Source organism: Tardiphaga sp. vice304, from assembly GCF_007018905.1.
Taxonomy (GTDB): Bacteria; Pseudomonadota; Alphaproteobacteria; order Rhizobiales; family Xanthobacteraceae; genus Tardiphaga.
The window spans coordinates 4339147-4454489 of the sequence record NZ_CP041402.1 but is presented as its reverse complement, the minus strand read 5'-3'; the positions used below and the strand labels follow the sequence as shown (position 1 = coordinate 4454489).

The 115343-nt window shown below is 60.3% G+C and carries 97 protein-coding genes, 1 tRNA gene and 15 pseudogenes (2 of these 113 only partly in view); 76 read left to right on the top strand and 37 right to left on the bottom strand.

Annotated features, from left to right (window positions below; all coding sequences use genetic code 11):
• From FNL56_RS21220 to FNL56_RS21195, 6 genes and pseudogenes are all read left to right on the top strand, one after another.
• Positions 1-1477: the 3' portion of an acetolactate synthase 3 large subunit gene (locus tag FNL56_RS21220; RefSeq protein ID WP_143574897.1), read on the top strand. Its footprint begins 302 nt before the window's first position; 1477 of the gene's 1779 nt are visible here — the last part of the coding sequence; its start codon lies beyond the left edge, outside the window; its stop codon occupies positions 1475-1477.
• 161 nt (positions 1478-1638) lie between these two features.
• The gene (gene ilvN, locus FNL56_RS21215) at positions 1639-2181 is read left to right on the top strand and encodes an acetolactate synthase small subunit (protein ID WP_143574896.1); all 543 of its coding nucleotides are present in this window, start codon (positions 1639-1641) and stop codon (positions 2179-2181) included.
• A gap of 20 nt (positions 2182-2201) precedes the next feature.
• Positions 2202-3074, top strand: a complete 873-nt coding sequence (locus tag FNL56_RS21210; protein WP_143578249.1) for an EamA family transporter — start codon at positions 2202-2204, stop codon at positions 3072-3074.
• A gap of 153 nt (positions 3075-3227) precedes the next feature.
• Complete coding sequence (ilvC, locus tag FNL56_RS21205) at positions 3228-4247, top strand: ketol-acid reductoisomerase (RefSeq protein ID WP_143574894.1); 1020 nt, start codon at positions 3228-3230, stop codon at positions 4245-4247.
• Positions 4248-4328: 81 nt separating this feature from the next.
• A pseudogene (locus FNL56_RS21200) lies at positions 4329-4784 on the top strand (ABC transporter substrate-binding protein); the annotation flags it as partial.
• A gap of 359 nt (positions 4785-5143) precedes the next feature.
• The gene (locus FNL56_RS21195) at positions 5144-6847 is read left to right on the top strand and encodes a sulfatase-like hydrolase/transferase (RefSeq protein ID WP_143574893.1); all 1704 of its coding nucleotides are present in this window, start codon (positions 5144-5146) and stop codon (positions 6845-6847) included.
• A 23-nt stretch (positions 6848-6870) separates the two neighbouring features.
• Here the strand turns inward: FNL56_RS21195 and FNL56_RS21190 are convergent, their stop codons facing one another.
• Both FNL56_RS21190 and FNL56_RS21185 read right to left on the bottom strand, forming a co-directional pair.
• The gene (locus tag FNL56_RS21190; protein ID WP_143574892.1) at positions 6871-8430 is read right to left on the bottom strand and encodes a glycine betaine ABC transporter substrate-binding protein; all 1560 of its coding nucleotides are present in this window, start codon (positions 8428-8430) and stop codon (positions 6871-6873) included.
• The gene (locus FNL56_RS21185) at positions 8427-9209 is read right to left on the bottom strand and encodes an ATP-binding cassette domain-containing protein (protein ID WP_143574891.1); all 783 of its coding nucleotides are present in this window, start codon (positions 9207-9209) and stop codon (positions 8427-8429) included. The genes FNL56_RS21190 and FNL56_RS21185 overlap by 4 nt, the downstream gene beginning before the upstream one ends.
• A 265-nt stretch (positions 9210-9474) precedes the next feature.
• On the opposite strand from FNL56_RS21185, the gene FNL56_RS21180 reads away from it, so the two are divergent.
• The 5 genes from FNL56_RS21180 to FNL56_RS21160 all read left to right on the top strand — a co-directional run bounded on the left by FNL56_RS21180 (position 9475) and on the right by FNL56_RS21160 (position 13984).
• Positions 9475-10305 (top strand): ABC transporter ATP-binding protein, encoded by an 831-nt coding sequence (locus FNL56_RS21180; RefSeq protein WP_246661470.1) that lies wholly within the window; start codon positions 9475-9477, stop codon positions 10303-10305.
• Positions 10302-11087 carry an ABC transporter permease gene (locus FNL56_RS21175; protein ID WP_143574890.1) on the top strand — a complete coding sequence of 262 codons (786 nt, stop codon included), beginning with the start codon at positions 10302-10304 and terminating at the stop codon, positions 11085-11087. Before FNL56_RS21180 ends, FNL56_RS21175 begins: the two co-directional genes overlap by 4 nt.
• Before the next feature lie 69 nt (positions 11088-11156).
• Positions 11157-12185: an ABC transporter substrate-binding protein gene (locus FNL56_RS21170; protein WP_143574889.1), complete on the top strand. Its 1029-nt coding sequence runs from the start codon at positions 11157-11159 to the stop codon at positions 12183-12185.
• Between the two features lie 9 nt (positions 12186-12194).
• Positions 12195-12902: an NUDIX hydrolase gene (locus FNL56_RS21165; RefSeq protein WP_143574888.1), complete on the top strand. Its 708-nt coding sequence runs from the start codon at positions 12195-12197 to the stop codon at positions 12900-12902.
• Between the two features lie 80 nt (positions 12903-12982).
• Complete coding sequence (locus FNL56_RS21160) at positions 12983-13984, top strand: polyphosphate kinase 2 family protein (protein WP_143574887.1); 1002 nt, start codon at positions 12983-12985, stop codon at positions 13982-13984.
• 101 nt (positions 13985-14085) lie between these two features.
• On the opposite strand, the gene FNL56_RS21155 is transcribed toward FNL56_RS21160, so the two are convergent.
• On the bottom strand, positions 14086-14982 hold the full coding sequence (locus FNL56_RS21155) for a dihydrodipicolinate synthase family protein (RefSeq protein ID WP_143574886.1): 897 nt from the start codon (positions 14980-14982) through the stop codon (positions 14086-14088).
• A 608-nt stretch (positions 14983-15590) separates the two neighbouring features.
• On the opposite strand from FNL56_RS21155, the gene FNL56_RS21150 reads away from it, so the two are divergent.
• The 6 genes from FNL56_RS21150 (at position 15591) to FNL56_RS21125 (ending at position 21423) form a co-directional block, all read left to right on the top strand.
• A complete protein-coding gene (locus tag FNL56_RS21150; RefSeq protein ID WP_143574885.1) occupies positions 15591-17168 on the top strand; it encodes a 2-isopropylmalate synthase in 1578 nt (525 codons plus the stop codon).
• Positions 17169-17430: 262 nt separating this feature from the next.
• The gene (locus FNL56_RS21145) at positions 17431-18432 is read left to right on the top strand and encodes a TRAP transporter substrate-binding protein (protein ID WP_143582326.1); all 1002 of its coding nucleotides are present in this window, start codon (positions 17431-17433) and stop codon (positions 18430-18432) included.
• A 149-nt stretch (positions 18433-18581) separates the two neighbouring features.
• Positions 18582-19154, top strand: a complete 573-nt coding sequence (locus FNL56_RS21140; protein ID WP_143574883.1) for a TRAP transporter small permease — start codon at positions 18582-18584, stop codon at positions 19152-19154.
• Positions 19151-20476: a TRAP transporter large permease gene (locus FNL56_RS21135; protein WP_143574882.1), complete on the top strand. Its 1326-nt coding sequence runs from the start codon at positions 19151-19153 to the stop codon at positions 20474-20476. Before FNL56_RS21140 ends, FNL56_RS21135 begins: the two co-directional genes overlap by 4 nt.
• A gap of 106 nt (positions 20477-20582) precedes the next feature.
• Entirely contained in the window at positions 20583-21176 is a 594-nt protein-coding gene (locus FNL56_RS21130) for a Spy/CpxP family protein refolding chaperone (protein ID WP_143574881.1), read from the top strand.
• A gap of 171 nt (positions 21177-21347) precedes the next feature.
• A tRNA-Lys gene (locus FNL56_RS21125) sits at positions 21348-21423 on the top strand.
• 195 nt (positions 21424-21618) lie between these two features.
• On the opposite strand, the gene FNL56_RS21120 is transcribed toward FNL56_RS21125, so the two are convergent.
• From FNL56_RS21120 to FNL56_RS21095, 4 genes are all read right to left on the bottom strand, one after another.
• A complete protein-coding gene (locus FNL56_RS21120) occupies positions 21619-22590 on the bottom strand; it encodes an integrase (RefSeq protein ID WP_246660747.1) in 972 nt (323 codons plus the stop codon).
• Between the two features lie 263 nt (positions 22591-22853).
• Positions 22854-23570: a hypothetical protein gene (locus FNL56_RS21110; RefSeq protein ID WP_143574879.1), complete on the bottom strand. Its 717-nt coding sequence runs from the start codon at positions 23568-23570 to the stop codon at positions 22854-22856.
• A 598-nt stretch (positions 23571-24168) separates the two neighbouring features.
• Positions 24169-24354: a hypothetical protein gene (locus FNL56_RS21100; protein ID WP_143582325.1), complete on the bottom strand. Its 186-nt coding sequence runs from the start codon at positions 24352-24354 to the stop codon at positions 24169-24171.
• A 36-nt stretch (positions 24355-24390) separates the two neighbouring features.
• Positions 24391-25608 (bottom strand): efflux RND transporter periplasmic adaptor subunit, encoded by a 1218-nt coding sequence (locus tag FNL56_RS21095; RefSeq protein WP_246661598.1) that lies wholly within the window; start codon positions 25606-25608, stop codon positions 24391-24393.
• Positions 25609-26503: 895 nt separating this feature from the next.
• Here FNL56_RS21095 and FNL56_RS21090 point away from each other — a divergent pair.
• From FNL56_RS21090 to FNL56_RS21065, 6 genes are all read left to right on the top strand, one after another.
• A complete protein-coding gene (locus tag FNL56_RS21090) occupies positions 26504-27274 on the top strand; it encodes a bacteriorhodopsin-like (protein WP_143578619.1) in 771 nt (256 codons plus the stop codon).
• 73 nt (positions 27275-27347) lie between these two features.
• Positions 27348-28265, top strand: coding sequence for a polyprenyl synthetase family protein (locus FNL56_RS21085; protein ID WP_143574875.1), 918 nt, complete (start codon positions 27348-27350; stop codon positions 28263-28265).
• Positions 28262-29758: a phytoene desaturase family protein gene (crtI, locus tag FNL56_RS21080; protein ID WP_143574874.1), complete on the top strand. Its 1497-nt coding sequence runs from the start codon at positions 28262-28264 to the stop codon at positions 29756-29758. The genes FNL56_RS21085 and crtI overlap by 4 nt, the downstream gene beginning before the upstream one ends.
• Positions 29755-30717: a phytoene/squalene synthase family protein gene (locus tag FNL56_RS21075; RefSeq protein ID WP_143574873.1), complete on the top strand. Its 963-nt coding sequence runs from the start codon at positions 29755-29757 to the stop codon at positions 30715-30717. Before crtI ends, FNL56_RS21075 begins: the two co-directional genes overlap by 4 nt.
• Positions 30707-31876, top strand: coding sequence for a lycopene cyclase family protein (locus FNL56_RS21070; protein WP_143574872.1), 1170 nt, complete (start codon positions 30707-30709; stop codon positions 31874-31876). Before FNL56_RS21075 ends, FNL56_RS21070 begins: the two co-directional genes overlap by 11 nt.
• Positions 31873-32760: a Brp/Blh family beta-carotene 15,15'-dioxygenase gene (locus FNL56_RS21065; RefSeq protein WP_210245424.1), complete on the top strand. Its 888-nt coding sequence runs from the start codon at positions 31873-31875 to the stop codon at positions 32758-32760. The genes FNL56_RS21070 and FNL56_RS21065 overlap by 4 nt, the downstream gene beginning before the upstream one ends.
• Before the next feature lie 579 nt (positions 32761-33339).
• On the opposite strand, the pseudogene FNL56_RS21055 reads toward FNL56_RS21065, so the two are convergent.
• A pseudogene (locus tag FNL56_RS21055) lies at positions 33340-34354 on the bottom strand (IS3 family transposase); the annotation flags it as partial.
• A 409-nt stretch (positions 34355-34763) separates the two neighbouring features.
• Here FNL56_RS21055 and FNL56_RS21045 point away from each other — a divergent pair.
• From FNL56_RS21045 to FNL56_RS21020, 6 genes and pseudogenes are all read left to right on the top strand, one after another.
• On the top strand, positions 34764-35588 hold the full coding sequence (locus FNL56_RS21045; protein WP_143577461.1) for an IS5 family transposase: 825 nt from the start codon (positions 34764-34766) through the stop codon (positions 35586-35588).
• Positions 35589-35697: 109 nt separating this feature from the next.
• A complete protein-coding gene (locus FNL56_RS21040) occupies positions 35698-36315 on the top strand; it encodes a hypothetical protein (RefSeq protein WP_143582324.1) in 618 nt (205 codons plus the stop codon).
• A 72-nt stretch (positions 36316-36387) separates the two neighbouring features.
• Positions 36388-37212, top strand: a complete 825-nt coding sequence (locus FNL56_RS21035) for an IS5 family transposase (RefSeq protein ID WP_143577461.1) — start codon at positions 36388-36390, stop codon at positions 37210-37212.
• Positions 37213-37229: 17 nt separating this feature from the next.
• Positions 37230-38135, top strand: coding sequence for a methyl-accepting chemotaxis protein (locus tag FNL56_RS21030; protein ID WP_168204686.1), 906 nt, complete (start codon positions 37230-37232; stop codon positions 38133-38135).
• A 9-nt stretch (positions 38136-38144) separates the two neighbouring features.
• The gene (locus FNL56_RS21025) at positions 38145-38918 is read left to right on the top strand and encodes a bacteriorhodopsin (protein WP_143574870.1); all 774 of its coding nucleotides are present in this window, start codon (positions 38145-38147) and stop codon (positions 38916-38918) included.
• 141 nt (positions 38919-39059) lie between these two features.
• A pseudogene (locus FNL56_RS21020) lies at positions 39060-39317 on the top strand (transposase); the annotation flags it as partial.
• A 12-nt stretch (positions 39318-39329) separates the two neighbouring features.
• Here the strand turns inward: FNL56_RS21020 and FNL56_RS21015 are convergent.
• The 4 genes and pseudogenes from FNL56_RS21015 to FNL56_RS29025 form a co-directional block, all read right to left on the bottom strand.
• Positions 39330-39842 (bottom strand): annotated as a pseudogene (locus tag FNL56_RS21015) (IS30 family transposase); the annotation flags it as partial.
• A 138-nt stretch (positions 39843-39980) separates the two neighbouring features.
• A complete protein-coding gene (istB, locus tag FNL56_RS21010; protein ID WP_143581712.1) occupies positions 39981-40790 on the bottom strand; it encodes an IS21-like element helper ATPase IstB in 810 nt (269 codons plus the stop codon).
• Positions 40787-42295, bottom strand: a complete 1509-nt coding sequence (gene istA, locus FNL56_RS21005; protein WP_143581927.1) for an IS21 family transposase — start codon at positions 42293-42295, stop codon at positions 40787-40789. The genes istB (FNL56_RS21010) and istA (FNL56_RS21005) overlap by 4 nt, the downstream gene beginning before the upstream one ends.
• 187 nt (positions 42296-42482) lie before the next feature.
• Positions 42483-43139 (bottom strand): annotated as a pseudogene (locus tag FNL56_RS29025) (transposase); the annotation flags it as partial.
• Positions 43140-43197: 58 nt separating this feature from the next.
• Between FNL56_RS29025 and FNL56_RS20995 the strand changes: the two are divergent.
• Positions 43198-44091: pseudogene (locus tag FNL56_RS20995) on the top strand (IS3 family transposase); the annotation flags it as partial.
• Between the two features lie 136 nt (positions 44092-44227).
• On the opposite strand, the gene FNL56_RS20990 reads toward FNL56_RS20995, so the two are convergent.
• Together FNL56_RS20990 and FNL56_RS20985 are read right to left on the bottom strand one after the other, a co-directional pair.
• Positions 44228-44890: a response regulator gene (locus tag FNL56_RS20990; protein WP_143578246.1), complete on the bottom strand. Its 663-nt coding sequence runs from the start codon at positions 44888-44890 to the stop codon at positions 44228-44230.
• Positions 44891-45053: 163 nt separating this feature from the next.
• Positions 45054-46547: a sensor histidine kinase gene (locus tag FNL56_RS20985; RefSeq protein WP_143578245.1), complete on the bottom strand. Its 1494-nt coding sequence runs from the start codon at positions 46545-46547 to the stop codon at positions 45054-45056.
• Positions 46548-46706: 159 nt separating this feature from the next.
• On the opposite strand from FNL56_RS20985, the gene FNL56_RS20980 reads away from it, so the two are divergent.
• From FNL56_RS20980 to FNL56_RS20960, 5 genes are all read left to right on the top strand, one after another.
• Positions 46707-53867: a peroxidase family protein gene (locus FNL56_RS20980; protein ID WP_143582321.1), complete on the top strand. Its 7161-nt coding sequence runs from the start codon at positions 46707-46709 to the stop codon at positions 53865-53867.
• A 97-nt stretch (positions 53868-53964) separates the two neighbouring features.
• Complete coding sequence (locus FNL56_RS20975; protein WP_143574865.1) at positions 53965-55692, top strand: type I secretion system permease/ATPase; 1728 nt, start codon at positions 53965-53967, stop codon at positions 55690-55692.
• Positions 55693-55715: 23 nt separating this feature from the next.
• Positions 55716-58049, top strand: a complete 2334-nt coding sequence (locus FNL56_RS20970; RefSeq protein ID WP_143582320.1) for a cadherin-like domain-containing protein — start codon at positions 55716-55718, stop codon at positions 58047-58049.
• 108 nt (positions 58050-58157) lie between these two features.
• Positions 58158-59408 (top strand): HlyD family type I secretion periplasmic adaptor subunit, encoded by a 1251-nt coding sequence (locus FNL56_RS20965; protein WP_246660746.1) that lies wholly within the window; start codon positions 58158-58160, stop codon positions 59406-59408.
• Between the two features lie 2 nt (positions 59409-59410).
• Entirely contained in the window at positions 59411-60472 is a 1062-nt protein-coding gene (locus tag FNL56_RS20960; protein ID WP_143574862.1) for a M23 family metallopeptidase, read from the top strand.
• A gap of 502 nt (positions 60473-60974) precedes the next feature.
• On the opposite strand, the pseudogene FNL56_RS20955 reads toward FNL56_RS20960, so the two are convergent.
• Positions 60975-61376 (bottom strand): annotated as a pseudogene (locus FNL56_RS20955) (transposase); the annotation flags it as partial.
• Between the two features lie 433 nt (positions 61377-61809).
• Between FNL56_RS20955 and FNL56_RS20950 the strand changes: the two are divergent.
• A complete protein-coding gene (locus FNL56_RS20950) occupies positions 61810-63033 on the top strand; it encodes an alpha/beta hydrolase (RefSeq protein WP_210245422.1) in 1224 nt (407 codons plus the stop codon).
• A gap of 17 nt (positions 63034-63050) precedes the next feature.
• Here the strand turns inward: FNL56_RS20950 and FNL56_RS20945 are convergent, their stop codons facing one another.
• Positions 63051-64517, bottom strand: a complete 1467-nt coding sequence (locus FNL56_RS20945) for a sensor histidine kinase (protein WP_143574861.1) — start codon at positions 64515-64517, stop codon at positions 63051-63053.
• A 783-nt stretch (positions 64518-65300) separates the two neighbouring features.
• On the opposite strand from FNL56_RS20945, the gene FNL56_RS20935 reads away from it, so the two are divergent.
• The 5 genes and pseudogenes from FNL56_RS20935 to FNL56_RS20910 all read left to right on the top strand — a co-directional run bounded on the left by FNL56_RS20935 (position 65301) and on the right by FNL56_RS20910 (position 69918).
• Positions 65301-65675, top strand: coding sequence for a response regulator (locus tag FNL56_RS20935; RefSeq protein WP_143578242.1), 375 nt, complete (start codon positions 65301-65303; stop codon positions 65673-65675).
• A gap of 164 nt (positions 65676-65839) precedes the next feature.
• A pseudogene (locus FNL56_RS20925) lies at positions 65840-66975 on the top strand (IS3 family transposase).
• Positions 66976-67414: 439 nt separating this feature from the next.
• Positions 67415-67846: a hypothetical protein gene (locus FNL56_RS20920; protein WP_143574857.1), complete on the top strand. Its 432-nt coding sequence runs from the start codon at positions 67415-67417 to the stop codon at positions 67844-67846.
• Between the two features lie 842 nt (positions 67847-68688).
• Positions 68689-69465 (top strand): NlpC/P60 family protein, encoded by a 777-nt coding sequence (locus FNL56_RS20915; RefSeq protein ID WP_168202994.1) that lies wholly within the window; start codon positions 68689-68691, stop codon positions 69463-69465.
• Positions 69466-69675: 210 nt separating this feature from the next.
• Positions 69676-69918 (top strand): Pam3-gp28 family putative phage holin, encoded by a 243-nt coding sequence (locus FNL56_RS20910; protein ID WP_143574855.1) that lies wholly within the window; start codon positions 69676-69678, stop codon positions 69916-69918.
• A 520-nt stretch (positions 69919-70438) separates the two neighbouring features.
• Here FNL56_RS20910 and FNL56_RS20905 read toward each other — a convergent pair.
• Positions 70439-70600, bottom strand: coding sequence for a Flp family type IVb pilin (locus FNL56_RS20905; protein ID WP_143574854.1), 162 nt, complete (start codon positions 70598-70600; stop codon positions 70439-70441).
• Positions 70601-70775: 175 nt separating this feature from the next.
• Here FNL56_RS20905 and FNL56_RS20900 point away from each other — a divergent pair, with 175 nt between their 5' ends.
• Complete coding sequence (locus FNL56_RS20900) at positions 70776-70919, top strand: RlpA-like double-psi beta-barrel domain-containing protein (RefSeq protein ID WP_143576300.1); 144 nt, start codon at positions 70776-70778, stop codon at positions 70917-70919.
• A 22-nt stretch (positions 70920-70941) separates the two neighbouring features.
• Here FNL56_RS20900 and FNL56_RS20895 read toward each other — a convergent pair whose 3' ends face one another.
• Genes FNL56_RS20895 through FNL56_RS28650 form a run of 3 tightly spaced genes read right to left on the bottom strand, consistent with a single transcriptional unit; the run spans position 70942 to position 71501 of the window.
• A complete protein-coding gene (locus FNL56_RS20895) occupies positions 70942-71211 on the bottom strand; it encodes a hypothetical protein (protein WP_143574853.1) in 270 nt (89 codons plus the stop codon).
• On the bottom strand, positions 71208-71366 hold the full coding sequence (locus tag FNL56_RS27830) for a hypothetical protein (RefSeq protein WP_168202993.1): 159 nt from the start codon (positions 71364-71366) through the stop codon (positions 71208-71210). The genes FNL56_RS20895 and FNL56_RS27830 overlap by 4 nt, the downstream gene beginning before the upstream one ends.
• A gap of 9 nt (positions 71367-71375) precedes the next feature.
• The gene (locus tag FNL56_RS28650) at positions 71376-71501 is read right to left on the bottom strand and encodes a hypothetical protein (RefSeq protein WP_256365912.1); all 126 of its coding nucleotides are present in this window, start codon (positions 71499-71501) and stop codon (positions 71376-71378) included.
• Positions 71502-71637: 136 nt separating this feature from the next.
• On the opposite strand from FNL56_RS28650, the gene FNL56_RS20890 reads away from it, so the two are divergent.
• From FNL56_RS20890 to FNL56_RS20875, 4 genes are all read left to right on the top strand, one after another.
• The gene (locus FNL56_RS20890; RefSeq protein WP_143574852.1) at positions 71638-72021 is read left to right on the top strand and encodes a helix-turn-helix domain-containing protein; all 384 of its coding nucleotides are present in this window, start codon (positions 71638-71640) and stop codon (positions 72019-72021) included.
• 17 nt (positions 72022-72038) lie between these two features.
• Positions 72039-72317 carry a hypothetical protein gene (locus tag FNL56_RS20885; RefSeq protein ID WP_143574851.1) on the top strand — a complete coding sequence of 93 codons (279 nt, stop codon included), beginning with the start codon at positions 72039-72041 and terminating at the stop codon, positions 72315-72317.
• A gap of 113 nt (positions 72318-72430) precedes the next feature.
• On the top strand, positions 72431-73306 hold the full coding sequence (locus FNL56_RS20880; RefSeq protein ID WP_143579181.1) for a DUF7946 domain-containing protein: 876 nt from the start codon (positions 72431-72433) through the stop codon (positions 73304-73306).
• Positions 73307-73901: 595 nt separating this feature from the next.
• Positions 73902-74282, top strand: a complete 381-nt coding sequence (locus tag FNL56_RS20875; RefSeq protein WP_143578239.1) for a hypothetical protein — start codon at positions 73902-73904, stop codon at positions 74280-74282.
• Positions 74283-74736: 454 nt separating this feature from the next.
• On the opposite strand, the gene FNL56_RS20870 is transcribed toward FNL56_RS20875, so the two are convergent.
• Complete coding sequence (locus tag FNL56_RS20870; RefSeq protein ID WP_143574848.1) at positions 74737-76170, bottom strand: TadE/TadG family type IV pilus assembly protein; 1434 nt, start codon at positions 76168-76170, stop codon at positions 74737-74739.
• A gap of 407 nt (positions 76171-76577) precedes the next feature.
• Here FNL56_RS20870 and FNL56_RS20865 point away from each other — a divergent pair.
• Positions 76578-76748 (top strand): annotated as a pseudogene (locus FNL56_RS20865) (transposase domain-containing protein); the annotation flags it as partial.
• A 112-nt stretch (positions 76749-76860) separates the two neighbouring features.
• On the opposite strand, the gene FNL56_RS29020 reads toward FNL56_RS20865, so the two are convergent.
• A complete protein-coding gene (locus tag FNL56_RS29020) occupies positions 76861-77049 on the bottom strand; it encodes a hypothetical protein (protein WP_143574847.1) in 189 nt (62 codons plus the stop codon).
• Positions 77050-77085: 36 nt separating this feature from the next.
• On the opposite strand from FNL56_RS29020, the gene FNL56_RS20855 reads away from it, so the two are divergent.
• The 3 genes and pseudogenes from FNL56_RS20855 to FNL56_RS20845 form a co-directional block, all read left to right on the top strand.
• A complete protein-coding gene (locus FNL56_RS20855) occupies positions 77086-77373 on the top strand; it encodes an IS3 family transposase (RefSeq protein ID WP_143574846.1) in 288 nt (95 codons plus the stop codon).
• A gap of 32 nt (positions 77374-77405) precedes the next feature.
• Positions 77406-77537: a hypothetical protein gene (locus tag FNL56_RS28875; RefSeq protein ID WP_368039316.1), complete on the top strand. Its 132-nt coding sequence runs from the start codon at positions 77406-77408 to the stop codon at positions 77535-77537.
• A gap of 135 nt (positions 77538-77672) precedes the next feature.
• A pseudogene (locus FNL56_RS20845) lies at positions 77673-77927 on the top strand (IS30 family transposase); the annotation flags it as partial.
• 165 nt (positions 77928-78092) lie between these two features.
• Here FNL56_RS20845 and FNL56_RS20840 read toward each other — a convergent pair.
• Positions 78093-79436, bottom strand: coding sequence for a hypothetical protein (locus tag FNL56_RS20840; RefSeq protein WP_168204625.1), 1344 nt, complete (start codon positions 79434-79436; stop codon positions 78093-78095).
• Here FNL56_RS20840 and FNL56_RS20835 point away from each other — a divergent pair.
• Entirely contained in the window at positions 79407-80231 is an 825-nt protein-coding gene (locus FNL56_RS20835) for an IS5 family transposase (protein ID WP_143577461.1), read from the top strand. The two genes, FNL56_RS20840 and FNL56_RS20835, sit on opposite strands and share 30 nt — an antisense overlap.
• A 718-nt stretch (positions 80232-80949) precedes the next feature.
• Positions 80950-81211: pseudogene (locus tag FNL56_RS28480) on the top strand (HlyD family efflux transporter periplasmic adaptor subunit); the annotation flags it as partial.
• A gap of 202 nt (positions 81212-81413) precedes the next feature.
• On the opposite strand, the gene FNL56_RS20825 reads toward FNL56_RS28480, so the two are convergent.
• The 3 genes from FNL56_RS20825 to FNL56_RS20815 form a co-directional block, all read right to left on the bottom strand.
• On the bottom strand, positions 81414-82397 hold the full coding sequence (locus FNL56_RS20825; protein ID WP_168202992.1) for an ABC transporter substrate-binding protein: 984 nt from the start codon (positions 82395-82397) through the stop codon (positions 81414-81416).
• An 88-nt stretch (positions 82398-82485) separates the two neighbouring features.
• The gene (locus tag FNL56_RS20820; RefSeq protein ID WP_143574843.1) at positions 82486-83232 is read right to left on the bottom strand and encodes an MBL fold metallo-hydrolase; all 747 of its coding nucleotides are present in this window, start codon (positions 83230-83232) and stop codon (positions 82486-82488) included.
• Positions 83229-83984, bottom strand: a complete 756-nt coding sequence (locus FNL56_RS20815; RefSeq protein WP_168202991.1) for an MBL fold metallo-hydrolase — start codon at positions 83982-83984, stop codon at positions 83229-83231. The genes FNL56_RS20820 and FNL56_RS20815 overlap by 4 nt, the downstream gene beginning before the upstream one ends.
• A gap of 102 nt (positions 83985-84086) precedes the next feature.
• Between FNL56_RS20815 and FNL56_RS20810 the strand changes: the two genes are divergently transcribed.
• From FNL56_RS20810 to FNL56_RS20760, 11 genes and pseudogenes are all read left to right on the top strand, one after another.
• Positions 84087-85055: an ABC transporter substrate-binding protein gene (locus FNL56_RS20810; protein WP_168202990.1), complete on the top strand. Its 969-nt coding sequence runs from the start codon at positions 84087-84089 to the stop codon at positions 85053-85055.
• A gap of 56 nt (positions 85056-85111) precedes the next feature.
• Positions 85112-85840, top strand: coding sequence for an ABC transporter ATP-binding protein (locus FNL56_RS20805; RefSeq protein WP_246660744.1), 729 nt, complete (start codon positions 85112-85114; stop codon positions 85838-85840).
• A gap of 163 nt (positions 85841-86003) precedes the next feature.
• Entirely contained in the window at positions 86004-86612 is a 609-nt protein-coding gene (locus FNL56_RS20800; protein ID WP_168202989.1) for an ABC transporter permease, read from the top strand.
• Positions 86609-87409 (top strand): ABC transporter permease, encoded by an 801-nt coding sequence (locus FNL56_RS20795; RefSeq protein WP_143574838.1) that lies wholly within the window; start codon positions 86609-86611, stop codon positions 87407-87409. The genes FNL56_RS20800 and FNL56_RS20795 overlap by 4 nt, the downstream gene beginning before the upstream one ends.
• Positions 87406-88236 (top strand): IclR family transcriptional regulator, encoded by an 831-nt coding sequence (locus tag FNL56_RS20790; protein WP_143574837.1) that lies wholly within the window; start codon positions 87406-87408, stop codon positions 88234-88236. The genes FNL56_RS20795 and FNL56_RS20790 overlap by 4 nt, the downstream gene beginning before the upstream one ends.
• A gap of 23 nt (positions 88237-88259) precedes the next feature.
• Complete coding sequence (locus FNL56_RS20785) at positions 88260-89045, top strand: enoyl-CoA hydratase/isomerase family protein (RefSeq protein ID WP_143578237.1); 786 nt, start codon at positions 88260-88262, stop codon at positions 89043-89045.
• 18 nt (positions 89046-89063) lie between these two features.
• Positions 89064-89915 carry an alpha/beta fold hydrolase gene (locus FNL56_RS20780; protein WP_143574835.1) on the top strand — a complete coding sequence of 284 codons (852 nt, stop codon included), beginning with the start codon at positions 89064-89066 and terminating at the stop codon, positions 89913-89915.
• A 59-nt stretch (positions 89916-89974) separates the two neighbouring features.
• Positions 89975-90735 (top strand): annotated as a pseudogene (locus FNL56_RS20775) (SDR family NAD(P)-dependent oxidoreductase).
• 178 nt (positions 90736-90913) lie between these two features.
• Positions 90914-91228: an SH3-like domain-containing protein gene (locus FNL56_RS28645; RefSeq protein ID WP_143574834.1), complete on the top strand. Its 315-nt coding sequence runs from the start codon at positions 90914-90916 to the stop codon at positions 91226-91228.
• A gap of 20 nt (positions 91229-91248) precedes the next feature.
• Positions 91249-91539, top strand: a complete 291-nt coding sequence (locus FNL56_RS28640; RefSeq protein WP_210245421.1) for an SH3-like domain-containing protein — start codon at positions 91249-91251, stop codon at positions 91537-91539.
• Positions 91536-92213: a nitrile hydratase subunit alpha gene (locus FNL56_RS20760; RefSeq protein ID WP_143582319.1), complete on the top strand. Its 678-nt coding sequence runs from the start codon at positions 91536-91538 to the stop codon at positions 92211-92213. The genes FNL56_RS28640 and FNL56_RS20760 overlap by 4 nt, the downstream gene beginning before the upstream one ends.
• A 110-nt stretch (positions 92214-92323) precedes the next feature.
• Here FNL56_RS20760 and FNL56_RS20755 read toward each other — a convergent pair.
• A pseudogene (locus FNL56_RS20755) lies at positions 92324-92644 on the bottom strand (integrase core domain-containing protein); the annotation flags it as partial.
• Positions 92645-92735: 91 nt separating this feature from the next.
• Between FNL56_RS20755 and FNL56_RS20750 the strand changes: the two are divergent.
• A pseudogene (locus FNL56_RS20750) lies at positions 92736-93305 on the top strand (transposase); the annotation flags it as partial.
• A gap of 205 nt (positions 93306-93510) precedes the next feature.
• Here FNL56_RS20750 and FNL56_RS20745 read toward each other — a convergent pair.
• The 3 genes from FNL56_RS20745 to FNL56_RS20735 form a co-directional block, all read right to left on the bottom strand.
• Complete coding sequence (locus tag FNL56_RS20745) at positions 93511-94458, bottom strand: alpha/beta fold hydrolase (protein ID WP_210245420.1); 948 nt, start codon at positions 94456-94458, stop codon at positions 93511-93513.
• 115 nt (positions 94459-94573) lie between these two features.
• Positions 94574-95545, bottom strand: a complete 972-nt coding sequence (locus tag FNL56_RS20740; protein ID WP_143576298.1) for an NAD(P)H-binding protein — start codon at positions 95543-95545, stop codon at positions 94574-94576.
• Positions 95546-95655: 110 nt separating this feature from the next.
• Positions 95656-95850, bottom strand: a complete 195-nt coding sequence (locus FNL56_RS20735) for a hypothetical protein (RefSeq protein WP_143578236.1) — start codon at positions 95848-95850, stop codon at positions 95656-95658.
• Between the two features lie 69 nt (positions 95851-95919).
• On the opposite strand from FNL56_RS20735, the gene FNL56_RS20730 reads away from it, so the two are divergent.
• On the top strand, positions 95920-96237 hold the full coding sequence (locus FNL56_RS20730; RefSeq protein WP_143574831.1) for a cyclophilin-like fold protein: 318 nt from the start codon (positions 95920-95922) through the stop codon (positions 96235-96237).
• A 239-nt stretch (positions 96238-96476) separates the two neighbouring features.
• Here the strand turns inward: FNL56_RS20730 and FNL56_RS20725 are convergent, their stop codons facing one another.
• The 5 genes from FNL56_RS20725 to FNL56_RS20705 all read right to left on the bottom strand — a co-directional run bounded on the left by FNL56_RS20725 (position 96477) and on the right by FNL56_RS20705 (position 101287).
• Complete coding sequence (locus FNL56_RS20725) at positions 96477-97331, bottom strand: FAD-dependent monooxygenase (RefSeq protein WP_368039358.1); 855 nt, start codon at positions 97329-97331, stop codon at positions 96477-96479.
• A gap of 154 nt (positions 97332-97485) precedes the next feature.
• The gene (gene istB, locus FNL56_RS20720) at positions 97486-98295 is read right to left on the bottom strand and encodes an IS21-like element helper ATPase IstB (protein ID WP_143581819.1); all 810 of its coding nucleotides are present in this window, start codon (positions 98293-98295) and stop codon (positions 97486-97488) included.
• On the bottom strand, positions 98292-99800 hold the full coding sequence (gene istA / locus FNL56_RS20715) for an IS21 family transposase (RefSeq protein WP_143581760.1): 1509 nt from the start codon (positions 99798-99800) through the stop codon (positions 98292-98294). The genes istB (FNL56_RS20720) and istA (FNL56_RS20715) overlap by 4 nt, the downstream gene beginning before the upstream one ends.
• Positions 99801-99943: 143 nt before the next feature.
• The gene (locus FNL56_RS20710; protein WP_143582317.1) at positions 99944-100315 is read right to left on the bottom strand and encodes an FAD-dependent oxidoreductase; all 372 of its coding nucleotides are present in this window, start codon (positions 100313-100315) and stop codon (positions 99944-99946) included.
• 33 nt (positions 100316-100348) lie between these two features.
• Entirely contained in the window at positions 100349-101287 is a 939-nt protein-coding gene (locus FNL56_RS20705; RefSeq protein WP_210245419.1) for a tripartite tricarboxylate transporter substrate binding protein, read from the bottom strand.
• Between the two features lie 65 nt (positions 101288-101352).
• Here FNL56_RS20705 and FNL56_RS20700 point away from each other — a divergent pair, with 65 nt between their 5' ends.
• From FNL56_RS20700 to FNL56_RS20680, 5 genes are all read left to right on the top strand, one after another.
• Positions 101353-102285: an IclR family transcriptional regulator gene (locus FNL56_RS20700; protein WP_246661597.1), complete on the top strand. Its 933-nt coding sequence runs from the start codon at positions 101353-101355 to the stop codon at positions 102283-102285.
• A gap of 88 nt (positions 102286-102373) precedes the next feature.
• Entirely contained in the window at positions 102374-103975 is a 1602-nt protein-coding gene (locus FNL56_RS20695) for an FAD-dependent monooxygenase (protein ID WP_143574829.1), read from the top strand.
• A 69-nt stretch (positions 103976-104044) separates the two neighbouring features.
• Positions 104045-105778, top strand: coding sequence for a thiamine pyrophosphate-requiring protein (locus FNL56_RS20690; RefSeq protein ID WP_143582315.1), 1734 nt, complete (start codon positions 104045-104047; stop codon positions 105776-105778).
• A 54-nt stretch (positions 105779-105832) separates the two neighbouring features.
• Complete coding sequence (locus tag FNL56_RS20685) at positions 105833-106810, top strand: Bug family tripartite tricarboxylate transporter substrate binding protein (protein WP_168204684.1); 978 nt, start codon at positions 105833-105835, stop codon at positions 106808-106810.
• 21 nt (positions 106811-106831) lie between these two features.
• Positions 106832-108511, top strand: a complete 1680-nt coding sequence (locus FNL56_RS20680; RefSeq protein WP_143574826.1) for an FAD-dependent monooxygenase — start codon at positions 106832-106834, stop codon at positions 108509-108511.
• Positions 108512-108600: 89 nt separating this feature from the next.
• On the opposite strand, the gene FNL56_RS20675 is transcribed toward FNL56_RS20680, so the two are convergent.
• Entirely contained in the window at positions 108601-109503 is a 903-nt protein-coding gene (locus FNL56_RS20675; protein ID WP_143578234.1) for a LysR family transcriptional regulator, read from the bottom strand.
• 157 nt (positions 109504-109660) lie between these two features.
• On the opposite strand from FNL56_RS20675, the gene FNL56_RS20670 reads away from it, so the two are divergent.
• The 6 genes from FNL56_RS20670 to cnbZ are packed head-to-tail and all read left to right on the top strand — an operon-like array spanning position 109661 to position 114955.
• A complete protein-coding gene (locus FNL56_RS20670) occupies positions 109661-110869 on the top strand; it encodes an amino acid ABC transporter substrate-binding protein (RefSeq protein WP_143574824.1) in 1209 nt (402 codons plus the stop codon).
• 27 nt (positions 110870-110896) lie between these two features.
• Positions 110897-111763 carry a branched-chain amino acid ABC transporter permease gene (locus tag FNL56_RS20665; protein ID WP_143574823.1) on the top strand — a complete coding sequence of 289 codons (867 nt, stop codon included), beginning with the start codon at positions 110897-110899 and terminating at the stop codon, positions 111761-111763.
• Complete coding sequence (locus FNL56_RS20660) at positions 111760-112695, top strand: branched-chain amino acid ABC transporter permease (RefSeq protein ID WP_143579179.1); 936 nt, start codon at positions 111760-111762, stop codon at positions 112693-112695. Before FNL56_RS20665 ends, FNL56_RS20660 begins: the two co-directional genes overlap by 4 nt.
• A gap of 1 nt (position 112696) precedes the next feature.
• On the top strand, positions 112697-113449 hold the full coding sequence (locus FNL56_RS20655) for an ABC transporter ATP-binding protein (RefSeq protein ID WP_143576295.1): 753 nt from the start codon (positions 112697-112699) through the stop codon (positions 113447-113449).
• A 4-nt stretch (positions 113450-113453) separates the two neighbouring features.
• Complete coding sequence (locus tag FNL56_RS20650) at positions 113454-114173, top strand: ABC transporter ATP-binding protein (RefSeq protein ID WP_143574821.1); 720 nt, start codon at positions 113454-113456, stop codon at positions 114171-114173.
• 26 nt (positions 114174-114199) lie between these two features.
• Positions 114200-114955 carry a 2-amino-5-chloromuconate deaminase CnbZ gene (cnbZ, locus tag FNL56_RS20645; RefSeq protein ID WP_143582313.1) on the top strand — a complete coding sequence of 252 codons (756 nt, stop codon included), beginning with the start codon at positions 114200-114202 and terminating at the stop codon, positions 114953-114955.
• A 319-nt stretch (positions 114956-115274) separates the two neighbouring features.
• On the opposite strand, the pseudogene FNL56_RS20640 reads toward cnbZ, so the two are convergent.
• Positions 115275-115343 (bottom strand): annotated as a pseudogene (locus tag FNL56_RS20640) (transposase) (its annotated part continues 1175 nt past the right edge of the window); the annotation flags it as partial.

Below are 115343 nucleotides of genomic sequence, written 5' to 3'. Positions count from 1 at the left end.
GATCCCGCTGGTCTGCATCACCGGGCAGGTGCCGACGCATCTGATCGGCAATGACGCATTCCAGGAATGCGACACCGTCGGCATCACACGGCCCTGCACCAAGCACAACTGGCTGGTCCGCGACGTCAATGACCTCGCCAAGGTGCTGCACGAGGCGTTCTATGTCGCCACCACCGGCCGTCCCGGCCCGGTCGTGGTCGACGTGCCGAAGGACGTGCAGTTCGCCACCGGCACCTATCATCCGCCGCGCAAGGCCGACGTGCATGTGTCCTATACGCCGCGGGTGAAGGGCGATGCCGCGCAGATCCGCAAGGCGGTGGCGCTGCTGGCCGGCGCCCGCAAGCCGGTGATCTATTCCGGCGGCGGCGTCATCAATGCCGGCTTGTCGGCGTCGAAACTGCTGCGCGAACTGGTCGAAGTCACCGGCTTTCCGATCACCTCGACCCTGATGGGCCTCGGCGCCTATCCGGCGTCCGGTCCGAACTGGCTCGGCATGCTCGGGATGCACGGCACCTACGAGGCCAACATGGCGATGCATGACTGCGACGTCATGCTGTGCGTCGGCGCGCGCTTCGACGATCGCATCACGGGACGTACCGATGCGTTCTCGCCGCATTCCAAGAAGATCCACATCGACATCGATCCGTCGTCGATCAACAAGAACATCCGGGTCGACGTGCCGATCATCGGCGACTGCGCCAATGTGCTGGGCGACATCCTGCAGGTGTTCAAGGCCGAAGTGAAAAAGCCGGACACACATCTGTGGTGGAAGGAGATCGGGACCTGGCGCGCCCGCAATTCGCTGGCCTACAAGAAGAATGCCGATGTGATCATGCCGCAGTTTGCGGTCCAGCGATTGTTTGAGGCGACCAAGAATCTCGACACCTACATCACCACCGAGGTCGGCCAGCACCAGATGTGGGCGGCGCAGTTCTATGGCTTCGAGGAGCCACATCGCTGGATGACGTCCGGCGGCCTAGGCACCATGGGCTATGGCCTGCCGGCGGCACTCGGCGTGCAGGTCGCGCATCCCGATGCGCTGGTGATCGACATTGCCGGTGACGCCTCGGTGCAGATGACGATGCAGGAAATGTCGGCGGCCGTGCAGCACAATTTGCCGATCAAGATCTTCATCCTCAACAACCAGTACATGGGCATGGTGCGGCAGTGGCAGCAATTGCTGCACGGCAACCGGCTGTCGCATTCCTACTCCGAAGCGCTGCCGGACTTCGTCAAGCTGGCCGAGGCCTATGGCGGCGCCGGCTTCCGGGTCGAGAAGCCCGGTGATCTCGACGGCGCGATCCACGAGATGATCAAGGTGAAGAAGCCGGTGCTGTTCGACTGCCGCGTTGCCAATCTGGAAAACTGCTTCCCGATGATCCCGTCCGGCAAGGCGCACAACGAGATGCTTCTGCCGCTGGAAGCCAATGACGACGCCACGGCTGCCGCCTTCGCCGGCGGCAAGGCGCTGGTGTGATCCTGCCAGTGTAAAGCTTGAAGCGTCATCCTGAGGAGCCGCGTAGCGGCGTCTCTTAGGACGACGCGCCACGATGGACATGCCGTCGTCCTTCGAGACGCGCGCCACGGCGCGCTCCTCAGGATGACGGGACCTGAGAACTTCGCCGACAGGAAACGACAATGGAACAGCCCGCCTCCGCCTATTTCATGGAAGACCGCCACGATCCCAACGAGACGCACACGCTCTCGGTGCTGGTCGCCAACGAGCCGGGCGTGCTGGCGCGCGTGATCGGGCTGTTCTCCGGCCGCGGCTACAATATCGAAAGCCTCACCGTGTCGGAGACGGAGAGCCAGAAGCACGTCTCGCGCATCACCATCGTTACAACGGGCACGCCGATGGTGATCCAGCAGATCAAGCACCAGCTCGACCGCATGATCCCGGTGCACCGCGTCGTCGACATGACGATTTCCGGCCGCTCGATCGAACGCGAACTGGCGATGGTGAAGCTGCGTGGCACCGGCGACCACCGCGTCGAGGCGCTGCGGCTGGCGGAAGCCTTCCGTGCCCGCGTGATCGATGCCACCACCGAGAGCTTCGTGTTCGAGATCACCGGCAACACGGCCAAGATCAACCAGTTCATCGACCTGATGCGTCCGCTCGGCCTGGTCGAAATCTCCCGCACCGGCGTCGCCGCCATCAGCCGCGGCGCGGAGGGGATGTAGCCTCGCGCGCATTCTAGTTCATGAAACCCTTCGATATCGCGCTGGCCGTCGCCGTGGCCGTGATCTGGGGCGTTGGCTTCGTGCTGACGCGGATCGCGCTCGACGAGATCTCATCGACGCTGCTGACCGCGTTGCGCTTCGGCATCACGGCCCTGCCGTGCCTGTTCCTGCCGCGGCCGCGACTGTCTTTCGCGCTGGTGCTGGGCATCAGCTGGCTGCTGGTGTGTCAATTCCTGGCGCAGACCTATGGCCTCGCCCATGGTGTCCCTGCAGGGCTGACTGCGGTGATCGTGCAGAGCCAGGCGCTGTTCACCGTGGCTTTCGCCGCGCTGTTCCTGCGCGAGCATCCGACCCGGCTGCAGGTGCTGGGGATCGGCATCGCGACCTGCGGGCTGGTGCTGATCTGTTTAACCGTGGGGTATGACTTCAGCGTTGGCGCCTTTGCGGTACTGATGACGGCGCCGGTGAGTTTTGCGTTTTCCAATCTGCTGCTGCGCCGCGCCGGTGGCGTGCCGATGCTCGATCTGTTCGCCTGGATCGGACTGCTGGCGATGGTCCCGCTGCTCGGCGTGCTGCTCTTTGTCGAGGGGCCGGGCGCGACCTGGCAGGCATTGGTGCATATTTCTCTGCCGGTTGCGGCCTGCGTGGTCGCGCTGGCGGTGCTGGGGACCACGCTCGGCTACTGGATCTGGGGCCGGCTGCTGCGCGAATATACCGCCGCACAGGTGGTGCCGTTCGCACTCCTGGTGCCGTTCATCGGCGCCGGCGCCTCGGCCATCGTGTTCGGCGAGACATTCGGCACGCTGCGGCTGGCCGGGATGATGGTGGTGATCGCGGGCATCGGGGTGATGCTGCTGTCGCCGCGACCGCCGGCACTGCCCGAGATCGCCTGATGTGTGCACTGCGGCAGGCGCAAAATCACCGTCGCGGGCTTGTCTCGCGGCTTACGTCGCCCTAGAAACCGGCGGCAATTCATGGTGGGCGGCCTTGGGCCACCGACCGCTTCGAACGGGCGACGGATCTTGTTGCCAATAAAGGAAACGACCATGCGAGTTTACTACGATCGCGACGCTGACCTGAACCTGATCAAGGGCAAGAAGGTCTGCATCGTCGGCTACGGCAGCCAGGGCCATGCCCACGCGCTGAACCTGAAGGATTCCGGCGTCAAGGACGTGGTGATCGCGCTGCGCAAGGGCTCGGCCTCGGCCAAGAAGGCGGAAGCCGCCGGCTTCAAGGTGATGGAAGTCGCCGAGGCCGCCAAGTGGGCCGACCTGATGATGATGCTGACCCCCGACGAATTGCAGGGCGACATCTACCGCGAGCACATGCACGACAATATGAAGCAGGGCGCAGCCCTGGTCTTCGCCCACGGCCTCAACGTGCACTTCAACCTGCTCGACCCGCGCGAAGACCTCGACGTGCTGATGATCGCGCCGAAGGGTCCCGGCCACACCGTGCGTTCGGAATACCAGCGCGGCGGCGGCGTGCCCTGCCTGATCGCGATTCACAAGGACACCTCGGGCAACGCCCACGACCTCGGCCTGTCCTACGCTTCCGCCGTCGGCGGCGGCCGCGCCGGCATCATCGAGACCTCGTTCAAGGAAGAGTGCGAGACCGATCTGTTCGGCGAGCAGGTCGTGCTGTGCGGCGGTACCGTCGAACTGATCCGCGCCGGCTTCGAGACGCTGGTGGAAGCCGGCTACGCGCCGGAGATGGCCTATTTCGAGTGCCTGCACGAGCTCAAGCTGATCGTCGACCTGATCTATGAAGGCGGCATCGCCAACATGAACTACTCGATCTCCAATACCGCGGAATACGGCGAATACGTCACCGGCCCGCGCATCGTCACTTCGGAGACCAAGGCCGAGATGAAGCGCGTACTGACCGACATCCAGAGCGGCAAGTTTGCCCGCGACTGGATGTTGGAGAACAAGGTCAACCAGGCCTCGTTCAAGGCGACCCGCGCTCGCGCTGCTGCGCATCCGATTGAGGAAGTGGGCGCCAAGCTGCGCGACATGATGCCGTGGATCAAGGAAAAGGCGCTGGTCGACAAGACCAAGAACTAAGCCTTCTCAGCATTGATGACGACGAACGGGATCGCAGCAATGCGGTCCCGTTTTTTCGTTGACGGATGAGATGGACCGGCGATGCGCCCCGCCAGCTCGGCGCTGGCGCAGAAGAAATACGGTCCCGGCGCCTCCGACACCGAGATCAGGATCAGCAACACCGTGCCCTATAGCTGCCCGGCCTCGGCCTACGGCACTCTCGGCAAGGCCTCTGCGGCGTTCTTCAAGAAGGTCAACTACGACGGCGGCACCAACGGCCGCAAGATCACCTTCATCTCCTATGACGACGCCTATTCGCCGCCGAAGACCGTCGAGCAGACCCGCAAGCTGGTCGAGAGCGACGAGGTGATGGCGATCATCGACAATGTCGGCACCGCCGCCAATGCCGCGATCCAGAAATACGTCAACGCCAAGAAGACGCCGCAACTGTTTCTGGCGACCGGCGCCACGCGCTGGAACGATCCCAAAGGCTTTCCATGGACGATGGGCTGGCTGCCGAGCTACCACGCCGAAGCTGCGGCCTACCTGAAGGACCTCACGCTCGACGGCCTGCTGCCGGGCGTGATGGTCAATACCAGCGCGACCGACTCGCGCCGATCGACCAGTTCCAGATGATGCGCTTCCCGGGCGAGCGCTGGCAACACTTCGGCGAGTTGATCACGGGGCAGCGAAGTAGGCCGCGTGTCCGGACGCAGCGCACCATTGCGTGCTGCGCTGCATCCGGACGGAGAGCTTGCGCCAATCGCCGCATGTTGCTCCGGGCGCCGTAAATTCATTGCGCGTTCATGACGGTTCCACTACATTTTTATGACACGCCGCAGGGTCCGGCTGCGTCGTCCGCCTTCTGGCCGCCGCCAGCGCAGGTTTGGGCAGTGCCGGCGTCGTTGCGTCCCGCCATGGCGGCTCCGCTTAATCCAGTGCCCACCGCTGCCTCCGCCGTCGCGCCGTCAACGGGTACGTGGCGGCTGCTCGCTGTGGCCGCCCCGCATTTCGGCGCATTGGCGGTGATGTGGCAGACCGAGACCGATCTCGGCTCGCGCCTCGGCTTCGTGCTGGCCTGGGGTATCCTGAACGGTTTCTGGATCGGGTTGCTGCGCCGCCCCGCGCTGTCCGGCGCGCTGTCGCTGACGCTGGTAGTGATCCTCGTGTTGCTGTCGCGGTTGAAGCACGACGTGGTGCAGATGACCGCCAACTTCGTCGACCTGATGGTGATCGACCGCGATACCGCAGCCTTCCTGTTCACGATCTTTCCGAATTTGCGCTGGTCGGTCATTGCCGCCGCCGTTGTCGTGTTGCCGCTGATGTATGCGCTGTGGTGGCTGGATCCGTTTCGCATACGCCGGCTGCCCGCTGCCGCCGCGATGCTGGCCTGCCTGTCCGGGCTGGTCGGCTACGCCATGGCCTGGCCCGACGAGGCCTGGCGCGGCTATTATGACGACGGCTATCTGTCGAAGTTTGCCCGCTCGGGCGTCACCGCGGTGTCGGATTTCGCCAATTACGGCTTCATGGAATCGGACGCCGTGGTGGCCGAGCGGCTGAAGATGCCGCTGGAGGATTCCTGCCATCCTGTCGGCCGCCGGCCGCACATCATCATGGTGCACGACGAATCTTCGTTCGACATAAGGCAGGCTGCTTCGGTCAAGACGTCAGCGGGCTATGGCGGGCACTTCAAATCCTATGACGGTCGCGCCCGAAAATTCCTCGCCGAGAGCAATGGCGGGCCGAGCTGGTTCACCGAATACAACGTGCTGGCCGGGCTGTCGTCGCGCTCGTTCGGACCGTTCTCGTATTTCGTGACGAGGATTGCCTCCGGCCGGGTGGCGCGTGGCCTGCCGCTGGCCCTGCGGCGCTGCGGCTATCGCACGATCTCGCTGTATCCCGCGTTCGGCGCCTTCATGAGCGCGAAGAGCTTCCAGACCTCGACCGGCGTGGAGAATTTCTACGACGCCAGGGACCTCGGCGCCAAGGGCGTCGAGCCGGACAGCTTCTTCTACGATTCCGCGATCCGGCTGATGGCCGAGCAGCCGAGCGCCAATCCGCTGTTCACCTTCGTCTATCTCGCGGCCAACCATTTCCCCTGGAAGACCAAGTTTCGCCCCGACCTGACGCCAGCCTGGCGCAGCCCCGGCAACGCACCGGTCGTCGACGAGTACCTGCGCCGGCAGGCGATGAGCGTCGATCACTACGGCGCGTTCGTCGCGAAACTGAAAAAGCAGTTTCCGGCGCAGCCGTTCCTGATCGTGCGTTACGGCGACCATCAGCCGGAATTCTCGCCGGGCGTGATCGATCCGGCGCTGGACGAGGTCGGGCTGGGCAAGCGGCTGATGGCCTACGACCCCCGCTACTACGCAACGTACTACGCGATCGACGCCATCAACTTCGAGCCGGTGAAGAGCGAGGCGGTGATGGATACGATCGATGGTCCCTACCTGCCGCTGGTGATCCAGGAGGCCGCCGGCATCCCGCTCGATCCGTCGTTCGAGGAGCAGAAGAAGATCATGCTGCGCTGCAAGGGCGTGTTCTACGCCTGCAAGGACGGTGCGGAGGCCCGGCGCTTCAATCGGCTCTTGATCGATGCCGGGATGATCAAGAATCTCTGAGCGCACGCCGTCGTCCTTCGATGTCACTTCTTCCCGATCTTCTCCCACAGCCAACGCGCGACCACATCCGGCGAACTGTTCCCGTCTCCTCCCGCTGCGCGCAAATTGGCTTCCCGCATGGTGGCGATGTCGATGCGGCCAAGCAGCGGCTGCAGCGCGGCGCGTAGCGCCTGATCCTCGGCACGCTTGTCGGACAGCAGCAGGATCGCGTCATAGGGCGGGATCGCGCGTTTGGCATCGTCCAGAACCACCAGATCGTATTTCGCGATCAAGCCGTCGCTGGTGTAGCCGGCGATGACGTCGATTTCGCCGGAGGCGACGGCCGCATACATGAAGTCCGGCTGCATCTGGCGCTGCGCACGAAAACCGATGCGATAGGCCTTCTGCAGTCCGGCCCATTCCGGTCGCGAGAAGAATTCGTAGTCCGCCGCCATCGTCATGCCGGACGAATGTTTCGCGAGGTCGGCGATGCTCTTGATCCCGAGCGCTTCGGCTTTCTTGCGAGGCATCACCAGTGCATAGGCGTTCTCGAAACCGAGTTCGCCGAGCAATGTGATGTTTTCTTTCGAGAGCGTGGCCTTCAGCTCGGCAAGCAGCTGTTCGCGCGGCAGGATTTCGGTGCGGTGAAACTGGTTGGCCCACAGCGTGCCGGAATAATCGACGTAAGCGTCGATGTCGCCGGTCTTCAGCGCGTCAAAGATCACGTTGGAACCGAGGCCCTCGCGCGTGGTGACCGGCAGGCCGGCGGCCTGCAGCCGCTGCGCCATCAGCGCCGCCAGCACGTAGGATTCGGTGAAGGTCTTGGCGCCGACGACAATGCGCGCTTGCGAATGCGACAGCGAAGGCCCCAGCGTGGCGATCACCAGCGCGGCAAGGCCGAGCCCGCCGATCGCCGTGCGAACTCGCTGGCGCAGCCGTATGCCGGTCTCGATCAGCGCCAGCAACTGGTCCACGCCGAGCGCCAGCACTGCCGCGGCAAAGCAGCCGAACAGCACGAATACCCAGTTCTGCGTCTGCAACCCGGCAAAGATGTAGTTGCCGAGGCTGGTCTGGCCGATCGGCGTCGACAGCGTCGCGGTGCCGATCACCCAGACCGCGGAGGTGCGAATGCCGGCCATTATCACCGGCAGCGCCAGCGGCAGCTCGATCATGGTGAGCGACTGCCGCTGGGTCATGCCGACGCCTTGCGCGGCCTCGATCAGGGCGGCATCGACGCCGTCGAGGCCGGTGATGGTGTTGCGCAGCACCGGCAGCATCGAATACAGCGCCAGTGCCAGCACCGAGGGCAGAAAGCCGAAGGCGGAGAAGCCGACGCCGAACCATTGCAGCGATAGCGCCGCCAGCGCTAGCAGCAGCGGATAGAACAGCGCCAGCAGCGCGAGGCCCGGCACCGTCTGCACCACGCTGGCGAGGCCGAGCAGGGCGCCGCGTAGCACCGGGCGATGCCGCGCCAGGATCGCCAGAGGCAGACTGATGACCAGGCCGAGCGCCAGCGCGGTGACGCTGACGCGGACGTGGTTGCCGAGATAATCGGGCAGGTGGCCGAGCGCCTCGCTCCAGCGCGGATCGCTGAAGAGATTCATGCCGCACCTGATTTCGGCAGCAGCATCTGCAGTCGCTCGGCCTGCCGCCGCGGCGTGCCGAGCAATTCGCCGACATAGGTGTCGGTGTTGTTCGACAACTCGGTCAGGGTGCCCTGCGCCAGCAGTTGGCCGGAGCGCATCACCGCGACGCGATCGGCCAGCAGGATCGCTTCCGTCATGTCATGGGTGATCATGATGGTGGTGAGGCCGAGCTTTGTATGCAGCGCGCGATAATCGTCGCCGAGCGCGTCGCGCGTCAACGGATCTAGCGCGCCAAAGGGTTCGTCCATCAACACGATGCGCGGGCGCGCGGCGAGCGCGCGGGCGACGCCGACGCGCTGGCGCTGGCCGCCGGACAGTTCGTGCGGGAAGCGGTCGCGATGCTGCGTGCGATCGAGCCGGACAAGGTCGAGCAGTTCGTCGACGCGCGCGGCGATCTCGGCCGCCGGCGTGCCGAGCAGTTTTGGCGTGATGCCGATATTGTCGGCAACGCTCATATGCGGGAACAGCCCGCCGCTCTGGAACACGTAGCCGATACGCCGTCGCAGCCCGATCGGGTCGATGGCGGCGACATCCTCGCCGCCCACGGTGACCGTGCCGCTGGAAGGGTCGATCAGCCGGTTGGCAAGCCGCAGCAACGTCGTCTTGCCGGAACCGGAACCGCCGACAATCGCCAGGAACTCGCCTTCGGCGACGTCGAGCGAAACATCGTCCACGGCGAGCACGCCGCCGTCGAAGCGCTTGCTGACATGCTGGAACGAGATGAGCGGGGCGGTCATGTAAGCCGGCAATTGGATCGCAGGACTCTCCTGTCATCCCCGCGGAAGCGGGGACCCATACCCTCTGAGCCCGAAGAAAGAGCTCGATTGTTTCCACAGCGCAAAACAGAACTCCTGAGGCTATGGGTCCCCGCTTTCGCGGGGACGACAACCGATGGGCCGTTGCAACGCTAACATGCAGTATCCGGCGGACCAAGATTGACCCCGTTGAATTCCGGTCTGTGCGCCGCTAAGCCATCTGCAACGAAACATCGAGGGAACGCGCGTGCAGGCAACCGCCGCGAGAGGATCAGCAGTGGCGCTGGACGGCGCCACGGTGGCGTTTGGCGTGGACCAGCACGTCTATACGGCGGTCGAGCAAGCCACGCTCAACGTGGCGGAGGCTGAGTTCGTCGCGATCGTCGGGCCCACCGGCTGCGGTAAATCCACCTTGTTGAATGTCGCCGCCGGATTGTTGAGGCCGGCTGCGGGATCCATTCGCATTTTCGACCAGCCGCTGCAGGGCTTGAACAGGCAGGCCGGCTATCTGTTTCAGGCCGACGCGCTGTTTCCCTGGAAGACCGCGCGCGACAATGTGGCGATCGGGCTGGAGATCGCGGGCACCGCGCGGACCGAGGCGCTGGAGCGCGCACAGCAATGGCTGGTGTCGGTCGGCCTCGGCGGCTTCGGCGACCGCTATCCGCACATGCTGTCCGGCGGCCAGCGCAAGCGCGTTGGCCTGGCCCAGGTGCTGATCCGCGATCCCCAGATTCTCTTGATGGACGAGCCGTTCGGTCCGCTCGATGCGCAGACAAGGCAGATCATGGGTGACCTCTTGCTGCGGCTGTGGAGCGCGCATCGCAAGGCGGTGCTGTTCGTCACCCACGACCTCGAGGAAGCCATCGCGCTGGCCGATCGCGTCGTCATCATGTCGGCGGGGCCGGCGTCGCGCATCATCGGCGACTGGCGCGTGCCGCTGCCGCGCCCGCGCGATATTTTCGAAGTGCGGCTGCTGCCGGATTTCCATGCGCTGCACCGGCAGATCTGGGACGTGCTGAAGGACGAAGTGATGAAGGGCTACGCGCAGTCGCAAGGTCCTGCGGAGATCTCGCGATGAGCCGGCCCATGCTGCTGCTGTTTCAGGCGCTGGTCGCCGTCGTGTTCCTCGGCCTGTGGCAAGTACTGACGACGGTACCGCTGTTCGGCAAGCCGCTGCTGCCGCCGTTCTTTTTTTCCAATCCGGTCGACGTGTTCAGCCAGATCGTCGCGTGGTTTGCGTCTGGCGTGATCTGGAAGCATCTGGGGATCACGCTGCTGGAGTCGGTGCTGGCCTTCGTGATAGGCTCGGTAGCCGGCGTGATGGTCGGGTTCTGGTTCGCGCGGCAGCCGCGCGTCGCTGCCGTGTTCGATCCCTATGTGAAGATGATCAACGCGCTGCCGCGCGTGGTGCTGGCGCCGATCTTCACATTGTGGCTCGGGCTCGGCATCTGGTCAAAGGTCGCGCTCGGCGTCACGCTGGTGTTCTTCATCGTGTTCTTCAACGTTTACCAGGGCGTCAAGGAGACCAGCCGCGCGCTGGTCGATAATGCCAGCATGCTCGGCATGGACGAGCGCCAGCAATTGCGCCACGTTTACTGGCCCTCGGCGCTGTCATGGATGTTCTCGTCTCTGCACACCGCGGTGGGTTTCGCCGTGGTCGGCGCGGTGGTCGGCGAATATCTCGGCTCGGCCGCCGGGCTCGGCTACCTGATTCAGCAGGCGGAAGGCACGTTCGACGTCGCCGGCGTGTTCGCCGGCATGATCGTGCTGTCGGCCTTCGTGATCCTGATCGATCTGGCGGTCACGCTGGTCGAGCGCCGTCTGCTGGTGTGGAAGCCGGCAGCGGCAGGGCGGGACTGAAACACGGCTGGCTTCTCAAAGCGCGGGCGCTGCTCTATCCTGGCCGAAAGAACGATCAGGGAGATCATCATGACACGTTGGTTCGGCCGGCTGATGGCGCCGCTGTTTGCCCTCTTGATGCTAAGCGATATGGCCGCCGCGCAGAGCAAGGTGACCATCGCGGTCGGCGGCGGGGCCTGCCTGTGCTACCTGCCGACGGTGCTGGCGCGCGAGCTCGGCGAATTCGACAGAGCCGGCGTCAGCGTCGAACTGGTTGATCTCAAGGGCGGCTCGGACGCGCTGAAGGCGGTGCTCGGCGGCAGCGCGGATGTGGTGTCCGGCTATTTCGACCACTGCGTCAACCTCGCCGCCAAGAAACAGGAGCTGCAGTCCTTCGTGGTCTATGACCGCTATCCCGGGCTGGTGCTGGTGGTCTCGCCAAAACACACCGACGAGATCAAGTCGATCAAGGACCTCGCCGGCAAGAAGGTCGGTGTCAGCGCGCCCGGCTCCTCCACCGACTTCTTCCTGAAATTCATGCTGAAGAAGAACGGCCTCGATCCGGCCGGCACCTCGGTAATCGGCGTCGGCCTCGGCGCTACCGCGGTGGCGGCGATGCAGCAGGGCCAGATCGACGCCGCCGTGATGCTCGATCCCGCCGTCACCGTGCTGCAGGGCACTTACAAGGACCTGCGCATTCTCAGCGACACCCGCACGGCGCATGACACGCAGGCGGTGTTCGGCGGCGACTATCCCGGCGGCGCGCTGTACAGCACGACGGCGTGGGTCAAGAGCCACGAGAAGGAAGTGCAGGCACTGACGGTGGCCATCCTCAACACCTTGACCTGGATTCATTCGCACACGCCGGAGGAGATCATGGCCAAGATGCCGGAGGGCCTCGTCGGCAAGGACAAGGCGCTGTATCTGGCGGCGCTGAAGAACACCATCCCGATGTATTCGCTGGACGGCAAGATGGACCCGAAGGGGGCCGACGCGGTGCTGGCGGTGTTCAGCGAGAGTTCGCCGGAAATTGCAAAAGCGAACATCGACGTGACCAAGACCTGGACCAACAAATATGTCGAGCAGGCCGGCCGGACGATGGGGACGAATGCGAAATAGTTCTGCGGCATGACGTCGCCCGTCATCCATCGCATCACGACGCTCGATCTGGCGTACCGGCCGTCGCCCTGGACGTTCGCCGAGCAGCGCCGCGCCGAGATCGACGCCCACTTCGCGCAGAAGCAAAGCGAGAAGCCCGGGCTGTTCAACGGTCGTATCCTGCTCGGCCGCAAGCCGGTGTTCAGCGGAACGCACTTCCGCGCGGAATATTTCGACACCGATTTCGCGAGCTTCCTCGCGTGGCGCGATTTCGGCGGGCCTGACGACGAGGTCTTCAACGGCTTCGGCATGGGCGCGCTGCGCAGCAGCGACGGCGCCTACCTCCTCGGTGAAATGAGCTCAGGCACGGCCAATGGCGGGCGGATCTATTTTCCATCCGGTACGCCCGACCTCGACGATCTCCGCGGCGACGCCGTCGATCTGGCCGGCAGCGTGGCGCGCGAGGTCGGCGAGGAAACCGGCCTCGAGCCTTCGGACTACGTCGCCGCTGCTGATTGGCACTGCGTGGTGACGCCGCGTTCGATCGCGATGATGCGGGTTCTCGACGTCGATATGCCTGCGGAAGCCTTGCGGCAGAGGATAGAAGCGAACCTGGCCGTGCAGGTTTCGCCGGAACTAAGTGCGATGCATGTAGTGCGCCGCATCGATGATTTCACGGCGACCATGCCGGTTTTCGTGACGGCGTTCATCGCCGCGCAGTTGCAGGTGGTGGCGTAGCCCGTGCATTCGACCGGGCTGGGTGGCGCTCGCGCGCCATGCGCGGTAGCATCAATACTCATTTCCGGAGTTTCGACCCCATGACGGCCAAGTCCACCGCGTCCGCCCTGAAATCCTATGTCGAGCCGTTCAGTGTCGATGGCTCCAGGCCGTTTCATCTCAAGGGCCATGACACCGGCGCCCGAGGCGGGTTGCACAAGGAGACCGGCAAGAAGATTGTCGAGGCCAACCGGACGCGGTTGCAGGAACTGCAGGAAAAGCTCTACGCGCAGGACCGTTGGTCGCTCTTGCTGATTTTCCAGGGCATGGATGCCGCCGGCAAGGACAGCGCCATCGAGGCGGTGTTCGACGGCATCAATCCGCAGGGCTGCGAGGTGCATTCGTTCAAGACGCCGTCGTCCAGCGAACTCGACCACGATTTCATGTGGCGCCATACCATCGCGGTGCCGCAGCGCGGTCGCATCGGCATCTTTAACCGCTCTTATTACGAGGAATGCCTCGTGGTGCGGGTCCATCCGGAAATTCTGGCCAAGCAGAAAATTCCGCCGGAACTGATCAACAAGAACATCTGGCGTGATCGCTTCGAGGATATCTCGGCGTTCGAACGATACCTGGCTCGCAACGGGACCGTGGTGCTCAAGTTCTTCCTCAACGTCTCCAAGGAAGAGCAGCGGCTGCGCTTTCTCGACCGGCTCGACGAACCCGCCAAGAACTGGAAGTTCTCGATGGCAGATGTCGGCGAGCGGGCGCTGTGGGACAAGTACCAGAGCGCCTATCAGGACGTGATAGGGGGCACGGCGAGCAAGGACGCGCCGTGGCACGTGGTGCCGGCGGACCACAAGTGGTTCGCGCGCGTGGTAATTGGCTCGACCATCGTCAGCGCGCTGGAGAAGCTCGACCTGAAATTCCCCCAGACCGACAAGGCCGACCTGCCGGGGCTGAATGCCGTGCGCGAGGCGTTGCTGAAAGAGGGCCCGCCGATCGAGCCGAAGGCTACGGCGGTGGTTAACAAGGATGTGAAGAAGTCTGGCGCCAAGAAGACGGAGAAGGCGCCCGCGATGCAGGGGCGTGCGAAGGCGTGAGACCGTAGGGTGGGCAAAGGCGCCCTTGCGCCGTGCCCACCATTGCCGCCGAGCCATGGAGGGTGGGCACGCTTCGCTTTTCCCACCCTACGAATGCCGCGTTAGCTCAGCTTCAATTCTCGCAGCACCTGCGCGACCTTTTGCTTCGCGGCGTCCGAGAGCGGCAGCACGGGGCGGGGCGGCTCGGCGTTGCAGACGCTGAGGATCTCCGCCGCGGCATACATCACGCGCAGGCTGGAAAATTCCTGGAACAGCGCCCACAGCGGCTGCAGCTCCGCATTGAGGCGGCGAGCCTCGGCGACATCGCCCGTCTGCACGGCGTGCACGATGGCGAGGCAGGCTTTCGGAAACAGCCCGGCCGCGACGCAGTACCAGGCGTCGCCGCCCGCGAGCAGCGCTTCCGTGGCGTTCCAGTCGCCGGAATAGCCGATGGAAAAGCCCGACGGCACGGCATCACGCAATTGCTGGTGGTGATCCGCGGCAAGCTCAGGCGCCTGCGATGCGCCCTTCACCGCGATGACCCCGGGAATGCGCGCGATACGGCCGATCAACTCCGGCGTGAATTTGAAATGCGTGGTGCCGAAATTATCGTAGATTACGATCGGCAGGTCGCAGGCCGCGGCAACCGCCGAAAAATGCGCGAACACCTCGTCTTCGGTGAGCGGCGTGTAGGACACCGGCGCCAGCAGCCCGGCGGAAGCGCCCGCGGCCTTGGCGTCCTGTGCCAGCGCGATCGCCTCAACGGTGCGAAGCGCGCCGATCCCGACCAGCACGGGGACGCTACCGTTGGTTTCTTCCAGCGCCGCATCGATGGCACGCCGCCGCTCGGCGCGCGCCAGGAACGGATAAATGCCGGTCGAGCCGAGTAGCCCGATCGAATCGACCTTCGCCGTCACCAGCGGCGTCACCAGCCGTCGCAGCGCCGCGGTGTCGACCTTGCCGATGGGGTCCGCTGGGGTGATCGGGAAGGCCGACAGGCCGTTCAGGAAGCTGGTCATGGATATCCTCGCTGGGTGCGTTGGCGTTGTAGGCGGACGCGGGGCAGGGGGAAATGGGTGTGGCCGACCTCTTTCACCCTCTCCTTTTGAGGGGGAGGGTCGGTTCGCAGCATGCGACGCATGATGCGAACCGGGGTGGGGTGACAGCGCTGGTGAGCGGTCTCGGTGCCAACCACAGGCGCTGTCACCCCACCCCGACAACACCACGCTTCGCGCCGTGCTCTCGACCTACCCCCTCAAAAGGGGAGGGGTGAAAGGTCAACCATCCTGACCCTCTTAATCGTTGCGGCCCGCCACGATTCGTCTACAACAGGCCAACGTCCGCTGCGGCAACGAACTCTCAGGGGTTCAGGCCGAGGATGCGGACTTGAAGGTGTGACAATGCTGATTCGCAGCGACGATGTTGGAGTTCGAGGGACGGTGGCTGGTGCCGCGTGTGCCCGTGCGATTCCGGCTGCGCTGCGCTCCACCCTTCGCGGCGGACTGCTTCTTCTTATCTGCCCCTGAGCGCCGGCTGGGCCTTTTTGGCCTGGGTACTCAGGGGATTGTGAGATGACCAGCCCCCTCCGGCGCCCGGACAGCGGCGCCCCGATTCAAGGATACCTCCCATGATCGCCACCACCCCGTCCGTTCAGGACAAGTCCGACAAAGACCGCGTCATCATTTTTGACACCACCTTGCGCGACGGTGAGCAGTGTCCCGGCGCCACCATGACGTTCGAGGAAAAGCTCGAGATCGCCGCCATGCTGGACGATATGGGCGTCGACGTGATCGAGGCCGGCTTCCCGATCGCCTCCGACGGCGACTTCGAGGCCGTGCACGAGATCGCCAAGCGCAGCCGTAACTCGGTGATCTGCGGATTGTCGCGCGCCGGCGCCAAGGACATCGACCGCTGCGCCGAGGCGATCAAGCCGGCGAAGCGCGGCCGCATCCACTCCTTCCTGTCGACCTCGCCGGTCCATATGAAGTTCAAGCTGCAGATGGAGCCCGACGCGGTCCATGATCTGGTGATCTCGTCGGTGACGCGCGCGCGCAACCACACCGACGACGTCGAATGGTCGTCCGAGGACGGCACCCGCACCGAATTCGACTTCCTGTGCCGCTGCGTCGAATCCGCCATCAAGGCCGGCGCCACCACCATCAACATTCCCGACACCGTCGGCTATTCGGTGCCCGAGGAATATTACGACCTGTTCAAGCGGGTGCGTGAAAACGTGCCGAACTCCGACAAGGCGGTGTTCTCGGTACACTGCCACAACGACCTCGGCATGGCTGTGGCCAATTCGATGGCCGGCGTGCGCGGCGGCGCGCGGCAGATCGAGTGCACCATCAACGGCATCGGCGAACGCGCCGGCAATGCCGCGCTGGAAGAGATCGTGATGGCGATCAAGACCCGCAACGACAAGCTGCCGTACTGGAACAACATCGACACCACGATGCTGACGCGTGCCTCCAAGGTGGTGTCGGCGGCGACCTCGTTCCCGGTGCAGTTCAACAAGGCGATCGTCGGCCGCAACGCCTTCGCCCATGAGAGCGGCATTCATCAGGACGGCATGCTGAAGAACGCGCAGACCTACGAGATCATGCTGCCGGAAACGGTCGGCGTGAAGCAGACCTCGCTGGTGATGGGTAAGCATTCCGGCCGCCATGCCTTCATTCACAAGCTGGAGGAGATGGGCCATAAGCTCGGCGCCAACCAGCTGGAAGACGCCTTCGTGCGCTTCAAGGCGCTGGCCGACCGCAAGAAGGACATCTACGACGAGGATCTGGAAGCGCTGGTCGATCAGGAAATGACCGCCGCGCATGACCGCATCAAGCTGGCCTCGCTGACGGTGATCGCCGGCACCCACGGCCCGCAACGCGCCACCATGAAGCTCGATATCGATGGCGTCATCAAGATCGAGGAGGCCGAGGGCAACGGGCCGGTGGATGCGGTGTTCAACTGCATCAAGCTGCTGGTGCCGCATGAGGCCAAGCTGGAACTGTATCAGGTCCATGCGGTCACGCAGGGTACCGACGCGCAGGCCGAAGTGTCGGTGCGGCTGGCGCATGAGGGTCGCTCCATGACCTCGCGTGCCGCCGATCCCGATACGCTGGTCGCCTCGGCCAAGGCCTATCTGGGCGCGCTCAACAAGATCGTCATGAAGCGCCAGCGCGACATGCCGCAGGTTTCGGCGGCGGAGTAGGGCAGCGTCCATCACGGAGCCGCATGGCTCTGCGCCCCCTCTCCCGCTTGCGGGGGAGGGGGCGCGAGGCCGGTGACCACCACATCAAAGAAGTGAAACGCGGCGCCTCACGCGCCGCGTTTTCGTTTGCACCGCAGCATCGTTTTTCCCGCATCCCTGCGAACAGCCAATAGCGCTTGAGCCGGCTTCTCTGTATTGCTCGACGAGACATCCAAGGCAGGGGCCGTTCAACGAGTCCCTCCACGTCACCAGGGAGAAGACCATGCGCAGATCGTTGATGGCCGCCGCCGCTTGCGCGGCCTTTGCCTGGATCGCCCCGGCGGCAGCGCAGGCGCCGATCTCGATCAAGTTCAGCCATGTCGTGGCGCCGAACACGCCGAAGGGGCTGGCCGCCGACAAGTTCAAGGAGCTTGCCGAGAAATACACCGACGGCAAGGTCAAGGTCGAAGTCTACCCGAACTCGCAGCTCTACAAGGACAAGGAAGAGCTCGAGGCGCTGCAGCTCGGCGCGGTGCAGATGCTGGCGCCGTCGAACTCCAAGTTCGGCCCGATCGGCATTCGTGAATTCGAGGTGTTCGATCTGCCCTACATTCTGCCGGACCTGCCGACCTTGCGAAAGGTCACCGATGGGCCGCTCGGCGCGCGGCTCCTGAAGCTGATCGACGCCAAGGGCATGACCGGGCTGGCCTATTGGGACAACGGCTTCAAGGTGATGAGCGCCAACAAGCGACTGGTCGCGCCCGCCGACTACAAGGGCCTGAAATTCCGCATCCAGTCGTCGAAAGTGCTGGAGGCCCAGTTCCGCGCGCTCGGGGCCATTCCGCAGGTGATGGCGTTCTCGGAAGTGTATCAGTCGCTGCAGACGGGGGTGGTCGACGGCCAGGAGAATACGCCTTCCAACATGTACACCCAGAAGATGCACGAGGTGCAGAAGTATACCACGCTGACCAACCACGGCTACATCGGCTATGTCGTGGTCGCCAACAAGAAGTTCTGGGACGGCCTTCCGGCGGACGTGCGGCCGCAGCTCGAAAAAGCGATGAAGGAAGCTACCGCCTATGGCAACGGCCAGTCTGCCAAGGAAAATGACGAGGCGCTGGCCGAGATCAAGAAGACCGGCAAGAGCGAATTCATCACGCTTTCACCCGAACAGGACGCCGCGATGCGCAAGGCGATGGAGCCGGTCTACAACGACGTCGCCGGCCGCGTCGGAAAGCCGCTGATCGAGGAATTTCTGAAAGAGACCAAGGCGACGACGAACTAGTAGTTGTCGTTCCGGGGCGCGGGCGGCGCCAGCCGACTGCGAACCCGGAACCTTGATGTGTATTGCGCCGAACATCTCGGGGTTCCGGGTTCGGTCGCAGCTCTCGCTGCTCCCGCCCCGGAACGACAAAGATTTATTTGGGAGACTTCATGTTTCTACGCATCCTCGACCGGCTTGAGGAAACCCTGATTACGTTTCTGATCGGCGCTGCCACTTTCATCATCTTTATCGCGGTGCTGCACCGCTATCTGGTGGGCGTGCCGTTCTTCTATCCCTTGCTGTTCCCCATCAACCTGTCCTGGGCGCAGGAATTGTGCATCTACATGTTCGTGTGGATGGCCAAGTTCGGCGCCGCCTATGGCGTACGGACTGGAATCCATGTCGGCGTCGATGTGCTGGTCAATCAGCTCAACCCGCGCTGGCGCAAGGGGACCGTGCTGTTCGGATTGCTGTGCGGCGCGTTCTTCACGGCGGTGATCGGCACGATGGGCGCGAAGTTCGTCTATGGCCTCATGCATACCGACCAGGTGACGCCCGACATGGAGTTGCCGAGCTGGCTGGTCTATCTCTGCATCCCGCTCGGCTCCTACCTGATGTGCTTCCGTTTCCTGCAGGTCGCCTGGAATTTTACGCGGACCAATGAACTGCCGCATCACGATCATTCCTATGTCGAGGGCATCGAAGTCGATCCGCCCGTGACTGCGGCGGGGATCGCGCGATGAGCACCACGCTGATCTTTCTGCTGCTGATTTTCCTGATGCTGACGGGCATGCCGATCTCGATCGCGCTGGGTCTCACGGTTTTGTCCTTCATCTTCCTGATGACCTCGGTGCCGATCGAATCCGTCGCCCTGAAACTGTTCACCGGCATCGAGAATTTCGAGATCATGGCGATCCCGTTCTTTATCCTCGCCGGCAGTTTCCTGACCCATGGCGGCGTCGCGCGCCGCATGATCGATTTCGCAACCTCGATGGTCGGGCACTGGTACGGCGGGCTCGGCCTTGCTGCCGTGATGGCCTGCGCGCTGTTCGCCGCGGTGTCGGGCTCGTCGCCGGCCACCGTGATCGCGATCGGCTCGATCATGATGCCGGCGATGGTGCGGCAGGGCTTTCCCAAGCAGTTCGGCGCCGGCGTCATCACCACCTCCGGCGCCTTGGGCATCCTGATCCCGCCGTCGATCGTGATGGTGGTCTATTCGGTGGCGACCGGCGGCAGCGTCGCGCTGGATCCGTCGGGCGTGCGGGTGTCGTCGGCCTCGGTCGGGCAATTATTCATGGCCGGCGTCATTCCCGGCATCATGCTGGCCACGCTGCTCGGCGCCACCACCTTCTACCGCGCCTGGAAGAACGACTATCCGCGGCTGCCACGCGCCAGTTGGGCAGAACGCGGGGCGGCGTTCCGGCGCTGCATCTGGGGCCTGCTGCTGATTGCGGTGGTGCTGGGCGGCATCTATGCGGGCTGGTTCACGCCGACCGAGGCCGCCGCCGTCAGCGCCGTCTATGCCTTCGTCATCGCCGTGTTCGTGTACCGCGACATGACGCTGAAGGACGTGCCGAAGGTGCTACTGTCCTCGGCCAATATGAGCGCGATGATCCTCTACATCATCACCAATGCGGTGCTGTTCTCGTTTCTGATGGCCAACGAGAACATTCCGCAGCAGATCGCGAACTGGATCACCGGGATCGGCGTCAACTGGGTGATCTTCCTTCTGATCGTCAACGTGCTGCTGCTGGTGGCCGGCAATGTCATGGAGGCCACCTCGATCGTGCTGATCATGGCGCCGATCCTGTTTCCGGTCGCCGTCAAGCTCGGCATCCATCCTGTGCATCTGGGCATTCTGATGGTGGTCAATATGGAAGTGGGCATGTGCCATCCGCCGGTCGGGCTGAATCTCTATGTGGCCTCCGGCATCGCCAAGATGGGCATCTCCGAGCTGACCATCGCGGTGCTGCCATGGCTGCTGACCATGATCGCGTTTCTCGGGGTCGTGACCTATGTTCCCGAACTGTCGCTGTGGCTGCCGCGGATGCTTGGCATGCTGTGACGAAATCGTGGCGCGTCCACATTCGGTAACACCATGTCCAAAGCGTAAGTTGAAAGGCTGGGGCAGGGCGCGCATCGTTCGGCAACGATCCACAGGAGGACTTGCCATGAGAAAGATCTTGCTCGCCAGCGTCGCGGTGCTGGCGCTCGCCGGCACGACGGCGGTCTATGCCCGACACGGCGGCCCCGGCCACCACCATCATTCCCGGATGAACCCGGAAGACCGCGCTGCCTTTGCCGACGCCAGGATCGCCGCGGTGAAGGCCGGTCTGAAACTGACGCCGGATCAGGAAAAATTGTGGCCGCCGGTCGAGGCCGCGGTGCGCGATTTCGCCAAGCTGCGGATCGACCGCGCCAACGCCCGCATGGACGAACGCAGGAACGACCGCGGCGACGACGCCCGCAAGTCGGAGACGCCGGACAACCCGGTCGCCCGCCTGCAGAAGCGCGCCGACGACATGGCCGCCACCGCTGCCGCGATGAAGAAGATCGCCGAGACCGCGGACCCGCTCTACAGGACCCTCGACGACGGCCAGAAGCGCCGGCTTTCGGTCCTGACGCGGATGGATGGTGGCCCGCGCGGCGAATTCCGTCACCCCCGCGGCGGTCGCGACTTCGACCGCGACGACGATCGCGGCGGGGATCGCGATGGCCCGCGCCGATTCGAGCGCGATCGGGGTATGGGCCCCGAGCGGCTGTAGCCGAAGGATCGGCGAAAGACGCCGCGCGTAGAAAAAAGCCGCTGAATTTCAGCGGCTTTTTTGCGAATTCATTAAAATGCCGGCGACGCAGATATTGTGCTGTCACACGCTTGCCATCCCCGGATCGCTTTGCTAAACGACGCCATCCCGCGAGGGTATCCGGTTGGATCCGGGCGCATAGCTCAGTTGGTAGAGCAGATGACTCTTAATCATCGGGTCCCAGGTTCGAGCCCTGGTGCGCCCACCACCCCTAAGTGCTTCGGCAAAAGGGGTTTTAAGAAAAATTCCTCATAGAACAAAACGGAACGGTCGCTTCGGTTTGCGCCTTGGTTTGCAGTTTTGGTTCACGAACCGTGCTGCGCGACCAGCTTGACGATGGCCTGATCCGCAAGCTCCGCCTGGCCGCCGAGGTAGTTGGCTTCGAGAATCGTTTCGACGTCCTTTAGGCTGTGCCCCGTGATCGCAGCAATCTGCGGGACTGTGCAGCTTGCCAGAGCCAACCGTGTGACAGCAGTGCCCCGTAGGTCGTGGAAATGCAGATCGAAGTCGCCGAGCTTCGCCCTGTCGAAGGCTTTCCCCCAGGGCGTTCGAAATCCGTCACTGGTCCATGGCTCTCCAAAGTGTTTCGCAAGATCGGACCATCAGCATTCGCGGGCCGGCGAGCATCGAGCGCGGTTTTTAGTGCCGAGCCGACCGGGATCAATACACGCTTTTTTGCCTTTCCCTTTCGGCGCTTGCCCACTTGCAGACGAATATGGGTGCCGTCGTATTGCGACCAGGTGATTTTGATTAAATCGCCTTGGCGCTGGCCTGTCCATAAAGCGATTAGCAAAGCGAACTGAAGCTCCGTTGAGGCTGCAGCGCAGAACGCTGTGATGTGTTCGTCAAGCCAGATGATGTCGGCGCGGTCCGACTCATATAGCCGGCCGCCGCGCTCGCAGACGTTGATCGCGATAGTGCCGTGATCCTTGGCCACCGCAAGCACTCGAGCAATGGTCGTCCAGGCGTAATCCGTGGTGCGCGGGTTGTCCGCCATGGTGGCGCGCCACGCCTTGAACTTTCCGCGGGCGCGCCGGTCTTGGACGACGGACAGGGGCATCGTGCCGAACTCCTCCTCGATCATCTTCAGGTATCGACGATACGCCTTCTTACTGAAATCTGAGAGGGTCGTGAATTCAGTCGAAGCTTTGTATGCCACAATCAAAGAGAACAGCGTCCCGGCCACCGGCTTGGTACGCTCTGTGTGCGCGGCCGCGTAGGCCACTATGAACAGCGGATCATTGGGCGCCAGCGGCTTCCCATCCTCGCTCGTGAGGAGCGGCCCACCGCGCCAAGCGTAGTAATATTTTCGAACCGAGCCGTCAGCGAGCCGTTTGGTGGCGGTCGCGACGCCGGGCAGCTTTCGCCGATTCATTGGTGCGGTCCCACTTCTGGAATTCGTCCTCGTTGCTCGATAGGACGGGCGGCGCCTTCAGTAAAATGGTGATGGTGCCATTCGAGGCCACTTGAATTGCGTCGGCGCCCTCACGCTTCGCAGCCCGAATTGCTCGGCTAACGTCAATCTGTAGGAAGGTGCCGACGCGACGTGTCACTTTGCTACCTTTTCAATCTCATCGGGCATAGATAGCGACATAACCAATGGTCAATCGCTAGGTAAATCTAAAAAAAAACGCCTCATCATTCCGTCGCCTTGACTTCAAAAATCCGCGCGATTTGCTGAAGAGTAAAAATGCCGAAGCTGCGGACTTGTTTGAAATCTGAAATCACGTGAATTCCCGAGAAAATCTCGCTCTGGTCATCCAGGTAAGATGCCATCATTGATGCAGTAGGCCGGTAGAGAATTTCTGATGTCATTTGCTCAGCTCTCTCCGGCTGATCGGAATGAGGATCGTATATGTTTGCGTAAATCCGAATGCTTGCCATCGGAAGCGGAGCTTCGAAACTGATAGTGAAGTCTAAGTAGTATTGTCCTTGAGCGACGAGGGCTGGAACATTTTCGAAAATATCTCCACCATGAGCGGGAAGACCTCTTGCTAGTAAAACAATGATCGCAGAGATCGCTTCATGCAGGGTATGCACCTTTGGAAGGTCCTGTAATATCTTGAGGGCGGCCCATGACGTAGCTTCTTGGTTATCGCTGTCAGAAGCGAAGAGGCAGTTGTAACTTTCGAAGCTGGCCAGGCTCGCTTTAACCGTTGGGCCAGAAATCGGACTCGCTGCGACCACGATGAGCAGAGCCGAAGCGTCCTGCGGCGTCACCTTCGCGGCACGCCCCCTCCCTGCGACCTTGCGATACCCCGCCGTGACTAAGAACCGGTCATGTTGAAATATAGTGACCTTCGGCACGTTGAGCGCCTTGGCGACTGCTTCAATCAATTGGGTAGGACTGGCCATGAATCACCTCCATTTGAGTAAATCTCAAATGTAAGCACCGGTCGCAGCACCTCGGAAATTGAAGACGCTCCCACGGAGCGCCGCTTTAGACGGGTTGAGCTGTCCCGAGCATCGCTATGACTGAGACTGGGAGGCGGAAGCACAGCGCGGAGACGCGCGCCAAGATCGGTGCAGCCAATCTCGCTCGCTGGGATGATCCTGAAAAGCGAGCGAAAGTGAGCCAGGCGACCGAAGCTCGGATGGCCGACCCGGCTGTTCGTCAGCGAATCCGAGATGGCATGCGTCGCGCCTCTAGTGAGAGGGACGAGTTGCGCGATCTGCGCGCTATTTGGGCCGCCACCAGTCCGGCAGCACAAGCGCGATTCATCCTGGGTTTAATGTCAATCGCGTCGCTTGAAGCCGCCGATCCAACGTTGTCATCGCATTCGTCATGCCCGATACCGGACGAATGACACTTCGTCCGACGAAGAATGCAATGATGCCTCCGAGAACTCAGGCAAGTGCCGCGCACATTTTAGCGAGTGAGCCAGCAAATCGAATGGTGTCACCGGTTTCGTGCTGGGTGGCAACAAGATCTCGCCCGATCGAACTACGGACGTCAGCCGACGACTTGCTGATCTGGTCCATCATCGGTCGCATCTCCCCAACGAATAGCGAATCTATAGCCACAATAGGCCTCGATGTTGAGCTGATTGAACGCGAACACCCCGCCGATCATCACGGCGAGCAACAGCCCCACCATCAGAAAGCGGCGGTTGACGGCAAGGGCAACGAGACGATCCATCCAGATCGGACCTTTCAGAAAAGCCGAAGCTGGGAGTTAGGACGCCGATGCGGCGCGGTCGATGAACAGCGAGCCCCTGGTGACGATGCGCTCGCCCGGCCGCAAATTGCCGGAGACCTCGACCAGGTTGCCGTTGACCAGCCCGGTCTTGATGACGCGCAGCTCGATCGTCTTGTCGTCATCATGCGCGACCCAGACGCGGACCTGGTCGCCCTCGTAGATCAGCGCCTGGCGCGGCACGCCGACGGTCGGCTGGTCGCCCGGCGCGTAGATCGTCACGGTGGCGAACATCTCCGGCTTCAACAATCCGGCGGCATTGTCCAGGGTGGCGCGCACCATCAGCCGGCGCGTCGCAGGATCGAGCGCGGTGGCGACGTAGTTGATCTTGCCGGTCAACACACGGCCGGGCAGCGCCAGCACGTTGAAGGTCAGCTCCTGGCCGAGTTCGACCTCGGAGGCTTCGGTCTCGCGCACGAAAGCGGTGAGCCACACGGTGGAGAGGTCGCCGATCACGTAGGCCGGATCGGTGGCGCCGGCGCTGACGAACTGGCCAGGGCCGATCTTGCGTGCCACCACGATGCCCGCGATCGGCGCATAGATCGTGGTCTCCGGGTTGATCTTGCCCTGGTCCTGAAACGCGGTGATCGCCTCATTGGTGAAGCCGAGGAAGCGCAGCCGGTTGCGCGCGGCTTCCAGCGCGGTTTCGGCGGAGCGCTGGTCGTTCTGCGCCTGCAGCAGCGTCGCCTGGGTCTGCTGGTAGTCCTTCAGCGGGATGGCACGGCCTTCGGAGAGGTCCTTGGCGCGCTTGTCCTGGATCGTCGCCAGGTCGAGCCGCGATTTCGCCTTGTTGAGGCTGGTGATCGCGGTGATGAAATCGTTCTGCGCGCCGACATTGTCTGCGGCCTCGATGCTGAACAGCGGCTGGCCGGCGCGGACGCTGTCGCCCGGCTTGGCGAGCAGCTTTGTCACCCGCCCGGCATAGGGCGAAAACACCGGCGTCGACTTGTCCTCGTCGACGGCGATCTTGCCTTCGGTGACGTGCTCGGCGCGGAATGCCCGCGCGCTGACCGGCTCGACGGTCAGGCTGGCCCATTCGGCCGGGGCGGTCACATAGCGCGTCGGGATCTTGCGCGACTGGCTAGATACTTCGGAATTAGGCCGCGGAGTTTCGGCGGTCCGCGACAACGCCACGGCGCCGACGATCGCGACCGCTACGACGGCCGCGCCAAACATCACGCGATTGCGGCTAAGCATCGGAAATCGTTCAGTAAATTTTATCACTCGACCATCCATATCGGAGGCGCGCTCAATCCGCGGTGTTTTGTCTTGTCCCAGCGCTAATAGTGCTCATCTGGCGGCTCAAACAATCAAAAAAACTCATGCGCACGTACGAATCTCGTTCAAAAATCTGCAAGCCTGCGAACAGTTTTCAACTGCGCTCCAGCCAGCGCGGCGCATGGGTCCCCAGCGGCACCGTCTTGCCTTTGAAAAGGTCCTGGCGCGCTTGTTCTGGATCTGCGCCAACGTGATGTCCCGCGCGCTTCAAGACGGCGGAGACGGTACGGCGGACGCCCGCCATGCCGGCAGCGCTTGCCAAACCGTGAGGACACCATGTCGCTGAGGCCAATCGGAACCATCGCCATACCAAAAGCCGAAGGCAACGAGTTCGATCACGCCGCCTTCAGTGTGAAGAGCGGTAGGTTTTCATCGCGCGCACCGCGGGACTATCATAGAACTCTCCTCGTACCGTCAGGGATCATAAATGGAAAATTCCAGGTCAGACTGGCCTAATTTGGCGGGGGCACGTCACCCCTTGGCGATCGGCGGCGTGAGGAGCGCGGCTGCGGCTGCGGTGGCGGAGGGATAGGAGCTGGGGTCGAACCTTCTCCGCGTAACCAGCGCGGCTGGCACTAGAACAGGGTGCACCAAGGGGGCATTGCTATCTGAGCTGGAGCCGACGTCTGCTTTTTGTCCTCTTGTTCGGTAGTGCGGATCAAAGAGCGGCGCTCGTAAAAAAAGTTTTTCTTTATCGTGATCCAAACCTCTCGCGGATTCGTAATACTTGTTGTTGGCTAAAACACCGGCACTAACCGTGCCGGTCCCGTCTAATGTTGACTACAACTAAGCAGGAGATCGTCAAGTGGCTTCAATGCAAGTTTGGCAGTACGACCTCGTATACAATGCGTTTTCCTTTACGATCGCCGTAATGGCTTCGGCGACCATATTCTCCTTTTTCGGGCGCTCGCAGGTGGCGCCAGCCTATAGAACGGCGCTGACACTCACTGGACTGGTGACGTTCATTGCACTTTATCACTACGTCCGTATCTTTAACTCTTGGGATGCGTCTTTCACAGTTGTTTCCGGGCAGATCAAGGACTCCGGTATCAAATTCAACGATGCTTACCGTTATGTCGACTGGTTACTTACCGTGCCATTGCTGCTTATCGAACTAATTCTCGTCATGCGCCTGTCCCCCAGCGAAACAATCGCGAAATCGACCAAGCTCGGATTGCTCGCTGCACTCATGGTCGTTCTTGGTTACCCGGGAGAAATTTCTGAGGTCAACAGCACGCGATGGCTCTGGTGGGTATTGGCTATGCTGCCGTTCCTGGTTATCGTCTATGACCTGTTCGTTGGTCTGAGCGATGCGATCGCCAAGCAGCCCACATCAGCGCGCGGTCTCGTGAGCCTCGCGCGGTATGTAACAGTAATCTCGTGGTGCTTCTATCCGATCGTTTTTATCTTTCCGATGATCGGTTTCACAGGTAGCGGAGCAATCACCGCCGTACAGGTCGGTTACACCGTTGCTGACATCGTTGCCAAAGCCGGGTTCGGTGTGCTGATTTACATGATCGCTAGGCGAAAGTCTGAGGCAGAGGGCTTTGTCGATGGTCCCGGACAGTTGGCCACCGCAAGATAGTCAGACGCTTACCTGATCTAATTCCGGCGCAGCAGATTGCCGCGCCGGAACTCCAGGGTTTTGGGATATAGCCATGTACGCATCCACTGCCGATGTTCCGGCTTTAGTTCATGACACAGTCCGCGATCAAACGAGCGCGATGGATGCATGGCTGGTCGATTTATTGCAGCCAGAGAATGGCAGCACGAACACTTTCCCTACCTCGGCCCGCGCCGCTCATTATCACGTGGCCGCCGGCGGTCAGCGGATCCGGTTTCTCCTAGCACTCGACGCTGGACGAGCGCTCGGATTAACATCTGGAGACGCTGTCTGCATCGCGACCGCAGTGGAACTTCTGCACAACGCGTCGCTTATTCACGATGACTTACAGGATCGGGATAAATTCCGCCGTGGACTGCCAAGTGTATGGGCAGCATTCGGAGATGATATGGCGATCTGTTCAGGCGACTTGCTACTCTCCTCCGCTTACGCCGCCCTCGCGACCTTCAGTAGCCCCGAACTTCTGCCAGCGTTGATATCGCTTGTCCATGCGCGCGCCGCACACGCAATCGCTGGTCAATGCGCTGATCTTGAGGCTCGAAGCCAAACCATTGATGACGTCGGAGCTTACGAAACAATCGCCATTGCCAAATCTGGCGCTCTGTTGGGATTGCCATTCGAATTAGCCCTTGTGGCTTCCGGATACAATAACTTTCGCGCAGTCGCACGGCGTGCGGCAGATGCTTTCGCTGTCGGCTATCAGATCTTCGATGACATCACCGATTTTGGAAAGGACACCGGAACGAGAAAAGCCGGTCATGATTCAAAGCCTGCTTCATTGAATATTCTATCAGTATTGCGGGCAGCCGGGCACGGTGCAGATGCCGGACAGCTGGCGCGCACCCTTGGTCTTAAACGTCTTCGCACAGCAGCTGATGAGGCGGAGAACTTGCCAAAGCGGTCGGGCGCCCTCTTGCGCGAACTCGCCCTGCGCCTGGCTGCACGGCTATGACCATCCGGGAAGCACCTAATCGGGCCATAGTCATCGGTGCAGGATTTGGCGGGATTGCATCGGCGCTGCGTCTGCGATCAAAAGGCTATGAAGTTACGCTTATCGATCGATGCGCTACTCTTGGCGGCCGCGCCCAGGTTTTTGAACGCGGCGGTTTTCGCCACGATTCTGGTCCAACTGTCATTACGGCTCCTTTCCTGTTCGAGGAATTGTTTCTCCTGTTTGGCGAGCGGATGGCGGAGCACATTAATCTGGTGCCACTGAAACCATGGTACCGCTTTTGTTTTGCCGATGGCGAAACGTTCGATTATGGAGGCACACTGGAAGAAACGCTGGCCGAAATTAGGCGGATCGAACCACGCGATTGCGATGGATACCTAGCACTCCTAGCGCACTCCAAACGGATTTTCGAGATCGGCTTTACCGAACTCTCCGCCCAACCGTTTGATCGTTTCATGACCATGGTTCGCCAGATCCCTCGCCTCGTCGGGCTGGGCAGCTATCGGTCTGTGTGGGGGCTAGTGTCGCGTTATATGTCCAACCCCAAGCTGCGGCAGGCATTTTCGATTCAACCGCTGCTTCTCGGCGGCAATCCATTCGACACGACCAGCATTTATGGCCTGATCCACTTTCTCGAACGTGCACATGGTGTTCATTTCGCTATGGGTGGTACTGGAGCGATAACTAAAGCCCTTGGCGAGCTAATGGAGCGACAATTCATCAAGATCAAGCTGGGGACCACGGTAGCGGCCATCAATGTCAGGGATGGCATCGCTCAAAGCGTGACCCTTGATGACGGACGAACAATGACAGCCGATGTCATTGTATCCAATTGCGATCCTGCCCACCTATACGGCTCGATGGTCGAAAAGACCGCGCAGGCCAGATCGACTAAGCTGAAACTGGCGGCTGCGCATTTTTCTATGGGTTTGTTTGTTCTGTATTTCGGCACGACGCAGACTTATCCGGCGGTAGCACATCATACAATCTGGTTTGGCGGGCGATATCGCGAATTGTTGAGTGATATTTTCGACCGTAAAGTATTGTCGGAAGATTTTTCGCTCTATCTTCATCGACCGACCGCCACGGATGCGAGCTTTGCGCCACCCAACTGCGATAGCTTTTATGTCCTCTGTCCGGTTCCCAACCTTCAAGGTCAGATCGATTGGACCAGGGAAGGTCCGCGCCTGAAGGATCGTATCGTCAAGGCGCTCAGCAAAACTATCCTGCCGAACCTGGAAGCAACGATTACGAGCGATTTCTTCATAACTCCAGAGAACTTCCGACAGGACTATCTGAGCACGCATGGCGCGGGCTTCTCTATCGCCCCGTTGTTTCGACAATCGGCATGGTTCCGCTTTCATAACCGTGCCGAGGGAATCCAAAACCTCTTTCTCGTTGGCGCTGGCACGCACCCAGGAGCCGGCGTTCCCGGCGTTTTGTGCTCGGCGAAGGTTGTGGATGCGCTCATTCCATCGATGGTGATGCCATGACTATGTCGTGGCCCGCCTCCAAGAATGAGACCCGGGCGTCGGCCGATGCCATACTTGCCGCCAAAGGGCGCAGTTTTCATTGGGCGCGGCATCTGCTGGGTTCTGTTCACGCTGCAAGAGCCACCCGCCTCTATGGATTTTGCCGTCTGATCGACGACCTTGCCGACAGTGCATCGTCACAGGATGCCGCCAGACTCGACCTCTCCAGTGCCGCACTTGCCGTCACGACCGGCGTATCCGCCGATCCGATAATCAGCGACATGCTGGACCTCATGCGCGAATGCCGGATCGATCCAGCTATTATGCTGGAATTGATCGAGGGCGTGACATCCGATCTTGAAACAGTCAGGATGGAAAATATTGATTGCCTTTTGCGCTACTGCTATCGCGTTGCCGGCACCGTCGGGCTGATGATGTGCAGTGTGCTGGATGTGGATGATCCCGCTGCTCTGCCGCATGCTGTTGATCTCGGCATCGCCATGCAACTCACCAATATTTGCCGTGATATCGCGGAAGACGCGGCTCTAGGGCGGCGCTATTTGCCGGCCAGCATGATTGGCGATGTTTCGCCCGATTTGCTCATTTCACCGGCGGATGGGTTACGACCTCATTTGCGAAAATGTGTGGCTGATCTCTTACATCTTGCCGATCGCTACTACCGTAGCGGCGAATTGGGCTTGCGCTATCTGCCCGTTCGCGCACGAAGTAGCATTTTTGTTGCCGCGCGTGTTTATGAAGCGATCGGCAAAGAGCTTCGAAGACGCGATTGTGCCTATTGGTCAGGACGGGTCGTTCTGCATGGCGGCATCAAGGCTGCATTGACTGCTCGTGCCCTGTTGAGCCAGGTGCTTCGGCCTTCCTTTTGGGTCTCACCCCAAGAGTACAACGCGGCGTTGCATACGGCGATCGTTGGCTTGCCGTGCATGGCGCAGGTGGCGGGGGACGACCGTGCAGTCTGACGCCGATCTCATCATTCTCGGCGGCGGTTGTGCAGGTTTGAGCCTCGGCATGCGGCTTGCCGAACTGGGGCCCAATTGCCCGCGCGCACTCATTATCGAAGAGCGAACCCGCTACACCAATGACCGAACATGGTGTTTTTGGGATGACGGCTCTACCCGCATACGGCCGCTGGTTCAGCATCGGTGGCAAAACATGAAAATTCAAGCTGAGGGCCGCAGCGTTACTGTGGACTGCGGCGCAACACCCTATCAAATGCTTCCTGCCGACGTTTTTTACGCTGCAGCTATCAAGCAAATTTCCAAAAACGAACGCATCCAGCTGATCATGAACGCATCCGTACTCGATCTACCTTACAAACGCTCAGGCAAGTGGCAGATTGAAACCAGCCAAGCGCGACACCAAGCCAGCATGGTGATTGATACGCGGCCGGTAAAGAAGGCTACACGCGGTACAGCCATCCTGTGGCAGTCTTTCTACGGCCGCGAGATTAAATGCGAAGATGCAGTATTCAATCCTACCTGCACCGATTTGATGAACTTTGACGATGGCAATGCAACGAACATTCGCTTTTCTTATGTTCTTCCCGTGTCGCCCTACCGCGCTCTGATCGAGACAACTGTTTTCGGGCCAGATCCGCTGGGTCAACCAGCTCTTTCAAGTGATTTAAGTACCGCTGTCGCACGATATGTAAATGGTGTCGGCTTCAGGATTTTGCGTGAGGAAAACGGTGTCCTGCCAATGGGCACTGCCACCGCGAAACCAAATCCAGATGTTACTTACGTGCGAGCAGGCCTGGACTGGGGCGGCGCGCGCGCCAGCACTGGTTATGCTTTCCAGCGTATTCAGCGGTGGGCCGATGTTTGCGCCCAACAGCTCGGTGAGGGAAAGTTCCCGATCGGCCATGAGCCCGATCCCCTGCTGCTTCGCGGCATGGACCACCTGTTCCTTTCAGTGCTGCACACCCGTTCCGCAGCGGCGCCCGCCATGTTCTTATCCATGTTCGAAAAGGTGGATCCCGCACGTATAATCCGCTTCCTGAGTGACGGCGGTACCCTGCTGGATCGGGCAATTGTTGCATCAGTCTTGCCGGTCATCCCGTTCTTGAAGGAAATCCCCAGTGCGTTCCTGCGGTCGGCACGATTGCGTGAAGCCTTATGATGCCGATTCGAGCGCAACGCATTCAGGGATTGGTTTTTTGCGCAACGGCGCTTGCCGTCGCAGCTTCTGCCGAATTGGTCCAGCGGCTGGATCCGCAAACCGAATTAGTGGCGATGGCTATTCTAATCGTCATCCTGGGCGTGCCGCATGGCGTGCTGGATACGGTTTTTGCAAGAAATCTGTATAATGTCCGGACAGCAAAGGAATGGGTCGGCTTTACGGTGGTCTATTTCATTCCGGCAGCGCTCGTCGTCGCCTTATGGCAATTCGCACCTCAGTTGTTCCTTGCGGGATTTCTGGTGATATCCATCGTCCATTTTTCCGGCGACCCGTCTCCGGGTACCCCGGTGTTTTCGCGCGTATTTTATGGTGGCGCGATCATTGTGCTCCCGACGATCTTCTACGCACCGGAGGTGACGCAGCTTTTTTCATTTCTCGTTGGTCCCGATGCGGCGATGCAGACGGTGGCGGCGCTGCTGTATCTCAAATGGCCCTGGTTAGTTGGCCTTGTACTCGCAGCGATCGCTCGCATGCAGTCCGATTGGCTTTCTGGCCTTGAAATCGCCGCTCTGGGATTAATTGCGACACTCGCGCCGCCTCTCGTCGCCTTCACAGTGTTTTTCTGCATCATGCACAGTGCTCGCCATATTTTGCGCACTATGAATTATTTTGATCAAATCTCGCTTTCCCGTATAGTTTTTACGGCCGCAACTCCGATGTTGGTCACGGTCATTTTGTCAGTCGCAGCTTGGAATTCCTTTGGCGACACTGCAATTGATGTGCGGGTTAGTCAGCTTGTGTTCGTTGGACTTGCGGCGCTGACCGTTCCCCATATGGCGATCGTGGAACGCGTCAGGCTTTCTGGCTGGATAAGAAAGTCCTGAGTTCGACGGGAATCACTTGCGCGATACCCGGCACTTAACGCCAACTCCGGACACGTTCCGGTCTCCTTCCCTTCCAACTTGCTCCGGAAAAATACCGACGTAGGATTTAAAAGTTGATCTCTAAAGGTCTTTCCTATTCTTCCTGCGTGCATATCTGACCCTGGTGCGATCAAAGTCAGGATCTGCCGCCGGTGGTCAATCTCATGTGTCAAAGCCGGAGCAATACTGCCTCACTGAAGCGGCCGCTTTGATTGGCTGCGCCGGAGTAAAACTGCGGCAGTTAGAGTCCTTTGTCTGGAGCGGCAGGGGACGGGGGATGAAGACAGTGGAGCTTTATGCGCGGGTCCGGCACGCCGTTCTGATCGAGGGGATCAGCGAGCGCGCTGCGGCAGACCGGTTCGGCATCAATGCCAGGACGGTCTCGAAGATGCTGAAGTTCTCGGTGCCGCCCGGGTACGTGCGCAGGAAGCCGCCTTTACGGCCGAAGCTCGACGAGTTCAGCGGTGTTATTGATGCGATTCTGGCGACCGACAAGGACCGGCCGAAGAAGCAGCGGCATACCTCGAAGCGGATCTTCGAGTTGTAGTCGTCGGCCCAATCCGCAATTCTGGCCCGGGCGTGGTCGAGCCCGAAGAACAGGGTTTCATTGAGAAGCTCGTCGCGTATCCGACCGTTGAAGCTTTCACAAAAGCCGTTTTGCATTGGCTTTCCCGGTGCGATGAAGTGCCAGGCTATCTGGTTGTTCTCCGACCAGGTCAGCATGGCGTTGCAGGTGAACTCGGTCCGGTGTCCGAGACGATCATGCCAGGCCTGCCGCGGCGATCGATCAACGCCGTCAGTTCGCGCGCCACCCGCCGTCCCGGGATCGAGGTGTCGGGGATCGCCGCCAGGCATTCCCGGGTCACGTCATCGACGATATTCAGGATCCGGAAGCGGCGATCATTAGCGAACTGGTCGTGGACAAAATCCAGCGACCAGCGGGAATTCGGCCGAGCCTCGACCAGAATGGGCGCCCGGGTGCCGACCGCGCGGCGGCGGGCCCGGCGCTTGCGGACGCTGAGGCCTTCCTCCCGATAGAGCCGGTAAATCCGTTTCAACCCGGACGGCTCGCCCTGTTGACGCAGCAGCACAAACAGTCGGCGATAACCGAAGCGCCGGCGGGCGTTGGCGAGCTCGCGCAATTGGACGCGCAGTTCGCCATCCGGCGGCCGGCACGACCGGTAGCGGATCATCTTGCGGTCGGCGCTGACGATGGTGCAGGCCCGCCGTTCTGACAGGCCCAGTTCGGCCTGCAGATGCGCGACAGCCTCGCGCTGGACGGCGGGCCCTACCATTTTTTTGACCGAAGCTCGCGTAACGCCGCGGCATCCAACATCTGTTCGGCCAGCAGCTTCTTCAGCTTGGCGTTCTCGTCCTCGAGCTGCCGCAGCCGCTTGGCCTCAGAGACGTCCATCCCGCCGAATTTGGCCCTCTAATTATACAGTGTCGCTTCCGAGACGCCGTGCTTGCGCGCCAGATCGGCGGCTTTCGCCCCCGCCTCGTGCTCGCGCAGAACACCGATAATCTGCTCTTCCGCAAACCTGGCTCGCTTCATCTGTCCGTCCTTTGGAAGGCCGAACTCTAGCTTCAACTGGCGGAAATCGGCAGGGGCAGGTTAAGAGCTTCCAAAAAAAACCGCTTCAAAGAGAATCAGATATATTTTGTCGATAGTAGAGCTTGGCTTTTGCGGGTCGGGATATTATCGATGGATTGCTATTGCACGAAGGCTCTGCGGATATCTCGACTTCTACACTGCGTCCGAAGCTCGAAAGCCGGGGGAACATACGCAGTCTAGTGAATCTGAATGGTCGCAAGACCACTAAGATCGCAAGCCATTGCACTGCGTGAGAGCATTACTACTCCAGATTGTTTTTTTACCTCTAAGAGGCTGACTGAAAAAGAAGCTGAGTGATTTCAGCCAGTTGTGATTCCTTCGGATTTGCGAAGATTCGAGGGAGAGCACGATGGTCTGGACTGAAATCACCCGCCGACACTATAGGCGGGCGAGCTTGCGATATGAAAGCGATACGACGGATGCCGAGTGGTTTGTGATGGAGCCGCTTCTGCCGCCTGCTTCGGCGCTCGGTCGCCCGCGTGCGACAGATATGCGAACGGTGATGGATGCGATCCTGTATATTGCGTCGACCGGCTGCCAATGGCGGCAGTTGCCCAAGGATTTCCCGCCCTACTCGACGGTGCAGGGCTATTTCTACGCGTGGTCGCGCGGCGGACTGTTTGCGTCGCTGAACTACACGCTCGTGATGGCCTCGCGCGAGGCGGCTGGCCGAGAGGCGAGCCCAACGGCCGGAGTGATTGACAGCCAGTCGGTGAAAACCACGGAAAGCGGCGGCCCCCGGGGCTATGATGCAGGTAAGAAAATCAAGGGCCGCAAGCGCCACATCGTCACCGACACGCAAGGAAACTTGGTCGGGCTGGTCGTGCACGAAGCCAGCATTCAGGACCGTGATGGTGCCCCGTGCGTTCTTGCTTCGATACGTTATCGCTATCCGTGGCTGCGCCATATTTTTGCCGATGGTGGCTATGCCGGAGATAAGCTGCGTCAAGCTTTGAAGCGCATCGGCAATTGGACGATAGAAATCATAAAACGATCCGACAGGGAGCAGGGCTTCGAAATCCTACCGCGCCGATGGGTCGTCGAACGAACGTTCGGATGGCTCGGTCGCTGCCGCAGATTGGCAAAGGACTTCGAGACCACAATCGCCAGCGCCGTTGCCTGGGCGTTCGTCGCTCACATTCGCGTCCTTATAAGACGGCTTGCAAAAGCCTGAAATCAAACGAATTCATTATGAGTCAGACTCTAAGGCTATCGCTATTCGCGGGAGTGTTCCGTTCTACGCCAACGCGCAGCGCTTTAAATTCAACGGGGGCAACTAAAAAATGGCGCAAATCGATTATGAGCTTGGTGGCATTAAGACATTCAATCTTGGTCGGTTAAATTCGGCCTCGTCTTCACAACTCAAATTCCGGAATGGGAGAAGCGAAGTATCTCCTCTATCAGACCCGGCCTCGGGTCGTTCGCATGTTCGCTCCAACGGGGTTGGCATTCGACCTCTGCTTTATTGGGGTTTTTTTAGCGTTATGGCTCTATCGGTCATTTCGACGCTAATTAACAATACGCAGTTTTCGATGATCGGAAACCAGGTCGCCAAACTTGAATCGATTTCTACTAAGTCAGCAAGTGATGAAACTGGTCGCCAACTTAATAAGGATCTCGCGATCATAACTGACGTCGTTGGCAGAAGTTCAAGAAATGCCCTGCTTCTTGCCTTGCTTACAATTTTTACTGGATTAGCGCTCTCGACCTATATCGGGCGCAAACTTTCCGGCCAGGTGAATGACCTCAGCCAGGTTATGTATGAGTTGGCGAAAGGCCGCCTCGATATAGACGCGCAGCCCCGCGGCAAAGTTGGTCCCGAGCTGGCAAATATGTACGATGCTGTTAATGTGTTCAAATCACACGCTAAAGAGGTTGAGCAATTACGTTTGAGAGGCTGACTGAAAAAGAAGCTGAGTGATTTCAGCCAGTTGTGATTCCTTCGGATTTGCGAAGATTCGAGGGAGAGCACGATGGTCTGGACTGAAATCACCCGCCGACACTATAGGCGGGCGAGCTTGCGATATGAAAGCGATACGACGGATGCCGAGTGGTTTGTGATGGAGCCGCTTCTGCCGCCTGCTTCGGCGCTCGGTCGCCCGCGTGCGACAGATATGCGAACGGTGATGGATGCGATCCTGTATATTGCGTCGACCGGCTGCCAATGGCGGCAGTTGCCCAAGGATTTCCCGCCCTACTCGACGGTGCAGGGCTATTTCTACGCGTGGTCGCGCGGCGGACTGTTTGCGTCGCTGAACTACACGCTCGTGATGGCCTCGCGCGAGGCGGCTGGCCGAGAGGCGAGCCCAACGGCCGGAGTGATTGACAGCCAGTCGGTGAAAACCACGGAAAGCGGCGGCCCCCGGGGCTATGATGCAGGTAAGAAAATCAAGGGCCGCAAGCGCCACATCGTCACCGACACGCAAGGAAACTTGGTCGGGCTGGTCGTGCACGAAGCCAGCATTCAGGACCGTGATGGTGCCCCGTGCGTTCTTGCTTCGATACGTTATCGCTATCCGTGGCTGCGCCATATTTTTGCCGATGGTGGCTATGCCGGAGATAAGCTGCGTCAAGCTTTGAAGCGCATCGGCAATTGGACGATAGAAATCATAAAACGATCCGACAGGGAGCAGGGCTTCGAAATCCTACCGCGCCGATGGGTCGTCGAACGAACGTTCGGATGGCTCGGTCGCTGCCGCAGATTGGCAAAGGACTTCGAGACCACAATCGCCAGCGCCGTTGCCTGGGCGTTCGTCGCTCACATTCGCGTCCTTATAAGACGGCTTGCAAAAGCCTGAAATCAAACGAATTCATTATGAGTCAGACTCTGAGAGAAATAGAATTGAGGGGTCAGCAGACGGTTGACCTTAGAAACAATCTTTTAAAAATTGCGTCGGTATTGGATGAGCAAATTGTCAAAATATTCGAGGGAATTAGTCGCGACCAGAAAGAGATGTTAGCCGCCGCAGACGGCATCGAAAAACTGTCTTTGGATTTGAGAAACACAGCCGAAAAAACATCGACCGGTATGGATCTAGCGGCAAGTAATGTCGAACAGGTGACGGCGTCGACTCAGCAGTTGTCAAAGCAGTTTGAAGTCATTTTAGCAGGAGCGCGAAACTCTAAAGACCTTTCGGCGTCTGCGGTTTTAAAGGCTAAGGACGGCAACCTGCGCATCAAGTCGCTTGAAGAGCAAGCTGTTAAAATCGAAGAGATGCTGAAGGTAATACAAAGTATCGCCGCCAAGACCAATATGTTGGCCCTCAACGCTACAATTGAAGCTGCGAGAGGTGGCAGTGCGGGCAGAGGGTTCGCCGTCGTGGCCGGTGAAGTCAAGTCACTGGCCGCACAAACGGCCGACGCTGCGAAACTGATATCTGGTCAAATCGAAGGTGTCCGCGCAGAAATAAGCTTGACGGTTGACACCATTCAGCAAATTTCAACTGTGATCAACGAACTCTCGGTCTTTTCATCACAAGTCGCCGAGAATGTGGTTTCGCAAGCCGCGGCCACACAACAAATATCTTCTCTTGTCGAACGGGTGGCGCTCGAGATTAATGCGATTGGTTCGTCCATGAAGGGATTGGCCGAAAACGCCGAACAGAAGACGATCGCGGTATCGGAAAGCATAAGCACTGCATCTAGGCAAACATCTGCATCAATTGAACTGATGGGCAAGAACATCGGCGATACTCTTCAACAACTGACAGGAGCAGCCTGAGTAGGCCCCATGCAAGACGCACACGCAACCTTCAGCATTCTCATCCTTGCCACGCAATATATGTTCAACGTTACCTTTGCGGGCATGTTTGCAGCAACAATCTATTTCATTATGGAGCGCAATAATCTTACGCCCAGATATAGCGTGATTGCCAGTTTGTGTATGATGGTTGTCTGCATCGCGGCAATCAATTATTATCATATGGCAGCAGGAGTGGGCCTCGATGGGCAGTATGCTACCCTATCGCGCTTTCCTACGGCCTTCCGTTATGCTGATTGGGTACTGACAACTCCGATCATTCTATCTTCGCTCGTAATGCTGACGAATAGCCCTAACAAAGGCGGACTTGCGGCAAAGCTTATGATTGCGGATGCGGTAATGATAATTTTAGGCTACATTGGCGAGGTCGTTACAAATGAGGCTGGGGGAGGAACGACAACGTCCTGGGTTTGCTTCTTAGCGGCCTGCGGCGGGTTTGTTTATATTTTAGTTGTTATGTATGGCGAACTTTCGGAGGCGGCCGCGGATTTTCCAACTGATTTACGATCTACTTTTGGCTTGCTGCAAAACTTCATTTTGATTTCTTGGATGACTTACCCCATTGGATATCTTGCTCCACTGTTAGGGTACAAGGGCGAGCTTTTGGCTGTCAGGGAGCTGGTCTATTGCATAGCCGACCTTTCCTCGAAAGTCGGCTTTGGTATTCTCGTTGTCAGCCTCGCCAAGAAGCTTTCTTTGCTTGAGATTGAACAACGGGAAAAATATATCGCGCAATCTCGATAAACTTTTATCTTTTCTCGATGTCTTTCGGACATTTAAAGTAGCTCATGGTGATTGTTCGCCGTCACCACCATTAAAACAAATTGAGCTGCACCCGGTTCCGAAGACACCAAGTTAGGTGTTTTATGGAGCTGGAGGTATGTCATGGAGAGACGGAAGTTTACGCGAGAGTACAAGGTTGAGGCGGTCAAGCTGATCAAGGATCGGGGCGTGTCCTACGCCCAGGCTGCCGACGACCTCGGCGTTCATCCGACGCAGCTGCGTGAATGGGTGAAGAAGTTCGCCGACGACTCGCAACACGCTTTTCCCGGTCAAGGTCAGATGAAGCCGGAGCAGCAGGAGATCACGCGCCTCAGGCGCGAGGTTGCCAAACTGAAGGCAGAGCGCGACATCCTAAAAAAAGCCGCGGTGGGTTCAACCGGTGAACGCAACACGTTGCGCAAGCTTAGCGCCCGGTGTGATGAAGCCAAGCGTTTTCCTCGGCCGGGTGTTGAGTTTCAGCGCCACGGCGTTTAGATCGGCCTGACTGTAAACCGATAGATCCGCGCCTTTTGGAAAGTACTGGCGCAATAACCCATTGGTGTTTTCGTTACTGCCGCGCTGCCACGGGCTGCGCGGGTCGCAGAAGTAGACTTTTACATCAGTGGCAACGGTAAAACGCCTGTGGGCAGCAAGTTCGGTTCCTCGATCCCAGGTCAGAGACGACATAAATCCTTCTGGTAATTGTTTGACCTGCTTAACCAAGGCGGTCACGACGTTGTCTGTGTCTTTTCCCTTTACACGGACCAAGAGCACATATCGGGAATGGCGCTCGACCAGGGTTGCAATGTGTGTGTTGTTTCCTCCCGACAGCAGGTCGCCTTCCCAGTGCCCTGGTATCGCGCGGTCCTCGATTTCGGCGGGGCGCTCGCTAATCGACACAGCATTGTAGCGCGTCAATCTGGATGGGAAGCGCGACAATCAGGATGGCAATTTAGCGGTCGCGGCGTGGGGATGATTGTCGCGGCCTGACGATAACGCAAGTGATAATTGCGTGTCGTGGAGTTGATTGTCGTGGAGCGACAATCAGGATGACGCTTTGATTGTCGCGCGCGTTGGCGGCCTTCCGGCTCCGCGGGCTTTGTCGACAGCCTCTTTTCGGCGATAGCTGTCGACATTCATTTCGAGGATCGTGGCGTGGTGGACGAGGCGGTCGATCGCCGCCAGCGTCATGGCTTGGTCCGGGAAGATTTTTCCCCATTCACCGAATGGCTGATTGGCGGTGATGAGCATTGAGCGGCGTTCGTAGCGGGCGCTGATCAGTTCGAACAGAACGCTGGTCTCGGCTTGATCTTTGGTCACATAGGCGAGATCGTCGAGGATCAGCAGATGATATTTGTCGAGCTTGGCTATCGCGGCTTCGAGCGTGAGGTCGCGGCGCGCGATCTGGAGCTTTTGCACGAGATCGGTGGTTCTGGTGAACAACACGCGCCAACCCTTTTCGATCAGGGACATGCCGAGCGCCGCTGCCAGATGCGATTTGCCGCCGCCAGGCGGGCCAAAACACAACAGATTGGCGCCCCTGTCGAGCCACGCGTCACCGGCGGCGAGAGCCTGCACCTGCGCCTTTGAGATCATCGGCACTGCATCGAAGTCGAATGCAGCGAGGGTCTTGCCCGGCGGCAGGCGGGCTTCATCCAGATGACGTTCGAAGCGACGACGGTTTCGCTCCACCATCTCCTGTTCAGCCAGGGCCGCCAGGAAGCGGGCGGCGGGCCAGCCTTCCTTATCGGCGGTTTCCGCCAGGGCGGCCCAGATCAGCTTGATGCCGGGCAGACGCAGTTCGCTGAGCAGCAATTCGACACGGGCGGCGTCGATCTTGACGGTCGCGTTCATGCGGCTTCTCCCACAGCCGCGGCAATCTGGTCGTAGATAGCGAGCGAGGGCAGCGTGACGACGACGACCGGTAGTGCCATGCCCTTCGGTCGGAAGCGTTCGATCAGCGCCTTGAGATCCGGCAGGATGCCGTCGTCGAGCGTGGCTTGCAGCACGGCACCGAGTTCCGCTTCGCAGGCCCGTTCATGTGCGAGCGCCAGAAGCCCGACCATCGCACGGCAGGCTGGTCTTTCGCCAATGCCGGCGAGCAAGGCGTCGAACGCACGAGCGTAAACGCGGCGGGGGAACAACTGGTCTCGATAGACCAGATTGAGCAGCGCCATCGGTTTGCGGCGCAGCGAATGGATGACGTGACGATAGTCGATGACATGGCCGTGTTTGCCGTTGGGCTGGCTTCGCCCGCGCCGCAGGGTGACGATGTGGGTGGCGCCCTGGAAGCATTCGAGCCGGTCGTCATAGAGACGCACCCGCAGCCGGTGACCGATCAAGCGGGAGGGGACCGAGTAAAACACCTTGCGCAACGTGAAGGCGCTTGATGTCGTTACATCGACGTTGACCTCCTCATAATCGGCGGTCTTGCGGACCGGCAGTTTCTGTAGCGCCGTCCGCTCCTGATCGATGCGCTTGGCATTGCGCGCGTTGCCGCGGCCAACGATCTCGTCGACAAAACCACGCCATGCCGGAAGATCGTCGAAGTCGCGAGAGGCACGCAGCAGCAGGGCATCGGCCAGCGCTCTCTTGAGATGGCCATGCGCACTTTCGATCGAGCCGTTCTCATGCGACACGCCGGGATTGTTGCGGGTCGGCGTCATGCCGTAATGACTGCAGAACGCCTCGTAGCGCGTCGTCAAATCCTCCTTGGCTTCAGCGCCGAGATTGCGGAACGCGGCTGACAGGCTGTCGCTGCGGTGCTGCTCCGGCACCCCGCCCAGCGACCACAGCGCGTTCTGCAAGCCTTCCGCCAGCGCGACAAAACTTTCGCCACCGAGTACGACATGGGCGTGTTCGAAGCCGGAGAAAGGCAGCCGGAAGTGATAGAGCCGGCAGTCCAGCAACTGGCCCGCAATGGTGACGCCGAGATCGGCGACCTCGGTGAAGTCCGACAACCCCATGCGACCCGGCGGATGTTCCTGACGGAAGATCACCTCCCGATCCGGCCCGTTCACCGCCCGCCATGCCCGAATGCGCCGCTCGAGCGTCCGCCGCGTTCCAGAACCCAGCTCCGGATGTCGGCGGCATAGTTCCTCGAACACGGCGATCGGCCGTAAGCCTGGGGCGGCGTTCAGCATCGGGAGGATGTCGTTCTCCCAAAGATCGGCAAATGGATCAGCGCGGCGGCGTTCGCGGGGCGACTTCTTCTGGGTGGGAAGTCGGGGATCCTTTTCGAACCGGTAGGCGGCGGAGGTGCTGAAACCAGCCTTTGCAGCGGCGACGGCTGGCGAATGGTTGCGACGCAAGCTCATGAAAAGCCTCATTTGTTGATCGGTGACATGCCGGCCGGCCAAAGAATTGGTCCTCTCAAAGGAGAAACCCGATCTTTGACCAGCCGCCGTTACCGCCAAATGAGGCCCGTTCGGGCGACACGCCGCTGCTGGGCTGCCTCCGGTCGGGCTACGCCCTCCCTTCGTCAACCCAGCAGCGGCGCATTCTCATCCTGATTGTCGCGGGATTCTCATCCTGATTGTCGCGCTACACAGCATCAACTATTTGACCGCGCGTCTGTCCTTGCGTGGTCGATGTCTTCCCACGGCGCATGATCCGCCTGCTGCGTAGACGCGATATCAGCTCTTTTTTCAGTACACCACGCGCTTGGACGAACAGGCTTTTATAGATCGTTTCATGGGATACTCTCATTGTCTTATCGTCCATATATTCGGCCATGAGCCATCCCGATATCTGCTGAGGTGACCAATGGTGCTGCAGCTTCGCTGCCACTACCCTCTGAAGAGATCTATTCGCTGCAAGGAGACAAGGCTTTGGACGTGACGCTTCCTGCCATGCCCGCTCATCAGCCATGGTAGCACGATATTTGTAACGGCCTCGATTACGATCCACCTCCCGGCTAATGGTTGAGGGAGATCGGCCAAGCTGCTCGGCAATCCTGCGCAGAGACAGGCCGGCAATTAATCCGCGAGATATCTCCTCCCGATCCTGAAGGGTCAAACACCGCGACGATCGTTTCCGGGCGATTGGAGCTATTCCACCCTTTGCCAGCAGCACCCCAAACACCGAAGCCGCATGCTTTCCAAGGGCTCGCCCAATATCGCTCAGTGACTGGCCCGCCTTCCATCTCGCCCATAGCTCTGCTTTTTGCTGTTGGGATAACCCCGGGCGACCCATCTGCGGCATCTTGATCCCTCCAGAAACGACATGAATTAATCATGTTGCGTTCACCAGTTGAATCCACCGCGGCCTACTTCGCGAAGGAATCGATGTGAAGTTCGGTTTCATTTCGAAGCACCGGGGGCTCTGGCCGGCGGAGTGGTTGTGCGAGGCGCTCGGTGTCTCGCGAGGTGGGTTCTATGCCTGGCTGAAGCGTTCACGCAGTCGGCGTAGCCGCAGCGATGAGGAATTAGGTGCGAAGGTTCGAGCCAGCTTCCTCGCGAGCGACCGCACCTACGGCGCCAGGCGCGTATGGCACGACCTGCTTGCAGAGGGTGTGTCGTGTGGGCTGCACCGGGTCGAACGATTGATGCGCCTACAAGCTTTCAGGGCGCGGCCGCGACGGCGTCGCCTTCCTCCTGATGTGGGTGAACGTCACGCGAGCGCCGTCGCGGCCAACGTTCTCGACCGCGCCTTCGAGGCGGCGGCTCCCAACCGCAAATGGATCGCCGACTTCACCTATGTCTGGACGGCGGAAGGCTGGATTTATGTGGCGGCCTTCATCGACCTGTTCTCTCTGCGCGTAGTCGGCTGGTCGATGCAAACCGCAATGACGGCGCAACTTGTGACCGACGCCCTCGTGATGGCAATCTGGCGACGAGGCAAACCTGATGCGCTGCTCCACCATTCCGACCGGGGCAGCCAATACACCAGCGAGCAGTTCCAGCGATTGATGGCCGACCACGGCGTCGTCTGTTCAATGAGCCGGTCTGGAAATGTCTGGGACAACGCGGCGATGGAGAGCTTCTTCTCGTCGTTGAAGACGGAGCGAACCGCGCGCAAGATCTACCGAACAAGGAACGAAGCCAAGGCCGATGTATTCGACTACATCGAATGCTTCTACAATCCGAAGCGTCGTCACTCGACCATCGGATATCTAAGCCCTATGGAGTTCGAGCAAAGGGCCAGATTAGTTTAAGCCGGTGTCAACAGAACCGGGTGCAGCTGAGTCCCGCCATTTGCTTGCAGATTTGGCACGGGATAAATTTGGAGATTCCGATGGGAATGACATCAAGTCTATCGGACGGTTTGTTCGCAAAACCATACGTCCGTTTTTAAGCATTCGGTCGTGACATGCGCAGCCTCTGATCCGCAACCACCGCTGATGTTCGATTACTGACACCATACTTTTGCATAATGTTAGTCATATAGTATTTGACTGTCTTTTCACTGATTTTCAGCTTCTCCGCAACCATTCTGTTGGTAAGTCCAGCTTCAACTTCACGTAGTATCTGAACTTCACGGAAATTCAGTTGGCTGCCAGCCTGTGTTAAAGCTACTTTCTCCCTCTGGGCAGCGATGACGAGTTTGGCCGCGAAATCAGGAGAAACGAACGACTCGTTGTTTAAAACGGTCCTGATTGCCGCTTTGAGGTCCTTGCCGGCGATACCTTTAAGGATGTATCCTTGGGCGCCGGAATTGAGCGCGTTGATCGCGGTATCTGCGTTATCACACACGGTCAATATGATGCAGCGGGTCGAAGGGACTTGAACGCATATTTCCTTGAGAGCCTCGATACCATTGCCCGGAATGCCCAAGTCCAGCAGCATAATATTCGGACGATGCATGTTGGCAATTTGCAACGCTTCAGTCGAGCATCCTCCCTCGGCGACCACTTTAAATCCGGGCTCGCTGCGGAGAACAGCGGCCAGTCCGTGACGCAAGATTGGATGATCATCTATGATGGCAATTGAAATCTGCAAAATATCTGATTTCATTGAAATTCCCCCGGACTGACGATGCAAACGGGTCAAAACGGTTGACTTTAATGGCAAGATCCTGCCGTAATTCTTGCAAGTTATCAACAAGTTTGATTCGGCTTGGTGAATTGATCATAAAATCAGAAAACAGCGGTCCGGCGGCGGCCTTTATATGATGCGCTCATCGGCGATTTAGTTCGATTAGTGCGTCGGCGCCCTGGTATTTAGGTTCAATATTATTCAGAGGAATTTTGCACTTTACCTCTGTGCCTTCTGATGGCGCGGACTTTAATTCCAACGTGCCACCGACGGACTCGACGCGATACTTCATCCCAAGCAACCCCAGGCGATCGTTTCTCGCTGCAGCAACATCTGCAATCTTTGAAAAATCGATTCCCGGCCCGGAATCACGAATCGAAAGATGCAATTCGGCATCATCAACGTTGAGAGAAACGTCTTGAGCGTCTCCGCCACCGTGCTTATGAGCGTTGGTTAGCGCCTCCTGAGTGATGCCCCCAACGCAGTGGATGATGTCTCTCGATAGCCGCTTTGGTACATTAACTGCTTTAAAATCGACCCGAGAGCCTGTGTGGCGCTCATGTCGACTAATGATTGACTGTAGGACGCCCACGATGTCTTCGTTGTCTTCGATGTAAGGAAGCAGCAGGCCGCTCGAAATCGAACGAAGATCAGCCAAGGCGTCAGATGCCGCGCCGCGAACTTCATCGATGAGATTGCTCGAGTTCTCGTTCGCGTCCCTGGGTGCTTTCAGCGCGGTCCCGATCTCGCTGAGCCGCAACAATACGAAGCTCAAAAGTTGGGCTGGGCCGTCATGCAGTTGTGAGCCAATTCGCTTCTGGATTGTGCGATCGATTCGGTTGCTCTCTCGCATGGCCTTCTGCATCTTTTCCTTAAGAAGATCATTGATGTGGTGAAGTCTGGATTGCTCTCGCAGCCTTAATTTCAACGCCCGTTTTTGCTGATCGATTATGGCGCTGCCACGATGGACGATCGCGAAAAGAGTAAGCAGCATGCCGATTGCCGCCGCGCCGATCACGAGCCAGTCTTGGACGGCGGCGAAGATCTCCTTGTGCAGGCGTTCGGCGTTCTCATAGAATTCGCCTACGGCAATGATCTGATCTGTCCCGGACTTATGTAGGGGCACATAGATTTCATAGAGCGAAAGCCCAAGCTTGCGCTCAAATTCATTTTCCTCGTCGTCATTGTCTGCGAAGTTTCCCCTGATCTCGCCTCTAAAGCCGGGACGTATCTTTGTGGGGTCAAATTTCTTTCCGATGAGGTCCTTCTGAGAACTGAAGGCGATTGTGCCGTCAGGTAGCCATACCTTGATTGACAGAACGTGACGTCGCAAAGCAAGGCTGGCACTGATTTCTTCAAGTTTGGCAAGGCTTTCGGGCGGGAGCGATGTGCCAAACTGCAGCGATTGAATATGAGGCTCGAGGAAGCCCTCGAGGTACAGCGCCGCAGAATCTGAACTGCTGCGCAATACCCCATCGACTATTCGCGCACTAATCCACGTACCGACGGCGATCATCATGAAGCCAAGGACCACCGTCGCCGCAATGGTAAATTGCTGAAACAGCGTGAGCCGGGCTGCCCGACGCCGAATCGGCGCGGCCCAACGCGATCCAAATATGGACTTAAGTCCAATCAAGATCTTGGCCTTTTGGCAGGGTGAATACGACCTTCATCCATTCTTTTTCGCTCGACTTCAGGCCCTTCCCAAATCATCGGCGCATGCCATGCTTAAAAAATCGTTACGGGCCCGGTGCAAAACGTACCGACTTTAGCAGCATTGGTGGGAGTAGAATCAATGGCCAATTATCTCAAGCCGTTCGTAATCGACCAGAGCGATATCGACTTCATCCTCAGCCAGGTGAATTTCCGACCGCTTTTCGATGTGAACGGAAACGCCATCATCCTGTGGGACGGCACCGGTAGCGTCTACGACGCCAAAGGAACGCTGATCGGGCAAGGCGGCGCCACGGCGAGCGACCCGCTCGCTCTGTCTGCAGTCGCGACCTACGGTCAGTCCTACATCTCGGAATTCGACCTCGCCGGCCTGCGCGATCCGAGCGGCCTCAACAACAACCTGTCGCTGATCAACGCCACGTATGGTGCGACGGATCAGATCTTCACCCGCTCGGCCGCCGCCGATTATGCCAATTATTCTCCGGTCATGCAGGCCGTGGCGGACCGGGCCTATGCTGCCGCCAAACAATACTACTCCTCGTACAGCATCGCGGACGGCACCTTCAAAGCCAATCTCAGCGACTATACCATCAAGGTCGATACCACCCCCGGTCAGCCGGGAGACCATACCGCCGCCAATGGCGCGCCGATCGATATCCAGAACGTCGTCGACTACACGCCGCGCATGATCAGCCTGACGACCACCACGGCCGGCGTCACCTTCGACACCTGGGCCAACCATTCGGGCGATCCGCTCGCCGGCTCCCATCAGCCCAACGAAATCTACTACGACGCCAGCGGCGTCGCCAAGGTCCTCGACTGGGGTCAGCTCAAGACAGTGGCCAACGGCGGCCTCGGCCAGGTCGACACCCAGGCGCGGCTCGCCGCCTCGGCCGGCCAGGACGATCATTTCATCGGCGGCCTCAATCCCGGCGTTTCGCCGTCGAACGGCTTCTTCGTGCTGTTCGGGCAGTTTTTCGATCACGGCCTCGACTTCATCGGCAAGGCGTCCGGTCAGACCGTCAAGATCGCGCTGGCGAGCGACGACCCGCTCTACGGCATGCTGGGCCAGGATGGCCAGCCGGTGCACGAAATCACCATCAACCGCGCCACCGTCGCCAAGTTGGATGCCAACGGCGCTGAATACGTTAACCACACCTCGCCGTTCATCGACCAGAGCCAGACCTACGGCTCGCACGAGCAGCTGACCAATCTGCTGCGCGAGTGGGTCCCGGATACGACAACGGCCTCTACCACGGACTTCCACGCCGGCATGAACCTGTTCGACGGGCACACGCTGGACACTCCGTGGATGAAAGCGGACGGCGTCACCCTGACGACGCAGACGCTGCCGACGCTGGACGAATTGCGCGCGCATATCGAGGCCACCGGCCGCGACGCGCTGACCTGGGAGGACGTCAACGACCTGCGGAACCGCGACGCCAGCGGCCATGTCGTCGCCGGCACCAGCGGCTCGGCGCTGCTGCTCGACATGAACCCGCGCTTCGACGCGGGGCACATGGCGGGCTTCTACGACAAGAACGGCAGCGGCACCCAGGACGCCGGCGAGGCGAGCTACGGCACCGCGGCCCAGACAGCGAAGGTCACCGCGGCAATCGCCACCATCGACGCTAGCGTCAAGTCGACGTTCGGAGCGGCGTCGAGCTTCGGCATCGACCCGGTCACCCACAAGCTGACCCTGTTCATGGAGAACTTGCCCGCCGGTTCGCCGGCCGGGACGCCGCACATGCTGAGCGGCGCCAGCGCACTCTACCCGTTTGTCAATTTTGCGGACTTCAGCATCACCACCCCGGCCGGTGCGCTGCACGACGCGGTGGGCGAGATCCTGATGGCGTCGGTCGGCGACCACTACGTCGCTGGCGACGGGCGCGTGAACGAGAATTTTGGTCTCACCTCGATCCACCATGTGTTCCACGAGGAGCACAACTACCAGGTCGACAACATCATCGACGCCCTGCATCGGCAGGACATCGTGTCCGGAGACGCTACCCACGCCTCGCTGCATGGCTTCCAGGTCGACACCGGGCACGGCATGAACGCGGCCGGCGACTATCTCAACGGCGACGGCAGCATTGCCTGGGACCAGGACAAGATGTTCAACGCGGCCAAGCTGGTCGTGGAAATGGAATACCAGCATGCCGCGGTCGACCAGTACGCCCGCAACGTTACGCCGAACATCCAGGAGTTCGGCGCCTATTCGACCAACGTCAATTCGGCGATCTCGCTCGAATACTCGCAGGTTGCCTTCCGCTTCGGCCATTCCACGCTGCGCGAGACCATCGACACCATCGATCCGACCGGCGGTCTGACCGGCAAGATCATGGGCTACGCGCTCAAGGAGGCCTTCCTGGCGCCGCAGAAATTCGCCGACGTCGGTGCTTCGGGGATCATCCTGGGCATGACGCACCAGCAGATGAACGAGGTCGACGAATTCGTAACTCCGGCGCTCAACCAGGGCCTGCTCGGCCAGCCGCTCGATCTGGCGGCCATCAACATCGCGCGCGGCCGCGACCTCGGCATTCCGACCCTCAACGAGTTCCGCCACGCCGTCGGGTTGAACCAGTACACCAGCTGGAACGACTTCGGCCAGAACATGCAGCACCCGAGTTCGCTGGCGAACTTCATCGCAGCCTACGCCTTCGACGGAAATCTGACGAAGGCTCAGCATCTCGTCGGCATCGTTGACGGCACGGTCGCAGCGGGTACCGACGGCATTTCCCTGGATCAGGCCTACGGCTTCCTCAACGGCGACGAGGCTGTCGGGGGCGCAGGCACCCTCGCCTTCAACAGCATCGACACCTGGCTCGGCGGTCTCGCCGAAGTCCATCAGCCGGGTGGCCTGCTGGGAGAGACCTTCGACAAGGTCTTCGTCGACCAGATCGAGAAACTGATGGACGGCGACCGGTTCTACTACCTGTACCGGCTGTTCGGCACCCAGTTCGGCAACGAGGTCGGCAACGGCCAGCTCAAGGATATCGTCGAACGCAACACCGGTCTGACGCATCTCAACGGCAACATCTTCGGTTATGCCGACCAGAACATCGACCTTAGCGCCCACAAGGAGGTTTTGGTTGGTAGCCAGACCGAGTTCCTGACGACCGCCAACGAGCATAAATACGGTGGGGTGACCGCCGACATCGGCACCGGACCGACGGCGACCCACGTCTCGGTGGACGACGGCACGATCGGGATCTATTCCAACGGCGGCCACGGCAATCTCAACGATGGCCACGTCGTCACCATCGGCGGCGTGCACTACATCCAGGACACCCGACTGGCCGACTCCGATCCGACCAGCGCCTACAATCAAAACGGAGGCGTCAATCTCGACGGCACCCCGAACTCGGGCGCCGAATCCAACGAAATCATCGTCGGCTCGAAGGGCGCCGATCTGATCTACGGCCAGGGCGGCGACGACACCGTCTACGGCGACGCCGGCAACGACACCATCTACGGCGGCTACGGCATCGACCGTCTCTACGGCGGCGACGGCTCCGACACCATCTACGGCGGCGACAACCCCGACCTGATCGACGGCGGCGCCGGCGACGACTTCCTGTATGGCGAATCCAGCGGATCGGACATCAACGGCAACGACCAGGTCATCGGCGGCGCCGGCAACGATTACATCTCGGGTGGCATCGGCATCGACAAGCTGTTCGGCGGCACCGGCGACGACAGGATCTTCGGGGATCAGGATACCGACCCGTTCACCCATGGCGACGACGGCAACGACTTCATCGACGGCGGTTCGGGCACCGACGTGCTCTACGGCGACAACGGCGACGACATGATCCTCGACGGCGCCGACGTCGACATCTCGTTCGGCGGCGCCGGCGACGACATCATGAAGGTCGGTGACATCGCCCAGGCGCTCGGCACCGGACCCGACGAAGTCCTGGGCGGCGACGGGGTCACAGACGACGGCAACACGCCCGGCACCACCGGCTTCGACATCATGGACTTCAGCCTGCAGCATCTCCGCCCGGTCGGGGTCTCCTACGACCTCGACCAGCAGGCCAACCCCCTGACCGCGGTTAACAGCCAGCAGTCGGTTCCGGCGGCGTTCCAGATCGAAGGCTTGGTCGGCAGCGTCTCCAACGACACCTTGGGCGGCGACGCCGGCAACAACTGGATCGTCGGCGGCTCCGGCAGCGATATCCTGACCGGCGACATCGGCGACGACGTCATCGTCGGTGGCTCGATCCGGCTCGACACCCTGATCGGCCGCTACGAATCCGCGCCTGGGGTGGCCTCGACCTACGACCACAACAACAATAATTCCGGATCGACCGAAGCGGATCGCCTTCAGGACGCCCGTTACAACGGCGCTTCCCACCGCGTCGGATACCAGGACACGCTCGGCGCGGGCCTGCTCGGCAACAGCGCGCTGGGGACGCAGGGCTTCGAAAAGCATTTCACCGAAATGCTGCGTTCCGACCAGTTCAAGAACGTCGTCCTGGGCGACGACGGCACCGCTGCCGCGCCCGGGGCCTCTTCCGACACCGCAGCCTATACCGGCAACGTAGCGGACTACGAGGTCACCCTGATCCAGTTCGACAGCGCCAACCAAGGCCATGTCCTAGCCTACAAGATCGTGGACCACGGCCACACGCCGACCGGACCGACCGACCCGCTTCCGGCGCGTGCACCGACCGACGGCACTGACATTCTGGTCGGCATCCAGAAGCTTCAGTTTGCTGACGGTACCGTCGACATCACCCAGCTGGTCGAGATCCCGGCCACCGGCGCTCCCGTCATCTCCGATCTGACGCCGACCGAAGGCCAGCCGCTGACGCTGAACATCAGCTCGATCCAGGACGCCAACGGCTTCAACCCGGCGGCCTTGCACTACCAGTGGCAGTCCTCGGCCAACGGCACCGCGTGGACCAATATTGCAGGCGCGACCGCGGCAACCTTCACACCGCAGGACAACTTCAATGCCTTGGGTTTCAGCGGCTTAGATGCCCAGGCCGGCCTGCAGCTTCGGGTCGTTGCGACGTTCACGGATGCGGGAGGACACGCGGAGATCGTGACCTCGGCGCCGACCGGTCCGGTAGGTGCCCATGCGGTGAACTGGGCGAGCCAAAACTTCTTCGGGGGCAACTTGCTCGGCGCCTTCCCCGGGACGGCGGGCGACGACATCGCTTCGGGGGCCAACCCGTTTTTTCTGGTCACGAACGGCAACGATACGCTCAACGGCTTGGCCGGCAACGATAGCCTGAGCGGCCTTGGCGGCAACGACATCCTCAACGGTGGCGCCGGAAACGACGCGCTAGACGGAGGCACCGGCAACGACACCGCCGTCTACGCAGGGGCTGTCGCCAACTTCACCCTTGCAGCCACCACGGCGGCCATCACCGTCACCGACAACACCGGGGCGGAGGGCACTGATACCGTCACCGGCACCGAACAACTCCGCTTCAACGGCGTGAACTACGGTGTCGTTACGGGTACCAATGCCAACAACGCCAACCTCAACGGCGCGGCGGGCGCAAATGGATCGCAGGCCATCTTCGGTCTCGACGGCAACGACACCATCAACGGCGGCGCCGGCGACGACTATATCAATGGTGGCTCCGGCGCAGACACCGTGACCCAGACCGGATCGACCGGCGGCCACGATTTCGTGGATGGCGGCACGACGGCGCTCGACATCAACGGCCGCGACACCACGCCGGATACCTACGTGTTGAACGGAGTAGCCGGTGCCGAGACCTTCAGGATCTATTCCAATACCGACGACTGGGACGGCGCTGGGCCGGGGACCGGCAGCAGCGCGGCACATGCAGGCTTCACCGGCCTGAACGCGAATACGGAGATCGTTGTCGCTCGCAACGGCGTGCTGATCGCCGAACTCGACAACATCGAGGAGATCGTCGTCAATGCGGCCACGATTACGTCGCCGGGCGGCGTCCTCCCGGGCGGCACCGGCACCATCGGCGGCGACACCGTTCAGGTGATCGGCAACTTCACCGGAACCAGCTTGAACTACAGCACGATCACGGTGAACGGCGGATCGGGCGCCGACACGGTCGACATCTCCGGACTGACCTCCGACCATCGCATCGTGTTCCACGGCGGCGGAGGCAACGACCAGGTGATCGGAACGCTGCGGCCGCAGGACGTGGTCGATACCCAGAACATGCTGCCATCCGATCCGGGCGGGCCGACGGGCGGCAGCGGCCAGGATGGCTCCGGCGACGGCAGCGGCCAGGATGGCTCCGGCGACGGCAGCCAGGGTGGCTCCGGCGACGGCAGCCAGGGTGGCGGTCAGGGCGGATCCGGCGATGATCAGCATTGTTCGGGAGACGATCACGACGACGGCCATGACGGCGCCGGCACGCCGGCGATCAATCCCGGCATGGCGGAAGTCAACATCGGAACCTCCGGGGCCGACGTGATGGTCGGCGCGGCGGGCGACGACGTCCTCAGCGGGCTCGACGGCGACGACGTGATCCTCGGAAATGACGGCGCCGACACGATCAAGGCCGGCGCCGGGGACGACCTGGTGAAGGCAGGTGCAGGCGACGACGTGGTGTTCGGCAACGAGGGCGACGACGTCCTGTTCGGAGGCGCCGGGCGCGACCTGATCGCCGGCGACAAGGGCGACGATCGCATCTTTGGCGATGCGGGCGACGACGCCCTCGAAGGCGGCCTCGGCAACGACGTGGTCTACGGCGGTGCCGGTAACGACCGGATCATCGCGACGGTGAGCGATGGCAATGATACCTACTTTGGCGACATGGGGGAGGACACCCTCGACTACTCGGCGATATCTGCCGCCATCACGGCGGATCTCGGCAACGGGATCGGTCAGCACGGCAGCGTTGCCAGCGCTCAGAGCGGCACCGACCAGGTCTTCGGTTTCGAGAACTTCATCGGCGGCTCCGGCAACGACACCATCGTGGCAAGCTCGGTGGCGAACGTGATGGACGGCGGCGGGGGCAACGACACCTTCGTGTTCAACTCCGCAGTCGATGCCGACGGCGACACGATCAAGGGCTTCCAGCCCGGCGACAGGATCGACCTGTCGGCAATCGACGCCAACACGGGGGCGAGCGGCAACCAGTCCTTCGTGCTGTTCGCCGGCAACGTCTTCACGTCCGCCGGGCAGGTCATCGTCACCCACGAAACAAGGGATGGCCTTGAGCACACGATCGTTGCGGGCAACACCAACAATGACACGGTCGCCGACTTCAAGATCGACATCGCCGGCAACCACTCCCTGACTTCCGCCGACTTTAACGGCGTGCACTGAGCGCAATAGACGACGATCCGGAGCGACGGGGGTCCCGCCGCTCCGGATAGGTAGAACAACCGCTTCGCGCAACACGCCAGGGCAGGGGAAGTACACAATGAGCAAGAATGCCAAGCGTAAGAATTCGGCCTATCCGAACGGAGAAAACACGATCGGCAATTATCGCAGGATCGGCTTCTTCCTGCTGGGGCTGTCCGGGATCATTAACGTGCTCGCCCTGACCGGCTCCTTCTACATGCTGCAAATCTACGATAGGGCGCTGACCAGCCACAGCATTCCGACCCTCGTCGCGCTTTCCGCTTTGGCTATCGGCCTCTATTTATTCCAAGGGATGTTTGACATCCTGCGTTCCCAGATCCTGGTCCGCCTAGGCGCCCGGCTTGACGCCAAGTTAGCGCCATTGACCCACCACGTCGTGATCGAAATGGCTCGCTACGGCTACTCCACCTCCGAGGCGCTCGAAAGGGGCCGGGACGTTGATGTCGTCCGCGGCTTCCTCGGCAGCCAAGCGCCCGTCGCCTTCTTCGATTTGCCGTGGATGCCGCTGTTCCTCGGTTTCGTCTATCTGCTTCATCCCGTCTTGGGGCTCGTCACGCTGGCCGGGGCGGTGGTGCTGATCTCGCTCACGGTGGCGACCGAACTGATGACCCGCCGCGCGGGCAGCGAAACGCACCAGGCAGCCGTGCTGCGCAGCACGCTGGCGGATTCGCACGCGCGCAACGCCGACATCCTCCGCGCTATGGGATTCGGCGGCCGCGCTGTGGCCCGCTTTGAGAAGGCTAATTTGCGGCACCTCGAGCTGCAGACCTGGACCAGTGATGTCAGCGGCAGCTTCGGCGGGATTGCCAAAGTATTGCGCATGATGCTGCAATCCGCACTTCTTGGGCTAGGCGCCTTCCTCACAATCAAGGGCGAGCTCTCGGCAGGGGCGATCATCGCCTGTTCAGTGGCCTCTTCACGGGCGCTCGCGCCAATCGATTCTGCTATCGGCAACTGGAAGCTCATCGCCGCCGCGCGAAGGAGCTTCCGTCGTCTGAAGCAGACGCTGGCCGCGGCCGAGGATGGTTCCCACATCATGCCGCTTCCTAGGCCTGCGGCAGCGCTAAAGGTCGAAAACATCACGGTCGTGGCCCCTGGTAGCGGCACTGTGCTGGTAGGCGAGGTTAGTTTCGAACTGAAGGCCGGCGAGGCGCTGGGCCTGATAGGCCCAAGCGGCGGCGGAAAGACCTCGCTGGCCAAGGGTCTCGTCGGCGTCTGGCCGCTGCTGAGAGGAAAGGTGCGCCTGGACGACGCGGATCTCGATCAGTGGCGCGCAGACGTGCTCGGCGAGTACATCGGATACCTGCCTCAGGACGTTTCCTTGCTCGACGGCAGCATCGCCGAGAACATTTCGAGGTTCGAAGCCGAGCCGGACGCCCGCAAGATCGTGGCCGCTGCGAAGGCCGCTGGCGTCTACGAGATGATCGCGCGGCTGCCCGAAGGTTATCAAACCGAACTGGGCCCCTCGGGCACGTCCCTTTCAGCCGGACAGCGGCAGCGCATCGGGTTGGCACGGGCACTGTATGGCGATCCCTTCCTCGTCGTTCTCGACGAGCCAAATTCCAATCTCGACTCGCAGGGTGAGGCCGCGCTCAGCGATGCCATCGAAGCCGTCAAGGCTCGTGGAGGCGTGGTGATCGTGATCGCGCACCGCCCGAAGGCTCTCGCGGCTGTGGACTACGTCGGCGTGGTTCAAGGCGGCAAGCTGATCGCGTTCGGTCCGAAGGACAAGGTCGTCGGCGCCCCGTCGGCACCGATACCATTTCCGGCCGCCGCGACGGCCTGATTCGAGCTGAATGGGAGGTCGCTATGGAAGATCGGATATCGTTGGGAATTCCGGACCGCACCGCGCTCGACGCGCCGTCGAGGCGGTTCAAGCTACTCGACGAGAGGACCAGGGTCAGTTCCATCGTGTCGGCGCTCCTTGTGGCGAGCTGGGGGCTTGTGCTGAAGCAGATGTTCGGCAGCGACAAGGAAGAGGCGCCGCATCAGCCGAAGCCGGATTTGCAGAGTCTGGACGGGCCGGAGCGCGAGACCGAGGCAGCGGTCGCGCCTTCCTCCACGGGGCCAACCGCCGGATCTTCGGAGCTCGTTCGCGCCGTCGGTCTGGCATCGGTCTCGATGAACGAGGCTTTTGCGGCAGCGGTGAGTCTCGACAGCCTGTCTTTCGCCAGGACCGAGAGCCCACGGCTTTCGTTGGTCCCAGCCAACCAGAATGCTCCGGCAGTGCCGCGTCCGCAAACATCGGCCGGCGAGCCCAAACCGGCCGGCGGCGTTGGAGGCGGTGGCGGGGGCGGCAGCGATGGCAGTCGGACGGGTGGAAGCGACCCGCACATCACCGACGACCGTAGCAAGCTCGCTGACAAGGTCGAGAAGCCGCCGGTTGCCAAGGGTTCGCAGGACCCGCCCATTGACCGCAGCAAGTCCCCCGGCGATGTCGGGACGTCGCCGCCTGCCAAGACCCCGCCGGATCCTCCTAAGAGCGCGAACCGTTCGCCTGTAAGTAATGGGGCAGTGGACCTCGGAAGCGGGTTGGTCAATGAATCGATTATTATCTCGCTGAGCCAGCTTCTGACGGGAGCGCGCGATCCAGATGGCGACACGCTGTCGGTGCAGGCCCTCCATGTCGATCAGGGCTCGCTGCAGGTGCTTGGGCCGGACCAATGGCTGTATACGCCGCAGCACGACGAGACCGGTGCGGTACGCTTCACTTACAACATCACGGACGGGTCTGCTTCCATCGCCCAGACCGCGCATGCCGACCTGCATGCCGCCCCCGAGGAAGAAATTCACGGCACTGACGGCGACGACTTCCTGATCGGCACGCCCCAGGCGGACGTCATCGACGCGGGCGCCGGCAACGACATCGTCTACGGCCGCGAGAGCAGCGACACGATCTACGGCGGCGAGGGCAACGACCGCCTGGTCGGCGGGGACGGCGACGACATCATCTTCGGAGGCTCCGGCAACGACGTCATCTTCGGTGGTGCCGGCAACGATACCCTGTTCGGCGAAGCCGGCGACGACGTCCTCTATGGGGAGGACGGCAACGACCTGATCCTGGGCGGCGACGGCGACGACTTCGCTTCCGGAGGCCAAGGCTCCGACCACATCATGGGGGGCGACGGAAACGATACGTTGTTGGGCGACGAAGGCGACGACGTCGTCGACGGAGAGGACGGCAACGACCATATCGATGGCGGTGCCGGCAACGACGTCCTGCTGGGTGGGGCGGGCGACGATATGATCGTAGGCGGAGCCGGAAACGACGTCGTGTCCGGCGGAGCCGGCAACGACCGCATCGAGGGTGGCGCGGGGGACGATGTCCTACATGGAGACGACGGCAACGACCGCATTGAGGGTGGCGCGGGGAATGATGTCCTGCTGGGCGGCAGCGGCGACGATGTGCTTTGCGGCGATGGCGGCAACGACACTCTAGATGGCGGAGACGGCAACGATCGTCTTGCCGGGGGTGACGGCGATGACGTCTTGTCCGGAGGAGCGGGCGATGATCACATCGATGGGGGCGCTGGCGACGACACCTTCGTGGTCAACGCCGGAGGCGGCCACGACCTCATCAGCGGAGGTGCGGGCGACGACACGCTGGATCTATCCCAGATCGTGTTCGATGCGAACGTGGACCTGCCCGATGGCATCGTCGAAATCTGCGGCGTGCAGACCGCACAGATTTTCGAGATCGAGAACGTCCGCGGTGGTCATGGCCGCGACCGGCTCGTTGCGGACGCGCACGTCAACATCATGGAAGGCGGCGAGGGCGACGACACCTTCGTCTTCCGTGACATGGCGTCGCTGAAGAACGAGGGCGGCCCACGCGATCATATCGTGGATTTCAGCGTCGGCGACCGGCTCGACCTCTCGCGCGTTGGGCAGGAACTCGACGACTTCGCTGGCCAGAAGCTGTTCTTCGCCGGCACCGACCAGGCGAAGTTCGACGAAGTCGGCGCTGTAACCTACCACTACGAGATCGTCTCCGACACCAAGGAGATCACCGTGGTCACCGGCGATCTCGATGGCAATTCGGACCATCAGTTCGAGATCGTGCTAGACGGCCACATCGACCTGACCGCCGGCAACTTCGTGCTGACGAACCCGTACGCGAACTCGACCACGCACCACGCTTGATCTCAGTAACGCCGGCGAACCGACCGGAAGGAACATAGAGGGCATAACATGAATGCGAACTCGTCGGGGCACCCCGCCAGCTTGAAGTCCTTCGGAATCCGCTCGCGGATGGTCGTGGCAATCGTGCTTGCCATGGCATTGATCGGCGGGTGCGGCGGCTGGGCAGTGCACGCGCAGTTGACCGGCGCAGTAATTGCGCAAGGCAAGGTCGTCGTGCGGAAGCAGGTCAAGCTGATCCAGCATCGAGACGGTGGCATCGTGGGTGAGATCCTGGTCGCCAACGGCGACAGCGTCGGCGCGGGCGACGTCCTCATCAGGCTCGACGAAACTCAGACCAAGGCCGAACTTGGCGTACTTAAGGGGCAGCTGTCGGAATTGCAGGGCCGCCGTGCGCGCCACCTGGCGGAGCGCGAGGGCGCCACCGCCATTACGTTCAAGCCCGATTTCGAAGGCGACCCTGGCACCGCCGAGATCGCCCAAGGCGAAATCCGCCTCTTCAACGAGAACCGCGCCGTGCGAGAGGCGCGCCGGGACCAACTGTCGCTGCAGATCGCGCAGTTCGAGGAGCAGGTCCGCGGCCTGCTGGCGCAGCAGGAGGCCAACGCCAGCGAGCGAAAAATGGTCAAGGAAGACCTCGAGCGTCTGACCCCGATCTACAACAAGGGCTATATGGAGATCGGCAAGATCCGCACGATGGAGCGCGACCTTGTCAAGATCGACGGACTAAAGGGCGAGATCGATGCGAACATCGCGCGCGTCAAGGGCCAGATCAGCGAATCAAGGATCAAGATCATCGAACTGGACCAGCAGGCGCGGACCGATGGACAGCGCGACCTGCGCGAGGTTGACGGCAAGCTCGCGGAACTGCAGGAGCGAACCATCGCCTCGCAGGACCGGCTGTCCCGGATGGTGATCCGCTCGCCTATCTTTGGCGTCGTCAACGAACTCGCGGTCAACTCGGTCAATGGGGTGATCGCTCCTAAGGAAACGCTGATGTCCATCGTTCCGGAAAGCGCGGATCTCGTCGTGGAAGCCAAGCTGTCGCCAATCGACATCGACCAGGCCGCGACCGGCCAGCCTGCGAGACTTCGCTTCTCGGCCTTCAATCAGCGGACCACGCCAGAGGTCGCCGGCACTGTCGAGACCATTGGCGCCGCAGCCACTCTGGAGCAGGCCACTGGACAGACGTATTATCTCAGCACAATCGCGATCGCGGGCGGCCTCAAGCAGGTCGCCGGCAAGCCGATCGTGCCCGGCATGCCGGTGGAGGTTTTCCTGTCAACGGGAGACAGGTCGGCGTTCTCGTATCTGATCAAGCCGTTCACCGATCAGATGATGCGATCATTCCGCGAGGAGTGAGCGTGTTCGATCTTCTACCTAAAGCGAACCGGCGCCGAAAGCCCCGGCGGCGCCTGTTCGCTTTGATCCCTCTTGCTGCTGTATTTGTTTTCAGCGACTGCGGCTTGGGATCCTCAGCCGGCACTGCAGATTCGCGTTCAGGCGTCTTTCTGGGCTTGCCGGTAAATTGTCGGCTCGGCGATGAATGCTTCGTGCAACAGATGCCCGACATGGATCCCGGTCCGGGGGTTGTCGACCCTCTGTGCGGCAGGGCAAGTTACGAGGGACACGACGGCTGGGATATTCGGCTGCGTTCGCTCAAGGACATCGGGCGTGCAGCGGTCGTGTCGATCGCGGACGGGACAGTGTTGCGGGTGCGCGACGGCGTTGCAGACCGGATCTTCGACCGATTAAAGGATAGCAAACTGCTAGGAGGTAAGGAATGCGGCAACGGCGTTTTGATAGAACACGCTAACGGAATCGTCTCCCAATACTGCCATTTGAAGCAAGGTAGCATCGCGGTACACTCGGGGACGCGCATCGGAAAGGGCGAGCGCTTGGGATTGATCGGCGCGTCGGGCCTGGCAGAATTTCCGCACGTCCATCTGTCGATCCGGCGCGATGGTATACCTTTCGAGCCGCTGACGGGGCGGTCTCTCCGATCAGGTGCGGAAGCATTCGGCGAAACCACGGGCGGTTTGTTCGAGCCGTCGGTTCAAAGTCTGCTGTCGAATTCGCCGACAGCGATTTTAGATTTCGGCTTGGCAAAGACTGCTCCAGAATTGCCGAACCTCGTTCGCGACGGTGGGCCGCCGCTCGTCAAGCTATCCGAGCCAATAGTCGCGTGGGTTTGGGCGATCAACGTCGAGCAGGGCAGCTTTTTCAGAATTCGACTGCTCGACTCGGACGGCGTTCCAATAGTGAACCTGCAGACCCGCGCTCTTGAAGGTCGTAAGGCGAACTATCTCGCTTACGTTGGAGGAAAAAACGGCGCGCGGGCGGGCGTTTACGACCTGAGGGTCGAACTGTTCGATGGCACTCGGACGGTACAATCGACCGCCAAATCGTTTGAAATAGGCCAATAATACGTCACGCAATCCTGGGTGACTTCAATTGGACAGCCAAGCGAAGAAATCTGGGGATTTTATAAGGGCAGGTTCCGTTTTTTACGGCACGAGACTACTATTAAACATCGGCTATTAAAAATCGGCGAATTGGAAATAACCTGCGCCACACGGGTTTAATCCTAAGGTGGGATGAAAAAAATGGCCACCACAAAGTTTTCCATCACAAGACGATCTAACCACTGGGCTCGGCGCGCCGTTTCCGGAATGCGCGGTTTTCTTCAGTATCTTACCGGCTTAAGAGACAAAACGGACGGGACAAGGCGAGGACGGATTGTCGACCACCGAATGCGGGGGCCGATAGTCTGGCTAGGCAACCTTCGCAACGAGAAGGAGAATCGTAGGGAAAACTGAGGCGGCACTGCTCAACTAATTGCATGGTTCGTAACAATCGACCTGCATGCGAACTACTCAAAGAGTCCCAAATTTCAAACAATCCCATTTTCGCTAGAGCATGATTTCTTCATTTTGAAGCGTATCCTGAGTCGATGAGGTAGTTGGCGCATTCTTCAGGGCTGAAGGCGTTAAGAAGCGCTCCGACTCTTTGCCATGTGGCTTCGACTGTTTGTTCGGCGGCCTTGCGGAGCAGGGTTTTGAGCTTGGCAAACATTTGCTCGATCGGATTGAGGTCGGGGCTGTAAGGCGGCAGGAAGAACAGCTTTGCGCCAGCCGCGCGGATCGCGCGACGGACGGCCTTTCCCTTGTGGCCGCCGAGATTGTCGATGATGACGATGTCACCCGGCTGCAAGGTAGGGACCATGATCTGCTCGACATAGGCAAGGAAACTGACGCCGCTGATCGGCTTGTCGATCACGCAGGGTGCGTCGATGCGGTGCTAGCGCTGGGCCGCGAGTAAGGTCAGTGTGTGAATCAGCGTGGTCCAAGGACCTCGCCCGATTCTTCCTGAACGCATTGATTGGATAAACGAATTTGATCGGTCATAGGGGTCCCGATCGGCGCCGATTGGGACCCCACCTCGAACCAATTTTCTCGATTGTCTTCAAAGCATTACTGCTTTCGCGTAGAGGGGTCCGACTCCGGTGCTGATTCACACGCATCGAACCCGCGGGGATGCAGTCGGCCCTCGACCACCTCGATATGTCGATCGCCTACGCGATAGATATCATCGCGGCTTATTGGGTGACTGAGCGCCCAACCGCCTTTTTTGCTTAGCGCCCGCGGTTCCAAGCGATGCCAGCGTATCGGGGGGAAGTGCGCCGGCCGGTTCACGGCATAAGGCCATCCAGTTGGCCGGAACCTTTCGCCTTACGGTCCCTTTTCTTGGGAAGAAGGACGGCATGAGCAAGCAAGCTCCGCCGCTTTTGTTTAGCGGCCGTCAATGGTCGGCCTTTTCAGTTTTGCCTCCGGTGTGGAGGTTCCCAAAAGGAGATTTTTGCATGGCTTCCTTCCCTACACTGAGGATCGCTCTTCTTGCGACCACCGCCATCGTTGCTTCCGGCGGCGCCTTGTTTGCGCAGACGCCGACCGAGAAAACGACTATTTCCGCTCCCGTAGCCGATCCGGCGGCAAGGGCGGATCCGGACATGGCGAAGGTTCTCGCCGCGCTCGGCGAGTTGCAACCGAAGCCGATCGAAAACCTTACCGCCGCCGAAGCCCGCAAGCAACCATCGGCGACAGACGCCGTGATGAAGGTGATCAAGGACGAGAAGCTCAAGGTAGACCCTCACGCGGGCCTTTCGGTCTCGAACAGCCGCTTTGCGGATATGGGGAACCTGCGGCTGCGCTATTACACGCCTGAGAAAGCTACCAAGGATGCCGGTCTTCCGGTCATCGTCTATTATCGCGGTGGCGGCTGGGTCATCTCCGACCTCGATACCTATGATGCTTCAGCATCCGCGATAGCCCGGAAGGCAAATGCCATCGTCGTGTCTGTCGATTATCCGATGGCGCCCGAACACAAGTTTCCAGCGCAGCATGACGAGGCGATCGAGGCCTATAAATATATCCTGAAAAACGCCAAGGGCTGGGGCGGCGACCCCGCGAAATTGGCGATCGTCGGTGAAAGCGCCGGCGGTAACTTGGCGGTAGCCACCGCAATGGCGGCCCGCGACCAGAAACTCACAGCACCGGTGGCGATCGTCTCGGTCTATCCGATTGCGACGACGGCCGCGGATACGCCGTCCAAGAAGGAGCAGGCTGCGGCGAAACCGCTCAACGCACCAATGATGGCGTGGTTTTTCGACAAGGTCCTCAACAACGAAGCAGAAAAGCAGGATCCGCGACTGAACCTCGTCGCCGCCGACCTAAAGGGACTTCCGCCGACGACTATCATCAATGCCGAGATCGATCCGTTGCGCTCCGATGGAGACATGCTGGCAGACAAGATGAAGGCGGCCGGCAATGATGTCACGCACAAGGTTTACGCGGGCGTGACCCATGAGTTCTTCGGCATGGACGCTGTGGTTGCCAAGGCAAAGGAAGCGCAGGACTTTGCGGTTTCGCAGCTTCAAAAGAGCTTTGGGCCGTCAACCGGCACGGTCGGCGCGTCGCCATCAAAATAGCGGGTGTGACCCTTCTCTCAGGTTCGAGCGTAATCAGTCGAACGCAGCAGGTTTGTCCTCTCGCTCCCGGCTGTCATGGTCGGGAGCGACGCGTCGATGGAATAGCTCAATCCACCTGGTGCAAACGCGATTGTCGGTTGCGCTCCAAAATCCTGCGATGCGAGCCTGTCGAGCAACAGGCTGCCGAAACCCTTGCGGGCCGGGACCACGACCGGTGGACCGTCGCGCTCCTGCCATTGAAACTTGAATCGGGCTTCCTCGGCTTCCCCGTCGATCGACCAGTGAATATCGACCTCACCCTTGTCGGGTAGCGAAAGGGCGCCATACTTGGTAGCGTTGGTGGCGAGTTCGTGAAGCAGCAGCGCGAAGGTCTGCGCCGCCCGAGAGTTCAGCATCACATCCGGGCCTTTGGCCGTCACCCGGTCGGTGAACGCCTCGAACTCCAGCCGGACGATCTCGGCCAGAGGGGCGCCCTGGAATCCTTTGCTCATCAGCGCCGATTGACTGCGTGCAAGCGCCTGCAGTCGCCGGATGAGCGTGTTGCGCTCCTCGGCGAGTGGCTTCGTTCCGGCCAGGCTGCGGGAAACGATGGATTGGATCACAGCCAGCAGATTTCCGCCCCGATGCGCGAGTTCGCCCATGAGGAACCGCTGGTGCTCTTCAACTTGCTTGCGTTCGGTGATGTCATAGGCGCAGTTGATTGCGCCCGTGACTTCTCCGTGCTCATTCTTGAGCGGACGGATATTGACGACGGCGGTGACCCGCGATCCGTCGGGCCGCTCGACGACTACTTCCTCGTCATTGACCTCCGCCAATTCTCCCGAGACCACCTCCGCCATGGGGCACTGGTCGTGGGGCATGAAACTGCCGTCCGGTCGGAACATCTTCATCGAGCCGCAGAAACGTTCGCTGTCGTCGCCGCGTGCCGGAGTGCGGCCCCACAATTCCGTAGCACGTTGGTTGAAGTCCCGAATGACGCCGCGGGCATCGCAGGCATAGACGGCCGAGGGCCCCAGTTCGAATAGAGTGCGAAAGCGTTCTTCGCTCGAACGCAACGCATCTTCAATCTTCTTTCGTTCGGTAATGTCCCGGACATTGCACTGAACGACCTGTGTGCCGTCCTCATCGTAGCGGTTGGCTACGACTTCCACTTCCCGCTTCTCGCCCGACTTGGATTCCAGCGGTAGATCTTCGTAACGGACGTGGCCGTTATTCTGCAACTCCCGAAACGCGGCCTGGCTCGCCTGCTCGTCCTTGAGCAGGCCAATTTCCCAAAGCTCCTTGCCCAGCAATTCTTCATGCCGATAGCCGAGCAGTTGCGACATGAAAGGATTGGCGTCGGTGATTTTTCGGCTGACGCAGTCCAGGATAAGCACGCCGTCGTGGGCGGCCTCGAAAAGCCGACGGTAGCGGATTTCTGATTGGCGGAGAGCAACCCGGAAAACAGGATCGTCGTCGTTCTGCGGTTTGGCCAAAATATCCATTTAGTGGGGCGTATCCGTAGCTTGGCTATCATTGACGCCGGTGCAAGACTCGCAACCGACTGAATGCCTATGTTGCCCTACGACGCAGGCGCGATACTCTGGCATTAGCGCGCGGCGCTTGCAGGCGGGGCAATGTAAGCCACTCCTGCATGTGCGCTGCGGTCTCCGCTTGCCGGGCTTGGCGAATGAGCGTTTCGCGCTCAATCCCTGATGGGGTGCCTTTGGCTTAATTACGTAGGCGTTCTGCCTCTTGCGACAGGCGTTGATCTAGCGGTGCAAATTGTTTGAATCGGCGTCGCTGCAAGGCGCTGCTCCTTTCCAGAGGAAGCCGGGAGCGCAACATGCGTTCACATCACCGATGACGGCCAAGGGCTGAGCGGTGGTTGGGCAATTCTGGCATGTCCGGTGTCCGACATACTGGTCAAAACGGCTCACCTTGCAGAATCGTCAACAACGCAAGTTAGGCCACTAGACCGTTGATTCAAATCGATATCGCGGCTTATCGGGCTGGACTTCCGGTCCTGGTCGTTCGCGCCTTGGTGGGGCGTCCGGTCTATCCCGGGACGTCTCAGACGTCGCGATCTGCCCTAATGGGCAGTCGGCTGCGACGGGCGGCGGCTAAGCCGCCGGGACAGCCCTTTTCGGTTGGTCAAAGGGACTGGCAACTGCAGCCAGCCTCGTCTCCAAGGCGGTTGCTGCGCTTCAAGAATGAGCAATATTATACCGCCATGCGTTGAACGAAGGGCTCTATAGTTGCGCTGTTTGACGGCAGGTGAATCAATAATGACCAGTTCTACAGATCCGCGGTTCGTTGTACTCGTCGTGGAGGACGAGTTTCTGCTCCGAACGAATGCGGCCGAAATGATCGCCGACGCAGGGTTCGACGTTGTCGAGGCGGGCGATGCCGATGAGGCAATTGCGATCCTCGAAACGCGACCGGATATTCATGTAGTCTTTACCGATATCCAGATGGCTGGATCGATGGATGGGTTAAAGCTCGCCCACTTTGTACGTGGCCGCTGGCCCCCGGTTAAAATCATCGCGACTTCTGGAAATCATGTGATCAAAGAGGGCGATTTACCGGAGGGAGGCATATTCCTACCAAAGCCGTATAGCTTCGACAGCATCTCCGCGGTACTCCGCAAACTGGCTGCTTAAAAACCGAAACGCCGGCAGCACCAACGGCGGCAGCGCGCGCACCCGATCTGGTCGCGCCGCCGCTGGACTGCCCCTGTATCCGTAGACAAGCCCGGCCTATCCCTTGGACTGCCTCTGGTTCGGTAGACATCCCCGGCCTATCCTTTGAGCATAGGAGGCAGCATGTGAGTACACAGAGATTTACCCCGGAGTTTAAGGAAGAGGCCGTCAAGCAGGTCATTGACCGAGGCTATGGCGTGCCCGAAGTTGCGGCTCGACTGGGCGTTTCGGCGCACAGTCTGTACAAATGGGTCAAGGCCGTTTCGCCCGACAAATCCGAGCAGCAATCGAAAGAACTCGTGGAGGCCAAGGGCGAGATCCTGCGCCTCCGCGCACAGGTGCGGCGAGTGGAAGAGGAGCGAGATCTGCTAAAAAAAGCCGCGCGGTACTTTGCCAGGGACCCAGAGTGAAGTACCGCTTCATGATCGAGCATCGCCATGTATATGCCGTCACACTGATGTGCCGGGTGCTACGAATCTCTCGTGCTGGGTTCTATGAATGGTTACGTGAATCGGTTTGCGATCGCGCAAAAGAAGACGCAAGATTGCTGGATCTGATACGCGATTCATATGCGGCGAGCGGCGGCGTCTATGGGTTCCGGCGTGTGTTCGGCGATTTGCGGGAAGCCCGCGAAAGTTGCGGTCTGCATCGTGTCGAACGCATCATGCGAAAGCACAAAATCAAGGCCGTGCGTGGCTATAAGGCTCCACGCGCGATCGCCGGTCGTCCTTCGATCATTGCGCCCAATCATCTGCAGCGCGCGTTCACGGTTAATGCCCCCAACAAAGCCTGGGTGACCGACATCACCTACATCCGGACATGGCAAGGTTGGCTGTACCTCGCCGTGGTGGTTGACCTGTATGCCCGCAAGGTCGTGGGCTGATCGATGAGTGCCAGCCTCTCCCGAGAACTGGCGCTGGACGCATTGCTCATGGCAGTGTGGCGCAGAAAGCCCGATAGCCGAGTGATTGTGCACTCGGACCAAGGCAGTCAATATGGCAGCGACGACTTCCAACGCTTTTGCCAGGCCCATAACCTGGAGCCGAGCATGAGCAGGCGGGGCAATTGCTGGGACAACGCCGTCGCGGAATCATTCTTCAGCAGTCTAAAAAAGGAACGTATCCGCAAACGCGTCTACAAAACCCGGGATCTGGCTCGGGCCGACGTCTTCGATTACATTGAGGTGTTCTACAACCAAGCCCGCCGTCACAGCCATCTGGGCGGCGTCAGTCCCGAGGCGTTCGAATGCGCCGCGGCGTGAGGCTGGGATTTGTCCACAACACCGGCAGCAGTCCATAGAACCGGCGACGATCAGCCGTAGATCGCCATAACCATCAAGACGCCAGCCGTCGCAATTCCTGCACCAATCATCAGGCTGAATCCAATCATAGCTTTTTCAAAAGCGCTCATCCGCCGTCCCTTGCGGTAGATTTTAATCGCGCCCGATCCCGCATTGCAAGGGACAGCCGCACTCTCGCCGTCTCACCCAAATGGGTGACGCCTGATCACCACCATGACCGCCTGGCACCGCCGGCGCGGTCGCTTCCGCATGGAGAGGGCCGCCAAGTCAAAGGCTAACGAAATGAAGGCGGAGACGATCCGCGCGGCGGTGACGCTAACCGCACGCCCGCGCTCTTGCAGAACCATGGCTCGGCCGAGGGACGCTAGCACCTACGATTGATCTGCAGTACAAGCCAGGCATGGCCCGAACCCAGAAAGTCACCCTTGGAAATATGAGAGAAGGCGACAAGATTTTTCGTTCGCTAGCCATGTGTGCGTTTGCCCTTATCGGCATGAACCGCGGCTCCGCGGCCGAGCCTCAAATCGACACGATCCGTGCACTGCCGATTTACTTGCGATCGTGCTGGCTGCCGCCGATGCTCACGCTCGGCACAGTCAATTCGAAGATCACTGTGCTTATGAGCTTTAAAAGTTCTGGTGAATTGCTGGGCAAGCCGAAGGTCACGTTCCAATCACACGGTCCCTTGCAGGACGAGATAGCCATTCGCGAAGCTGCCGCGCTTGCTGTAATTCGCTGTACACCCCTGCCCATCACCGACACACTTGGCGGCGCTATTGCTGGTCGGACATTTCGAATGACATTTGACATCAAGACCGGTCATCCGATCTGACTACATATACAGCGCTAGGATGATTTGGCGGTGCGGCTAGGGCAGTGTATGCTAGTGTCTCCGATTAATTCCTGCTCGCGTTGGACGACTTGCCCCCTCAGACGTCAAAGCTCGGCGTACTGGCGAGCGATTTCTCGGGAGTGCTAGCGCATCGTCCAGCGGCCTGTCGGCATATTCAGGTGCCGACGATAGCGCCTCGAGGGCCCCATGGCCCCGATTATTCTAGTAGCTCCAATTAGCCAGATCATGGCCGGACATGATCAAGTCCGGAAAATCACCGGCCCCTGCGCTAAACTGCATCCGCTTTTTTGAGGTAGCTGTTGTGAAGGCGACAAGGAGTAGATCTGCCATCGAAGCGGATCAAAACGGCGTTCTTGCTGAGACGTTTGCCGGCGATCAGCAGGACTATGCCCGTCCGAACGCGCGTCCTAGGACTTTTCTGTCGTCCCAAATCGCTGAGCTCAATTCGATCACCAGGTGACAATTGCATAGGGGATAGCCCTCGCTTTGCATGTACTGGTTCGAAGATGTGCCGAGTCGGTTAAGGGTTCCTTAACCCTGACCCCGCCGCGCCCGGCCTATCCGTACACCGCCATCGCCATGAGGACCCCGGCGGCGGCGATGCCGGCCTCGGCGACGGCGCCGAGCCCGATCAGTAGCTTCTCGAGAATAAACATCGCCATTCCCTCGAACGGCTTAATCTTATTCCTGTCGTTTCACGCACGACAAGTGCCGGATCACGCAGTTCCGTACTTGAGACGGCGCTCGCGGCCAATCCACAACCGATCCCCACCATGACCGCCCGGCGCCGCCGGCGGTCGCTTTCGCATGGAGAATTCACCATGACCATCGCTGCCCTCGTGGCGGGCGGTCCCTTGCGCATGGGCGCAACCGGGCCGGCCGTTACTGCCGTCCAGCTTTCTCTTCGCAACGCGGTATACGATCTGGAGCCCGACGGCGGCTTCGGCACTATCACCCAAACAGCGCTGAAGGCCTTCGAGGCCAGCCACGGCCTGGCGCCTGTTGGCGTGGTCGACAAGCCGACCGCGGCGGAGTTGGACAAGGTGGCGCCGCCGCCGTCGGTCCTGAAGGTGGCGCCTTGGCTGTCAACCATGCGGGCCCTGACCGGCACCAAGGAGGCGCCTTTCTCGAAGGACAATCCATTCATCATCGAGATGGCCCACGAGATCATCCGCCGGTACCCGGACCTCAAGGGGAACGTCGGCTGGTACAACCACGACAGCATCCCCTGGTGCGGCCTGCAGATGGGCTACGTCATGGCCGTGAACGGCATCAAGCCGTGCTCTGCGCCGCTCTCGGCGCTCGCCTGGGCCTCTTGGGGCCAGAAGCTGAAGGTGCCCACCCCGGGCGCCGTGCTGGTCTACAGCCGCACTGGCGGCGGCCACGTCACGCTCTACGAAAGTGAGGACAGCACCTATTATTATTGCCGCGGCGGCAACCAGGCCGACAGCGTCAATATCACCAAGATTCCGAAGTCCCGCGCTATCAAGGCGATCCGCTGGCCTGCCGGCGTGCCGCTGCCGACCGCCGGCCGCCGGCCGCAAGATCGGCGCGACCGCCAATGCCGTCAAGGCGGGATCCGAAGCCTGAGCGCCTAGTGGATCTGGGCGAATGCTTCGGCCGAAACGCCGAGAATAACGGCCAAGCCGTAAATGGCGAAAATTACTCTCTCAACGAAAATACGCATCCCAGTTGTTTCCTTACCCAGCACCCAGTTGATGGGCCGGTTTGGTTAATAAAATCCTACTGCCATCTCTTTCCGCCGCGCGACGGCATCGCGCACAACCTCAAAGCAACTGGAGACGAAAATGAAGTGGGGTTCCATCTGGCAGATCCTCCGCTATATCCTGATCGCTGGCGGCGGCTTCTTGACCGGCAAGGGCTACATCACCGCAGAGCAGGTCACCACGCTGGTGGGGGCGATCGGCTCAGTCGGCGCCATCCTCTGGGGCCTGTTCGTCAAGTCGGGCACCACGGCCGTTCCTGACGGCGTTGCTGCACGTTCGGATGTCCTGACGGTTTCGGCGGCGACGGGCGCTGTCACCCAGTGACCTGGCTCGCCTTCATTGCCGCTCTGGCGAAGGCGCTGCCTGTCGTTCTTGACCTAGTGTCGCGGTTCTACGTCTGGAATCCGTCACCGCGAGGCAGGGGCTGGCAGGAGGTCGCCTATCGGCATCACGCCATGAGTTTCCGCGTGCCGGGATGACGGTTGCATAAAATGCCTAAAAATTGGCTCAGCTTGCGATAACCACGAGCGCAAAAGTCAGAGAACCTCATAACTGATAATTGGTTTTCGGGCATGGGCACAGCAGTTGTCGTTCACGTCGAGCAAATACAACCCGCGCCGCCGCCGTACGGTCCGTGGCCGGTGGAGCTAGGAGCGCGGGACCTACTGCTCGCAGTGAAAGCCTACGACCGCGCTAAGAATCTGCCGTGTAGAGCTCCGTCAGCACCTTGAAATTTTGAAGTCGTGACCGAACCAAGCGATCGACAGACGCTTATCACGCACCCCGAGAGGGGGGGAGACTGCAAAAATTCGCCGCGCTGCCCTTTCGGGTGGCGCGGCTTTTTTTACTTAAGAGAGGTGTTGATTGCGCCAAATTTGGTGTTCAGTTTGCCGCCGATACCGTTAATTACGGCAATGATGACCAGCGAGATTCCCGCAGCGATTAGGCCATACTCGATGGCGGTCGCGCCAGAATCGTCCCGTAAAAATGCACGGATCATATTCATAGCGAGACCCTGCCTCACAAAAGTTTTTGGTATATTAATCCGCGAGGTGAAATTGGGCGAGCCGGGCCGGCATTTTGCGGCAGCACTGGAAATGAAAAGCCCGTCGGTGAGAAATCGGCGGGCTCTCTGGTTTGCGGTGTGAGTAGGAGGTCCGCAGAATTAAGATGGCAGTCAGATCTTAAAAGTTCTCAAAGACCGGTCGATCGCGGTCCGCATTGACGACCGCGGACCCTTCGTGCGCGGTCGGTGCATCGACCTGTCACGCGCTGCGGCGAGCTCGATCGGGATGGGCGGCACGGCGCGGGTTAGGCTCGAGTAAACAGCCCGGTAGCCTATGCGGCTCATAGCTGAACCGTGGGCCAGACAGCGAAGTCGGGGGCCGCCGCATGAAATTGTGGTGGCTTTTCTGTTTTTGGCCAGTCGACAAGCCGGATGGTCTGGCGGCGCTTCAGGTGGTGGAGCGCCTTGATCAGGTCGTTGTCGTCCAGCAATTCCAGCAGCCGCTGCACGGTCGCTGCGGCGTCTCGCGGCCCAGGCTCGACATATTTTCCGAGAATTCGCCGGGCGAGCTCGATCGCGACGATGACCGTCTCCTGATCGTCGATCTTCACGGGTCCCTCACCAACTTGCGGGTGTTGCGCCAGACCGGATCCTTCTTGATCGAGTGGTAGATCGGCTCCGGCTTCGGATATAGCGCCTGGACGACCCCGAGCCGGGCGAACTCAATCGACCCTTCGTGGTCGGCCGCCTGCAGCAGGACATGCACGGCGCTCTGCTAGGCTCGCTCCTGTTGCGTAGCGGCGGGAAGGGTGGTGATATAGGAGGCGGCGTCGCGCAGCGTGACCAGCGGCTTCCCGCGCGGCACGGCTATGGGTGCGGGAAACTTGAGATCCCAGGACATGACGCAACTCCGGAACGCGACGCAACTGAACGGCGGATTCAAGTTCAATTTCTCCGATTCGTTCCTGACTGCTTCCCGTTGTGCTTGCGGTATAGTGTGGTAGATCTTCCGCTTGGAATTCCATCGAGAGGCCCCGATGACCACGATAAAGCCGCGCATGGTGGGCGACAAGGACAAAGCCATAGGCGAGCGAATTCGGACCCAGCGCCTGGCCATCGGAATGAGCCAAGAAGAGCTTGGTTCGCACCTTGGAATCTCGTTTCAACAGGTTCAAAAGTACGAGAAGGGCGTGAACCGCACCAGCGCAGTCCGTCTATCGGAAATAGCAGAAGTGCTGGGCACGAACGCCGTATCGATATTGGACGGCGTCGACGGGGACAGTAAGTCCAAGAGCACGCCGATCTCGCGATTTGTCTCCACTAAGGTCGGCGTTGACCTCATCGAAGCGATGCTGGCGATCAAAGACCCCTCGGTTCGCCAAGCGGTCGTCAGCCTGGCTCAGGCTCTTCGCACCCGTTAAGCCGGATTTGGCTTGTAATGTGGAAGTGGATCATCAAGTTCGATAAAGCATTCGATATCCCGACCTACCGGGTGAAGGCCGACGGCCTGATTGTCGGGACGATCCGGAAATTCGGAGACGAATGGTCCTGGGAGGTCTCGTTTCCGGGCCAGACGATGCCGGAGGCCTGCCGAGGGACGAAGCCTACCCGGGACGAATGTCAGGAAGCGATCAGAGAAAAGTTCCAAGCTTTGACTGTTGGCATGACGCGGGATGAGGCTCGGCAATTGATTTTCAGCGCAATCTATCGGGTCTGAGCGTCTGCACGGCCATTGCCCAAGAGCGCGGCTCGTCCGTTAACCAAGCTTTAAACCTTGGAGTGGCGCAATTTTCAGTTGAGCGACAGCGTTTCTCGTGTGGGGAGAGCGCTATGCAGCATGATTTTCTGCCGGTTGTCATTCGATATGACGGGATGGACGCCGATGGGCATGTAATTGACCTTGGCTTACTGGGGCAGTCGATTCAGGGCGCCTCTAAACTTCTCGGCAGCGCGGGCTCGATCGTGATGACGGGGCAGTTTGCTAAAAAAACGAAATCGATGTCCGTCCGAGTCCTAGCGGGGCAACCCGAAGCTCATTGCTGGGAGATCCCGGCTATAATCACGACAGTGCTTGTGCCTGCCGTCGCTCCAATGTTTCCTATTATTAAGGAGGCCGCGACCGCCGCGGCCACGAAGGCAGTTACAGCAATCGTCAATTATGCGATATCGACGGTTGCTGGGCGTACAAAGGAGGCCGATATGTCGCGCGACATTGCGATCAAATTCCTTGAGGAAATGGGTCACACGCCACGAACGGCTATCGAAGCAATGGAGCGGCTTGCGACCTCGCAGAGACCAGCTATCAGGATGTTTGTAGCGCCCGTTGGCCAGAGCTGCAGCAGTGCGCGCATTGGGGACCCTGCTTTCGGCTCCGTGACAATTGACGCTTCGATGAGAGAGGCAATCGACGCGCCGGAAGAGGTCGAGATAACTGATGCACAGGATTTTGAGATATTGATCTCGGAGTTCGACTTCCGGAATCGCTCGTGCAAACTTTCGATGAGGGACCATATCGATGATCGCATCACCGGCGAGATAACAGATCCGATCGCTCAAGTTGCGAAGAACCCGTATTCAACGGCGTTAGATAATCAGAGGTGGTTGTGCGTTCGTGGCAAGGCGCAGCTAAAAGCGGGGGAGCTTGAAAAACTCTATATATCGGATCTCGCACCTCGGTCGCTGCCAGCCCCGTCTATTGGAGGGTAGTTTTGCCGTCAAGAATGCCACAAATTAATACATCCAAACTTTTCACATGCATTCCGACCTAGGGCAGAAATCAATGCAATTAGCTCACTTTGCGGCTGCGTGCTGCTCAGTCCTGGTCCTGGCCGCGGAAGCCAGCGCTCAAGACGCGGCAGCCAACCGATATCAAATGGTGGTCTTAAACAAGCTGCCAAATAGCACCATTGATAGCGTAGTGGTCCTGGATAATCGAACAGGCCACATGTGGAAGTGGTCAGAGTCGCCCGCCATGGGCAATCTGCCTCACGCCAACGTCTTGGTATATCTAGGTTAACTGGTGCCGGAAACGCGGGCTGGAGAGGTGATAAAGCCTACAGGTCTGGCGCCAGCAGCGCCGCCGGTCCGCCAGCAGTGATGCCCCGTATCCATTGGGAAGAGCCAGCCAATCATCGCTCAACAGCGAGCATGCGCAGCACGGTCGATTGCCCGGAGGGATGGCTGTCGGTAAAATCTAGTTTGCAGATGCGCACGAAGATCACTTCGTGGAGATTTTGACGCTTCGTTAACTATCCTGACCCAGTGTCTCGCGGGCTGACAGATTGTAGCGCGAGGATTGGCTATGAGACTAAACGTTTTGAATGTCGCTGCGGCCGCAGCATTGCTGCTAATGCCCGGGCTTGCAAAAGCGGATGATCGTGCCGGTGCGGCTATCGCAGGCGCGGTCATTGGTGCGATCGTGGCTTCGTCGATACCCGTCGAGCAACGAGAGCCTGCTCGTGAATACATCTACCGGGATCGTGAACGTCCACGGTCATACGAATATTATGGTAATCTATCGCCCGGGCAGCGTTTTGGATATGGCCCGCATGGATCGCGAGAATTGCCGCGTCAGTACGGAGTTGAAGGATACCATTACGACGTCGTGAACCGTAGGGCTGTCGTGTTTCAACCGCACACTCGTCGGATTATTCAGGTTTACGAGGTGAACGACGAGGATTGATTTGAATGGCCCCTTAATCGGGGCCATTTTTCTGCATTTTTCGAGATGCAGCCTGCCCAGAGGATGTCCATGTGGCACTCGCTTACTGCTCAGGAGCGCTCGCACCTCACGCTTCATCTTTCAGTCCTTCAGGCGCCACCGGCTCGCAACCTCTAATATAATTCTGCGTGCATCCTGAGCTGAACTGTTTTCTGAATTCGGATCAAGAACGCCATACGTCCAGTTGTCTGGCGTGCCGCTAGGTCCGATCGGAACAATTGACACGTGGTTTATGAACCGCGTTATCTTATTAAGTTTCAGAAGGCGCAAGCACTCTTCAGAAATATCGTCTTCAGACTTCTCAATCATGCGGTCTCACAACAGGCTGTCGAACCGTCCGTCGCTTGGTTTGCAAAATAATACTAATACTTTCGAAATAAATATTAAATGCTGTTGGTTCAACGGAGCTCGCTCCTCAATTGGTGATATGTGCCGATACGAGCGCCTGCTGGAACATCTTGTTCAAAGCGGTCGTGATATCGTCCGGGGTATTAGCGGTGAAAAAGAATCCAGGCGAGGCGCATTGCGACAAAGCGGTCGGGATGTTCGGGATGATCGCGTTGACGTAATAGTCTTCATTGTTGCCGAAGCTGGTCGGGTTTTGGATCGGCTGATATGGAATATAAAGTACCGATATCGTAATTCCGCGCGTCTTCATGGCGTTGCAAAGATTCTTGTCTACCACAGTGGCGTGATTGTCGCCCGCCCATCCCCCGCCCCATTGGGTCTGGTTGTTCTGCGCGCCATCGGTCACTAGGAAAACGAAGGGCAGCGTGTCGGTCGCGGTTGAGCCGGTGCCTACGCTGGTGACCAGCGAGTTCATCGTCGGAAATGCATTTTCGAAATGCGTGCCGCCCGAGCCGAGCGTAGCGTTCTGCCCGGTATCCAGCAGCGTCGCCAGATTGGCCGCGGCATAGTTGATGGTGCTTGAATTCGTCGCCGATCCTGAGATGGCGCTGGTCAGTGCAAAATAGGCGTACAGTTTCTGGATGTAGGGATAAAGCCCAATCCGGAATTGGTTCGCCACTTTTGCCGTGGTGTTGGCGGTGATAAGTAGTTGCTGCACGGCATAGCCGACGGCGTCCGCGCGCAACTGGATACAGGCGCTGGTGCCCGGCGTGGAACATGCCCCAACCGGCGAGTTTCCGGAGTTTCCCGCCGTCCGCGACAACGGGAACCCCATGCACTTGCCGCCGGTCGAATACTTCTGATCAGAGTCCGAACAGGCATTGTTGGCGGTGAAGTGGCAGGCAAAGGTGCAACCGTTTGGATAGGATTTGTAGTTGTCCGGGTTGATAGCGGCCAGCCGGGTCTGTTCGGCATTGGTCGAGGGCAGCCCCATCGAGCCGGACACGTCGAGCATCAGGTAAAAATCAAGAAATGTCGGCAGCGACGCCTCGGAACTCGAACTGCCTGAGACGGTCATGCTGCTCCAGCCGGCGATCCCCATGAAGGTGGTTGCCACTTTGGCAGTGAAAGCGACTGTGGACTTTACGACCTTGCCGTCCTTCACCACGGTGATAGTGGGGGAAAGGTTGCTGACGCCTCCGATCGTAGACGTCCGGCCATTGAAAAATTGTGTCGCGTCGGTCACGCCCGAACTGACCTGGCCGTCGGACGTCATAGCTTGCGCGGCCAAGAAACCCGGCGATTTTGCCGAAACGGCAGCAACGCCGGCCGCATCCGCGGCGCCCTGCAATGCTGCGCGGGCGCTTGCGGCGCGGGTGTAATCTACGGCGCATCCGATGGTTATGATCAGAGGCACGACCGTGATGCCGTAGAGCAGCGCAATGCTACCGCGCTCATCCCTACGAAACCGGCTCAACAGCTGCACCAAACCTGTCTGCATAATTCACGCCCTTGCCGGTCGCAATTTGACAGGGCGCCACACCATGCTGCGCCCTGTCGCAGTAAATTCCCCACTGCGCCATGCGGGAGATACGTACCACCAAGGGGTTAGTATTTAGATAATCACACTCCTTGAACTTCGCTGCTTCAGAGCATCGATTGTTAGCCCCCTCTCACTCTGCTTTTCCTGTCAAATTGTAGCGGCTGCGCGCTCCTGCGTGTGAATCAGCACCGGAGTCGGACCCCTCTACGCGGAAGCAGTAATGCTTTGAAGAAAATCGAGAAAATCGGTTCGAGGTGGGGTCCCAATCGGCGCCGATCGGGACCCCTATGACCGATCAAATTCGTTTATCCAATCAATGCGTTCAGGAAAAATCTGGCGGGGTCCTTGGACCGTGCTGATTCACACACTGGGCCACAATCGCCTCGCTGATTGAGACTTGCAAACTCAACGAGGTCGATTCGCTCTGTTATCTCACAGATGTTCTAGCAAGGATCGCCAACGGTCACCCCAACCGCGATATCGACGCGCTATTGCCGTGGACTTACCGAACGCAAGAACTTAGAGCCGTGGCCTAAGGACGACGCTTACATAGAACTTGTGTTGCAGGCGCTTCCACCGCGCCCGTCGCCTTGCCACGTCCGGCCGATCCTGCTCGCTGGCGGGAAGGCTTTTTTTGAAGCTGATGCCTTAATGCTCGAAGAAGTGCCACACCGCGTAGTAGCTCACCTTGATGCCGCGTGCGGCAAGCTCCGCCACCAGCGCTCGCAGCGTCACGTCAGGTTGATCGGCGAGGCGCTTCAGCAGCCCGTCCCGCTGGCGAGCCAGTGCATAGGGCCGGTTGCCACCAATCGGACGGTGTGTATTAGCTCCGAACATTGACGCCTATCGGCGCCCAACCGTATCGTTGCATAAATTACTGCAATCTGCGACGAGTTCGAGCACTATGGTTGGCGCCGCGTCCAGGCCGTCCGCAGGCAGCAAGGCATGGTCGTCAATCGCAAGAAGGTCCGCCGTCTCATGCGCGAGCATGACATCCAGCCCAGAATGCGGCGCCACTTCACGAAAACGACGGATAGCGACCACGACCAACCGATCTTTCCCAACCTTGCCAAAACCTTAGCGCTTGATGGACCCGATCAGCTCTGGGTCGCCGATTGGAGTGGGCCCTCCAAGGTGGACAGGTTGGATTTCAGTAACTGACCAGACGGCAGGGCTTTCAGAGGATGAAGGCCATGAGAAAGCACCGAACCCACAGCGTCGAGTTTAAACGTCAGGTGTCGCAAGAGTATTTGGGCGGCGAGACGCTGCACGGGCTCGCCAAGCGGCGTAATGTTTCCCATAACTTGATCCGCATCTGGATCTAAAAGTATCAGGTAGGCGCGCTCGAAGCGGACGACGCTTCAGCCAGGCTGCTCGAGACCTACGAAGCGCGCATCGCTGCACTCGAGCGCCTAGTCGGCAAGCAGGCTCTCAACTGGAGTTTCTAAATGGGGCTCAACATGCTGCTGCATCTTCCCCGCCTGCCGGGACACGGCAGTGAGCAACGGGTGAAGAACCGACCGGCTCTCGCCGGTCATGGCGCGGAGGCTGTTCGCGACGCCATCGCGCGTACCATCGTAACTTTGCTTGAACAACTCCGTCGCTTGCTGACCTGTGATCAGGGAGCCGAGATGGCACAGCACACCCGTTTGAGAATCGATGCTAGCGTGCAGGTCGACTTCTGTGATCCGCAAAGTGCGTGGCAGCGAGGTTCGCTTCATCTGTCTTTCCCTCAGAAGGCCGGACTCTAACTTCAACGCTTCAACTGGAGGAAATCGGCAGGGCCAGGTCATTTGCCGTCACGCTGTGAGCCTTGCGTATCCCAGGGCCTCCCGGCAATGAGCGGCCCCGATTACATGCGTCGACTTTCTTTTGCGGAGCTAGAACGTTTGATGGGAAAACGCAAACTGCCGCGATCGCAATTGGCAGCGAACGTAAGTCTGTGTACCCTTTTGACTACTCCATCGTAGCTTTTGTCCTGACAACGTCAGTCGTATGTCAGATTTCCATCGGGTCCGGGTATCGGTACATTTACCCGCTATCGCCCAGTTGCCCGCACTCGTTTGGCTGATATTCTTGAACCTGCATGAGGTGTCTCCCGCCGAAGCGCCTGCCGTATCGATCACGGTGTGCAGGTCATTTTCGCTGAAACCTCGAGCGCACGCGGTGCTGTCGACAGCCCATAATCCGGAGACTGACGCAAACTCTAAACGGGCACCTCCCAAAGATTCTGAGGCATTGCCGGAGCCGTCAAGCGGCGTCGCATTAATTAAGCTTGAGGTTGCTCGTTGAACATGGTCAGGGAGCGATTGCCCTTGGTTAGACTTCATATTTGAGATGTTTGAGGTCACAATAAGATCGTTACCTAAAGCGCTGCCGCCAGCGCCCGGCGCCGCTTCTGTCATCTCGGCCGCGGATGGACCGTCTTGGTTCGTGAACTCACGAGCATCGTCTACTTTGGGCGTTGGCGACTGTTGCCATGCCGCAGCCGTGCTCTGAACCAAAGACAGCGGACCCGAATTAGCAGCTTTAGAGATAAGTGCCTCGGTCACAGGGGCGGATTGAACCTTGCCTCGACCCCACACGCGCTCAAAGAAGCCGATTTGGTCCAAACTGAAGGGAATTGCAATCAACGCCAAGCTTGCCGGGAATGCCGCACGCCACAAAAGTACCCGACGCCGCTCCAGAACCCGTCTTAGCGATAACTCGCCAAACATGATCGCCACCGCCGCCTGGGCTGCAACCGCAGCGCTTGCGACGATGACGAAGTAGCCAACGAGGATCACCCAAGCAGGTACAATGAAATTAAACTGGGGGAATGCCCCCAGCATCAGTGGCACATACCATGAAATTGCAGAAACCGCTCCAGACGACAACAAAAACGATCTTTGGGATCGCGAAATCCCTTCGAAAAGACTTCTGCCCATCTGGTCACGAAGAGCTGGTAACACATAGCTGTGGACGAAGACTCCGTTGATCGTGAGGATCACCACAATCGATATCTTCGCCCAGATCTTTGGATTCCACAGCTTGGCCGGATCGAATAAACCGTAATGCACCAAGAAGCCAATGCCAGACAACCAAAGTAAACCAAGACCAACGGACACGACCTTAGAGGCTGACTGAAAAAGAAGCTGAGTGATTTCAGCCAGTTGTGATTCCTTCGGATTTGCGAAGATTCGAGGGAGAGCACGATGGTCTGGACTGAAATCACCCGCCGACACTATAGGCGGGCGAGCTTGCGATATGAAAGCGATACGACGGATGCCGAGTGGTTTGTGATGGAGCCGCTTCTGCCGCCTGCTTCGGCGCTCGGTCGCCCGCGTGCGACAGATATGCGAACGGTGATGGATGCGATCCTGTATATTGCGTCGACCGGCTGCCAATGGCGGCAGTTGCCCAAGGATTTCCCGCCCTACTCGACGGTGCAGGGCTATTTCTACGCGTGGTCGCGCGGCGGACTGTTTGCGTCGCTGAACTACACGCTCGTGATGGCCTCGCGCGAGGCGGCTGGCCGAGAGGCGAGCCCAACGGCCGGAGTGATTGACAGCCAGTCGGTGAAAACCACGGAAAGCGGCGGCCCCCGGGGCTATGATGCAGGTAAGAAAATCAAGGGCCGCAAGCGCCACATCGTCACCGACACGCAAGGAAACTTGGTCGGGCTGGTCGTGCACGAAGCCAGCATTCAGGACCGTGATGGTGCCCCGTGCGTTCTTGCTTCGATACGTTATCGCTATCCGTGGCTGCGCCATATTTTTGCCGATGGTGGCTATGCCGGAGATAAGCTGCGTCAAGCTTTGAAGCGCATCGGCAATTGGACGATAGAAATCATAAAACGATCCGACAGGGAGCAGGGCTTCGAAATCCTACCGCGCCGATGGGTCGTCGAACGAACGTTCGGATGGCTCGGTCGCTGCCGCAGATTGGCAAAGGACTTCGAGACCACAATCGCCAGCGCCGTTGCCTGGGCGTTCGTCGCTCACATTCGCGTCCTTATAAGACGGCTTGCAAAAGCCTGAAATCAAACGAATTCATTATGAGTCAGACTCTAAGACGAAAATTCGATAATTCTGACGTAGTCCTCTGATATAGTCCGAGTAATTGCAAACCGAACGATTATCAAATCAAGCAGGGTTGCTGCACCTAGCCCTACCACTAAGCCACAGAAATGGACAAAGCGCAGGCCCACCCGAGACAGTAATATCGGATCAGAAAAAAAATGAGCGAGTATGGATTGCATGCTACGACCCCCCGAGATGTCCATACAACCCTCTCGCCAACAAAAACGGCGGACTTGTGAAGAAATCGCGATATTCACAAGGCGCTCACACTTGCGCTCTCATGATAGCCAAGGCTAAATCGATAGTAGTTTGTGCACGGATACGACCAGAATCACGATTGCTCCTCTTCGTTTCGTTGATGCGACATCCAACCTTGTAGCGGTTTGGCTCATTTGGTACCTACAGAACTTCATTACTACGTACAGCCGCCTGCTTTTGCTTTCTTTAAATACCGCCGGCATTATTGGTCGACCGTACGCCAAAACTACTATTTCAGCGAAGTCTAAGGTTGGCTTGGGTCCTGCGCTAAGCGGGGCGCCACCTGTAATATCTGCGACAAGATCGCAAGGCGTACTCTGGCGGAGAGACCGCTTCCAGCTGCAGCTCGGTCTTTCGACCGCTTGCGGCGGAGGAAGACCGACGGCGCGCACACATATTCGCTGGTGAACGCTGATTGCGCGGCAAAACTTCCGAAATCGAGCAGCAGATTATTCAGATCGACCAGGATCTGAGCAGCGAGGTTGCCAAGGAACTGCGCGAGATCGACGGCAAGATCGGAGAATTCATCGAGCGCAAGGTAACGGCGGAGGATCAGCTCAAACGGGTAGATATACGCGCTCCGCAAAACGGCGTCGTCGATCAACTTCAGCGTCCACACTGTTGGCGGCGTGGTGAGCCCAGCCGACCCCGTGATGTTGATCGTGCCGGAAGCCGAGCAGAGTTTGCTGTTAGCCTTGCTCTTCGGCGCACCACCCCGAGAGCCGTGCGTCGGGCAGACGCGATAACCAGTTGCTCTGAGACCGAACTTTGGACCACCGGCAGAAAGTCGTTGTGGCGCATTACGTCGATCTGAGCTTTCTTTCCGCTGCCAAGAGACGCCTCGGTCATTAAAGCCGTGGCGGCCCAAGCGGGCGCGCGCTGCTACTTTGCTTTGAGTGCCTCGTCGTAGAAGGTTTCGTCGACGTATGTTCGCCAGTCCGGCAAGTCCTTCTTGGGTACCCCGTACTGCTTGCGCACCGCCAGAGCGGTCTGTGCGCCTGCCGGATCGAATTTAGCCCGCGGCTGGAAACCTTCGGTCTCGGACAGCATGGCCTCGCGTGCCTTCGCAATCAACGCATCCGGCGTATTGGGAATGTAGCGAGCGTAAATGGTCGCCGCCTCGGCGCGGTTTTGGTCGTCCGTAAGCCACTCGCCGGCGGCGACATATGCACGAATGAAGCTTTGTAATTGGTTGGGATGGCTCGCCGCCCAAGATCGTCGCGCCGCACCCGAGAGAGCCTGATAGCGGCCCAGCATCGACTGGATATCGCCCAGTCGCCGAAATCCGTTCTGCTCGGGGAGGATTTCCTGCGGGGAACTGACCATCGTCGCTGCGATCCGGCCTTCCGTCAGCGCCTTGACGCGCGACGCGGTGCCGCCGAGACGTTCCAGCTTGTAGCTTCCCGGCGGGAGACCGTTCTGCTCCAGCAGCCGGTACATCAGCAGCGTATAGCCGGTGGAAAGGGCGTCGACGCCGAGCGTTTTGTCCCTCAGGTCGGCGAACGTGGCGATGCCGGGCTGAACGATCAGGCGCAGTGTGCTGGAAATCCCTCCCATGAACACGAACAAGTCTGGCGGGACGTCGAAACTGGTTTCCCCCTGTCCCTCCTGATACGCGACGATGTTGTCGAACGGTGTCATGGCGATGTCGAAATCGCCGGCCATGATGCCCTTGATCTGAAATACCGAGCCGGGCGTTTCGGTGACCTTGACCTCGAGTCCTTCCCTGGCGAAGAAGCCTTTGTCCTGGGCGACAAAGATCGGCCAGCTGAGGCCGCCGGGAAAGATGATCAGTTTGAGGTGCGCTGGTTGCGCGATCGCCGGGCCGCAGAACAAAACAAATGCCAGCAACAGAAAAGTTCGCATCGTTAGCTCCCAAATCATTTTGTAGGCATTTCTGAACCAGCGATTGACCGGTCAGCCTCGCGGCGGCTGACCGACCGCCAGATGGCCATCAGTCGATCGGCCAGTTCGCAAAGGACCGGGCCGCGAACGATCCGACACGGATTTCCTCATCAGGGCCATTCGGATCTACGAAGAACCTGATGCGCAGGGAGTAGTCCTCTAGGTAGGAAAAATCAGGGCGAAGGCGGAAAGGGCGATCGTGCCCAGGGTAGATCGTATCGGCCATTGCTGCTGCTCGCTGCAGGCTTTCGGCTGCAACGCCTTGGGCTGCGGCGTCCACCGGGCGACCGACAAGCTCTCTGGCGCAGCCAACAGCGTCGCCGGCGAGCAGGGTATCACCAACCATGAGGCCGATTGAACCCGGCGTGTGACCTGGCAGGTCGACGACGTGCACGCCGTCTGTAATCACGGTATCACCGGTGACCGGAGTCAGCCGCAGTTTGTGCAACGCCCGGCCGATATAGGCCGGCGTGCTAGAGTCGTGCTCTTGCGGCGTGTCGGCATAAGCCAGTTCGCGTGCGTGGATGACGATGGACGCCGCAGGAAAAAGGTCGGCATTGGCAGCATGGTCCCAGTGCACATGTGACAGCACCACCGTGTCAATCATTTCCGGCGCAATCCCGAGCCGCTTCAGCCGGTTCTGCAGGATCGGCCGATAGGCGTAAGGACCAGTATCAAACAGGATCACGCGTCCCGCGGTCTGCACCAGCAAAACACTGGAAATTCCTGTGAGAAACTTATCCGCCGAGGCCGGGATGCCTGTAAATAGCGAGGTGATGGAGGTGGCCATATTCATATTGCGCCTCCCAAGCCGCTGCAGTGCCTTTCGGTGGAAATTGCGATGTCAAAGTCTTGGCCGTGCGGTTGGAAGGCAAAGCTGAGCGCGTAGTTGTACTGGCTCAGATACGTGACCTGCTGGTTTTCAAACCGGAAGGCGCGATCATGGCCAGGATAGAAGACGTTGCCCGCCGCCAGGGCCCGGTCCAGGCTACGCTGTGCCTTGGCTGGATCGAAGAACGCGACGTCCGGTACGCCACGCGTGGCGTCACGTGCCGACCACAGCGCGTCGCTTGCTAGCACCAGGCGATCCTCGCCGCTTTCGATTGCAAGTCCTTGCAGCCCGACCGAATGCCCGGGCAGCAGCAGTGTATGTACACCGGGAAAGAGTTGCTGTTCCTCGTCCGGGAGCAGCGTCATGTTCATGCCATGTAGCATCTCGCGCACATAGGGCGGCGTGCCCCAGTCATTTACTCGCGGCGCAACGGCGTATTCGTATTCAAGCCGCGGCGTGATGATCTCGGCATGCGCGAACAGGTCGATGTTTTCGACGTGATCCCAATGCAAATGGGTCAGGAAGACGGTGTCGATGTCGCGCGGGGTGAGGCCATGCGAGGCGAGTGCTGCTACCAGCATCGGCCGGACGCGAAACGGGCCAGTGTCGAACAGCATCGTCCGTCCGGCGCCCCGCAGCAGCAGCAGCGAGCAAATGCCGAACAGAAAATGATCGGCTTTCGCGGGAAGACCGGCAATGAGAAGGTCTACTTTCACGGTCCATCCCTAGGCGAGGCCCGGCCAAAGGTTGCTTGCTTCGGGCGTTTCGTTGTGCCTAGATTACGCATAACAAAACAAATTATGCAAATGGGAGGAGTTATGATGGTCCGTTCCCCGCGTCGATGGGCTTTCGCTTCGGTTATGTCCGGCCTCTGCCTTGCGGCGTTCGCCGCCGGATCGCTGCAAGCTCAGACCTTGGCTAATCCTGCGCCTGTCGTCGTCAAGGCTGCCTATATCCCCGTCATCACTTGGCTGCCTGCCTGGGTGGCGAAGGAAAAGGGGTTCTTTGCTAATCACGGATTAGATGTCACCCTAAGCGTGGCTCAGAACCTATCGGTGCTGCCGGGGACCCTCGGCAGGCAATTCGATTTTGCGCCGAGCACGGCGCCCGACCTGCTCAAAGCTGTGGCTAGCGGACTCGATGTCGTTGCCGTCGCGGCGTCGGTGTTCGAGACGGAGGACAATCCATCCACGCAGCTGATGGTCGCCAAGGATTCCGGGATCACGTCGGCTAAAGATCTTACCGGCAAGCTGATTGCCACGCCCACAATCGGTGGTGTGATCCACGTGTCCGTGCTGTACTGGCTGAAGAAGAACGGCGTCGATCCGGCCAGCGTTCGCGCCGTGGAAGTGCCTTTCCCAAATATGGGTGATCAGCTCAAGGCCAAGCGGGTAGATGCCGTCGAGGCGGTGGAACCTTTCGTCGGCGCATTGCGCAACGCCGGCAATGTCGCGCTGACCGCCCCGTTGTTGAGCGCCGGAAAGGAAGTGCTATTCCCTTTCTGGATTTCCTCCGGCGAGTGGGCGCGGTCGCATCGGCCGACGGTCTCAGCGTGGAAGGCGTCGCTGGACGAGGCCATCGCCTTCATCAAGGCGAATCCCGAAGAAGCCCGCAAGATCGTCGCGCAGTACACCAAGCTGCCCGAGCCGGTCGTCCAGGCGACGCCGTTCCCGGCCTATCGCACCGCCATTACGGCCAAGGACATAGGGGTCTGGGCCGACGTGATGCGCGAGATCGGCCAGCTTCCGACCCCGGTCGATCCCGCCAAGCTAGTGGTGGCGCCATAGCGAGTACGATCAGGCTCATGTCAGCGCCCGTCTTCGAGTGCCGATCGGCTAGTGTCGTGCTGTCGCTGACAGCCGGTCCTCGCCCTATCATCTCCGACATCAACCTGGAATTGCACGACGCCGAGTTCCTATCGATCGTCGGACCTTCTGGGACCGGCAAGACTACGCTTCTACGGATGCTCGGCGGCCTAATGCCGCCAACTAGCGGCGAAGTGCTGGTCAAGGGAAAAGCGTTGAACGGGCCGCCCGAAGGTGTGGTGATCGTGTTTCAGGACTACGCCGCTGCGCTGCTGCAATGGCGTACGGTCGCCAGCAATGTCGCATTTGGCATCGAGCGGCAAATGCCGCGGCAAGAATGCGCCGATCGCGTTAATGATGCGTTGAATCTCGTCGGCCTGTCGAAGCGGGCCGGCGATTACCCCTGGCAGCTTTCGGGTGGAATGCAGCAACGTGTGCAGATAGCTCGCGCGCTAGCGCTGCGCCCTGCGGTGATGTTGATGGACGAGCCGTTCGCGGCCCTGGACGCGATGACCAAGGCTGGATTGCAGGACGAGTTGCTGCGGGTGCGCGATCAAACCCGCACCAGTTTCGTCTTTATTACCCACGATATCGAGGAGGCAGTCTATCTTGGTGACCGGGTCGCGGTTCTGAACGGCAGCCCCGGTCGCATCGGGCAGGTAGTCACCATCGATCTTCCGGGCCCGCGTAACCAGGTGCTGACCCGGCAGTTGCCGCAATTCCTGGCCCATCGTTACGATCTGCACGAAGCGATCGGCCATGGTTAGTCGCTCGGTCCTGCTTCGCATCAACTGGCCCGGGCTTGCAGTCTTCGCGCTGATTGTCGCAGTGTGGGAGGCATCGGTCCGGTTGGGCGCCATCGCTTTCGAATTCTTTCCGGCGCCGTCCGCGATCTTCGCCGGCGCTATTGCGCTGGCCAAGGACGGCATCTTGCTGCACGACCTGCTGCATACCCTGCTGTCGATCGCGATCGGCTGGAGCGTAGCAATGATCATCGGGGTGTCGCTGGGGCTGTTGCTCGGCTTTTCACCCTTGGCGCGACGCTACGGCCTTGCTAGCATTGAAGTATTGCGCCCGATGCCGGGCATTGCGTTTGCGCCGCTGGGACTGTTGCTGTTCGGATTTTCGTTGCAGACTGAACTCGTCGTGATGGTTCTACCGACCGTCTGGCCGGTGATGATCAACACGATGGGCGGCATTGCCAATGTGCACCTGCGGCTGACCGACGTCGGCCGGACTTTTCGGATGAATTCCTTGGAGATCGTGCGCTATTTGCTGCTACCGGCGGCGATGCCGTCGATCGTGACCGGGGGCCGGATCAGTCTCGGACTTGCCTTAGTTATGGCGATCGTCGCGGAGATCGTCGGCAATCCCGAGGGACTAGGCTATGGAATTGTGCGCGAACAGCAGGCGCTGCACCCGGAATCAATGTTCGCCTACATAGCGGTGGTAGGCGTGCTGGGTCTTGTGCTAAACGCCGGCGTGTTGGGGCTCGCCAGATTACTCTGGCCTGCGATGGCGCCGAGGCCGGCCGCATGACCGGGCCGAGGTTGAGATTTGCCGCGCTCTGCCGTCTGGTTTCAGAGTTGCCGTCGCCGCGCGGACTTCTGCCACTGATCGTCGGCCTCGTCGCCTGGCAATTATTGCAGACCGGTAACTCTCCGTATTTTCCGCCGCCCTCGGCCTGGTGGAAAGGGATGGTGCAAATCGCCTCTGGCGGAAAGCTGCTCGGCGCCAGTATAGCCACCATCGAGACCATTGTTGTCGGTCTCGCGCTGTCGATCGTCGCAGGCGCCACAATCGGTGTAGTTATCGGAATATCGCCGCGCATCAGCAGAGCGCTCGGCCCCTTGCTGGAATTCTGCCGCGCAATGCCGCCGCCTGCGATTGTGCCACTGGCAATTCTGTTTCTCGGTTACGACGAGCGGATGAAGCTGACTATTGTTGCCGTTTCGGCAATGTGGCCAATCCTGCTCAACACATCGTCGGCTGTGCAGCACATTCATCCGATTCTTCTGGATGTCTCGACATCGTTCAGACTTTCGCTGCTCGAACGGGTCCGGCTGATCGTGATTCCATCCGTGATCCCGGCGATACTGCTTGGCATCAGGATCGCGCTGCCGCTCACTATCGTACTTACGCTGCTGGTGGAGATACTGACTTCGATCGAAGGCATCGGTGCGTTGATGATCGCTGCGCAACGCAATTTCCAATCCGGCCAAGTCTACGGCTTACTGGTGCTGGTCGGTTTGTTTGGCTTCGTTCTCAACAACGCCTTCTCGATCGCGCAGGCCGCGATTCTGCAGCGCTGGCCTCCAAGGAATGTTCAGGCATGACCGTACGCCAACCAGGCAAAGCTCGACCGGTTCACGACGATGATGCCGACATCGGTGGCGCCGCGCCGCGCATCGAGCAGATCGGTGTGCAATCCGTCGAGGTCGCCGGCAATTTGCTGAAGACTCTGGCCAAGCTGGACGGCCCTCAGACGCTAAGCGCGCTCGCGGCCGCTGCGGGCTTGGTGCCGGCCAAAGCTCATCGCTATCTCGTCAGTCTGATCCGCGAAGGCTTCGTCGAGCAAAGTGCCGCCGACGGACGCTACGATTTCGGTGGCGCGGCGCGCCTGATCGGTCGAGTCGCTATGAACCGACTTGATATTGTCAGGATTGGAACCCCGCTGCTCAGTAAGCTCAGGGACGATCTCCGCGAAACCGTCTTCATGGGGGTGTGGACGCCGCAGGGACCGATGGTGATCGAATGGTTCGACATTGTCCGGCCGATCTCGGTGGTGATCCGTCCCGGCTCTATTCTGCCGCTTCATACATCTGCGTTCGGGCTGATCTGCGCGAGCTATCTGCCGTCCGCAACCCTTGAGTGCGCGGTGCAATCGGTGATGCCGCAACCGAACCTCCAGTCGCGCAAGCTGGCAAAGGCAAAGCTTGCGGCGCTTGTCGAGGACATTCGCCGCAAGGGTTTCAGCCTGGTCAGCGGCGATCTGATCGCGGGACTCGATGCGATCGCAGTCCCGGTGCTGGATCACCAGCACGATCTCGTCGCCTGTCTGGCGGCGGTGGGGTCGACCGGTTCGTTGGATGTATCGCCATCAGGCAACATCGTGCGCGAGCTGAAGGCGTCAGCCGCGCGGTTCACGCAGTTGCTCGGCTGACGCCCGTGGGCGGGAAAGACGCGATGATGGTCGAAGGTTTGAACTACGAAATTGCGGGTCGCGTGGCGTCGGTAACCTTTACTCGGCCCGAATCGCTGAACCTGTTGACTGGGGACATTCTGATCGCACTCGGGTGCATAGCAGGAGCACTGGCCGACAGGCCCGATGTCGATGTTCTCACCATCGCCGGTGAAGGTACCTCCTGTTTTTCGACCGGCATCCTCACACCGGCGCTGCGGTGCAGCCTAAGCAAAGAGGAGGTTTTGCGGCTGATCCGCCTCGCCAACGCCTCGTTCGACGCTATCGAAGCGCTGCCGCAGATCGTCATTGCCGGACTGAACGGTATGGTAAGGGCTGGGGCTGTTGAATTGGCCCTGGCCTGCGACATTAGGATCGCCGGCGATCACGTCACACAGTCGTCACCGGAGGCCAAATGGGGCGGCTTTCCGGGGGTCGGCGCCCCGGTCCGGCTCCCGCGAATCGTCGGCGTCGGGCGTGCGCTCGATCTCTTGTGCACCGGCCGCGAGATCGATGCCGAGGAAATGCTGCGCATTGGGCTCGCGGATCGGATCGTGGCGTCCGACAGCGTTCACGCGGTGCTCGCCGATATGGCGCGCATTATCGCGGAAAATGGTCCGCTGGCTACAAAGGGTACCAAACGGATTGTCAGGACACGAGAAGCCTCGGGGTTTGCTGCGGCACGGGCTTTGTCTGACGAACTGCGCGCGGCGCTGGAATGGACGGCCGATGTCGACGAAGGAATGGCTGCAGTGCGCGAAGGCCGTAAGCCAATTTTCACTGGGCGATAGCGATACAGGAACATCATCATGCCGCATGTAAATGTGAGATCGGTTTCTCTGCACTACCAAGTTCTAGGGAATAGCGGTCCTTGGGTGGCGCTGGTCTCCGGGGCCCGACGCAGCATGGATGAGGTGAGGGGCCTCGCCGAGCGAGTCGCCGACGCGGGATTTCGGGTGCTCCTTCACGATCGCCGCAATACCGGTCGATCGAGTCTGTCGCTGGACGGCGAGGGATCGGAGTTTGAGATCTGGGCTGATGATTTGTACGCATTGGCGGGGTCGCTCGGGCTACCGCCGCTGATCATCGGCGGGTCGTCGTCGGGATGCCGGCTCGCTACTATTATGGCGTTGCGCCACCGCGAAGCCATCGCTGGCCTGCTAATGATGCGAGTGACCGGAGGTGCCTTCGCGGTGAAGCGGCTATCTCGTGTTTATTACACGCAATATGTCGAAGCAGCACAACAAGGCGGCATGGACGAGGTCTGCCGCACAGACCATTTCAAGGATCTAATCGAAATCGATGCATCACGTCGCGCAGAGATCATGGCGTGGGATCAGCAACGCTTCATTGAAGTTATGAGTCGGTGGCGGGCCGAACTCGAAAGCGGTGTCAACGATCCGATGCTGGGAGCGAGCGCAGCGGCCCTGAAGGCGATCGACTTTCCTGTGTGCGTGCTACCCGGCAACGATATGACCCACTCAATCACTGCCGGTCTCGAGGTGCAAAAGCTGATCCCGGGCGCCGAGCTGCATCTGCTGCGCAAGGACCAGTTAAGCGTCGACCTGATTCCGATCGCCGAATGGGTGCCCGACGATCGGCTCGCGCCGGTCGTGGTCGGATTTTTCGGCCGGGTCGGTGCCACGGCGAAGGTCGCGTAGATCGAATTGCATGGTGCATCGGCCATGCGTAACGCTCGGCTGCCGACAGGGTGGGTGAGATGTCTTATCGAATTTCTTTAGTAGGCAAGGTCGCTTTGATCGTCGGCGGTAGCGGCGGCATAGGCGACGCTTCTGCGCGATCGTTCTCCGGCTGTGGCGCGCACGTGGCGGTCACGCATCGCGTCGGCGCCGACAAGGCTGACGCTGCCAAGCAGGTATTGAACGGCCTGGCCGGCGACGGTCATGCGGCATTCGCGGCCGACGTGGCCGACACCGCTACCCTGTTGGCGCTGCGCGACGCCATTACTTCGCGCTATGGCCGGCTCGACATTTTGGTCAACAGCGCCGGCTTCACGACACCGGTGCCGCATACTGATCTCGATGCACTCGACGACGAACTGATCGACCGCATGTTTGCGGTGAACTGGCGCGGCCAGTTGCCACCATCCGCGCCTTCGCCCCGTTGCTGAAAGCCTCAGGCGACGGCCTGATCGTCTCGGTGTCCTCGATCGCCGGCATAAGTGGTTCCGGCTCGTCGATTGCTTATTGCGCTGCCAAGGCCGGGATCGACGTCATGACAAAATCGCTCGGCCGCGCGCTTGCGCCCGAGATCCGCGTGCTCGGCGTGTCGCCTAGCGTAGTTGATACCGGTTTCGTTTCGGGGCGGGGCGCCGATTTCAACGCCAAGACTGGTGCGACCACTCCGCTGAAGCGGGTTGCCACGGCCGACGACGTAGCTGCCGCGATCCTAGCCTGCGCCACTCACCTAGGCTTTTCGACCGGCACGACGCTTGTCGTCGACGGCGGCAGACTTTTGTAATGAAATCACCATGCGCAATCCTCAAAGGGCCGTTCGACATAAACCGTGTCGTCGCCGAATACGGCCTTGGCTTCGGAACAGCAGCGCGCATATACAAAGGGGCGATGCCCCGCACCATTGATGTAAGATGGCTGAGGGTAACTCCAAAGCAGTACCGTGAAACCGGGAAGGGTTAGTAATGGCGGATCGTTTTGTGACAGATGTTGGCGGCTTGCCTGCGGGAGAGGTGCCGAAAGAGGAGGTCAAACAGCTTTTTTGGGAAAAGCAGATGATCGCCATGTTCAATGTGTTGTGGAATAAGGGCATCATGAACCTCGACGAATTCCGCCGGACGATCGAGCAGATGACGCCAGAGGAATATAAGAATTCGACGTTCTACGGCCGTCGCGTCCACGGCATGGCGGAGATGATGGTTGAAAAGGGCTACGTTTCGCGCGACGAATTGGTGCGCCGGACGGAGGAGGTGTTCCGGAATGGGCGCGGCGCCCCATGACCGGATATAACGAATCTTTCTTGGTCGGCGACAAGGTCAAAATCATCGATCTCGACAAGCCCGGCCACGTGCGCACGCCGCGATATATCCGCAATAAGCCCGGCACAATCGATTACGTCTGCGGCAAGTTCGAGAACCCGGAAGAGCGGGCCTACGGCAGGGTCGGCGGCGAGCGTATTCCGCTCTATCGCGTCCGCCTGATGCAGAAGGATATCTGGCCGGATTACGCCGGGCCGGAAAACGATTCGCTCGTCATTGAAATCTATGGCCACTGGCTACGGCTGCTTTCGTCGCATGGAGAAACTTCATGAGTCACGACCACGATCATCCGCATGACCACTCTCACGGGCACGATCAATCCCACGAACACAGCCACGCACCCCATCCACTGCTGCCCTACGACGAGGACGTCGAGTTGACGATGGAGGAAGCGCGCTTCATCGCGCTGCGCGCCATGCTGATCGAAAAGGGTCTCATCACCGCCGTCGAGATCCGCCGCCGGCTTGAGATCAACGACATCGCCTCGCCGCATCAGGGTGCTCGCATGGTGGCGCGGGCTTGGCTTGATCCCGACTACAAAGCGCGCATGCTGAAGGATGGCAAGAAGGCAGCCATAGAACTTGGTATCGAAGTGACGGAAGCCGAACTCATGGTGATCGAGAATACCGAAGAGACCCACAACCTGATCGTCTGCACGCTGTGCTCATGCTATCCGCGCTCGCTGCTAGGCGAACCCCCAGCCTGGTACGTGAGCAAGAATTACCGCTCGCGCGCCGTGCGCCAGCCGCGCGAGGTCTTGCAGGAATTCGGCCTCGTGCTGCCAGAATCCGTCGAGGTGCGCGTCCACGACAGTAACGCCGACCTACGCTACATCGTGCTGCCGTTGCGTCCGAAGGGCACCGAGGATTTGAACGAGCGTGAGCTCGCCGATCTCGTATCTCGCGATTCCTTGGTGGGCGCGGCGTTACCCGGCGTCGCGTCGTAATCGGTGTCCAAGTGTCATTCGGCCTGCAACATTGATCGGTTCCCACTGACTGGTCCAGTTGGATGTTCGTGCACGGGCGGCTTGGGTGCCAGCGCGGTCGGCGTATATGATCAGGGTTGCGAAATCGACCGCGCGATCATTGCGGGCACGAAGACCTCTGGGGCTGGTGGCCTATAACCCAGCGAGCCGTGAGTGCGGACGGTATTTTTATGCCGACGCCAGCTTTTAATCACGATCCTGGCCTCAGCCAGTGAGTAGAAGATGTCGCAGTCCAAAAGCTCGTCGCGAAGCCGGGCGTTGAATGACTCGATGAAGCCATTCTCCCATGGGCTGCCTAGCATGATCTAGGCGGTCTTCGCATCCACCGCCGCGATCTAGTCTTGCACAGCTTTTGCAATGAGCTCCGGGCCGTTTTCAGAGCGAATGTGTCCGGCACACCGAGCGCCTCGCACAACCAATCCGCCGGCCAGAACCCCCGGTGCTTCGAAATGAAACCGAACTTCACATCGATTCCTTCGCGAAGTAGAGGCCGAGGTTGCAGACTTTCTCGGCAGGCATACCGATTTGAAGACCGCGGACGGGCACCAGCGGGTCGTGCGCCACGGTCACCTGCCGGAACGCGAGGTGATGACCGGTATCTGTCCGGTCGTCGTCCGCCAGCCGCGTGTGCGCGATCGCGAGGAAGGCGCTACCGACCCCGCCCGCATCCGGTTCTCGCCGTCGATCCTGCCGCCCTACATGCGCCGCTCGAAGTCTATCGAGACGCTGCTGCCGATCCTTTACCTGAAGGGCATCTCGAACGGCGACTTCTCGGAGGCGCTGGCAGCGCTGCTCGGCAAGGATGCTGCCGGGTTGTCTGCATCTGCCATCGGCCGCCTAAAGGACGGCTGGCTCGACGAGCACATCACGTGGCAGAGGCGCGATCTGTCGGCGAAGCGCTACGTCCACATCTGTGCTGATGGCATCCATCTCCAGGCACGCCTCGAAGACGAAAAGAAGTGCATCCTGGTGCTGATCGGCGCGACCCCGGAAGGCCGCAAGGAACTGGTCGGCTTCACCGATGGCGCCCGCGAGAGCGCGCAGGACTGGCGGATCGCCTTGTCCGCCAGTTCGGCCTGACCGCCGAGGTAATTCGCCTCTAAAATCACCGCTACGTCCTTGAGGTTGTGAACAGTGATCGAAGCGATCTGCGGGGCAGTACGGCCGGCGAACGCCAGCCTGGTGACGGCGGTTCCACGAAGGTCGTGAAAATGCAGATCGAAATCGCCGAGGTTCGCCCGGTCGAACGCCTTTCGGCTCAAGGCGTCGCGCCGGACAGGAAGATTTCTACCGGAGCGATTGAAGTGACCGGGTCCTCCTCGAAGGGCACGTGGCCGAGGTTGGGCAAGCGTACCAGGCGCGCGTGGGGCATGTATCGCAGGTAATCGGCCGCGTTGCTGATGGGGATCATGGCATCCTTTTCGCCCCAGAGGAGCAGCGTCGGGGTCTGAATGCCGGCCAGGGTCGGGGCGGGATCGCGCAGGATCACCTGGCCCATCCTTGCGAGGATCGCAGGTCGCACGCCGGGAGCCCGCATCATGTCGCGATAGCGGGTCAGTGTCGCCTCGCTCAGGGCCTCCGGGTTGGCATAGGCGGGAGCCAGATTTGCCTTCAGCAGGCCGCGCGGCGCGACGTAGGGCAGCGCCTGCATCATCAATGGCGTCTCGCTGACCCTGTCGTATTCGAAACCCGGGCTCGCGAAGCCGTCCGGCGAGACCAGCACCAGGCGCGTGACGCGGTGGGGGTTCAGGGCGGCGAAGTTCCAGGCGATGCGTCCACCGAGAGAATTGCCAATGAGGCTGGCCCGGTCGATTCCCAATTGGTCCATCAAGCCGGTCAGGATCTTGATAGCACGCGCGTCTGTGTAGTCGCCTGTGGGGTCGGGGCCGGTCAGGCCAAAGCCGGGCAGGTCAAACCGGATAACCCTGAAGCGCGCCGACAGCGCCTGCGCCCATGGCTCCCAGGTGTCCAGGCTGGCGCCGAAGCCGTGCAGGAGGATCACCGCCGCTGCGTCGCGCGGGCCGGTGTCGCGCAGGCGCAGACGCAAATCATCGACGCTCCGATAGTCGCCGGGATAGGCGGCTTCCAGGACGGCGCGGGGCTTGTCGGGGGCGTACAGCCACAGCGCCAGGGCGACGATTCCGACAGCGGCCACGCCTGCTGCCCAAGCGAATATCATCGGGGTGATTTTCCTTTTGCTGGCCAAAACGCGGCTCCTGATATTTGCAAGTTCAGACAGGCGTATCACGATGCAAAAAAGGCGTGGGATGCTCGCGAGCGAAGGGGGGTCATAGATTGGTTCGTCTCATGGCTCTGCCGCCCTAGAAGACGGCATGGTCCCCGCGCTCGGGCGCTTCGGCGCCGGCCAGAACCGAACGATAAAAGTCGAATAGCGTCTCGGTTCCTGTCGAGGGCGTGGCAGCGGCATCATAAGCCCCGGTCTGCGGATCCAGTACCAGCATCGATTCGGTCGCATAATAGCGGCCGATCCTTGCCAGTTCAGCCTTGTCGGCCAGTGCTGGCGCGATACGGCCAAGCATTCCGAGGCCGCCGATGATGGCGTCGAGCAGGGCCACCGGGACGCGCTTGAATTTGGGTGCACGACCAAGCAGCGAGAACAGGGCCTCGCCCTGCTGGCGCGGCGTGATCGCCTCGCCCGGGCCACCGATCGGCAGGATCCGGTTCCACCGGCTCTCATTCTCCAGGCAGCCCGCGAGGTAGTCAGCCAGATCGGTGTCACTGATGGGCTTGCACGCTGTCAGGGTCCCGTCGCCGAACACCAGGAAGGGCTGTCCGCGCCGCACGCGCTCGATCTGGCCAGACAGCGACTTGAAGAATGCGGTCGGCCGCACGATGGAATAGCGCAGCCCCGACTCGATCAGCGCCGCCTCGAAAGCCAGTTTGGCACGCTGAAAGGTGAGGAGCGGCTTTTGCACGCAGATGGCGGAAAGCTGCACGAAGTGAACGATGCCGGCCTGCCGCGCTGCGTCCAGCACGTTGATGTGGGCGCGATGGTCGATCGCCCAGGCGTCGTTGGGCGCGCCGGTGCGCGAGGCCATGCAGGATACCACGGCATCGAACCGCTCGCCTGCAAACCCGTCGCGGGACAGCGAAACGGGATCGGTGGGGTCCGCCACCCTGACTGTGGCTCCGGCGAACAGCCTCGCCATATCCGCTGGCGTGATCGATCCGCCGACGCCGGAACGCGCCCGGACGAAACAGATGACGTCGTGTCCGCGTCGCACCAGTGCGGCTACCGTGGAGCGACCGATGGTCCCGGTGGCTCCGAGCACACAGACGCGTTGGCGCAACTTCAAGCCGGATGAGGCCGGCGTCGCCGCTGCGGCGAGGGAACGAATAGATGCCGATTCCGGAGCAACACTATCTATGCCGTTCAAAATGGTCACCGTCGAACTAGCCTGAGCGTCGTCGCGTCAAACCTGCCAAGCAAATTCAGGAGTCGATCGCGGACATTACTGGTATTATGAGCAGCGAAATTCGATCGCGCAACGCTGATCGCAGTTTCGATGGTCACGGCATCAGGCTGCAAGGCGCCGACAGCCAAGGCCGAGCCGGGTGCGCCGATGGTGGCTGGCATGACACGAGACGCCCCGCTTGAACGTGGAAGAGGCCGCATAAACGTAAGAATCGTGGCCGGGGAAAGAATCTGGCGGCTACGTCAGATGACAGCCCCGCCGCCCGGGACTTTGCGACCTTGCTGCCGCTCGACATTAACCTCGAGAATTATGCCTCAACCGAAAAGATCAGCAATCTTCCAGAGTCGTCGTCGATCGATGGGGCACCGGTTGGCATCACGCCGGTGGTCGGAGAGATCGCTTACTACGCGCCGTGGGGAAACCTGGCGATCTTCTATCGAGACTTTCAATATTCACGCGGTCTCATCAAACTCGGATCGGTGAAATCCGGCATCGAAGTCCTGGCACGTCGTGGCGCGCATCGCGTGAAGATCGAACGTGTCGATTGATCTGGGTGAGGTCTAGGACATCTCGAAATTAAGTCGCTTGGGCTTTGCCGTGATCGAATGTCTTCAAGGACGAAATCATGCAGGCGAGCGGTCTCGCGACGAAAGCTTCTAACAATCCGGCGAACCGGCTGCATCTGGCGCCAAGCGGACACTCAAATCCGCACCAACCATAGATGCAGGCGTAGGGATCAGATCGGAGTATTATTCCGCCAAGTGTTCATCGTGCACAAAGATGGCCGTCAGCCTCCGCCAACTGCGTCGAACGCGAAAAGCCAGTTATATCGCTCGCGGACCTTTGCCTCATTCCATTGGGCTGACACATATTGGTTCGCGTCTTCGGCCTCCATCAATCGTTCGTTATGGAAGATCTCGCGGTTTCGCTCCGCCGCGATGACGCAGCGATTGGCGCGCATGACACGTTCGGCCTCATAGTTCGCGAAGGCGGTCACGAAATCGTTGCGGTTAGCTGCAAGGACTCGGGCCAGCGTGATCGCGTCCTCGATAGCCATGACCGCGCCCTGTGCCATGAACGGCAACATCGGGTGGCAGGCGTCGCCGACGAGGACCACGCGTCCGGCCGACCATCGCGCCATTGGTGGGCGGCTCATCAATGCCCATCGGTAATGCACGTCGATATTGTCGATCAGCGCGTGGACGTCGGGATGCCATCCCGCGAAGTCGGCGGCGCATTCGTCGCGCGTGCCTTTGGCCGTCCATGATTCAGTTTCCCACCCCGTGCGTTCGACGACGCCGACAAAATTGAAGAGCTCTCCTCGTCGGAGGGGATAGGTCACGACGTGACGGCCGGGGCCGACCCAGTTTGTCCCGACGTCGCGCTGGATATGCGGCGGCAGACGCGAAGAAGGAATGACGCCGCGCCAGGCCATGCAGCCGGTGAAATGCGCCGGTCCTGCGCCGAAAACGGCCGACCTGACGACTGAATGGATGCCATCGGCGCCGATCAGGACATCGCCGCTGATGCTTTCGCCACTCGAAAGCGAGACCGTCACGGCATCGGCGCGGTTGTCGACAGCGACGACGCCGGTGCCCTGAACGATCGCGTCTGGATCGAGCTGCCTCACAGCGTTCGCCAGCGTCGTATGCAGGTCTGTAGCGCGTCAATCTGGATGGGAAGCGCGACAATCAGGATGGCAATTTAGCGGTCGCGGCGTGGGGATGATTGTCGCGGCCTGACGATAACGCAAGCGATAATCGCGTGCTGTAGAGTTGATTGTCGTGGAGCGACAATCAGGATGACGCTTTGATTGTCGCGCGCGTTGGCGGTCGTCCGGCTCCACGAGCCTTGTCGAGAGCCTCTTTCCGGCGATAGCTGTCGACATTCATTTCGAGGATCGTGGCGTGATGGACGAGGCGGTCGATCGCCGCGAGGGTCATAGCTTGATCCGGGAAGATTTTTCCCCATTCACCGAATGGCTGATTGGCGGTGATCAGCATCGAGCGGCGTTCGTAGCGAGCGCTGATCAACTCGAACAGAACGCTGGTCTCCGCTTGATCCTTGGTCACATAGGCCAGATCGTCGAGGATCAGCAGGTGATATTTGTCGAGTTTGGCGATCGCCGCTTCAAGCGTGAGATCGCGGCGCGCGATCTGGAGCTTTTGCACGAGATCGGTGGTTCTGGTGAACAACACGCGCCAACCGTTTTCGATCAGGGACATGCCGAGCGCCGCTGCCAGATGCGATTTGCCGCCGCCAGGGGGACCAAAACACAACAGATTGGCGCCCTTGTCGAGCCAGGCGTCACCGGCGGCGAGAGCCTGCACCTGCGCCTTTGAGATCATCGGCACGGCATCGAAGTCGAATGCAGCGAGGGTCTTGCCCGGCGGCAGGCGGGCTTCATCCAGATGACGCTCGAAGCGACGACGGTTTCGCTCCACCATCTCCTGTTCAGCCAGGGCCGCCAGGAAGCGGGCGGCGGGCCAGCCTTCCTTATCGGCGGTTTCCGCCAGGGCGGCCCAGATCAGCTTGATGCCGGGCAGACGCAGTTCGCTGAGCAGCAATTCGACACGGGCGGCGTCGATCTTGACGGTCGCGTTCATGCGGCTTCTCCCACAGCCGCGGCAATCTGGTCGTAGATAGCGAGCGAGGGCAGCGTGACGACGACGACCGGTAGTGCCATGCCCTTCGGTCGGAAGCGTTCGATCAGCGCCTTGAGATCCGGCAGGATGCCGTCGTCGAGCGTGGCTTGCAGCACGGCACCGAGCTCCGCCTCGCAGGCCCGTTCATGTGCGAGCGCCAGAAGCCCGACCATGGCACGGCAGGCTGGTCTTTCGCCAATGCCGGCGAGCAAGGCGTCGAACGCACGGGCGTAGACGCGGCGGGGGAACAACTGGTCGCGATAGACCAGATTGAGCAGCGCCATCGGTTTGCGGCGCAGCGAATGGATGACATGGCGATAGTCGATGACGTGGCCGTGTTTGCCGTTGGGCTGGGTTCGCCCGCGTCGCAAGGTGATGATGTGCGTGGCGCCCTGGAAGCATTCGAGCCGGTCGTCATAAAGACGTACGCGCAGCCGGTGACCGATCAGGCGGGATGGGACCGAGTAAAACACCTTGCGCAACGTGAAGGCGCTGGAGGTCGTGACGTCGACGTTGACCTCCTCATAATCGGCGGTCTTGCGCACCGGCAGTTTCTTCAGCGCCGTCCGCTCCTGATCGATACGCTTGGCATTGCGCGCGTTGCCGCGGCCAACGATCTCGTCGACAAAACCCCGCCAGGCCGCAAGATCGTCGAAGTCGCGTGAGGCACGCAGCAGCAGGGCATCGGCCAGCGCTCTCTTGAGATGGCCATGCGCACTTTCGATCGAGCCGTTCTCATGCGATACGCCGGGATTGTTGCGGGTCGGCGTCATGCCGTAATGGCCGCAGAACGCCTCATAGCGCGTCGTCAAATCCTCCTTGGCATCGGCTCCGAGATTGCGGAACGCGGCCGACAGGCTGTCGCTGCGGTGCTGCTCCGGAACCCCGCCCAGCGACCACAGCGCGTTCTGCAAGCCTTCCGCCAGCGCGACAAAGCTTTCGCCACCGAGCACGACGTGGGCGTGTTCGAAGCCGGAGAAAGGCAGCCGGAAGTGATAGAGCCGGCAGTCCAGCAACTGGCCCGCAATGGTGACGCCGAGATCGGCGACCTCGGTGAAGTCCGACAACCCCATGCGACCCGGCGGATGTTCCTGACGGAAGATCACCTCCCGATCCGGCCCGTTCACCGCCCGCCATGCCCGAATGCGCCGCTCGAGCGTCCGCCGCGTTCCAGAACCCAGTTCCGGATGCCGCCGGCATAGTTCCTCGAACACGGCGATCGGCCGCAATCCGGGGGCGGCCCTCAGTATCGGCAGAACTTCGTTCTCCCAAACGTCGATGAACGGATCGGCTCGACGGCGTGCGCGGCGCGCCTTCTTCTGGGTCGGAAGTCGGGGATCCTTCTCGTATCGGTAGGCGGCGGAGGTGCTGAAACCAGCCTTTGCAGCGGCGACGGCTGGCGAATGGTTGCGACGCAAGCTCATGAAAAGCCTCATTTGTTGATCGGTGACATGCCGGCCGGCCAAAGCACTGGTCCTCTCGAAGGAGAAGCCGATGCTTTACCAGCCGCCGTTACCGCCAATGAGGCCCCTTCGGGCCGACACGCCGCTGCTGGGGTGCCTCCGGTCGGGCTACGCCCTCCCTTCGTCACCCCAGCAGCGGCGCATTCTCATCCTGATTGTCGCGGGATTCTCATCCTGATTGTCGCGCTACACAGGTCGCCGCGATGGACCATCAAATAGGGAAAGCCATATTCGGCGACAGACATGGCCCCGAGGTCGAAGAGCGACCAGGTCTCGCCGCTGTTCCACAGGCGAATCGTCTTGGCCGTCGGCTCGACAGCAAGGCGACGCAGCGCGTCGAGTACGCCGAGGGATGCGAGCACCCGCGTTCCGTTCGGACTGATCTGCACGCCAGCGCCGGTCGCGCGTAATGTTTCTTCCTGCTCGCAGATAGTGACGCGAAGTCCGCGCTGCATCAGCGCAATCGCGGTGCAAAGCCCTGCGATGCCAGCTCCCGCAATCAAGACTCGCCTCATCATGATCGGGTATCCTGTGACTGCGGCCGGATTAGACTATCCCGAGGTGATCTCGGCATCCTTGACGACCTTGGCCCAGCGCTGGCGATCCCTCGCGATCAGCGCCGCCAACTGATTCGGTGGCCCGCCGCGGGCGATCAGGCCCTGCTTATCGAGAAGCTCCTTCACGTTCGGCTGGTTCAGTATCCTGTTGAACTCGGCATTGTAGCGGTCGATGATCGCCTTCGGCGTACCAGCGGGAGCGAGGACGCCGTACCACAGATCGACGTCGAAATCGGCAACGCCCTCCTCCGCAAGTGTCGGCACCTTCGGCGCCTGTGGCGCGCGCGACTTGCTGCCAAAGGCGAGGATGCGGATCTGTCCGCCTTCTGCGAGAGGCAGCGCGGTGTGTATCGGTAGAAACATGGCCGACACATGCCCGCCCGCAAGATCCTTCACGGCGCCAGCTGAACCCGGATATGGAATATGCGTCAGCTTGACCTGCGCCGTCAGCTTGAACAGTTCCATGGCCAGATGTTGCGGCGTGCCGCGGCCGGGTGATGCGTAGTTGATCTCGCCCGGTTTGCCGCGCGCTCGCGCAACAAGTTCGGCAAGCGTGGTGACGTTGAGCGAGGGATGCACGACCAATGCGAGCGCTCCGGTTGCGATCTCCGCGATCGGCGCAAAACTTTTCTCGGGATCATAGGGAAGCGCACGATAGAGGCTCGCATTCATCACGAATGTATTGACCGTCACCAGCAAGGACTGGCCATCCGGCGCCGCGCGGGCCGCAGCGTCGGTGCCAATATTGCCGCTGGCGCCTGCCTTGTTCTCGACAATCACCGGCTGATTCCAGCGTTGGCGTAGCTCCTCGCTGAGTAGGCGCGCGAGCAGGTCAGGACCCGTGCCCGGTGAAAACGGCACATTGAGGCGGATGGGTTGCTGCGACGACCCCTGAGCAAAGCCTGGCCTGACCGCGAGGGGCGTCAGGGCCATGAGCCCGAGTATCGTGCGACGTGAATGTCTTGCGGACATGCGTTTCCTCGTTGTCATGGCCGCCGATGATCCCCGGCTGGCAAAAAATGACAAAGTCTCTTATGGTGAGATTTTTGATATTATGCGCTTATCCTGTTGGCCAGTTCAAGGTTGATTATGATCATTCGGAAAAAGTATCTGCCCTGCGCGCTGCCACCGGCACCGGACAGGAGCGGACCGATGATGCGTCTCGCGGCATGAAACCAAGCAACAGTCTGGAACGGGTACTCGCCGTCCTCGAGGTATTCTCGGAGCAGCGACTGGAGTGGACGTCCGAGGATCTAATGGCGCATCTCGGCTATAGCCGCCCCACGCTCTATCGATACCTGAAAATCCTCAAGGATGCCGGCCTTCTGATGTCGTCGCGAAATGCTGGGGTGACGCTGGGGCCGAAGGTCGTCGAGATGGACTATCTCGCCCGGCGATCGGACGCGCTTGTGCTGTCGGGGCAGCCGCATCTGAAAGCGCTGACGGCGCGCTACGCCTGCAATGCCATGATCTTGCGCTGGTACGGAAACAAGATCCTGTGTGTGGTGTCCGAAACGTCCGCAAAGAACCTCGTCAGTTCCTATCCGCGTGGCCGCCCGATGCCACTCGGCCGCGGAGCGATCGCACGTTCGATCATGGCGTATCTGCCGCGCGCGCGCCTGGTGCCGCTGATCGAGCAGAATCTCGACGACCTGCGGTCCGTCGGACTCGGCATGACTGTCGAAGAGGTCCGCCAGAGCATGAAGCGCGTGCGAAAGGCGGGATATGCGGTCGCGTTCGGTGAAGTCACCGCAGGCGCCGTCGGCATCGCCGCGCCGGTCCTCGACGACCGCGGGGCACCGATCGCCAGCATCTGCGTGACGATCGCAGGAGGAATGGTGGACGGCGCCGGTATTGACCGCATTGCCTACGATGTCAAAGCGGTCGCCACGGAGATGTCTTCGACCTACGGCCAGACTCAAAATCCATAGAAATCTCACAATGTAAGATTATCATTGACTTCAGTTTGTCGCTGTTATCCCTTGACGGCAACGGGTTCAAGAAGTGGGCAGGCGAGGAATGACGGTCGGGACATTGTCTTCACCTCGGGTGATCATTGTCGGGGGAGGGCCGGTCGGCCTTGGACTGGCCATCGATCTGGGACAGCGCGGCGTGCGATGCGCCCTGATCGAGAAATACGAGAGCCCGCAGCCGATTCCGAAAGGTCAGAACCTGACCCAGCGGACGCTGGAGCACTTTCATTTCTGGGGCGCCGAGCCGGCGCTGCGGGCAGCGCGCACGATCCCGCGTGACTACGGCATCGGCGGCATGACCGCCTATGGCACGCTGCTTAGCGATTACCGCCACGACTGGCTCCAGCGGGAATTGGTGCGCCCTTTCTATTTCACAGACAATGAGCGGTTGCCGCAATATGCAACCGAGGCCGTTTTGCGCAAGCGGCTCAGCGAGCTATCCTCGGTTGAGACGCTGTATGGCTGGAGTGCCGAGTCCGTGACACAGGACGAGGATGGCGTCGCAGTTGTGCTCCGCGGACGAGGGACCGGGGATACGCGCCAACTGCAGGCGGAGTATGTTATCGGTTGCGACGGCAGCCGCTCATTTGTCCGGGATGCGAGCGGCATCACCCAGACCAAATCGGATCACGATCGGTTGATGGTGCTTCTCGTGTTCCGTTCCGAAGGGCTGCACAAACTGCTCGAACGCTACCCGAACAAGTCGTTTTACAATGTTCTGCATCCCGATCTGAAAGGCTATTGGCGCTTTTTCGGCCGTGTCGATCTCGGCACGACGTGGTTCTTCCACGCGCCGGTGCCGATGGGCACCACCAAGGACAACTTCGATTTCCGCGCGCTGCTTTATGAGGCGGTCGGCGCGGAGTTTGACGTCGCGTTCGATCATGTCGGTTTCTGGGAGCTGCGCGTCGCGACCGCCGACCGCTACCGCAACGGCCGCGTGTTCGTTGCCGGTGACGCCGCCCACAGCCATCCGCCATATGGCGGCTATGGCATCAATACCGGCCTCGAAGACGCCGCCAATCTCGGATGGAAACTGACGGCCGTCCTGCAGGGCTGGGCCGGCCCGGCATTGCTGGACAGCTATGATAGCGAGCGGCGCCCGGTATTCGTGTCGACCGCACGCGACTTCATCGAGAAGGCGATCGAGAGCGACCGCGATTTTCTTGCCGCTTATGATCCCGCAACTGACAAAGCGGCTTTCGAGGCCGAATGGCAGGCGCGGTCGTCCGGCGCCCGCTCGGAGGTGCAGTCGTTCGAGCCTAACTATGAGGGATCACCCCTTGTAACTGGGGCGCACGGCCGCTCGCCGAGCGCCATTGGCGCCCATGAATTCGTTGCACGTGCGGGGCATCATCTGGCGCCATATCGCATGGCTTCGGGCCGCGACGTCTATGACGAACTGGGAACGGGTTTCACGCTGATCGATCTCGGTGCCGTTCCGGAATTCGTGACGAAATTCAAGTCGGCTGCAGACGCGTGCCGCGTGCCGTTGAAGATCGTGACGGAGCCAAGCGACGCGGCGCAAGCGCATTACAACGCAAGCCTGATCCTGGTGCGGCCCGATCAATTCGTTGCGTTCAGCACGAATGATGCGTCGAGTGATGCCCGAGACGTGTTGCAACGGGCGATCGGCAATACTGGCTGAACGAACGCGATTGCGACCGACACGACGACGCCGGGAACACGGCGCGAATCTAAAGGGGAGTACCAAGGAATGAGCCGTCACAGCGCTGCGCATTTTTTCCTTGAAGGGCTCGTCGACCTCGGCGTCGAATATATATTCGCCAATCTGGGTACCGACCATGTCTCGCTGATCGAGGAGATTGCGCGCTGGGACGCTGAGGGCCGCCAGCATCCCGAGGTCATTCTCTGCCCGCATGAGATCGTCGCGGTGCATATGGCGGGCGGTTACGCGCTCGCGACCGGACGGGGCCAGGCCGTTTTCGTGCATGTCGATGCCGGCACCGCCAATGCCTGCATGGCGATCCAGAATCTGTTCCGCTATCGGCTTCCGGTGATGCTGTTCGCAGGCCGCGCGCCGTTCACGCTGCATGGCGAGTTGCCGGGATCGCGCGATACATATGTGCACTTCGTGCAGGATACGTTCGACATTGCCAGTATCGTCCGTCCCTACGTCAAATGGGAGTACTCGCTTCCGTCGGGCGTCGTCGTGAAGGAGGCGCTGGCGCGCGCCAGCGCTTTCATGCAGAGCGCGCCCCCTGGACCCGTCTACATGATGCTGCCGCGCGAGACGCTGGCGGAAGAGTGGGATACCGAGCAGATGCCGACCTACGCGTCCGCGCGCTACGGCAGCGTCGAACTCGGCGGCATCGATCCGGAACGCATTGATAAGATCGCACGCCGCTTGATGGCGGCCAATAAGCCGATCGCGATCACCGCCTATCTTGGACGCAAGATTGAAGCCGTGAAAAATCTTGAAGCGCTTGCGCTCGCCTGCGGTATCCGTGTCGTCGAATTCAATTCGATCGACTTCAACATTTCGCAGGCGTCGCCGTGTTTCGCCGGCTTTGATCCGCAACCCGTTCTCGACGACGCCGATCTAGGTTTTCTGCTCGATACCGACGTGCCGTTCATTCCGCAATACGCTAGGCGCTTTGCCGAGATTTACTGGATTCAGGTCGATGAAGATCCGCTCAAGGCGGATTTTCCTATGTGGGGTTTTCCGACAGATCTGCGCATCCAGGCTGACTGCGCTGCGGTCTTGCTCCAAGTGCTCGAACGCGTGCAGTCGCTGGCGGACGACACCTATCGCAAGACGGTTGCGAAACGGATGGCGAGCTGGGACGACGCCCGCGCTGCCCGCGCGGCCAAGAGCAAATCCGCCGCCGCGGCGCAAGGAACGGTGGGCAGCCTCAGCGCGGCCTATGTTCTTGCCGCGCTGAACGATAAACTGTCATCGCAGGACGTCGTCATTAACGAGGCGATCCGCAATGGCCCAATTGTGCAGGAGCAGATCGTTCGCACGACTCCGAAGAGCTATGTAGGTCTCGCTGGCGGTGGCCTAGGCTTTTCAGGCGGTATGGCGCTCGGGCTGAAGCTCGCGCAGCCAACCCGGCGCATTGTCCAGATCATCGGCGACGGTGGCTTCCACTTTTCTTCGCCGGATTCGGTCTATGCCGTCGCGCAGCAATACCAACTTCCGATCTTCACCGTCGTGCTCGACAATGGCGGCTGGCAGGCCGTGAAGTCGTCCGTGCAGCGTGTCTATCCCAAGGGCGCCGCGGCTGCCGGCAACAACTTCCAATCGCGATTGCGTTCTGGACGGCAGGACGAACGGCGAAGTTTTTCCGAGGTTGCGCGGGCGTTTGGCGCCCATGGCGAGCATGTGAGAGATCCGGAAGTACTGGCGGGTGCAATCGATCGTTGTCTCGCCGTTGTTGATGGCGGTCGCGCCGCCGTGTTGCACGTCGAAATCACCCCGCTTTGAGGGGCAAGCGGCCGTCAGAGCCTTTCAGATTTTATGATCAATCGGGAGGATAACATGAGAGCCGGATCTATTGCCGCGTTGTTGTGCCTAGTTCTCGCATCGCCTGTTACGATCGCCGGAGCATCGGATGAGGCGAGCGGCTATCCGAATCGCCCGATACGCCTCGTCGTCGGCTTCACCGCCGGCGGCGGCAACGACATCATCGCCCGCGTAGTCGGGCAAAGGTTGTCGGAGAGCCTCGGTCAGCCTGTCATCGTCGAAAACAAGCCGGGCGCCGGCGCAGTTATCGCCACCGAATTCGTCGCGCGATCCGCGCCCGATGGCTATACGCTGCTGATAGGTGCGAGCGGCGCGATGGTCATAAATCCCGCCGTATATGAGAAGCTCAATTACGACACGCTGCGCGATTTCGCTCCGATCTCGGAACTGGGCTCGTTTCCGCTGATGCTGATCGTCAAGGCGTCTTCGCCGTTCAAGTCCGTCGCTGATCTGGTGACTTATGCAAAAGCTAACCCTGGGAAGGCGAATTATTCGTCGTCGTCTGCTGCCTTCCAGCTTGCGACCGAACTCTTTAAGCAGAAAACTGGCGCGCCGATGGAGATGATTCCCTACAAGGGTGCCAATGAAAGCGTCACGGCCGTGATCGCCGGTGACGTCATGGCGAGCATCGCCGATGCCGGCCCGGTGATGGGCCAGGTCACCGGAGGCGAGGCGCGCGCACTTGCGGTCGCCGCGCCCAAACGGATTGCGGAACTTCCCGATGTGCCGACGATGAAAGAAGCCGGCGTGGACTTCGAGGCCGTGCTGTGGAGTGGGGTCTTCGCGCCGAAAGCAACGCCACCTGCCATCGTCAAGAAGCTGCAGGACGAATTCGTCCGAATCGCGCGGATGCCGGACGTGGTCGCGCGTCTCAAGATCCTGAGCATCGATTCCGTCGGCAGCACGTCCGCGGAATTCACCCGGATCATCGCCGCTGACATCGACCGCTGGGTTGCAGTGGCGCGCGCCGGGAACATCAGGTTGACGCAATAGCTTTAAAGCAGAGGGCCGGTCATGAGCGACGATCGTATTCGTCTGAAAGCTGACGTCGTGGTTGTTGGCGCGGGACCGGTCGGGCTCACGCTCGCGATCGATCTGGCGTGGCGTGGCGTCAAGGTGATCGTCGTCGAAAGCCGCTCCCGCGGTGAACCGCCGAGCGTGAAGTCGAACCACGTGTCGGCGCGATCGATGGAGATCTTCCGTAGGCTTCGCGTCGCCGGAAAAGTGCGCGACGCCGGTCTGCCTGCGGATTATCCCAACGACATCGCCTATCGCACCGCTTTTCTCGGACGTGAGATTACGCGGATTCCGATTCCTTGCCGCGCGAACCGCTATACCGCCAAAGGCGGCCCCGACACTGAGTGGCCGACCGCGGAGCCGCCGCATCGAATCAACCAGATTTATCTGGAGCCGGTGCTGTTTGCGCATCTCGAAGCGATGTCGAATGCGCAGATCCTTTCAGCGACCACGCTGACGGATTTTGCGCAATCTGAACAGGGCGTGCTGGCGCGCGCGACGGACACGCAGGGCAGGGTGGTTGAGATCGCCTGCACCTACCTGGTGGGCTGTGATGGCGGCCGCTCCGGGGTCCGGAAGGCCATCGGCGCGACGTTGAGCGGCGACGCGGCCCTTCAGTATGTTCAGTCTAGCTATATTCGTGCGCCAAGCCTGCTGTCGATGTTGCTTGATAATGGCGGCGTGCCAGCCTGGGCCTCCTTCTCGCTCAATCCGCAACAGTCGGGCAACGTCTATGCAATCGACGGCAAAGAGACCTGGCTGGTTCACGTCTATCTCAAACCCGGCTTGACTGACTTCGACGCTGTCGATCGTGACCAGGCGATCCGCACTGTTCTCGGCGTCGACGGAACATTTGCGTACGATCTCCTGAGCAAGGAGGACTGGATCGGTCGCCGGCTGATCGCCGACCGCCTGCGGCGCGACCGCGTCTTCATCTGCGGCGACTCCGCCCATCTTTGGGTGCCTTATGCCGGTTATGGCATGAATGCAGGGATCGCCGACGCTGCGAACCTGGCGTGGCTCTTGGCGGCGCGCCTTGCGGGCTGGGGCGCCGAGGAGATTCTTGCAGCTTACGAAGCCGAACGGCTGCCGATCACTGAACAGGTGTCGCATTTCGCGATGAACCACGCCCATGCCATGACCAAAGCCCGTGGAGCAATCTCGTCCCAGATCGACGCAGAAGGGCCGGAGGCCGATGCTTATCGCGCCTCGATCGCGAGATCGACCTACGATCTCAACGTTCAGCAATATTGCTGTGCAGGTCTCAATTTCGGTTACTATTACGAACGATCACCGTTGATACTTTACGACGACGAGCCTGCTCCGCCTTACGCCATGGGCGAATTCACGCCGTCCACCGTACCGGGCGCCCGCGTACCGCATTTCATGCTCGCTGACGGGCAATCGCTATATGATGCGTTTGGTCACGGCTACACCCTGTTGCGCTTCGATCCAACCGTGGATGTGACTGCGTTAATTGGAGCGGCGGACAGAACGGGCGTTCCGATCGACCTCCTCGACATATCCGCTGCGTGTGTACCCGATGTTTACCGGCAAAAGCTCCTGCTGGCCCGCCCAGACCAGCACGTCGCCTGGCGTGGCGATCAGCCCCCTGCGGATCCAGAGGCGCTCGTCAATGCTATCCGAGGAGCAGGAACGAGTCACGCTACTGAGTGACCGCTGTTGGCGGATATTGTTCCAAGCGGCCGTAGGCCCCAATCAAGGGTAACCCAGCGTTTAGGCCTCGCGGATGCTGCCAAGCGATCTCAATCTTCCGCTTCCTTCATCTTTGCGATCAGCCGCTCAGCGACCAGCCGCGTCGACGGCGAGGCAGTGCGCGCGGCCAGCTGCACCAGCGTGACCTGCGTCGCTTCGAGCCGCTTGTCGCGCAGCGGGATCGCGACCAGCGTGCCGGCCTTGATCGAGGGCATCGCCGTGTCGCGCGGCAGGAAGGTCGCGAGTTCGGTGCGCGCCACGACGGTCTGCGCGAAAGCCAGTGAATTGGTTTCATTGCAGACCTCGAGGTGCACACTGGCCTGCGCGCAGGCCTTGTCGAGCTCCTGCCGAATGCCGAACGACGGATCGGGTACCACCACGCGCAGCCCGGCGAGATCGTTCATGCTGCACGATGTCCGGCCTGCCAAGGCATGCTCTGGCGCCACGATCAGGTGCACCGACTGCCGCATCCGTGCCAGCTCGATCAGGTCGCGCCGCGGCGCGCGGCCAAAGATCAGGCCGAGATCGACCTCGTTCTGGCCGACCATCTCGGCAACGTCGCGCGATCGAACCGCAGTTACGGACATCGAAATCCCCGGATAATCGCGCGAAAGGCCAACAAAGAAGTCCGGCAGGAAGCTCGCCAGCATACCCTCGACGGTGGCGATCTTGACCTGGCCGCGGCGCAGCGAGTCGAATTCTTCGACTCGGCTGCGCAGGCCGTCGAGCTGGGTGCGGTTCTCGACGGCGTAGCGGTACAGCACGTGGCCAGCGTCGGTCAGGTTCATGCCGCGCGCGCCGCGCTCGAACAGCTTCACCGACAGCTCTTCCTCCAGCCCCTGGACCTGCCGGCTGATCGCTGACGGCGCGATCCGCAGCGAAGCAGCGGCCTGCTTGATCGAACCGCACTCGGTGACCATCCGGAAATAGCGTACGGCAGTGGATTCGATCATGAGCTACGCCTTGGTTCGGCTGCCCCATATTCCAGCAGCAGTTGACTAGCGTTCTGATTTTCAGTCCGCTTGCGTCGAAATTCAATGCTTTTATTGGAAATCTGGATTTGCAATGCTTTTGCCAGACACGCCCACCCGTCCTTGATGGAGAATATGGATGTATCGTCCCTGGCTCGTCCGCATCTCAGGCTCGCTGCTGCTGGCGATCGCCAGCCTCGGCGCTTCATCCCTGGCTTCCGCCCAGGACGTCATCCGCTTCGGCGCGCCGTTGCCGATCACCGGGCCGCTGGCGCCGGAAGCCGTCAAGCAGCAGCAGGGCTACGATCTCTGGGCCGAACAGGCCAACAAGGCCGGCGGCATCGACGTCGGCGGCAAGAAATACAAGGTCGAGATCGTCTACTCGGATTACCAGTCCAACACCCCGCGTTCGGTGCAGGCTACCGAGCAGATGATTACGCAGGATAAGGTGAATTTCATGTTCGGCCCGTTCGGCTCGGGAGCCGCCAAGGCCGCCAGCACGATCGCCGAAAAATACAAGATGCCGATGCTGGCCGCGACCGCGTCTTCCTCGCAGGTGTACGACCAGAATTACAAATATCTGTTCGGCACTTTCACGCCTAATGACACTCTGACCACGCCACTGACGCAGTTGGTCAAGGCCAAGGCTCCGGACGTCAAGAAGGTCGCCATTCTCGCGCGCAACGACCTTTTCCCGCTCGCGATTGCGCAGGAAATGGAAAAATCGGCTAAGGCCAACGGGCTGGAAGTCGTTTATTCCGAGAAATATGCGATCAACACGCTCGATCATTCCGCGACGCTGTCGCAGATCAAATCGCTGTCGCCGCAATGGATCTTCATCACCGGCTACACCAACGATCTATTGCTGATCCGCAAGCAGATGGTCGATCAGCAGATGAAGGCCGGCGTTGTCACCATGATCGCGGGGCCGGCCTATCAGGAGTTTATCGAATCGGCAGGTCAGAGCGCGGAGAACATTTCCAGCGCGTCGTGGTGGCATCCGGCCGAGCAATATGCCGGCAAGGACATCTTCGGTACCACCGCCAATTTTGTGAAGCTGTTCAAGGACAAGTACAAGCTCGAGCCGGACTATGCGCACGCTTCGGCGGCCGTTTGCGGTGCTCTGTTTCAGATGGCAATCGAACGTGCCGGATCGCTCGACCGCGATAAGGTGCGCGATGAACTCGCCAAGATGGACGTCGTGACCTTCTGGGGGCCGGTGAAATTTGGTAGCAACGGCCAGATCAATTCCCTCGAGCCGCCGGTCTTCCAGATCCAGGGCGGCAAGCCGGTAGTGCTGTTCCCGGATGCCATCAAGCAGGGCGAATTCAAGCTAGGCGTGAACTAAGCGCCGAATTCGCCCTGAGGAATCGACATGCTGGCAGTCCAGGTCCTGATCAACGCTTTGGTGCTGGGCTGCCTCTATGCCTGTATCGCGATCGGCTTTTCTCTGGTTTGGGGCGTACTCAACGTCATCAACCTGATCCACGGCTCGTTCATCGTGCTCGGCGCCTATCTGGCGTGGGGCGCCTATCAATGGGCGGGGATCTCGCCGTGGTACGCGCTGCTGTTCGCAGCACCTTTGTTCTTTGCCTTTGGCTACCTGCTGCAGCGGCTGCTGCTCAATCGCGTGATCTCCGCCCCGGTGCTGGTGACGCTGACGCTGACTTTCGGCCTCGACCTGATCCTCAACAATGCGATGATCTATTACTTCAAGGCTGATTACCGCAAACTGACGCTCAGCCCGCCGACCGGCTCGATCTCGCTGTTCGATGTGGTCGTCCCCGTCGATCGCCTGATCGCTACGGCCTCGGCGCTGGCGCTGACCGTGCTGCTCTATCTGCTGCTGCGCCGTTCCAAAGTCGGCCGCGCCATCGTCGCCGTGCGGCTCGACCGGGACGCCGCGGTGCTTATGGGCGTCGACTTCAAATCTATTTATGCCATCGCCTTCGGGCTCGGCGCCGCGCTGGCCGGCTGCGCCGGCGTGCTGATGGCACTTATCTTCCCGATCTCGCCGCTGACCTCGTCGGCTTATCTAGGCAAGGCGTTCGTCGTCTGCGTACTCGGCGGGCTGGGCTCGGTGTCCGGTGCGCTGGCGGGCGGCCTGCTGCTGGCGCTGGTAGAGGGCATCGGCTCGGTCTATCTCGGCCCGGCGCATGCGACCACGTTGTCCTTCGTGTTGCTGATCGTCTTCCTTGTCGTTCGCCCGCAAGGCTTGCTTGGCCGAAAGGGTTTCGAATGACCCGGATCAGTATCGCCCTTCTGCTGCTGATCGCCTGCGTCGCCTCGCTGCCGCTGTTCGGCGGTGCCTATGCGCTGCGGCTCGGCACCATCGCCTGCATGTACGCGGTGTTCGCGTTGTCGTGGAACATCGTCGGCGGCTTTGCGGGTTATCCGTCCTTCGCCACCGCGGCATTCTTCGGCGTTGGCGCCTATGCAACTGGCATCCTGCTCAACAAGGGTATGCCGCTGACCGTCGCATTGGTAGCCACGCTGGTGGCGTCGTTCCTGCTGGCTGGGGCGCTCGGCGCCGTGCTGTTGCGGCTGCGCGGGCACTACTTCGCCATCGCCAGCCTCTCTTTGGTCGAGGTGTTCCGCGAACTGGTCAACAACGCCACCGACCTGACCGGCGGCGGCATGGGGCTGAACATCCCGCTCACCTCCGGCGCCGGTATTCTCGCCGACGCGACCTTCTTCTTCTACGCGATGTGGGGCCTGCTGGTGCTCACGGCCTTGGTCGTCATCGTGATCGCCGCTTCCAAACTCGGCTTCGGCCTGAGCTGTATCCGGCAGAACGAGACAGCGTCCAACATGGTCGGCCTCAACGCCACGCTCTACAAGAGTATCGCCTTCGGTCTCTCTGCCTGTTTCGTAAGCTGTGCCGGCGGTATTTATGCGGCCTGGGTGCACTACATCGATCCGTCGGACGTATTCGACATCCTGTATTCGGTGAAGCCGATCGTGATGGCGCTGATGGGTGGGCTCGGCTCGCCGTTTGGCGTGGTGTGCGGCGCGTTTCTCTATCTCGGTCTCGAGGAGGTCGTGTGGCGCAACTACATCCAGATCCATTCCGGCGTGCTTGGCGTGCTTATCATCATCCTACTGCTGTTCCTGCCGCATGGCCTGATCTCGCTGCGGCGAGGCATGTTCTGGCGGAAGGCAAAGCATGTCTGAGATGCCCCACGAAATCCTGCACCTGAGCAACGTCTCGCGAAACTTCAGCGGACTGAAGGCGCTGAGCGACGTGTCGATCTCCGTTACCAAGGGCGAAGTGCTCGGCCTGATCGGCCCGAACGGGGCCGGGAAGACCACGCTGGTCAATACCATCTGCGGCGTCACGCCGGCCAGCTCCGGCATCGTCACCTTCGACGGCCGCGACATCACGAAGATCAAGACCTACCAGGCGGCGCGGCTCGGCCTGTCGCGCACCTTCCAGATCGTGCAGCCGTTCGCCGAATTCACCGCGCTCGACAATGTCGCCGCGGCTGCCCTGTTTTCGCAGCCCGGCGAGAGCCTGAAATCGGCCCGCGAGGAAGCCCGAGCGCATCTCGCCTTCGTCGGCCTTGAGGCGCAGGCCGACCGGTTGGCGGCGACGCTGACGCTGGCGATGCGCAAGCGGCTCGAACTGGCGAAGGCGCTGGCGATGAAGCCGAAGCTGCTGTTTCTCGACGAGGTCAATGCCGGCCTGAACAGCGCTGAGGTCGAACGCGCTACCAGACTAATTCATCAGCTCGCCGCCTCAGGCATCACGATCGTGATGATCGAACATCTCATGAAGGTGGTGCTCAACGTCTGCACCCGTATTGCCGTGCTGCATAACGGCCAGTTGATCGCCGACGGCCAGCCCCGCGACGTCATCAAGAATCCTGCCGTGATCGACGCCTATCTCGGCCAGCAATATGCAAAACGGAACGCCGCCCGTGGATAGACCCATGATCCTTGAACTCAGCCAGGTCCGCGCCGGCTACGGCGAGATCCAGGTGTTGTGGGGCATCGACATGGCGGTGCGAGCCGGTCAGATCACGGCGCTGATCGGCTCCAACGGTGCCGGCAAGACCACCCTGATGCGCGCGCTATCCGGCCTGATCCCGATCCTGTCCGGCAAGTTCTTTTCCGAGGGCGAGGATCTGTCGACCGCGACAGCGGGGAAAATCCTCGCGCATGGCATCGTGCATGTGCCCGAAGGCCGCCGGCTGTTCGGCGCCATGAGCATCGAGGACAATCTGCTGATGGGCTCCTATTCGCGCTCGGTTACCCGCGCCGTGATCAACCGCGACCTGGACCGCGTCTACACCACGTTTCCGAAACTCCGCGAGCGTCGCAACCAGGCAGCGGCGACCTTGTCCGGCGGCGAGCAGCAAATGTGCGCCATCGGCCGAGGCCTGATGAGCGCGCCGCGGCTGCTGATGATCGACGAATTGTCGCTCGGCTTGTCGCCTCTGCTGGTGGAGCAACTGGTGGCGGCGCTGCGCGGACTGAATGCCGAGGGCATGTCGATCCTGCTGGTCGAGCAGGACGTTACCACCGCGCTCGACCTCTGCCATTCCGCCTACATCATGGATATGGGCCGCATCGTGCGCACCGGGCAGGGCGCCGAACTGCTGGCTGATCCCATCATTCGCGACGCCTATCTCGGCGTCCTCGAAGACTAACCTCCATTCACTGCAAAGAGGCCAACATGATTGAGACCGTCGAATCAGCCAATAGCGGCTATCGTTTCATGCTGGGCGTCAGCCAGTACTCCTGCGGTGTTGGCGCGCTGCCTGGCTTCACGCTGGAGCGCGTGCGCTTCTCGAAGGTGGTGCCGCTGAAGCAGGGCTTTGCGATGATCGCGGACATCATCAAGCAGGCCGGCCGGCCGCTGACGTCGTTCGCGGCCTGCGAGTTGCGCTCGCCGGCCCCCTTCACCGAGCAGGGCTTCAAGGATTTCAACGAGATCTACATCAAGACCCTGATGGAGTGGGGCGTGATGAAGGACGGCGTCAACCCGGTGGCGCGCAGCAACGTCTGTCCGAAGATCGATCCGCCGTCGGAGCCCGGTTTCCATGCCTTCACCTTTGCGACCGTCGCGGCCGGTGCGCCCAATTCCTTCGTGGTGGCCGGCAGCGGTGAGTCCGCAGAGGGCAAGGGCGATTATCGCGACAACACCGTTCGCCTTGGTGATGTCAGCCCGTCCGCGATGCTGGAGAAGGCAAAATGGGTGCTCGACGAGATGGAGCGCCGCATGAGCGCATTCTCCGGCACTTGGGATCAGACCACCGGCGTTCAGCTCTACACAGTGCAGGACGTCTACGCCTTGCTGGAGAGCGAACTCGGCGGCCGTGGCGCGTTTCGCAATGGCGTGACCTGGCATTTCAACCGCCCGCCAGTGGTCGATCTGGAATACGAGATGGACTGCCGCCGCGTTCACATCGAGCGCGTCGTCGAGATCTGAGCCGGTTCAAGCGGCGGAAAGTTCAATGATTTAGGTCCAAGCAGAGGTGACCGGAGTGCTGGCGAACTACATCGCGCAGCTGGCAGGCCGCTGTCATGGCGGCAGATTAGGCTGATAGCAAAGTCTACGTCGTCGAAGTCGATGCGAACGCAGCTAGCGTCACCATGTCGATCGAAAATACCCGTGGGAAAATCTGAGGACTGGGTGCAACTCCGCGCGGTCAGCAATCGCCTATCTGCAAGATAGGGCGTGGCTGCGCTTCAGAAACTGTCCGGCCGCCTATGGCGGATATTGTTGATTTAGTAGCCGATTTGTCGAGCTTCAAATGAGCGAACAGCATCTCGACCTTCTTCCTGCGACGCCGGGAGCGTTCGTAAGCTGGCGTGTC

Coding starts and splice junctions, on each gene's coding strand:
- ilvN (WP_143574896.1), top strand. CDS start 1,639: ATGGAACAGCCCGCCTCCGCCTATTTCATGGAAGACCGCCACGATCCC.
- FNL56_RS21210 (WP_143578249.1), top strand. CDS start 2,202: ATGAAACCCTTCGATATCGCGCTGGCCGTCGCCGTGGCCGTGATCTGG.
- ilvC (WP_143574894.1), top strand. CDS start 3,228: ATGCGAGTTTACTACGATCGCGACGCTGACCTGAACCTGATCAAGGGC.
- FNL56_RS21195 (WP_143574893.1), top strand. CDS start 5,144: ATGGCGGCTCCGCTTAATCCAGTGCCCACCGCTGCCTCCGCCGTCGCG.
- FNL56_RS21190 (WP_143574892.1), bottom strand. CDS start 8,430: ATGAATCTCTTCAGCGATCCGCGCTGGAGCGAGGCGCTCGGCCACCTG.
- FNL56_RS21185 (WP_143574891.1), bottom strand. CDS start 9,209: ATGACCGCCCCGCTCATCTCGTTCCAGCATGTCAGCAAGCGCTTCGAC.
- FNL56_RS21175 (WP_143574890.1), top strand. CDS start 10,302: ATGAGCCGGCCCATGCTGCTGCTGTTTCAGGCGCTGGTCGCCGTCGTG.
- FNL56_RS21170 (WP_143574889.1), top strand. CDS start 11,157: ATGACACGTTGGTTCGGCCGGCTGATGGCGCCGCTGTTTGCCCTCTTG.
- FNL56_RS21165 (WP_143574888.1), top strand. CDS start 12,195: ATGACGTCGCCCGTCATCCATCGCATCACGACGCTCGATCTGGCGTAC.
- FNL56_RS21160 (WP_143574887.1), top strand. CDS start 12,983: ATGACGGCCAAGTCCACCGCGTCCGCCCTGAAATCCTATGTCGAGCCG.
- FNL56_RS21155 (WP_143574886.1), bottom strand. CDS start 14,982: ATGACCAGCTTCCTGAACGGCCTGTCGGCCTTCCCGATCACCCCAGCG.
- FNL56_RS21150 (WP_143574885.1), top strand. CDS start 15,591: ATGATCGCCACCACCCCGTCCGTTCAGGACAAGTCCGACAAAGACCGC.
- FNL56_RS21145 (WP_143582326.1), top strand. CDS start 17,431: ATGCGCAGATCGTTGATGGCCGCCGCCGCTTGCGCGGCCTTTGCCTGG.
- FNL56_RS21140 (WP_143574883.1), top strand. CDS start 18,582: ATGTTTCTACGCATCCTCGACCGGCTTGAGGAAACCCTGATTACGTTT.
- FNL56_RS21135 (WP_143574882.1), top strand. CDS start 19,151: ATGAGCACCACGCTGATCTTTCTGCTGCTGATTTTCCTGATGCTGACG.
- FNL56_RS21130 (WP_143574881.1), top strand. CDS start 20,583: ATGAGAAAGATCTTGCTCGCCAGCGTCGCGGTGCTGGCGCTCGCCGGC.
- FNL56_RS21120 (WP_246660747.1), bottom strand. CDS start 22,590: ATGAATCGGCGAAAGCTGCCCGGCGTCGCGACCGCCACCAAACGGCTC.
- FNL56_RS21110 (WP_143574879.1), bottom strand. CDS start 23,570: ATGGCCAGTCCTACCCAATTGATTGAAGCAGTCGCCAAGGCGCTCAAC.
- FNL56_RS21100 (WP_143582325.1), bottom strand. CDS start 24,354: ATGGATCGTCTCGTTGCCCTTGCCGTCAACCGCCGCTTTCTGATGGTG.
- FNL56_RS21095 (WP_246661598.1), bottom strand. CDS start 25,608: ATGCTTAGCCGCAATCGCGTGATGTTTGGCGCGGCCGTCGTAGCGGTC.
- FNL56_RS21090 (WP_143578619.1), top strand. CDS start 26,504: ATGCAAGTTTGGCAGTACGACCTCGTATACAATGCGTTTTCCTTTACG.
- FNL56_RS21085 (WP_143574875.1), top strand. CDS start 27,348: ATGTACGCATCCACTGCCGATGTTCCGGCTTTAGTTCATGACACAGTC.
- crtI (WP_143574874.1), top strand. CDS start 28,262: ATGACCATCCGGGAAGCACCTAATCGGGCCATAGTCATCGGTGCAGGA.
- FNL56_RS21075 (WP_143574873.1), top strand. CDS start 29,755: ATGACTATGTCGTGGCCCGCCTCCAAGAATGAGACCCGGGCGTCGGCC.
- FNL56_RS21065 (WP_210245424.1), top strand. CDS start 31,873: ATGATGCCGATTCGAGCGCAACGCATTCAGGGATTGGTTTTTTGCGCA.
- FNL56_RS21045 (WP_143577461.1), top strand. CDS start 34,764: ATGGTCTGGACTGAAATCACCCGCCGACACTATAGGCGGGCGAGCTTG.
- FNL56_RS21040 (WP_143582324.1), top strand. CDS start 35,698: ATGGCGCAAATCGATTATGAGCTTGGTGGCATTAAGACATTCAATCTT.
- FNL56_RS21035 (WP_143577461.1), top strand. CDS start 36,388: ATGGTCTGGACTGAAATCACCCGCCGACACTATAGGCGGGCGAGCTTG.
- FNL56_RS21030 (WP_168204686.1), top strand. CDS start 37,230: ATGAGTCAGACTCTGAGAGAAATAGAATTGAGGGGTCAGCAGACGGTT.
- FNL56_RS21025 (WP_143574870.1), top strand. CDS start 38,145: ATGCAAGACGCACACGCAACCTTCAGCATTCTCATCCTTGCCACGCAA.
- istB (WP_143581712.1), bottom strand. CDS start 40,790: ATGAACGCGACCGTCAAGATCGACGCCGCCCGTGTCGAATTGCTGCTC.
- FNL56_RS20990 (WP_143578246.1), bottom strand. CDS start 44,890: ATGAAATCAGATATTTTGCAGATTTCAATTGCCATCATAGATGATCAT.
- FNL56_RS20980 (WP_143582321.1), top strand. CDS start 46,707: ATGGCCAATTATCTCAAGCCGTTCGTAATCGACCAGAGCGATATCGAC.
- FNL56_RS20975 (WP_143574865.1), top strand. CDS start 53,965: ATGAGCAAGAATGCCAAGCGTAAGAATTCGGCCTATCCGAACGGAGAA.
- FNL56_RS20970 (WP_143582320.1), top strand. CDS start 55,716: ATGGAAGATCGGATATCGTTGGGAATTCCGGACCGCACCGCGCTCGAC.
- FNL56_RS20965 (WP_246660746.1), top strand. CDS start 58,158: ATGGTCGTGGCAATCGTGCTTGCCATGGCATTGATCGGCGGGTGCGGC.
- FNL56_RS20950 (WP_210245422.1), top strand. CDS start 61,810: ATGAGCAAGCAAGCTCCGCCGCTTTTGTTTAGCGGCCGTCAATGGTCG.
- FNL56_RS20945 (WP_143574861.1), bottom strand. CDS start 64,517: ATGGATATTTTGGCCAAACCGCAGAACGACGACGATCCTGTTTTCCGG.
- FNL56_RS20935 (WP_143578242.1), top strand. CDS start 65,301: ATGACCAGTTCTACAGATCCGCGGTTCGTTGTACTCGTCGTGGAGGAC.
- FNL56_RS20920 (WP_143574857.1), top strand. CDS start 67,415: ATGGCCCGAACCCAGAAAGTCACCCTTGGAAATATGAGAGAAGGCGAC.
- FNL56_RS20915 (WP_168202994.1), top strand. CDS start 68,689: ATGACCATCGCTGCCCTCGTGGCGGGCGGTCCCTTGCGCATGGGCGCA.
- FNL56_RS20910 (WP_143574855.1), top strand. CDS start 69,676: ATGAAGTGGGGTTCCATCTGGCAGATCCTCCGCTATATCCTGATCGCT.
- FNL56_RS20905 (WP_143574854.1), bottom strand. CDS start 70,600: ATGAATATGATCCGTGCATTTTTACGGGACGATTCTGGCGCGACCGCC.
- FNL56_RS28650 (WP_256365912.1), bottom strand. CDS start 71,501: ATGTCCTGGGATCTCAAGTTTCCCGCACCCATAGCCGTGCCGCGCGGG.
- FNL56_RS20890 (WP_143574852.1), top strand. CDS start 71,638: ATGACCACGATAAAGCCGCGCATGGTGGGCGACAAGGACAAAGCCATA.
- FNL56_RS20885 (WP_143574851.1), top strand. CDS start 72,039: ATGTGGAAGTGGATCATCAAGTTCGATAAAGCATTCGATATCCCGACC.
- FNL56_RS20880 (WP_143579181.1), top strand. CDS start 72,431: ATGCAGCATGATTTTCTGCCGGTTGTCATTCGATATGACGGGATGGAC.
- FNL56_RS20875 (WP_143578239.1), top strand. CDS start 73,902: ATGAGACTAAACGTTTTGAATGTCGCTGCGGCCGCAGCATTGCTGCTA.
- FNL56_RS20870 (WP_143574848.1), bottom strand. CDS start 76,170: ATGCAGACAGGTTTGGTGCAGCTGTTGAGCCGGTTTCGTAGGGATGAG.
- FNL56_RS29020 (WP_143574847.1), bottom strand. CDS start 77,049: ATGTTCGGAGCTAATACACACCGTCCGATTGGTGGCAACCGGCCCTAT.
- FNL56_RS28875 (WP_368039316.1), top strand. CDS start 77,406: ATGAGAAAGCACCGAACCCACAGCGTCGAGTTTAAACGTCAGGTGTCG.
- FNL56_RS20835 (WP_143577461.1), top strand. CDS start 79,407: ATGGTCTGGACTGAAATCACCCGCCGACACTATAGGCGGGCGAGCTTG.
- FNL56_RS20825 (WP_168202992.1), bottom strand. CDS start 82,397: ATGCGAACTTTTCTGTTGCTGGCATTTGTTTTGTTCTGCGGCCCGGCG.
- FNL56_RS20820 (WP_143574843.1), bottom strand. CDS start 83,232: ATGAATATGGCCACCTCCATCACCTCGCTATTTACAGGCATCCCGGCC.
- FNL56_RS20810 (WP_168202990.1), top strand. CDS start 84,087: ATGATGGTCCGTTCCCCGCGTCGATGGGCTTTCGCTTCGGTTATGTCC.
- FNL56_RS20795 (WP_143574838.1), top strand. CDS start 86,609: ATGACCGGGCCGAGGTTGAGATTTGCCGCGCTCTGCCGTCTGGTTTCA.
- FNL56_RS20790 (WP_143574837.1), top strand. CDS start 87,406: ATGACCGTACGCCAACCAGGCAAAGCTCGACCGGTTCACGACGATGAT.
- FNL56_RS20785 (WP_143578237.1), top strand. CDS start 88,260: ATGATGGTCGAAGGTTTGAACTACGAAATTGCGGGTCGCGTGGCGTCG.
- FNL56_RS20780 (WP_143574835.1), top strand. CDS start 89,064: ATGCCGCATGTAAATGTGAGATCGGTTTCTCTGCACTACCAAGTTCTA.
- FNL56_RS28645 (WP_143574834.1), top strand. CDS start 90,914: ATGGCGGATCGTTTTGTGACAGATGTTGGCGGCTTGCCTGCGGGAGAG.
- FNL56_RS20760 (WP_143582319.1), top strand. CDS start 91,536: ATGAGTCACGACCACGATCATCCGCATGACCACTCTCACGGGCACGAT.
- FNL56_RS20735 (WP_143578236.1), bottom strand. CDS start 95,850: ATGCCAGCCACCATCGGCGCACCCGGCTCGGCCTTGGCTGTCGGCGCC.
- istB (WP_143581819.1), bottom strand. CDS start 98,295: ATGAACGCGACCGTCAAGATCGACGCCGCCCGTGTCGAATTGCTGCTC.
- FNL56_RS20710 (WP_143582317.1), bottom strand. CDS start 100,315: ATGATGAGGCGAGTCTTGATTGCGGGAGCTGGCATCGCAGGGCTTTGC.
- FNL56_RS20705 (WP_210245419.1), bottom strand. CDS start 101,287: ATGGCCCTGACGCCCCTCGCGGTCAGGCCAGGCTTTGCTCAGGGGTCG.
- FNL56_RS20700 (WP_246661597.1), top strand. CDS start 101,353: ATGATCCCCGGCTGGCAAAAAATGACAAAGTCTCTTATGGTGAGATTT.
- FNL56_RS20695 (WP_143574829.1), top strand. CDS start 102,374: ATGACGGTCGGGACATTGTCTTCACCTCGGGTGATCATTGTCGGGGGA.
- FNL56_RS20690 (WP_143582315.1), top strand. CDS start 104,045: ATGAGCCGTCACAGCGCTGCGCATTTTTTCCTTGAAGGGCTCGTCGAC.
- FNL56_RS20685 (WP_168204684.1), top strand. CDS start 105,833: ATGAGAGCCGGATCTATTGCCGCGTTGTTGTGCCTAGTTCTCGCATCG.
- FNL56_RS20680 (WP_143574826.1), top strand. CDS start 106,832: ATGAGCGACGATCGTATTCGTCTGAAAGCTGACGTCGTGGTTGTTGGC.
- FNL56_RS20675 (WP_143578234.1), bottom strand. CDS start 109,503: ATGATCGAATCCACTGCCGTACGCTATTTCCGGATGGTCACCGAGTGC.
- FNL56_RS20670 (WP_143574824.1), top strand. CDS start 109,661: ATGTATCGTCCCTGGCTCGTCCGCATCTCAGGCTCGCTGCTGCTGGCG.
- FNL56_RS20665 (WP_143574823.1), top strand. CDS start 110,897: ATGCTGGCAGTCCAGGTCCTGATCAACGCTTTGGTGCTGGGCTGCCTC.
- FNL56_RS20660 (WP_143579179.1), top strand. CDS start 111,760: ATGACCCGGATCAGTATCGCCCTTCTGCTGCTGATCGCCTGCGTCGCC.
- FNL56_RS20655 (WP_143576295.1), top strand. CDS start 112,697: ATGCCCCACGAAATCCTGCACCTGAGCAACGTCTCGCGAAACTTCAGC.
- FNL56_RS20650 (WP_143574821.1), top strand. CDS start 113,454: ATGATCCTTGAACTCAGCCAGGTCCGCGCCGGCTACGGCGAGATCCAG.
- cnbZ (WP_143582313.1), top strand. CDS start 114,200: ATGATTGAGACCGTCGAATCAGCCAATAGCGGCTATCGTTTCATGCTG.